Genomic DNA, 104,410 nt, shown 5'->3' on the forward strand with positions numbered 1-104,410 from the left:
TCTATTTATTGGCTCGAGTGATTAACCTACGCCCCCCACTGGATAAATAAAAAAAAGACGTATGCGGGTCATACGTCAATTCTTGTGTCTTTTACTAAGAAAGCACCCGAAAATGGAACCCTTCGGTCACTTCTCCGAAGGCTTTTCTACTTAGGTTTACAATTTCCCATAAAGGTCTTCTAATGGTTTCATAATTACTTTGTTTAGTTCTCCAATCACCATGCTCATCCGTTGTTCAGCTTGCATAAGCCGAGAAATTTTTTCATTTTGCTGAACGACTCCAACGGTGGACTGGGCTTGCTGAATCTCTTGTTCTGATATATCCTGCCCCATCATTTGCTTCTGCTGCAGGTCCATTTGGATTTGACGGAACTTATCAAACATTTGTTTTGCTGCAGGGTCTGCATTTACTTCTTGGTAAGCCTGCTGTAGTAGTCTATATTCGTCACTTTGACGAATCGCTGTTTCTAATGCATAGGCGGAATCATATAGATTAACGGGCATTGGTAACCACTCCTTTGAAATAATAAGCTTTTATAATCCGAATCAACTATAACAAACTATGCACCAAAATGCGAGAATGTTAATATCACAATCTAGATTGATTTTACATACATTACTATATCAACTAATGCCTATAGGCTCTGGGTAGAAATTGAGGAATGCTTATGTCTCTTCCATTAATCGCAATTACGATTAAGCCGAGGAAACCTATAAATAATAAAGACTGCCAAGTACAAATGTCAAACCAATTGTTTACCAATTTATTAAAGAATCATAACCTTGACTTATATATTAAATTAGGACACAAGATGATAAAGACAAAAGTTAAAACGGTAGAAATGGAACCAAATTTGATGTTTATCCCCGAAAATATCCTAAAGGATTTTTGTCTCCCCGTCCAAAGCTATAAATTTCAGGCTTTCTTTCAGCCTGATCTATCTACTCTTAAGCTTGGACCTGTGATTGGACTATTGACTGATTTTCCTGCAAATCAGGAAGAGGAACCCCATTTTCGCTCTATTCACGCTTTTTGCGAGGAGCTTCATCATGGAATTTCCGAGGCTGGCGGGTTTTTTTATGTTTTTTCATTTAATGATTTTTTAAATCGCGGCTATTACCTTATAAATGGGAAATGGAGTCCCTTAGAACATCCTTTACCAGATGTGATATACAACCGAATCCATTCCCGCAAGCTAGAACACTCGAAGTCATTCCTGCATTTTCGTCAAAGACTTGAAACCTTGCAAATTCCACTTTTTAATGAGGGATTTCTTTCAAAATGGGAAGTTTATAATCAAATATTTCTAGAGAAACATCTCTATCCGTTTTTACCAAAAACAAAAATTTACACGAAGGAACACTTATATGAACTTGCACAAGAATTTGGAACAGTGTTTATTAAGCCGGTTCATGGCAGTCAAGGAAGAAATATTATTAAATTAAAAAAGGGAGAAGATAGCCGCTACTCGTTACAAGCCTCTCGCGCAGCACTTGACGGCAACTCTAAAGATCAATACGAATTAGATGAAATTCACCAACATATTCAGCCATTTGTAGATAATCGATTTTATATAATTCAGCAGGGTATAGAATTAGTTACTTTTGAATTCTGTGCTATGGACTTTAGAGTCTTATGTCACAAAAATCTAAACAACTATTGGCAAGTTACATCAATTGTGGCCAGGGTCGCAGCAGAAGACGAGTTCGTTTCCAACATCGCAAGAGGCGGGAGAATTCTCAAACCCCTCAGCGTTCTAGGCACCTGTTTAGGACCTAAAAAATCGATAGAAGTACTCGCACTTATGAAGGAATTGGCGATCAAAACGGCTGAGACTATTAGTTGTTCTTCACCTGGGATTACTGGAGAATTAGGGATTGACATTGGGGTCGACCCAAATGGGGAATTGTGGATCATTGAAGTAAACTCGAAACCTTCGAAAAACTTTGAGGACGGGATAGGAAAAATTAGGCCCTCTGCTAAGGCGCTAATCCAATTTTGTACATCACTTGCATTTGAATCGACCATGATAAAGGAGGACCAATAAATTGATTGCATTTGGAATAATGACAGTAAGTATGGAAAGTGAACAGCCCTATATAAACGAAATCGCAAAGCTTGCAGAATCCTGTGGAATGGAATGCTTTCGCTTCCTTCCTTCAAAAATAGACCCGCTGACATTACAGGTAAAAGGGGAAAAATTTAATTCAATTTCTAAATCTTGGGTCAAAAGTGAATTTCCCATTCCTACGATTATTTATGATCGGTGCTTTTACGGTGATGATGAGCATTCCAAACAATGCATTCCGATCGTATCTTGGCTAAAAACAAGAACCGATACCACCTTTTTAGGATATGGACTGCCCAATAAACTTGAACTCTATGAAGTATTAAGAAAAACAGTACTATCCCCCTACTTACCTGTGACTCTATGTGTTTCCGATACAAACATCGTATTAAATGAATTAACAAAAATGAAACGGATTATTTTAAAACCGATTAACGGTTCGCAAGGACATGGCATTTATTATCTGAAAAAAAATGAAAAATCCTTTCATGTTAAAACTGAAAAACAAAAGAATATTATCTCTAGGATTTTCCCAAATGAAACAAAGCTAATCCAGTGGTTACAATCCCTGATTGGTAATCGTCAATACCTGATGCAACCGTATCTAGAGTTATCTAATACCCAACTTCAGCCATTCGATATTCGTATCCTCCTCCAAAAAAATATGGACGGAAAATGGAACGAATTGGGGAGAGGGGTTCGAAGGGGAAATACTGGCGGTATTTTATCAAATTTAAGTGCAGGCGGGTTCGCCCTCCCCTTTGCGGATTGGTCTAAATCTCTCCCTTCTGCCACCAAGGAATATATGAATCAGGAATTAGAATACATTCTCACCAATCTTCCTCCGCTCCTAGAAAGTGCATTTTTACCATTATTTGAGCTTGGTGTAGATATCGGCATAGCAAAAAATGGTTCAATTTGGATCCTGGATGTAAATTCAAAGCCAGGGAGAAAGGTGCTTTTGCAAACCCAGCCAGACTTAGAAGATGCTCTGAATCTAGCCCCACTTCTTTATGGGAAACATCTTACCCTAATAGATTCAAAAGAAAGGAAGAGCTATTATGAGAAAACATTATCTCATTGAAGTTGCTCAAAATGATCAATTGGTTGTTTTCTGCCCTCCAACATTTCTTAAGGATAAAGAGTTAACACGGATTGCTTTTGGGTCAAGATCAATAGAAGTTGATTTTATCGCTCATCCAGATCAAAATGATCGAATTTCGATTAGTAGAGAAATTCAAAAAGCACTCCATTTCCCTAATTTCAACACTGCACTGCATGTTTTTTTCGATAACCATAGTCTTATAATTGGTCCACTTGTAGGTATTTTCACAGCAGGATTTACTACTTTACCAACGGAACCAATTGGTGAAAGAACATTGTTTTTTTCAAAACTGCTTTCCGTCAATAAAATCGTTGGGGCCTTCCCTTTTATATTTGGTGAACAGCATATTGATTGGGACCAAGGTATCATAGAAGGGCACATTTTTCATAATGGTGCCTGGGAGACGGTTGAGGTTCCTTTTCCTAATGTTATTTATGATCGGCTCCCCAATCGGAAAAGTGAAAGTAACCCAATATTAATTAAGGTAAGAGATCGCTTGCAAAAGGAATACCATATTCCTTGGTATAATCCCGGATTTTTTAATAAACTTGATATTCATGAACGGCTTATTCAAGATGAAACAGTTGCCAAATTCCTGCCAGAAACGCTGCCATTTACATCCTTCTCCTCCATCGAGACGATGCTTTCCACCCATGGCCATGTTTTTATTAAACCAAAAAATGGCAGTCTTGGATTAGGTGTTCACCAATTAATATATGACAAGTACAGTGATGATTATTTTTGCCGCTACCAAGATGAAAACGGTGTAAATCGTTTGCGGAAATTTTCAAGTTTAGAACGATTGATGAGTAACGTTTTCTCTAATCAATCACTTGAAAAAATGGTGGTACAACAGGGAATTAATTTACTAAGAAGCGAATCTAGAACGATTGATTTTCGTGTTCACACGAATAAAGATGATCTGGGAAATTGGCATGTATCCGCGATTGCAGCAAAAATTGCAGGTCCCGGCAGCGTGACCACTCATACCAGAAGCGGTGGTGAAATTAAAACAATCGAAGAAATTTTCCCCCTTGAAGAAAGTACTTTGCATAAAGAAAGACTTTCAGATGCCGCACTACTTTTAAGCAACTCTTTGGATAGGCACGTAGAAGGCATTATCGGAGAGATTGGTTTTGATTTAGGGATCGACCGAAATGGAGATGTTTGGCTTTTTGAAGCAAATTCTAAACCTGGAAGAACGATCTTTTCTCATCCCGGATTAAAAGATTTTGATTTGCTCACCCGCAAATTATCCATAGCTTTTGCTGTTTTTCTTACCGAGCAATCCTTATTACATCCTGAGGAGATATTCACATGAAAACCAATCAAGCAGGTCCATTGATTGGGATTATGTCAGCAAGAACTTCAAACGGTTCCATCGGAGGGAATGGCCCGCTTTTTATAGAATTACAAAAGAAGCTTATTTCACTTGATGGAATAAGCTTTGTCTTTACTCCAGAAGATGCAGATACAGATTTTATTACAGGCTATACTTTTTTACCTGATAAAAATTACTGGATTAAGGAAAGCTTTCGTTATCCAGACCTCGTCTATAATCGGGTTCCTTTCCGAAACTCAGAACAAAACGATCAATACCAAACATTTTTTTCGATTTTGAAGGAGAAAAACATCCCCTTTTTTAACCCATGTTTTATCGATAAATTTGAGTTATTCGAATTACTTAAAACCCATCCATTTTTGCAAACTTTTTTACCGAAAACCATTCTCATCCAGAAAAAAGTGGATTTGTTAACTTTTCTAAAGAGGCAAAGAAGTATTTACTTAAAACCTGCTCAATCTTCAAAAGGGAAAGGCATTTTCCGGTTAAAATTTATTGGTTCTTCAAAAGTTCAATTGGAAGGAATCCAGCATCATGCAAATTATCAATCCTTTAATCATTTTTGGGAGAAATGGGGCGAGCAACTACTTGAGCAAACCTATATCGCACAAGAGGAAATATTATCTGCTAAGTATGAGGGTAATCGTTTCGATTTTCGAATTCTGGCACATGCAGAAGATGGTGAATATATGATAACAGGGGTTGGGATTAGACAATCACAACAACAAAATCTTACAACCCATATTCCATCCGGAGGCAGGCTCCTGCCCTATGAACTGTTGAAAACAGCAGAGCATGATTATTTTATTCAAGCGATTGTCCCGTCTATTGGAAAGGCATTATCTGATCGATTTGGCTATTTCGGTGAATTTTCTATTGATGCTGGAGTAAGTAAAACGGGGCAGTACTATATCTACGAGGTAAATTCTAAACCAATGAGCTTTGATGAACTAGAAATTGAAGAAAAGAAGATTGAGCAGCTTTGCCGCTTATTCCTCCAACTCTCAAATTTTCAGAACTAACAAAATATTAGCAGAAAATTCTATTTAAAAAATCTCCCAAACAAGTTAAGCTAGAAGTAAGTAAAATAAAAGGGGGATTTCACGATGTTAATGCACTTTCAATTCAAGCCGCTATTTGAAAATAAAAATATTCCGGGCTGGAATTTTTCCTTTTACCATAAAAAGCAAAGAGTCACAGGAGTTTATCATCAAACCGGGAAAATAGAGTGGACAACGAATGTACCGGAACGAGAGGAAATTGAGGCATTATCAAGCCAAATCCATGAGCTAATGCTTTTCCATGTTTATGAGTGAGTAAGGTGTCCTGTCAGGATCTTAACTGTGCATGAAAATTTACCTTTTCCACAAACTAAAGATAGTTAATGGAAAGGGATGATCGTTATGGACAATGGAAAAGGAAAAGACAAAGTAGCTGATTTAGGTTCAGCTTATGAAGGCAGAGATAAGTTGTTCATGGATGTTGATCGAATGATTAACGAAGGTATGTCAGGTGGTTCTGTCCATTACCGACAGGATACAACTAATATCGAAGAAGCCCATGAGTTCCACGAAGAACAACCACCCTATGAATGCGATTAATCTATATTACTTTCTATATGCAGGCTAGCCTCAAAACATAAGGCTAGCCTTTTTCATTTTCCTGCCTACCTCAACTATTGGTATAATAAGTTAAGAAAAAAATTTAGAATAAACGGGGAAATTAACCATGCTAAAAAAATTGTTGTCCATTTACGAAAATTCCATTTTATTTCCCGCTAAGCCGGTGAATCCCTCTGATCAGTTTTATTTTTTCTTCAATGAGATGGAAAACGAATGGATTGGCATTCCGAAAGGAGAGCTAACTGAAAAGGAATTAACCCTCCTTAAAACGATTTATCAATTATTTGAATTTCATATTCCCACCAGCAATTCGACTGCAAAGGGATGGGATCTGTATCTATTTTCGGAGGGTCCTCTCCCTAATTATAAACCTGATACCAGCCTTCGGTTTATTCAGTTTCAACTGAATAGCACTGATACGGTTCAAACCGAGATTGAGTTCGCCTTACAAGGATTTTTTAGTGAAGAAGTCATTATCATTTGGGAAAACAGCAGCCAAGGGATTGTCATTGAAGAGGGTAACTCGATTACTCTAACAGATGAAGAGTTGATTTCAATGACTGAAACACTTGAAAGTGACTTTTATGTAAAAATTTCCTTCTTCATTGGAAAGTTCCATCCTATTTCCGATCAACTTCGCTCAAAATTTATTGTGGAAAAAGAATACTTTTCTTTTGGAATGGCGAATTTTATCACCAACCTGAACATCTTAACATTCGAGCGCATCTTCCCAGCATATTTAGCTTATCACTTACCACCTGAAATCAAACAAAGGGTTATTCAGGTAATATTTAGAGTTTTTAAAGAGGATCATGAATTGTATTCAACAATCAAAGTTTTTCTTGAAAATAATTTAAATGCCAGTTTGACAGCTAAAAAACTATATATCCATCGAAATACACTTCAATATCGAATTGATAAATTCATCGATAAATCCGGTATTCAATTAAAGGACTTTTATGGTGCTTTCACAGTTTTTTTAGCTTGTCTCCTCTTTGAGCAAAGTTTAGCTAAATAACAACAATCTGCCTAAAAAAGCGTTTTCAATCTTTGTGCACTCTGTCCATATTGATTTTCTTCCTCTGAATGTAAACTGTTACTTAACAAGATAAAGGGAGGCATTACAAATGGCAGAGTTAAAATTAGACCACATTTATAAAATTTATGATAATAAAGTGACTGCTGTTCAGGACTTCAATTTACATATTGAAGATAAAGAGTTTATTGTGTTTGTTGGACCCTCAGGGTGCGGAAAATCTACGACGCTTCGGATGATTGCAGGGCTTGAAGATATTTCAAAAGGTGAATTCTATATTGATGGAAAAAGAGTCAATGATGTGGCCCCAAAAGATCGAGATATCGCAATGGTTTTCCAAAACTACGCGCTTTACCCACACATGACTGTATATGATAACATGGCATTCGGGTTAAAACTGCGCAAGTTTCCAAAAGATGAAATTGATCGACGAGTAAATGACGCGGCAAAAATTCTTGGTTTAGAAGCATACTTAACACGTAAACCTAAGGCATTATCAGGGGGACAGCGTCAGCGTGTAGCATTAGGTCGTGCGATAGTCCGTGATGCCAAAGTATTCTTAATGGATGAACCATTATCAAATCTAGACGCTAAGCTCCGTGTGCAAATGCGTGCTGAAATCGCTAAACTTCACCGTCGCTTAGATACCACTACTATCTATGTTACTCACGACCAAACAGAAGCTATGACAATGGCCACACGGCTTGTTGTTATGAAAGATGGTATCATTCAGCAAGTTGGTTCACCTAAAGAAGTATATGAAAAGCCTGAGAATGTCTTTGTTGGCGGCTTTATTGGCTCTCCAGCAATGAACTTCTTTAACGGAAAACTGGAAGATGGAAAATTTGTCATTGGAAAAATATCGATGGCTGTTCCTGAAGGAAAGATGAAATATCTTCGCGAGCAAGGATACGTTGGAAAATCAATCATTCTTGGAACTCGCCCGGAAGATATTCATGATGAGCCGGTTTTCATTGATGCATCTGCAGGCTCTAAGATTAATGCAAATGTGGATGTTGCCGAGTTAACTGGAGCGGAATTAATGATCTATTCAAGTATTGGTGACCAAGATTTCGTAGCCCGTGTAGATTCTCGAGGTGATATTCATCCGGGAGATACATTAGAACTAGCGTTTGATATGAACAAAGCACATTTCTTTGATGTAGAAACGGAATCACGTATTCGTCCATTATAAGAATATCGCAAGCGCCGTTTAGCGGCGTATGGTATAAGCCCCGTTTTCAAAGCGGGGCTTATTCTTTTATAAAAAAAATATCCTCATGATTACAAACTATGCAGCGATACACATGGGGGCACTTCTGACCCGAGTTCGTATCGGGATATCCATCTTCCATTTTCATTAAGTCTATTTCCATATATGGACTATAATCATCATAAAAATCCATAAGACGACCACTTTCCATCATAGGTTCACCGCAATTTGAACATAATAAATAGGCTTCTCGAAAACCATTACATACTGGGCATTCTGACATTCCATTCACCCTTTTAGTTTAGTTCTTAACCCTAGTTTGTGTTAACCTGCCACCTATATGTAATGGAATAAATTACTAATTAATTTTTTGAATATCTCCGTCTGTTTGAATCATAATAAATATTACAAAGCAAGCAACAACAGCTACTTACAACGATGGATGAAACCAACAAGGGTAATAGCCGGTGCAAGTCCGACTCATCCAACCAAAATAAGATAATGAATGAATCTCCAATTTGTAAAAAACTTATCAAAGGTAACATTGATAATTATGGGTTAGGCCAAGGCGGCAATGGTTTAATCTCCATTATGGTTCAATTCCATACTGACCCCAAACTTATTAAGAGGAGTGTTATTCAACTATGGCAAGTAACAACAACTCTAATCAACTACTAGTACCAGGCGTCGAGCAAGCTCTTAGTCAAATGAAGTATGAAATTGCTTCTGAATTTGGTGTAAATCTTGGTGCAGACACTACTTCACGTGCCAATGGTTCTGTTGGAGGAGAAATTACAAAACGTCTAGTAGCAATGGCTGAATCTCAACTTGGCGGATACCAACGCTAATTTTTAGAAAACCCAGTAAATACAAATAAATATTATGGCTAAGCCCCCTTCTCACGAAGGGGGCTTTCATCATTTCAAATCATATTTTCTGGCCGAACCCAGTTTGAAAACTGTTGTTCTGAAACATAGCCTATTTTTATAGCAGCCTCCTTTAATGAGCAATTATCCTTAAAAGCAAGTTTGGCAATTTCTGCAGCCTTTTCGTAGCCTATATGTGGATTTAACGCTGTAACCAGCATCAATGAGCGGTTTACATGTTCCTTAATAATTTCTTCATTGGCCTCGAGACCTAATGCACAATTTTTATTAAAAGATTTTATTCCATCAGCGAGAAGCCTGATTGATTGAATGAAATTATTAATAATCACTGGTTTAAACACATTTAACTCAAAGTTACCTTGACTTGCAGCAAAACCAATTGCTGCATCATTCCCAAAAACTTGGCAGGCAATCATCGTCAACGCTTCACTCTGAGTAGGATTTACCTTTCCAGGCATAATTGAACTACCTGGCTCATTGGCGGGAATACTAATTTCGCCAATCCCACTGCGTGGTCCACTAGCAAGCCAGCGGACATCATTAGCTATTTTCATTAAATCAGCGGCCAAGGCTTTAAGAGCACCGTGGACATGTACAATCTCATCATGACTTGTTAAGGCGTGAAATTTATTTTCTGAGGAGCGGAATGGATAACCTGTGAGAGTAGAAATCTGCTCAGCCACTTTGTCACCGAATTGAGATGGAGCATTGATTCCTGTACCAACAGCAGTCCCTCCTATCGCCAAATCAAGCAGAAACTTGCTTGCCCCTGTTATCATCCTTTCACACTTTTCAAGCATAACCCGCCATCCGCTGATCTCTTGTCCCAACGTCAATGGGGTTGCATCCTGCAAATGTGTTCTCCCTATTTTAATTATCTTTGAAAAATCCTTTTCTTTTTCAAGAAGCGTGCTTTTTAATTCTGATATAGCAGGGAGGAGCTCCTCAACGATTTTTGTATAGGCTGCAATATGCATAGCGGTTGGAAAGGTATCATTAGAGCTCTGCGACATATTGACATCATCATTCGGATGAATTTTTCCAAGGCTAGCATCCTGTTCCTTTAACCATTCATTTGCCAGATTGGCTATGACTTCATTGACGTTCATATTGGATTGTGTACCACTGCCGGTTTGCCAAACGACCAACGGAAAATGTTCGTTCAGATCACCGTTATGAATGGAATCACATACTTTTATAATTGCCTTCATTTTTTCTTCGCTGAGTTTTCCTAATTGAAAATTGACGATTGCTGCAGCCTTTTTAATAAAAACCAGACCATAAATTACTTCCAAAGGCATCCTTTCAGAACCAATTTTAAAATTCTCCTTGCTCCGTTGTGTTTGCGCTCCCCAATATTTATCCACTGGCACACGAACCTCACCAAGCGTATCTTTTTCGATCCGATAATTCTCCACGTCTCATCCACACCTCACAAATTCATATACTTCAATATATATACCCATTCCTATCCATTTTATTAATCAAATTACTATTATTAAGGCCATGATAGAGTATTTGTTAATTTTGGCACTCTGTTGATTGGAGCGGAAGGCGCGAGACTCCTGCGGGAGGACGGGACAGGGGAGACCCCGCAGGAGCTTTAGCGCCGAGGAGGCTCCCCGGACCGCCCGCGGAAAGCGAAGCGCCTGGAGCGGAAATCAACAGACAAATTATAAAGAGAAAAAAAACTGCAGACACTTGTCTGCAGTTAAGAATTTAATGTTTAATAATTGTATATCCGATATAATAAGAAAGAATTAAAAAACTACCGATCAATAATACAATTGAATAATCTGACATAAACATCCCACCCCATTATAATTAAATGCCTAAACATTTTTAAAATATCACATGCGGTGCGTATGGCAAGTGATGATTATTACACTTTATTGACTAAGAGGTGAACTTTTTGTGAACATTTGCCTTTTCGGTGCAACAGGCAGAGTAGGCTCAATTATTTTAGAAAATGCTTTATCCCAGGAACATAATGTCCGTGTACTAGTGAGGGATAGTAGAAAACTTAAACATAGTGCAGATGGTCTTCTTGTTAAGGAAGGAAATGTGCTAAATGAAAAGGATATTTCAAGTTGCATATCTGGCTCTGATGTAGTAATTAGTGCATTAAACACAGATGGCACGACCACTATGTCTGAATCCATGCCATTTATCATAGAGCATATGAAAGAGCATGGAATACAGCGAATAATTAGCATTGGAACAGCTGGTATTCTTCAAGCCCGGTCTGCACCCTATTTATATCGGTTTCAATCTTCTGAGTCGAAACGGAAAAGTACACGGGATGCAGAAGAACATTTGAAAGCCTATTTATTATTAATGGATTCTGGCCTAGATTGGACGGTCGTCTGTCCTACCTACTTGCCTATAGGCGAAAGAAAAGGGCATTATAGGTACGAAAAGGACTTTCTTCCTGATAATCCCTCCTCCATCTCAATTTACGATACAGCTGATTTCGCGTTTGGGCAGCTATTTACCAATGAATTTATTGGTTCCCGCGTTGGATTAACATATTAACAAGAGAAGCCCCTTAACAAGTTTCGTTTAGGGGCTTCTCTTGTTACCCGGCCAGGTCTGTGCTTCCCTGTTGGAGTTGATACATTTGATAATATTTACCTTTTTTCTCCATCAATTCCTCATGGGTTCCCTTTTCAACAATCATCCCTCGATCCAATACAATAATTTGATCTGCATTTCGAATCGTTGATAACCGGTGGGCAATGATAAAAGTTGTTCTCCCTTTTTTCAGAACTTCCATAGCCTCTTGGATCAAAGCTTCGGTTTCCGTGTCAATACTGGAGGTAGCTTCATCTAGAATTAGGATTGCGGGATCAAATGCTAGTGCTCGCGCAAACGAAATTAACTGTCGCTGCCCGCTCGAAAGGGTGCTTCCTTTCTCAAGAACAGGTTCATCATAACCATTTTCTAAATTCTTGAAAACCTTTTCCGCTCCAACATCGCTTAATGCTTTCTTGACCATTTCTATTGTAATCGAAGGATTATTAAGACTTACATTAGAAGAAATCGTCCCTGTAAATAGATATGGATCCTGCAAAACAATCCCCATATGATTCCGAATCGATTGACGAGGGATAGATTCGATATCGTTGCCATCGATCGTAATTTTCCCCTTTTGACAATCATAAAAGCGGAAAAGTAAATTCATAATCGAACTCTTCCCTGAACCAGTATGACCCACGAGGGCAACCGTTTCGCCCTGCTTCGCCTCAAAATCAATATTCTTTAGTACATATTCTCCTTCTTTATATCCAAACGACACATGATCAAAGATTACATTCCCGTTAAAACGCTTAATCCGCTCACTACTAACGTTTTCCCCTGGTTCATCCATCAGCTTGAATACACGTTCACCTGCTACAAGCGCCTGCTCTAAATTGGCCAGTTGATTGACAATCCCCTGAACAGGTTGGAAAAGCCTGTTGATATAATCCACAAAGGCATAAAGCATCCCTAGTGAGAGGATGGTAGTAGTATTGAGTGCCTGACCACCGAAATACCAAATAAATGCCACAAAAATGAGGTTTCTTAATACCCCAACTAGATTATGAGAGGTTAATGCATTTAAACTTAATAATTTATTTTGGTAGGTAAAATGTCCGTGGTTTAGTTTTTCAAAATCAGCTTTTGTTTCTTTTTCGCGGCCGAATGCCTGGATAATATTCATCCCTTGGATTGATTCATTAATCAATGCATTGATATCACTATTCCTGGACCGGATGACTCGGTTATATTTAGATGCATACTTACGGTAAATTAACATCCACACATATAAAATTGGCAATAATGATAAACAAATTGCGGCAAGCTTTACGTTCAAAATAAACAAGGCAACATATATACCAGTAATATATATGGCACTAGTAAAAAATGTTGCAAGAACGGTAACATATAACTCACGGATTGCTTCTGTATCATTCGTAATTCTAGCGACCACCTTACCTGCCGGCAAATTATCAAAATAATTAATCGGCAGCCGTTGTATCTGCCCATAGACATCTTCGCGCATTTTTTGAATAATGCGATTGGCTGATTTTTGTAACAAAAAGCGTTCCCCATATTGAAAAATTGCTGATATCACCAAGAGTCCAAAATAAATTGCCAATAGTTGAAAGATAGCTGGAATCTCAGGCTGGTAAAAGGCTAATATGTCAGACCCCTTAAGGGTTTTCGCCTGGTATTCTGCCTTTTTAGCACCTTTCTTAATCACTAATTCCCCATCTTTTAAGCTTCGCTTCCCATCAAATTTTAATTTCTGATCAATGAAAACAAACTTGGAACCGACCTGCAAAATTTGAATTTGTTTTCCCTTTTGTTCTGATCTAGATAAATACTTTTCTCTTGTGTATAATTTTCCTTCATAACTTACTGCTTGCTTGCCACTTGTTGTTTCATACCATATAGATTCAATACCTAAAATATGTTGATCAATAATGTTTTTCGCAATAAACGGTCCTGCAAGGTCGGTTCCGACAGAAATGGTCAGCATGAGCAATGCCGCTATGATTATCTTTTTATATGCAAATGAGTACTTAGTTAATCTCTTCCCTGTTGTCATGCTGACACCTCCTCCTCTGCCTTACCTGCAATCTGTTGGCGGATAAATTGTTGTTTATACCATCCACCTAGTGTGAAAAGTTGTTCATGTGTCCCTTCTTCAATAATTTTGCCTTCATCTAAGACAATTATATGGTCAGCATGCTGAACAGCAGACATTCGATGTGTGGTAATAATCGTTGTTTTCTCATTTCTTACCTTACGGATATTGTCGATGATTTGTTTCTCTGTTTTCGCATCAACAGCCGATAAGGAATCATCGAGAATAAGGATTTCTGGGTTTTTAATTAGTGCACGGGCAATCGAGATCCTTTGTTTTTGCCCGCCTGATAAAGCTACGCCCTTTTCACCTACAAGTGTTGCTAATCCTTCTGGAAGCATCTCAAGATCTTTACGCAAAGCGGCTAAATCTATAGCTGTTTCTAACTCTTTATCGCTTGCATCATGCCTGCCAAATAGAATATTATCTCTCACACTACGCGAAAACAGAACATGATCCTGTGGCACATAACCAATCCAGTTGCGCACCTGGTTCAAGGATTGCTCCTCTAATGAGACCCCTGAAATAGAGACTTCTCCTGTTCCTAGTGGATATTGCCTTAATAGCTGCTTAATGAAGGTGGTCTTTCCAGAGCCCGTTTTACCGACAATACCTAATGTTTGCCCCTGGAGTAGTTTCAACTCAATGTTTTTTAGATTGTCATTTTTAGAAGAGGGATAACGGAAGGTTACCTTTTGATAATCAATACGATCCGCAGCAGCGATTGTGATTGGTTTAGGCGGGTTACTGACTTCTTCCTGATAGCTTAGTGTCTCATTCACACGGTCTAGTGAGGCATTTCCTCTTTGCATCACATTGATTAACTCGCCAATCGCAAACATTGGCCATATCAGCATCCCTAAATAGACATTAAAGGAAACCAGATTGCCTAATGTAATCGTTTGATGAAAAACCAAATATGCACCATAGCCGAGGCCAATTAAATAGCTTATGCCTACAAGCACCTTTATCGTAGGGTCGAATAAAGCATCTATTTTTGCAACCTTAATATTCTTATGATAAACATCCTCCGTGAGTTGATGAAACCGATTACTATCGGCCTCTTCTTGAACATAAGCACGGATGACCCTAACGCCTGCAACAGATTCAAGCACCCTGTCATTCAGTTCACCGAACGCATCCTGTGCTTCCATAAAGCGAGAATGAATTCTTTTTCCATATATTTTCATTAAAATCGCCATAATCGGGAGCGGGATAATTGCCGCTAATGTTAACTCCCAGCTGATGAAAAGTCCCATTGTCAACAGCAAGGTTAACATCCAGACGCTAGAATCCACTAGGGTTAGGATCCCAAAACCTGCTGTAATAGAGATAGCTTTTAAATCATTAGTGGCCCGCGCCATTAAGTCCCCTGTTCGATTTTTTTCGTAAAATCCCGGGGTCATTTTTAATAAGTGTTTTACAAAGCGAGACCTGAGTTTTCTTTCAACAAGGAAGGCACCTCCAAATAAGCGAAACATCCAAACATATGTAATCGCGTAGGAAGACACCATGATTAATAACAGAATACCGAGGTAGCGGAGCATTTTCTCATTACTGATAATACCGACATGAATATCATCAATCGCCATTCCAATTAATTTCGGCGGTATCACATCTAATATTCCCACTAAAATTAATAGCGTTATTGCAATCACATATCGCTGCCAATTTTCTCTAAAGAACCAACTTAGTTTTTTTAAAACTGCAAACATAGCTGACTGCCCCCCTTATGATTTACTACCCGCCACCCGGCGTAACTGTTGTGTTTCCAATCCTAACTACTTCTGAATTCCCCATCAAATATTCCTCCCTAAAACATTTTGATCGATAAAAAAAGACATACCGCTGTAGTGCAGTATGCCCCTTGTAGATTATCACCAGTTTATTTAAAAGTCAATTCCCATTTTTCTGAATTGTCCCATCTTCTGCAAATTATGAAAGAAAGATTAGTGACCATTACCTGTCCCTTTTTTCTTCCACTTTTTATTCCACTTTTCTTTTTGTTTATTCCATTTTTCTTCCCATTTCTGAACCTCATTATTAAAGTTCTCTTGAAAATTAAACCGCTTCTTATTTTCTTCTTCCTGCCTTTTCTTTTCAATCAAGTCAGCGATATGCGGGACATTAAAGCTTTCGTTTGGTTCATTCTTTAATGCTTCCGTCATCACTTCACGAAAAACAACCGCTGAACCTTTATTGCTCATTGGCGTTAAATAATGCTCTGCATCTGTTTTATCATAGCCAACCCAAATGGCGCCAACCAGTTGTGGTGTATACCCTACAAACCATTGGTCCTTTACACCATTGATTCCTGTAATCGGTACCTGAGTGGACCCGGTTTTCCCTGCCGTTTCCCGCCTGGGTATTTGTGCAGCACTGCCTGTTCCTTGCTCAACAACACCAAGGAGCATAGTCGTCATATTGTCAGTAACTGCTTTTGTTGTAACTCGTTCCTTTTTGGGTTTCCAAAGGGCGATAACATTCCCTTTTGCATCAACAATTTTCCTAATTGCATGTGTCTTCATTCTTATACCGTTATTTGGAAAAACAGTAAAGGCCTCTGCCATGTTTAGGGGAGAGACGCCATTATGCAAACCTCCCAAGGCCAGAGATAAATTGCGATCTTTTTTGTCTAATGAGATTCCAAACCGTTTAACGGAATCTAATCCTTCTTCTATTCCTAATTCATTTAACAGCCAAACAGCGGAAACATTCTTTGATTCTTTCACAGCTTCATACATGGGTACTTCCCCAGCATATTGATAATCATAATTACTAGGTTGATAATCGCCAAAAGTCATCGGTTCATCTTTTAACATATCGGTAATTTTCCAGCCGTTTTCCAGAGCAGGTGTATAAACGGCTAATGGCTTAAAGGAGGAACCGGGCTGTGCTTCTAATTGTGAAGCACGATTATAGCCTCTAAAGGTGTGTTTTCCTCGGCCGCCAACAATGGCTCTGATTCCGCCTGTTTTTGGATCCACTAAAACACCGCCACTCTGAACAAGACGATCTTTTCCTTCTGGAAAAAAGGAATCATTTTGATATGCCTCTTCCATAGCAGTTTGCATCACTGGTTCCAGCTCTGTATAAATTTGATAGCCGCCTGTTAGTAAGTCATCCTGTGACAATCCATAATGGTTAATCGCTTCATCTAATACCTGATCAACATAGTATGGAAATTTGCCTCGGAACGGGTCGCCGCCCTTATCATCCAAAACCACTTTGTCGTGTCGTGCTTTTTCATATTGCTCCTCTGAGATATACCCTTGCTTTCGCATTTGGGTTAATACTAGGTTTCGCCTTTCAGTCGCCTTCTCCATATGTTCGTATGGGTTTAAGGCGGATGGAGCTTTAATTAACCCTGCGAGTAAGGCAGATTCACTAATGGACAGGTCTTTTACTTCTTTGGCAAAATATTTGCTGGCCGCAGTTTTAAGACCCCATGCACCATTTCCAAAATAGATTTGATTTAAATACATTTGGAGGATTTCGGGTTTCGAATACTCCCGTTCAATTTGCAGCGCTAAAAAAACTTCTTCCATTTTTCTATTTAAAGTCTTTTGTGATGTGAGTAATGTATTCTTGGTCAATTGCTGAGTGATAGTACTGCCGCCTTCTACCATTCCCCCGGCTTTTATATCACGGATAAGTGCCCTTGATGTTCCGATAAGGTCTACACCGCTATGTTGATAAAACCGATGATCTTCAATGGCAATGATGGCATTTTTCATGGAATCTGGAACTTGCTTGATTGAGACCCCTTCATTTTTATTAGCCGAAACTTTACTTGCTACGGCCTCGTTTACATCATAAAACACGGTTGCCTGGGGCAGTTCGTTTTTAAGTCCTGATATATCTGCATCTTTGGAAAAATAATAGAGAAGGCCGAAGAAACTTAATATGATAGTCAACACAGAGAGCACCAATATTTGAAGTAAATGCCACTTTCTCCAGTTCTTAAAAATGGACATTAGCTTATCTTTAGATCCCAAATGAAAAACATCCTTTATCTATAATCTCTAACAAGGGTTAGTATTCCATAAAAAAGAAAAAAGATGGGCGAATTCCCCATCTTTTCCATGTCTAATATTCATTTTTAGTCAACTCTTTAAAACGTTGTCTTGAAAGCTTCTCATCAATACTGCTAAAGATTCGGTAATTTCTCTCATCCAAGATTCGAAAATGCTTACTAAGAATATTTTGTTGAAGAATATATCCATTTTTCTTTGAAACTACTCTCCACCAAATCCTGCCGCCGAATGTTTTTGATTTACGAATATCTATTCCTTCGCGGGCAACCGTTTCTAACACTTCGAGTGGCTCATTTCCAAATAAAAATTGGACGGTTTCCGTTTCACGGAAAAGAGCACAAATAGAAACAGCCGTAGACCAGTTGGCCAGAACTCTACCTTTCTCAATTTGAACAAGTGTTTTCTTTGAGACTCCAATGATTTCTGCCATTTTATCCTGAGTATAGCCTGCTTCAGTCCGGATAAGACGAAGCTTTTCAGAAACCTGCATAATAATTTCATCCCTGGTCACGTTTAGCCCTTCCTTCAATGGAAACTAGTGTAATTTTACACTAGTTTCGCGAATCATTCAAATTTTATCATCAAAAAACTGCTACCTCTAAAGATAGCAGTTTTAATTAGTTATTGAATTTTGGGCGGGATCCCACAATTGCTGGAACATGAATTTTTCAAATCACATGCAGCGCATTTTCCCTTTTTAGATTTATTAATAAACCTGACTAAGGCCCATGTTGCGTATCCAAAAATAGCTGCCCCTATTACTATATTGGCAATCATTTCTTCACCTCATTTTTATATTACACAAGTCCAAACAATTTTCCACCTTGATAGATAATCAAAGATAAGACATAGGCAATCGCAAATGCATAAATCATTGAAAAAGCGGTCCACTTCTTTGAATTCGTTTCTTTATAGATTGTTGCTACCGTCGCCAAACATGGAATATATAACAAAATAAAAACCATAAAACTATAGGCAGCCAGCGGAGTATAATAATCTGCCATTAGCCCTTGCAGACTTGCATCGTTCGGAACAAAATAGATGATGTTCATCGTTGAAATAATAGCTTCCTTTGCCAAGAACCCAGTAATTAACGAGGCGGATGCCTGCCATGTTCCAAATCCAATTGGATCAAAAATGGGTGCAATCGCATTCCCAATTGCCGCTAAATAACTATGATCCATATCAACCTTTAAACCACTTGGACCCGCATAAGATAATAACCAGATAAAAACAGAACCAGCAAAAATAAATGTCCCGGCTTTTCTTACAAACCCTTTCCCTTTATCCCATGTACTTCTCCAAAGTGATTGAAATTGGGGCAGTCGGTAAGGTGGTAGTTCAATTACAAATAATGAAGTTTCCGATTTAAGGATTGTAGTAGAAAAGATCTTTGCTAAGGTTAATGCAACAATAATGCCTAGGACATACAGGCTCAAGACCACCAATGCCTTATTTCCTGCAAAAAAGGCACCAACGAATAATGCATACACCGGTAAGCGTGCTGAGCAAGACATTAATGGGGTGAGTAAAATGGTTAACAGCCTCTCCCGCGGTGTTTCAATTGTTCTTGCTGCCATTATTCCTGGTACATTACAGCCAAAACCAATCATCATTGGGATAAATGCCTTTCCATTTAGGCCAACTGATTCCATAATCCGGTCCATAACTAATGCGACACGAGCCATATACCCTGAATCTTCTAATAAAGAAATAAAAAAGAAGAGGATGAAAATTTGCGGTACAAAGACGAGAACCCCGCCTACTCCAGCAACTAAACCTTCAATAATTAACGCATGGATAAAATCGGAGGCATGAATAGCAGTTAATACCTTCTCAAAGCCTACCGTAATCGGTCCCGTTAAAAATCCATCCAAGAGATCAGATAATGGCGTTCCGAGCCAATCAAAGGTCAGCATAAACATAAAATACATTAGCAGCAAGAAAATTGGCATTCCTAGAAACCGATTCGTAACGATACTATCAATTTTTTCAGAAAGAGGAATAACCGAATTACTTTTCCTTGCAACTTCAGCAACAATCCCCTCGATTACTTCTTTTCTTTTTTGATATATATAGTTTGCTAAGGATTTTACCTCATACTGTTTTTGTAGTTTTGATTCTAGCTTTGCCTTTACAGGATTCAGCTTTTGTTGATCGTCAATGCTATGAAGATAGTCTCTAACGTATTCATTTCCTTCAAAATATTGTATCGCCAAAAAGCGCACAGAAAGGTCAGTTTTTCCATGTAACATACCAGTCAATGTCACAATCGCTTCTTCAACCTCTTTACCGTAGTAAACGAGGTTCTTTTTAACAGGCTGGGTTGATTTTGTTGAGATGGCATCTACTAGCTTGTCACAGCCCTTACCGCTTCTTGCTACGACAGGTACTACGGGAACCCCGAGAACCTCCGAAAGCTTTCCGGCATCTATTTGAATCCCGCGCTTATTCGCTACGTCAATCATATTAAGTCCAATCAGTGCAGGCTTTTCAAACTCTAGCAATTGTAAGGTCAAATGTAAATTACGTTCTAATTGAGAAGCATCTAATATATTAAGGAGCCGGTCAACGGATTCATTTAAAAAGAAGGAAGTAACAACTCCTTCATCCTTTGACAGTGGATTAAGCGTATATACACCTGGTAAATCAATTAATTGGCCAATATTATTTTTAAAAATACCAACTTTCTTTTCTACGGTTACACCGCTCCAGTTTCCAACATATTCATAGGATCCTGTTAAGTTATTAAACAATGAAGTTTTCCCAGTATTGGGATTTCCAATTAAAGCGATTTCCATTATAATTTCACCACTTCAATCTGAACTGCTTCCCTGCGACGGATACCAACACACTGTCCGCATGATTCAATCATTACTGGCCCGCCAAATGGCATCACACACTTAACACATATCTCTGAGCCTTCTGTAATCCCTAAGTCAAGTAAACGTCTTTGTACCAGGTGACCAACTTGAGAAAGATTAATAATCTTCCCTTTCCCACCTGCTTTTAACAATCCGAACATTTATATCACCCTATCTATGTTAATTGAGAATGATTATCTTTCTATATCGTCATTTTAACACTTTTTTTCGGTAATAAGCATAATAAATTTGTCAAAAGTTCGAAAAATATTAATAAAAAAAGAAAAGAGCGCGTGGACTCTTTTCTTTTTTACTATTTTTATTAATTTTTTTGTGTAAATAACCGCTTTGGAACCGCACTAATTACAATGATTATGATGATTGCACTAATAATGAAGCTTGGCAGCATGTACGTTCCATTATAAAGAAGCGAGTAAATAGCTACCGGTTGTCCCTTTGGCGCATATTCGCCGAAGAACACAATTCCTGATAGGACATGACAAAGGTATCTTAAAGCACTTCCCAAGAATGCTCCCATAACCACATAGGACATCCACTTACCTTTTTCGTGTTTAATTAATGAATTTTTCACAGGGCTGGCAAAGATACCTGCTAACCCTACGACTGAAAAAGCTACAAAATAATCGATAAATCCTTGAATCAATGTATAGATTTGTGAGTATCCAAGGATAAATTGCAATAGCCCGAGTAAAAATCCGGTTAACATACCACCCTTTATTCCCCAACGATAAGCGATTAAGAAAATAGGAACCATAGCAATTGAAATGGATCCTCCCTGTGGCCATATTCTTAATGATAATATTCCGGCAACAAAATCCAATAAATAAGCCAGGGCTGCAAAAACTGCCACTTCAGCGATAAATAATGTATTACTTCTTTCTTTGTTCAACTCAATTTCCCCCTTTTATTTTGAACAAAATAAAAAAAGCAATGCACGACGATATGGATTGTCTGCATTGCTTTAATATCCGGCAAACCACATCCCTACGCTAGTGTTAACTAACAGGTTCATAGGGTCAGAACTCAAAACGCTCACTCTCAGCCACATAAAATGTAGCTCCCCCTGTGGATGTATTCAATTGTTTCCATAAAAAATATACTATTCTTTTATTGCTTTTTCAAGGAAAATAGAAAATAAAGAAGGAATTCTATTATAATCATCGAATTAACACTTAAAGGAGTTCTGTCAATAGCATAGGGGGAAAAACAGAATGTTCACGGAAAGCCAAACGGATTTAATTGATTTTTTCAATCAAAATAAACAGAAACTGTTACAAGAATGGGAAAATGCCATTGTTATTACTAAAGCAGACCCATTTAAATTGAAGATTCAGGAAAACGGAGCGGCCTTACTCGATGTCTTGCTTCATATGCATAAAATGACGAAACAAGAGCTTTTAGACATAATTGAAAAGCTTGCTATAGAAGTTTCACAAGAAAGAGTATTGGCTGATATAAACCTTGGAGATTTTGTATATAATGTAAATCTTGGTAGAACCGTTTTGTACAGTTATCTAAGTAATGTTGGGCTTCCATGGTCTGATATGCAAGAAGCGGTAAACAAAATTAACTTTTGCTTCGATAAATTTTTATACTATGCTGTTTCACATTACTCTGAAGCAAAAAACAAAATAATTGAGGAAAAAACGATGCACATCGATTCTACCCATCAGGATCGATTGACGCTACTTGGCCAGATGACATCAAGTTTTATCCATGAGTTTAGAAATCCACTAACATCTGTTCAGGGATTTATCCAATTGCTTAAAGCCGATTATCCGAATATGAAATATTTAGATATCATTTCTAGTGAGTTGGATCAACTAAATTTCCGTATTTCGCAATTTTTACTTTTATCAAAAAAAGAGTTAATTGGGAAGGAAAAGGATTACTTCAATTTAAATACGTTAATTGATGAAGTTTTAAATTTTCTCTACCCAAGCATCCTCGATGGAAAAGTAAAAATAAAAAAGGAATTGAGTGAAGAAATTACTTTAAATGGGTATGCAGATGAAATCCGGCAAGTATTTATTAATATTATTTTTAATGCAATTGATGTCCTAAATCATGCTGAGAATCCAAATCCAACAGTCGAAATCTTTAGTTGTCTTGATAATCAGTCGATCAAAATCAATATTTCTAATAACGGCCCCGTCATTCCAACGGAATTAAGAAAAACCATTTTCGAACCATTCTTCACAACCAAAAAACTGGGGACAGGTCTTGGCTTGTTTGTATGTAAAGAGATTATTGAAAAACATAAGGGGGTTTTAGAGTGTGAATCATCCCCGGATAAAACAACATTTTCCATTCTATTACCTGTTGCCCCAGTAATTCCGAAGAATCATGAACAAGAAATTTTATAGTTCTTTTGACCAATCCCACTTGAATCAAGCTGGGATTTTTTTATTTCTCATCGATAAACCTTCCACAAGGGTCCTATCCTGCATATGATGAACTAAAATTTTTTATCAGGAGATTAGACCAATGTTTACATTGAAGGTAGATAATCAAATTGAACTCCAGTTATTTCAGCAACATCACGCCTTGAAGTTATATCAACTGGTTGAGGAGAATCGTGAACATTTACGCGAATGGATGCCCTGGGTGGATAGTATGAATTCCCCCTATCAGTTTGAATCGATTATTCCGATTTGGCTCTCCCAATTCGCGGAGAATAACGGATTAAACGTGGGGATTCTCTATAACGGAGAACTGGTTGGATCGGTCGGAATACATCAAATTGATTGGCATAACCGAATGGCAAATATCGGCTATTATCTATCCAAAAACGCAGAAGGTCATGGGATCATGACTCGTACCGTCCAATCTTTGCTAAACTATACCTTTTTCACCTTAGGATTAAACCGTGTAGAAATTCGTTGTGGTGTAAAAAACAAAAAAAGCCGTGCGATTCCTGAAAGACTCGGATTTGTTAAGGAAGGAATCATTCGTGACGGAGAACAATTATATGGAAAATTTCATGATCTCTTTGTTTATGGAATGCTTGCCAGTGAGTGGAAAAAAAGAGTTCCTTATTAGAATATTTTTTTACCATGTTCAATTGATGCTGCCTAATAGGCAGTCTTTTTTATGTGGTGATTTGCTAATAGAATTTTTTTTTGAAATAATGGGTTCAGTACAACGTAAGTGAGGTGGCATACCTTACCTCAAGTAAGGTGATAGATGATTTGGATGAATGTAATAATAATTGTTATCTTGATAGCCTTTACCGCACTTTTTGTCGCTTCTGAATTTGCGATGGTAAAGGTTCGAACAACGAGAATTGATCAATTACTATCAGAAGGAAATCCAAAAGCAGAAGCAGCTAAGAAAGTCATTTCGAATTTGGATGGATATTTATCAGCTACACAGGTTGGAATAACAATTATCTCCTTGATTTTAGGATGGCTGGGTGAGCCCACGATTCGAGAGCTGCTAAATCCCATTTTTCAATGGATTCAATTACCTTTATCTTTAAAGCATATTATCTCGTTTATAATTGCTTTTATTGTCATAACTTATTTCCATGTAGTCATTGGAGAACTATCCCCAAAAACGATTGCGATTCAAAAAGCAGAAGAAATCCTTTTGTTTTTTGCTCGACCGTTAATCCTATTTCATAAGTTGATGTATCCTTTTATTTGGATTCTTAATCATTCGGCCCGTTTTGTAACTGGACTTTTCGGAATCCAACCAGCATCTGGGCAGGATATGGTCCTCTCGGAAGAAGAACTGCGGTTAATTCTCTCGCAAAGCTATGAAAGTGGGGAAATAAATCAATCTGAATACCGTTATATGAACCGAATTTTTGAATTTGATAACCGGATTGCGAAAGAAATAATGGTTCCGAGAACTGAGCTTATTACTCTTTCTAGGGATGCCTCAATGGAAGAAATTATTGAAATCGTCAAGGAAGAAAAATACACTAGATATCCCCTAATTGACGGTGACAAAGATAATATTTTGGGGGTAGTTAATATTAAAGAGGTCTTAACCGATTGTATCCAGCAAAAATGTACTGGCGAACGACCGCTTATCCCCTATCTAAAGCCAGTCATCCATGTCATTGAAACCATACCGATTCAGGAACTTCTTGTTAAACTGCAAAAAAACCGTTCACACATGGCTGTTTTATCTGATGAATATGGAGGGACAGCAGGTATTGTCACCGTCGAAGATATTCTTGAAGAAATTGTTGGTGAAATACGAGATGAATTTGATTTAGATGAACTTCCGCTTGTTCAGAAGGAAGCAGATGGACATTTTATCTTGGATGGAAAAGTACTGATTAGCGAAGTAAATGACCTCCTCGGGACCACACTTGATGAAGAGGATGTTGATACGATCGGAGGCTGGTTTTTAACGCAAAAGTTTGATGTACATAAAGGAGATTTCATTGAAAACGACGGATTTGTATTTAAGATTAATGAGATAGAAGGTCACCATATTCTGTATATTGAAGTACACAAACTAGAAAACGACCAAGAAAAGACGGAGCCGGCTCCTGAATAGGAGCTGGCATTTATTTTACATAATTTTTTGTAATATTTCGCCATTAATGTTCATATTCACTTTGCTTTCCCATAAAATATAGTTATCAACCAATATACTAACCAGAACGTTTGACTGTACAGTTCAAATTCTTTATAATTATTGTTAATTTACAAAATTGTCGAGGTGGTATAATGACCATTAGACGAGATTAGAAGAAAGCTAGATATGAGTTGATTGTATTACGAGTTTATTTTTTTATCAAACTGGGAGGTGACTCCTTACCTGTCTAAAAACGGGATAAGGGAACTTATTTGGACATATTTAACTTGGTTATTATAGCCATTTTAATTGCATTAACTGCTTTTTTTGTAGCTTCAGAATTTGCTATTATCAGAGTAAGAGGTTCAAGAATTGATCAGTTAATTGAAGAAGGAAATTCGAGTGCTGTGACTGCTAAAAGAGTAATTTCAAACTTAGATGAATATCTTTCTGCCTGTCAGTTAGGAATTACCATTACTGCCCTTGGATTAGGTTGGCTTGGTGAATCGACATTTGAAAAGATACTCCACCCTATTTTTAAAAGCCTGCATATTCCTGAAAGTTTTAACCAAATATTGTCTGTGGGGTTAGCTTTTGCCGCGATTACATTTTTACATGTAGTTATAGGTGAACTTGCACCTAAAACCTTGGCAATCCAGAAAGCAGAATGGATTACCCTGACAATGTCACGTCCGCTCATCCTTTTTTATAAGGTTATGTTTCCTGTAATTTGGCTGCTTAATGGGTCTGCACGAATTACCACAAGATTTTTTGGGCTTAAGCCTGTTTCAGAAAACGAAATTGCCCATACAGAGGAAGAGCTCCGAATTATCCTTTCTGAAAGCTATAAAAGTGGTGAAATTAACCAATCAGAGTTTAAGTATGTAAATAAAATTTTTGAATTTGATAACCGTATTGCCAAAGAAGTAATGGTCCCAAGAACGGAAATCGTTTCATTGTCTAAGGATGATACATTAGAGACTTTTCTTCAGGTGTTACGCGAAGAAAAATTCACACGATATCCGATTATTGATGGTGATAAGGACCATATCATTGGGCTTATTAATATAAAAGAAGTGATGACCGATTTAATTGGTAATGAGAAACTCGCCGAACGGACCTTAGAAAACTATACTCGACCAATTATTAGAGTAATTGAAACGATTCCTATCCATGACTTATTAGTGAAAATGCAAAAAGACCGTGTCCATATGGCGATATTAATGGATGAATATGGCGGTACTTCAGGGCTTGTTACTGTAGAAGATATCTTGGAAGAGATTGTTGGGGAAATTCGGGACGAATTCGATATGGATGAAATTCCGGAGATACGTAAAATGAAGGAAAACCACTATATTATCGACTCTAAAGTATTAGTTAGTGAGATCAATGATTTATTGGGAGTAGAGATTGACGACGAAGATGTGGATACGATTGGCGGTTGGATATTGACCGAAAATTACGAAGCAAAAGAAGGAGACATCCTGCTTCATGACACCTATTCCTTTAAAATCCTCGACATGGAAGAGCACCATATTAAATATATTGAGGTCATGAAAAATGCCAATAATGGTGAGGCAACTAACCAACAAGTTTCAATCCCCAATTCCGAAGTGCTATCTTAAAAAAGTTCTAAAAACAGATCGATTTTCGGTCTGTTTTTTTTGTAGAGAAAAATAAATAGGTAAAAAAGACCAGATTATCTTTATCTGATCTTTTTTACCTATTTCGAGGAATTAATCTTTTGTTTTAATAATTATTATTTCCTCTTCAACTTTTGCGATTTTAACTAAATGCGAATCAAGACGTCGGTTCATATGCTGTATTTCACCTTTGTGAGAATCCTCAATCCGTTGAAGTGAATCTTTAATATCGGAAAGGTCGATTTGGTTTACTTCTACACGGTGTTCAATGCTATCCATTTTTTCCAGCCTGGATAATCTTTTTTCAATATTATCTAACGTTTCATTAAATGTCTGAATTAAACTTTTAATATCATTGTCATATTCTGTTAACTTATCGAACTCCTTCACCATTTGAAAAACCCCCTTTTTGCTTGCTTTTATCTTAACATTATTTTCACTATATATATGTTACAATATCAGCAACATCTGATCCGATCGGAAAGAATCACTAACTTTTCCAAACTCTTAATACATATCCTCCACATCCACACTGATCAATGAATTTAATCTTAACCTTTTCAGGATACAGTTCCTCAATTAACGGCTGAAGATAGTCAACAGGATTTCCAAACGTTTCAGCTGTTACCCGATTTACAAAACACCCCTTTTTCGTTTCTTCCACCGCCAGTAGTGCATCTTTAATAATCAGGTCAATATTTAGTTCGTATTCATCATGCTCTAAATCCTTCGTCCAATCTTTATCCATATAATCCTCCATAATAGAAATATTTATTATTTATATTTATTAAAACCGTTTTTGAAAAATATGCAGTGATTCAATGCATAAAAGTGAACGTTTTAAGGAAAAAATTTGAACATTTTATAAAATTATAATATTTGATGACAGCCCGTGAATAATGTCACATGCAAAACTTCTTAAAAGTTATACTCTTCCAATATAGAGAAATGGTAAATAGGAATTATCTAGCTGTAATCTTAACACCCGTTTCTTACTTATGAATCATTACCTAAAAGGAAAAGGTTGGTGCATTTAGATGTTCATTTCAATCGACGAAAGAGCTGCCTCATGGTTCACAAGAGAATTCGAATTTAATAAGCCTTTTAGTATTCGGATGTTTCCTCAATATGCGGGTTTTGGAAATAAGCACAAAGGATATAGTCTTGCCCTTTCAGCTGAAAAACCTGCCAATGTTGGTTATACAAATGTTGTAAATGGAATTACCTTCTTTGTCGAAGTTAATGATGTTTGGTTTTTCGAAGATACAGAAACTTACTTAACGATCGATAATGACTCAGAAGAACTATTGGTCCAATATAATGAACTTGCAAGTGCTGCCGTATCTTAAAATCAATCTAACTAAATTAAAGTATAAAAAAACAAGCCAACAATATATATTTGGCTTGTTTTTTAAGTTTCATTAGTTTACTTGCTTACCAAGGCTTGGCGCTAGTAATTTTTCACTTTCAAATACTTTCCCAAGTTTTTCTTCAGCTTGTGTTAAGCTAGCTGATGCTGCATCAAGGTTAGGAACATCTTTTTTCAATTCATCAGCTTTGATTTGGTAAGAAATTGCATAATCCTTAATAGCTGACTCGAGGTCTGCTTTTTTATCCTTTAAGGCCGCAGGCACTTGATAATTATTTAATTCCGCAGCAACAGCTGCTGCTGATTCACTCGCTTTAGCGCGATCTTTAGCAGTTGGCAATTCCTCAGGCTTTGCATCTTCCTTTGTAGCCTTTGCTACATAAGCATTTAAATCTGTATCTTTAGCATTAATTTTATCTCCAAGATCCATATAAAATTTAACTAATTCCTTTTTTATATCCACTTTCGGTGCTGCTTCTTCCTTATTTTCCTTTTTATCTGTTTTTGTTTCATTATTACTGGAACATGCAGTTAGACCAATTGCCAAAGCTAGTGAAAATAATAACACAAAAAACTTTTTCATTTTTTAATCCCCCTAATGTCTATTCAATTAACCTTGTATATTTTACAACAAAAATTTAGGCGAGAAAAGTATAAAAGTTTTATAAAGTATTTTTAACATTTCCCATTAAAAAACTTACATATCTTTCCAATACTGCTAAGATAATTATTCAGAAAATTAGGAATAAATTGTGAACTGTATTACAATATTGAAAGTTTTTGTTATAATAAACATGACATATTTCCTATGCTTAAGGTCGTGATTTCTCTCTTTTCCTAAAATAAAAGAAAGGGGTTGGACATCATCGAACACTCAAGACCGCAAGTAGTTTGGTTTAATTTAACATTTGACTTATCGATAATCCTAACAAGTACAATTGTCGCAATCATTGTCTTCCTCATAGCCTTCTTAACTACCAGAAATCCCAGCGCAAACACACCAAAAAAATGGCAAAATTTTATGGAATGGATTATGGAGTTTGTAAAAAATATTATGAACGATTCCTTGATTGTTTCAGGCAATCTCTTCATCCTGTCAACCGGTGTAACATTATTAATGTATTTATTTATTTCCAACCTTTTAGGCATCCCCTTTTCAATTGAAACAGCTGAACTCCATCCGGTTTCTTGGTGGCGATCTCCCACAGCTGATGCACATGTTACCTTGACCCTTGCCATTATGATTATTGTTTATACACATTTCATTGATATCCGATTACACGGTTTCAAACACTTTTTCCTGAGTTTTTTCAAACCCTTTAAATTCTTATTTCCTATTAACGCTGTCGAACAACTTGCCACAACGTTAACTTTGGGACTACGCCTATTCGGAAATATCTATGCTGGTGAAGTATTACTGGCTCTCTTAGCTAGTTCTGTCTCCCAAGGATTTGTCGTCGCAGCCCTTGCAACTGTTCCAATGTTGCTTTGGCAGGCATTCTGCATTTTTATAGGTGCCATCCAAGCTTATATCTTCGTTACACTAACAATGGTTTATATTGCTCACAGGTTAACATAATAGTTTTGAAGGAGTTGAGTTGTTTTGGGTGATCTTACTTTATTCGGTCTGCCAATTTCATTAGGGACGATGATTTACCAAGCAAGTATTTTTACTGTTTTAGTATTAATTTTAAAAAAGCTTGTGTTTAAAAAACTAGTAAATATTTTAGATACACGAAAACAACACATCGAAAATCAGTTACAATTAACAGAAAAGTATAAACTTGATGCAGCCCGGAACCTTGACAAAAGTGAGGACACCCTTAAGCAAGCAAGACATGATGCTAGAGAAATATTAAAACATAGTGAAAACGAAGCAACATTAATAATTAATGATGCTAGAGAAAAGGCCAAACAAATATTAAAAGACGCAAATGAAGAAGCATATCATAGACGTAAACGGTTCATTGCAAAGGCAGATCAAATTAAGGGGGTCTAAAACCATGAAACATAAGTTTACAATATCCTTGAACAAAGTAACTGAGAACTTAGAATTAGGATTTGAAGAAAAATGGATTTATGTTCATTATAAAAAAGGAGCAATTGAAAAAACTGCTTGCCTATTAAAAAATGATAACAAATCAGAGGAAGAGTATCTTGATGCCTTTTTTGAAGATAATCAGGTGTCCGAAGAAATGAAAAAGGAGGTTAAGAATTTTTTAAAAAGTGGAATAGGTCACAAAGATGAACATTGGAATGAATTCACCAATTTTCTTATTAAGGCGCTCTCATTAAATATGGTCTTCGGAATTACAATCGCACTATGTGTTTTTGGTGGTTACAGGCTGGGTGCATTATTAGATAATCGCTATGGTATTTATCCTACTTTTACATTAATAGGAATATTTTTTGGAATCGGCATTGGTGCAATAACTGTTTATTCAATGGTTCAAAAGTACTTTAAAACATCTATTCAAAAAGGAAAAGGTGTTAAAAAATCTTTAAATAGAGAACAGGAGAATGACAAGAGTTACCCTATTATTGATGTTACGATTGATGAAGTTCGTAAGGCGATTAGAGCCTTTTCCGATAATTTACCAAAAGGTGTTTATCGGACGATTCTTGTTCAAGATGATAATTGTATTGACTTTAATCAACTTGTTCCACATCTTGGTGGGATTCCATCCAAAAAGTTCTATATGTCTAAAGAAACGTACGATTTATTTGAGGAAAATGAAAAACAAATACCCTTAGAAATGGATATCGTTCAGAAAGCTGTTGATTTGTTTGTAAAAGAGCATAATGAATTTCCTATGTTAAAATTCGACCCAATTCACAAGGTGAATTATTTTCAGTTAATGCAAGAGCAATATCTTAAAAAAGAACCTAAAATACAATTCTATATTACCGACCTTGATGGATTGATTACACATATAAAACCTCGGAAGAAAAAAATGGGAAACACCTCTCAAAGCTGAGAGGTGTTTTAACATATTAAATTCTATTTCCCTAAATGAAATGGGACTGTGGTTACCGCAATATCCTTATGGCGTAAGAACCAAACCCGTAGCATTAATGCGCTATGGTTATGTAATAGATGATGCCACCATTTAATCGGGATGAATTGGGGTATTAATATATGAATCAATTTTTCTTCATGACTTTCCTCAACAACTTTTATTAATCTGGATAAAGGTTCAAGGAGGGACCGGTATTTGCTTTTAAGGCAAATCAGCCTACATGGACTCCCCCATTCCATCCACCTGTGCTCCATTGTTTTTATCGCCTCATCGTCGAATCCTACATAGACTGCAATGACATCTGAATTTAGACTTTTTGCAAATGACAAGGTATTGTTTACTACTTTGTGTACTCCTGATATAAGAACAATCGATAATACATTTTTTGCTATTGGAATGGTTCCCGGATTAAGCTTTAGCTCATATGCTATTTCCTCATAATGTCGGTGAATTGCTAATGAAAAGAAAATAAAAACTGGTAATACCATTAACACAATCCAAGCTCCCCCCATAAACTTCGTCACCGCAAAAATTATCGCAACCGCAGTGGTAATGACTGCACCAACTATGTTTACAGAGAGCTTCAAATGCCAGTGATTCCCCTTTACCTTCAGCCATCTTCTTATCAAACCAAATTGTGCGATGGTAAACGATAGAAATACTCCAATTGCATATAATGGTATGAGAGCATTTGTATGGGCATTGAAAATAATAATCAGTAAACAAGCAAATGAGGCTAAAACAATTATTCCATTTGAGTACCCTAGACGATCCCCTCTATTTAATAAGCCCCTAGGTAAAAATCCGTCAGCCGCCACAATTGCCGCAAGCTGTGAAAATCCTGTGAAAGTGGAGTTCGCAGCAAGAATTAACACAATAAATGTAAACCAAATGATTATCTGATAAATGATTCCATCCCCAAAATAAGTACTTGTTAATTGTGATAACATCGTATTATGAGGATTCACGGAGATTCCATTAATAAATATATGGACGGAAAACCCAAGTAAGGTGATTGCAGTAATGACACCCAGAGCTATGTAGGATTTTATCGCATTCTTTTTCTGAGGTTCACGAAAAACAGGGACAGCATTAGAAATAGTCTCAATACCTGTTAGGGCAGAACATGCTGAGCTGAATGCCTTGAGGGTTAATAGAATCGATAAATCCTGCGGAAACGTGCCAATCACTGGTGTTGAACCTTTAATAAATCCATATTTAAATTCATCAATAAAACCTGCCATGATAACTACTATCATACAAATCATAAAACCGATTGTTGGCCAAGCTAATACTCTTGCAGATTCAGCTACTCCACGTAAATTGATGATAACTAGAAGTGTTACACAAAGAATTGCTAGTACCGTTTCATATGGAGCCAAAATATGATAGGCCGAAACTAATGCTTCCATTGCAGCAGAAATAGAAACCGCAACAGTCAAAATATAATCTATTAATAATGAACTCGAGGCAACTAATGAGATCCAAATCGGTTTGAAATTATCCTTAGCAATCGCATAGGCCCCTCCGCCATTAGGATAGGCCAAGATTCCCATAATATATGATAAAATTAATATTCCTAATAAAAAAATAGTAGCCAATGTAATGGGGATAATAAGCCATTTCGCTTCTTGTCCAAGCGAGGCCAGTTCAGTTAATCCTGATTCCGGACCGTAAGAAACAGACGAATACAAATCCGCAGATAAAATTGGCAATGCAATAAACCACAATAACTTTGTATGTTTGCTTTGTAATTCAGCTGTTCGCATCGGACGGCCAATTAAGATTTTTTTTGCGCTCTTTAGGTCGTGGATTGCATACCAAATGAACATTATTGCCGCAACACCTAAAACCCATTCGAGTACTTTCACCCAATGGACCATAAAAAGGACTCCTTTCTATTCCTCCCCTATAATTGAAAACTATTTATTTAGAATATTATCTAATAAAATCAACCCAATTCCACTGTAACTTTGTGAAACTTTTATGTTATTTTTTTCCTTTTTGACTAAGTATTCAGCAAAAAATCCATTATTAAGTATTTTTTTTTGCTTTTTTTTCAACAAAATTGAGATAATAGCAATAGACAATAATATTCTCTAAAGACGAGGGGTTCATGATGTTAAATCGTAAAAATAAAACACAGCATTTAGCGACTATTTTTCTTGCTGTGATGGGAATCGGCTTTCTAGCCACTATTCCGATACAGGATACTTTCTGGGGGAGGGTCCTGCTTGGAGGATTTGAAGCTGGGCTTGTAGGAGGACTGGCTGATTGGTTTGCGGTAACAGCTCTATTTCGTCACCCACTAGGTATTCCTATCCCACATACTGCTCTGCTGCCAAAAAATCGAAGCAGAATCATTGCCGGAATAATCTCGATGTTAGAAAATGATTGGCTCACAAAAGAAAGTATTCATAAAAAAATTAACAACATTAAATTTACTGAAAAACTATTTGAGATAATCTATAAAGAATTACCTTCATCAGCCGTAGAAAAGAATTTCATCATGATTTCTAAACACTTAATCACGATTTTTGATTTAAAAAGATTCGCTCCATTATTAGAAGAAGAACTAAAATCTAGAATAGATGCTCTAGATAGTAAGAATTATCTCCCTATGCTGATGGCTCAGGTTGCCATTAGAAAATATGATGAAAAAGCTCTTGATTACATACTTAAAGAAATTGATGACTGGGCAAGTAAAGAGAGCACAAAGTATAAGTTAGGCGGATTAGCTGTCGATGCAGTGGAAAATATCAAAGCGGATGGGTTTATGCAATTTGCTTTAAAATCATTTAGCAACCTCGTAAATGAAGAAAAATTGGGTAATATTATCCAAAGCTTAATTTTAAAAGGTGTAGATAGCTATCGAGACCCCTTGAACCAGAATAGGCAAGGCTTATTGACTCATATCCAAAATAAGCTTCAATCGATTAAAAGTGATGAAAAGATTCATGAAGAAATAAATAATTTAAAATCTCAGCTAGTCGAAAAATGGGAACTGCAAGAGCAAATTTCCGAATTATTAGGCCAGATTCAGCAAAAAGCTTTTGACTTTGTTGAAAAACCCTCCTTTTATGAAGATTATCTCCTTCCTTTAATTAAAAAGGGCTTAGAAGGAATCGAGTCAAATCCGGAGAAAGTGATTCTTATAGAAACTTGGATTAAGGATCATATCTTTAGTTTTATTGATAAAAATCATTCGAAAATAGGATTGCTTGTAAAAGAAAATTTAGAAAAACTAGATGATAAAACACTTATCGAAATGGTTGAAACAAACGTTGGAAAAGACCTGCAATGGATTCGTGTCAATGGGGCTGTGTGTGGTTTTTTAATCGGGATTGTATTAGTTGGTATTAAAGCCTTTTTTTAGATCTTACTGAAAAAGCTACCCTTAGAGGGTAGCTTTTTTGAATATGAATTTCTAACTTGTCCTCTTGAACCCAAAGTTATTTTTCAGAGTCTTCCTGCATAATTAGTACTGTAGTCATAATTTTTAAAGTAAAAAGGGAGGCTGGAAAATGGGAATAAGGTTGATTAAAATTTCTGTTGTGTATTTTGTTATTGGGGTTTGCATGGGTATGTATATGTCAATGACGCATAGTTTCGACTTCACTCCTGTACATGCCCATATTAATTTATTAGGTTGGCTTACTTTGGCTGTTGCTGGTCTCATTTATGTTGCTTTTCCAAACGCAGCAGAAACAACACTCGCTAAGGTTCACTTCTGGATTCATAATATTTCTCTACCCATTATGATGATAGGACTCGCATTTTATGTTTCCGGGACGGAAAGTGCAGAGCCCGCGATAGCTACTGGCGGTACATTATTGGTCTTAGGTATCATTGTCTATGCAATTAATATCCTAAAAAATGTTAAGAGTTAAATTGCACTTTTAGTCTTTTCATATATTCATCAAAACTTGTCCAAACAAAAGACGCCAGTGGCGTCTTTTTATTTCTACCGATATATTTCTAAGAATTTCTTTCTTAGTTTGGCTTTTTCTTCATCAGTTTTCCTGTAATCGAAATTATAAATAGCCCCTTCCCAATCTCCATACATTGGGTTTGGAAATAGAATAAACTTTTTACCGAATTCCTCCTGATACTTGTCCACTGCTTGATTTCTTCCCGAGACCGATAAGCCCTCAAACCCCCTAAAATCTCCAAGATTATCTCCAAAAAACAGAAGGATATCATGTGTTCTTGCTACTTGCTCGCGGCGCTCTTCTTTCCCTTTTTCACCAGGCTGCAGTAATAATACGTGAGCTGCATCTGCTTGTGGTGCACTCACTTTCTGCAGATTTCTTATTGTTATGTCTTTTTGTGATTCATAACGATTAGAAATATAATAAATTGCCACCCCCAATGAATTTGCGTAATGTAAAAATTCAATTGCCCCGGGAAGTGGCTTTGCTTCAGCTCTATTGAACCATTCATCCCATTTAAAAGGAAGCCTTTTCCCTGCAACCACATACCAAGCTTGATGTGGGCTATTATTTAAAATCGTCTCATCGATATCGAGGACAATTGCCGGCTTTAAGCTTTCCTTTCCCCTTTCTTTACTCAAAATTTGGTCTAATCTCATTTTACCAATATTATAGCCTTGATAATATAACCCCTTTGCTTCCCCGGCGCTTTGAAACCAAAGGACAGACATCGTATTCTGCTCAGACAAGTTAGCTGTTGTTTCTGCCTTTGGGTGAACATTCTGAAAGGATATTGTAAAAAAAATAAGCATGATCAGGACAGTAATTCTCCTCGCGAACAAAACACATACCCCCTTAAATTAATAAACTTAGTATGTGAAATTAGTAAAGATCTCAAACCATCTTTTGGTTATGTTTCTTTTTACTTTACTTCTTTTCGTTGATTCGATATATTTTACTTATCATCCGATAAGTAAAATAATAGAAAGGATTTTATTCAATGGTAAAAGCAGATAAGCAAATAGAAGCTGCGAGTTACAAAGAAACATACCAAACAATTATTAATACGGCTCAGCGTTTGTTCATGGAGTTAGGATATCGGGCAGTATCTACCAGACAAATTGCACAATTTTGCGGTGTTACACAGCCTGCTATTTATCATTATTTTAAAAACAAACAAACTCTTTATGTAGCTGTTATTCAGCAAACTCTCCATCATACTGAATCAGACCTAAAAGCAATCTTAGGCAAATTTCCCACCTTTCAAGAAAGGCTAACTCAAATCGCAATCTATATGATGATTCATTTTGAAATGGATCTGGAACAAATGTTTCATGATATATCACATGAATTAGGCCCTGATAACCAACAACTCATTCATCAAAGGTGGATTGAAAGTTTTTTTATGCCGATTGTAACTATGATTAATGATGGAATCTTAAATGAAGAAATTAAAAATCTAGAATCGCTTAATACAAACTCTACCGAGCTAGCTTATTTAATTTTAAATGTAATTAAAGCAAATCTACAAACTGAGATTACCGAAGCATTAACCCAAGAAGAACGGAAGATAATAGCTGAGAAAAAAGCCAAATTAATGGTTGCAATTTTTATTAATGGAATAAGAGGATAATCTTTTTTTGTCCACGACTTATCAATTGATAAGTAAATAAGATTGGAGTTGAACAACATGAAGAATAAATGGTTAAAAATATATGGCAACACTGTAAGCGGAAAGAAAGGCAGATGGGTTGTTATTTTTACATGGTTATTATTTGCTGCCGTTTTAAATATGACCCTACCACAAGCAAATACCCAAAAGAATGAGATGGCCGCTAATTTAGAATCAACTTCTCCATCACAGCAAGCAAAAAAAGTAGCAGACATGGAATTCCCGGCAACTTCTGGCATTCCTGCCTTGTTAACCTGGTATAAATCAACTGGATTGACAAATGAAGACCTTTCACTCATTCAAAAATATTCAATGGAATTAGATAAAAATCCCGTAAGCTCCCAGGATTCCGTCGTGCCATTTTATCAATTCCCGCTTCCCGTTCTTAAGCAACAACTTTCACAGGATGGCACTACGTTAATTTTACCTGTTACTTTTAAAAAGGGTACAGACAAGGAGATTGTCGCAGACGGATTATCAGCATTTAAAGAAAAAGCCGAGTCCATTTTCCCACAAAATCCAAATAAAGCAAAAATTGCTGATAAGGATAAATTATTATTAAGAATCACTGGACCAGCCGGTATATCAACAGATGCAACTGCCTTATTTAGTCAAGGGGACCTTTCCTTATTGTTTGGCACGGTAGCAATCGTTCTTATCCTATTATTATTAATATATCGCTCTCCTATTTTAGCTTTGATCCCATTGTTAGGCGTAGGAATTGCCTACGGTGTTATTAATCCAATCCTTGGGGGAATCGCAAAGGCTGGCTGGATTGAGTTTGACTCACAGGCCCTTTCGATTATGACTGTACTTCTCTTCGGAGCGGGAACGGATTATTGCTTATTCCTAATCTCTCAGTTTAGAAATCATTTATTGGAAGAGAAAGATAAGTTAATTGCCATGAAGCTTTCTCTCAAAGGCGCATCAGGTGCGATTGCGATGAGTGGTCTAACTGTCGTATTTTCGTTATTAATGCTATTACTATCCAAATACGGTGCGATTCACCGCTTTGCCATTCCATTTAGTCTTTCTATTCTCATTATGATGTTGGCAAGTCTAACACTAATTCCCGCACTTCTAAGTATTATTGGGAGAGCCTCCTTTTATCCGTTTCTGCCACGGACACGGGAAATGCAGGAGGAACGGGCCCAAAAGAAAGGGAAAACCTTACTTCCTCCAAAAAATAAACAGGGGATTGGTTTTCGGCTAGGAAACCTTATTGTTAAAAAACCAATCCATCTGATGGTATTCACGTTATTATTTTTAGGTATTTTTGCCTTTTTCTCAGCCAAAATCGTCTATACCTATGATACTTTGTCTGCTTTTCCAAAAGATATGCCATCTAGAGAGGGCTTCAATATCATTTCAGAACACTTTAATCCTGGCGAACTTGCACCTGTGCAAGTCATCGTTCAAACCGATGGGAAAACAAACACGGTAAAGAATGATTTAGGCAAACTTACTTATGTAGATCTTGTTTCAGAGGGAAAACAAGGTGCCAAAAATATAAATATTATTAGCTATAATGTTGAGATGAATATTAACCCTTATTCCAATAAAGCAATGGCTCATATACCGGAACTTCGCAAAACAGTGAAAAACAGCTTAAAAAGTGCCGGCATTACTAATGCTTCTCAAAAGGTTTGGATTGGGGGCCTAACGGCTGAACAATACGATACTGAGCAAACAACCAATCAGGATAGCAAAATCATCATCCCGATTGTCCTTAGTATCATTGCAGTTTTATTGCTTGTATATCTTCGTTCAATTACAGCAACTGCCTATTTAATTGGAACAGTTTTATTATCATACTTTAGTGCACTTGGACTTGGCTGGGTTCTCCTTCATTATATTTTCGGGGTTGAGGCAATCCAAGGATTTATTCCGCTTTATGCCTTTGTATTTATTGTTGCATTAGGTGAAGACTATAATATCTTTATGATTTCAAGCATTTGGAAAAAAAGCAAGCGGCTGCCACTATTTCAAGCAATTAAAGAAGGAGTAGCTGAATCTGGGTCGGTTATTACTTCAGCTGGACTGATTCTTGCCGGAACCTTTGCCATATTAACCACCTTGCCAATTCAAGTACTTGTTCATTTTGGAACGATTACTGCTATCGGTGTGTTATTAGATACCTTCATCGTCCGCCCATTACTTGTACCATCGATTACAGTCTTACTCGGGAAATGGGCCTTCTGGCCTTCCAAAAAGCATTTTGCGGATGGAGAACGTACTACAGCAAATGAATAATACCAACGAAAAAGCAGTGGGCCCCCCCACTGCTTTTTCTTCTAGATATTTATTTAACTAACACGTTCTTCCGCGTTATTTTGGACTGTACCTCGTTTATGGAATCCTTTTGCATAATAAACTGTAACCAAGAAAACCAGGAATAAAGGTCCAATGACTAACGCAATCCTTGTATCTGGATTATAAGCCATTAGTCCAATGACAAAAGCTAAGAAGGCTAATGAAATATAAGAAGTTAAAGGAAAAAGCGGCATCTTATATTTCAGCACTTTTACCTCGGTCGGTTTTAAGGATTTACGATAGCTAATTTGCGATAAGAGAATGATTCCCCACGTCCAGATTGCTCCAAAGGTTGCAATGCTCGTGACCCATGTAAAAACTTTTGCAGGAACAATATAATTTAAGACAACACCGATCAATAACGCACCAGCAGAAGCTACAACTGCTCCCCCTGGAACACCGCTTTTTGTTACTTTTGCAAAATTCTGTGGTGCCTCACCGTGTTGTGCAAGGTTAAATAACATCCGTGCCGTACTAAAAATACCACTGTTACAGGATGAAAGTGCTGCTGTTAGCACGACGAAGTTAATAATACCTGCTGCTCCCGGTATTCCAATTTGTTCAAAAGTAAGTACAAATGGGCTTCCTTTTGTACCAATTTCCTGCCATGGATAGATGGACATAATAACGAATAAAGCCCCCACGTAAAAAATAAGAATACGCCAGAAAACAGAATCTATTGCTCTTGCAAGTGATTTTTCAGGATTTTTAACCTCTCCTGCTGTAACCCCAATCATTTCAATTCCCAGGTATGCAAACATGACCATTTGTAAAGATAATAAAACGCCTTTCATTCCATTAGGGAATAGCCCGCCATGTTCCCATAAATTCTTAATTCCTGTAGCGATACCACCGTTCCCAAAGCCAAAGAAAATCATGCCAATACCGATAGCAATCATCGCAACAATTGTTACAATTTTAATTAGCGCAAACCAAAACTCTAATTCACCATATGCTTTTACAGCAAGGAAATTGACTGTTGCCATAATCACAAGTGCTGATAGTGCCCAGATCCAACGGGGAACATCGGGATACCAATACTCCATGTAAATTCCTACAGCTGTAATCTCAGCCATACAGGTTACAACCCATAAAAACCAATAATTCCAGCCTGTTATGTACCCAGCAAGTGGTCCTAAATAATCACGTGCGTATTTACTAAAAGAACCTGATACTGGTTTTTGAATCGCCATTTCTCCGAGCGCTCGCATAATAAAAAACATAATTAGTCCGGCAATTGCATATCCAATCAAAATACCTGGTCCTGCCATTTTAATGGCTGTTGCAGAACCAAGAAATAGTCCCACCCCGATGGCTGCCCCTAAAGACATCAAGGTGATATGCCTTTCTTCTAAACCTCGATGCAACTCTTTCCCATGAGTGTTTTTACTCATATAAATCCCCCTTTATGAATAAACTTCAACATCTCTCATCCCAATGAAATAATTTCGTCACTCTATTAATATAGCAATGTTAGTCTTCACTTTTAAGCTTTTTAATACTAATTCCTCCTTTTTACCCAATGATAACGCTTTCAAATGGGGAGTTATTAAAATATTTACCCTTTTAGGACTAATCGAAATCATTTTAACATTATTATATATGAATTATTTTGTTAAAATACATGAAATTATTTTATATTTTTTGTAAAATTAAACAAAGACAATTTTTACCTTAATAACAATATCAACGAGCTTTATATATTAACCTGGGGGTAATCATTTTGAATACTAGACTACATGATCCATTTAAGACAGCCTTTGATAGCTTAGATGAATTTGCCGACCTTATTAGTCAGGTACTAATGTGCCCAATTACCATTGAGGATGCCAACCACCGTCTGCTTGCCTATAGTACACATGATGAACGTACCGATCCTGCACGAATTTCTACCATCATTGGCCGCCGGGTACCGGAAAAAGTCATTAATCAGTTATGGAAAGAAGGAACGATTCCTGCTTTACTTAAGACCCAAGACCCAATACGTGTTAAAAACATGAATGATATCGGACTTAATCATAGAGTTGCTATCTCAATTTGGAAACAAGATGAAGTGATTGGATTTATTTGGGCTATCGAAATTGATAAATTATTAACTGAAGAAGATTTCATCCTGTTAAAGAAAGCAGCCGATGCGGCTAAAAATAAACTATTGCAGCTGCAGACGCGGAAAAATAAAAAAGAAGAACGTTCACAAGAATTTTTTTGGAAACTATTAACGGGCCATTTAAAAACAACAGAAGAGATTGTTGACCACTTCCATTCTTTGCAGATAACACCGCCAGCTTCATTTGCGGTTCTTGTTTTTCAGTTTCAGGAAAACATTTCGAATAAAGTAGAGCAATCCATCTCTTATCTTTTAAAAACAAATCAAAGGATAAAAATTACTCTCTACACAATTGACTGTAATCAGTTAATTCTATTAGTATCAGCAACAAATCTTGAGAGCCCTTTCAATGATCTTGATCAGTTTGCAAAATACTTTGTCTTACAAATGAGGGAAAGGTATGGAATTAAGGGAATTAAACCTGGTTATAGCAGTATTTTTGAGGACCATCAAAAAACCAACAAAGCCTATAAGGAATCACTTTCGGTTTTATCAATTAAAGAAAAATTCCCTTTGGACACAAACGATATTTTTAATTATCAAAAACTTGGAATCTATCAAATTTTAGATATGATTTTAGAAAAAAGACAAACCGATGCCTATGAAAATTATTCCTTGAAACGACTGCATGAATATGACGAAAAACACAACAGCAATTTAATTGAAACATTGGAGGTTTTTTTAAATAAAGATAACAACATTAATGACGCCGCTAAAGAATTAAATGTTCATGCGAACACATTAAATTATCGTCTTAAACGAATCACCGAAATTGGTGAGGTGAATTTCAAGGATCCCAATCAAAAAATGGTTCTCTACCTAGATTTAAAGCTCGAAAAATATCAGCGGATCTGAACGTTTTGTGAAAATCTCCAAAAAGAATGAAAATCTTTCTCTTTTCTAAACAAAGAAATTCTCTGGCAAACATTCTATACTTTAGCCATAGCAAAACACTTTAATGTAACTAGGGGAGGAAATAAGATTATGTTTATAGGTGTACCTAAAGAAATTAAGAATAATGAAAACCGTGTAGCACTAACTCCGGCAGGTGTTGTTTCATTTCTAACGGCTGGTCACTCTGTGTTAGTGGAAAAGGACGCTGGAATTGGAAGCGGTTTCACTAATGAAGATTATGCTAAAGCTGGTGCTGAGATTGTAGATAGCGCTGAACAGGTATGGACACGAGCAGATATGATTATGAAGGTGAAAGAGCCTCTTTCAAGTGAATATAAATACTTCCGCCAAGGGTTAATTTTATTTACTTACTTACACTTAGCTGCAGAGCCGGAGTTAGCAGAAGCTCTTAAAGATAAAGGTGTTATCGCAGTTGCTTATGAAACAGTTGCTGTAAACAGAACTCTTCCATTGCTTACTCCAATGAGTGAAGTTGCCGGTCGTATGGCTGCCCAAATTGGAGCGCAGTTCTTACAAAAAAATAATGGTGGTCTTGGAATTCTCCTTGCCGGTGTTCCAGGAGTTAACCGCGGAAAAGTTACCATTGTCGGTGGTGGAATTGTTGGTACCAATGCAGCTAAAATGGCGATTGGTTTAGGTGCAGACGTGACAATTATTGACCTAAGCGCAGACCGTCTCCGTCAGTTAGACGATATTTTTGGAAACCAAATTAAAACATTAATGTCCAATCCTTTCAATATTGCTGAAGCAGTGGCAGAAGCCGATCTTCTCATTGGTGCCGTTCTAATCCCAGGTGCAAAGGCTCCGAAGCTAATTTCAGAAGAAATGGTGAAATCAATGAAACCTGGTTCAGTGATCGTCGATGTTGCGATTGACCAAGGTGGAATTGTGGAAACAATCGACCATGTAACCACACATGACAATCCAACATTTATTAAACATGGTGTTGTACACTATTCTGTTGCAAATATGCCTGGGGCTGTTCCAAGAACTTCAACTATGGCACTAACGAATGTTACCGTTCCATATGCATTGCAAATTGCAAATAAAGGGGTTTACAAAGCCATTTCTGAAAATGCTGCATTATATCTTGGCGTTAACGTGGCCAACGGAGAAATCACTTATGAAGCAGTAGCAAAAGATCTTGGATATAACTATGTAACAGTAGAAAAGGCATTAGAAAAAGAACTTGCAACTTTATAGTTGCTCTCTTCCCCTCAAGAAAGCTTGAGGGGATTTTTGATTATGGGGGATGGTAAACATTGAATCAATTAGGTTACCGCGATACATGGGCAGAAATTTCACTAGATCATATTAAAAATAATTATCTTCAGTTTAGGCAGTTTGTTCAGCCTCAAGCAAAAATCATGGCAGTGGTTAAAGCGGATGGATACGGGCACGGGGCATTTGAAATTGCCAAAACAGTGTTGGAGGCTGGGGCAAATTACTTAGCGGTGGCCCTTTTAGATGAGGCAATTGAACTTAGATTGTCAGGGATAACCCACCCTATACTTGTACTCGGGTATACTCCGACACGCTCGGTTAGGGCCGCAATTATAGAGAATATTTCATTAACCGTCTTTGATCATGAAGTATTAGATGAAATCATTTTTCAATCGGAGCGTTTACGCAAAAAGGCTATTATTCATTTAAAAATTGATACTGGTATGTCCAGGATAGGTGTTTCTACCCCTAATGATGCATTGATTCTTGCGAAAAAGGCTTCTAACGCAGCACATGTATATCTTGAGGGGATTTTTACGCATTTTGCCAATGCTGATGATAAAAATAGTGCACCCACTTATTCACAGTTTAAAAAATTCCAAGCAATTGCGGAGTATTTGGAGGATCATTGCGTTTATATTCCAATCAAGCATTGCTGCAACAGTGCCGCAACAATGAAATTTCCAGATATGCATCTTGACATGGTTCGCATTGGAGTTGCCTTGTATGGTTTATATCCGGATGCTTTGTTAAAAAACCACTCCATTAAGCTTCAGCAGGCGATGAACTTCAAAACGAAAATTGCAGCGATAAAAAAAGTGGCAGCTTCGCAGGCAATCAGCTACGGGTGGACTTGGAAGCCGGAAAGAGAAAGTCTGATCGCCACCCTTCCGCTTGGGTATGCTGACGGCCTTTCCCGCCTCCTATCAAACCGCGGGAAGGTATTAATCCATGGGCACAAATCGGCTATTGCCGGAAGGGTGTGCATGGATCAAACAATGATTGATATTACGGATATACAGAATTGTTCTGTTGGTGATGTAGTTACCATATTTGGAGAAAGCCGCTCTTCATTTCAGTCCGTGGACCAAATTGCCCATTTAATGGGCACCATCAATTATGAGGTTGTTTGTTTAATTGGGAAAAGAGTTCCCCGAGTGTATGAAAACTACAGTGAAAGTATCAAACTTCCTGGAAAATTGCAAAGTAACTTGTTTACATAAAAACAAAGGCAGCTATCTAGGTAGCTGCCTTCCTATCGTCGCACCGAAATTATTTCTCCAATCACATTAGGTCTGCCCATTGAATAGTATTCAACTGGAAATTTTTTAATAGCTTCTAATTGAAAGCAATTTCTCCCGTCAAAGATAACGGGTTCTTTCATTATCTCATGGAAGAGATTTAACGGAACATTTTTAATTTCTTCCCACTCAGTTACAATAAACGTAAGGTCAGCATTCATTAGAGCTTGTTCAACCGTTTCTGCATATGAAATTAGCTCTCCTAATACCTTTTTTGCATTTGGAATTGATACAGGGTCATAGGCAATTACTGTCGCCCCTTCATGAACTAGATGCCTTGCTAGCTTAATCGAAACGGCTTCCCTGATATCGTCTGTATTAGGTTTAAATGAAAGGCCCAGTAATGCAACTTTTTTTCCATGTAAACTTTGAAATCGGTTTAGGGCCTTTTCCACTAGTTTAAGTTCCTGTCTTTTATTAACTTCAATAACCTCCTCAATGAGGTTAAAGGCTTCTCCTGCATCATTCCCCATTTGAACGAGTGCGTGGGTATCTTTCGGCAGGCATGAGCCGCCAAATCCTAATCCAGCCCTAAGAAATGCTGAACCGATCCTAGAATCCATCCCCATTCCAAATGATACGTCTTCAATATTTGCGCCCATCTGTTCACAAATACTTGCAAGTGCATTCACGTAACTAATTTTTAAAGCTAAGAATGAATTTGATGCTACCTTTATTAACTCAGCACTATTCATATCCGTTTTAAAAATGGGAATACCAAACGGCTGATATAATTCTTCCAACAAATTTAGAGCTTCCTTACTATCAGATCCAATAATTATCCGATCCCCGTGAAAAGTATCATAAATCGCCGACCCCTGGCTAATAAATTCAGGATTAGCAACGACTTGAAATTTAAGACTTGTTTGTATTTCCGATTGAATCCAATTCTTAACTTTTGCATTTGTTCCCACTGGTACTGTACTTTTCGTAACGATAATAACGTTATTCCGCTTTAATGACCTGCCGATTTCTTTTGAAATCTGTTCAATATACTGTAAATCAAGAGTGCCGTTTTCATTTTGGGGCGTTCCTACTGTAATCATGATAACTTCAGCATCTTCAAAACCGACAGAGGGGCTAGTTGTAAACCGTAACCGCCCCTCCTCCATATTTTTCAACATTAGTTCGTTTAATCCCGGCTCATAAATTGGCGGATACCCATTGTTTAAAGTACTTACTTTATGTTGGTCCCGGTCTACGCAAATCACATCATGGCCGATGTCTGCTAAACAAACCCCTGTAACTAGTCCAACGTATCCTGTTCCAGCAATGGCTATTTTTTTCAATGAAAATTTTCCTTTCCATATTGAGTATTTCCTATTTATTACTACTCAGTTTATTTTACCGTCCATTTATATAAAATTATTTCATGATAAACCGGGTCAAAAAGCTCGTTGGAATGAAAAGTTGCTATCTTTTTGATTTTCCCATCTATTGAAATACCTTGTGACCTAAATCCTTGAATTACTTTATCAGTAAGTAGTACTGTCCTGCCTTGGAAATATTTCGCATCATACCGGAAATATTGATAGGTTTCTATCCTTTTGTGTGTGTATGGAACATCTAAATACTGAAGCACCCTCGTTTCTTCCCATGTGTAGAGTATAACAGGCACATTCATTTTTTGAATATATGCATTCATTTGATAAACAGCTGGAGGTTCTTTAGCTTCCGCCTTTAATAGGGTTACATTTTGATTTAGCTGATGGCCTAGGAGGAAAATACTGAGTCCCATTACTAAAAAAGGAATTCTTCCTGAAAAAAGATGTATACACAGGAAAAATATCAACAAGGCCGCTAGCGGGAGCGCATGCCTAGCTTTTTCTACATTTTGCGCCAATAGTGCCCAACCAAAATAACTGCTAAACAATAGATAGAAAAGGCTCATAAATGGCCATCTTTTTTTTGTTTTTTTGAACGCTCTGAAAAATATATAAATGAGAAAGGAAATATAAATGACAGCACTAAGCACAGATTCCGTTGCACTCCCCGTCCATAGGATATTCTTTGAGGAAAAAGTTATAAGTCTATCAACAAAACCAATATCAGCTGCATCTACCGTTCCTCCCCAATCACTGAAGTGACCACTGGTAAACGCCAAAGAAAGCTTAATAAAACCGATGATACTCCCCTCAGAAATGACAAGACCCATTACCCATATAGCTTGAAAGATGATCCCGGAGATTAAGTAAAATATTATCTCTTTGATTTTTAATCCATCTCTTTTTACTTTCCAATAAAACAGAACGATTATCCCGATAGCAAAGGGCATGTAGGAAAGGCGAATTCCTAGCATAAGACTCAAAAAACCTAATGGTAATAAGATTGCTCTTGAATTCTTTCTGTTTAAAGCAAAAAAAAGGCTCCATAAATACCACCAAAAAGCTGCTAGAGCTGCTCCTTCTGACATCGGCTGATTAACCATAATAACACTGTAGGTTGCTGAATAAATAAGTGCTGTAGATAAACTAGCAAATGATCTCTGTACGAATCTTCCGGACAACTTATATATGGGAAACACAGAACTAGCATAACAAAAGATATTAAAAATCGTTAATGACTTTGATGGGTCCATCACAAACATATGAATGAATTTTCCTCCTAAAATAAAAAACGGATATCCGGGGAAGTGCGGCTGCATAGCCATTAAATCATAGCGCTTAACGGCAAGTGCAAAATCCACCTGATCCCAAGAGGAGGTATATGGATTAATAAAATACAGTTGAGATATAAAAACAATAATTATAGCTGCAGCACTTATCACTATTAAAAAGGTATTTTTCAAATCTCTTTTGAACAATAACTATCCACCACCTGGTCTAGAGAAAAAGTACAAGGCCGCGGCCTTGTACTTTAAATGTTGAAAAATTTATTTCATTTGTGTCTTAAGAATTTTACTTGTCTCTGAATTCGTTTTATTAGTTACCTTTCTTCCTGCAGGTTTGGAAGAGGTTAACAATAATATTGCGACAAAGTATCCGATATAAGCCAGTACTTCTTCAATAGAGGGCATGGATGAATAGCCGAACAATGCTTTTAGAAATACTCCAATATCCCCAGATAATAGCGGAGCCGAACCAGTATCACGAAGATAATGTGTGTAATCAATCGGATGCTCCGGCAGGAACCATGTAAGATCATAAACATGTGGAAGAACACTGCCAATGATATTAAGGTCCTGCATCATTGAAATCGCTTGTACTAGTAGTCCTGCAGATATAAGAATAATAAATGCACCGGTCAACTTGAAGAAAGTGCTCAAAGGAATCCGCATCGTTCCTTTAAAGAACAAATATGAGACAATAATTGCTATGGCTACACCAGTAAGCGCGCCCCATCCCTGCATGGCTGCGCCGATGTTTCCACCGGTGATTGCGGCAAAAAAGAATACGGTTTCTACTCCTTCACGAAGGACGACTAAAAAAGAATGGATTACCATTCCCACTACATTCCCAGTGGATATAAACTTATTCATCTTCCCTTCCATGTTTCCTTTTAAATCACGGCTGTGACTAGCCATCCAGAAGACCATTTGGGTTAATAATACGGTCGAAACGAGCATAATGCCTATTTTCAAGTACATTTCGCTTCCCATTGCCGCAAATCCTGTAAAAACAATTTGAAAAAGGAGGGCTACCCCGACACTTGCCAAAACTGCCAAGCCCGCTCCTAACCAAACATATTTATTGTACTGCTTATGGTCCACTCTTTTTAGATAGGTAGTTATTATCCCAACAATCAATAATGCCTCTAACACTTCACGGAATGTGATTAATAGAGCCTGGATTTCCATAGCCGAGTCCCCTCCCCAATGGTGTTGTTACCTAATTTCTATTCCTTCTTCTGCGGATAACAATGATAATTACCGCTATTATTATCCCTGCAATTAATACAAGCGGTACCCAGTTTCGGATATTCGAAATATCCGTCCAGTCTTTTTTTTCAGTCCCGGATTCTATAGCACTCTCAGAAAAATGCCCAACTTCCAGGCTTTTTATGTTGAATTCAGTTTTTAATGAGTTTAGAATCTCGTCTTTATTTTTCTTAAATTCATCTAAATTCGCTTCTTTTTTCCCGACACCAAACAATCCCGGATTCCCTAATGCTTCAAGTGCCTGATCAAAATCCGCTCTGATTTTCTTATCATTCTCAGGTTTTTCAGCTTCCACTTTAGGTGACAACGCATCGTATGTAGCAAAGGCTTTAGCTAGGAGCCTTTTCGTTGTGTCATATTCAGCAAAGCCCTTTTCAATACTCTCTAGACGCCTGGCGATATTTAAAACCAGTAGTTTTTGCATATTGTTAATAGTAGCTTCCTTGTCCTTATCTTTTAGGTTGCTCAGAATTAGCTTAGCAGGCTCTAGGCCCATATGCATATCAATCTCTTCTTTAACAGTTTCAAAGTTTTTTTGGGCAGAATTGTAATTGGGAGGATTCTCATCAAGCTTCACTACCATTTCTTTGTAGACCTCAGCTACCTTCTCCTCATTCGGGTCACCATAGGAGTAGGCAAAAGCACTACTTAGAGGAGTGCTGTAAAAAATTAATGCAAAAGTAAAAAATAATCCAAAAAATCTTTTCATTAAGAATTTCCCTCCTACATGGATAATGATAATGATTATCATCCTCGCTGTCAATGCAAGGATTTAGAATTTCACTTATTTATCATATTTATCTTACTTATTAATCTCCCTTGCTTTCAAGAGGTGTAATTCCCTGTCTCTTTCACCAGTTATTTCCCTATTATCGATCACCCTTTTCACTGGCCTTCTCATTTCTTTTAAAATGGCAGGTAAGACCGATGTCATATAACTACGAAACTTGATAAATGATTCACCAGCTTTACGGACCTGATATCGAATTGGGATTTCTTTCATCCGAAAGCCTTTTCTGATGAGATTTAGTGTGACAACTTGTGCATAATTGTAATCATGGACAATTTCAGCTTCTTCCATCGCTTGTCTAGAAAAAGCTCTCATCCCAGACTGTCCGTCATAAATCCATTTTCTTAGCAAAAGAGCTTGAAGAAATGTAAAACAATAATTGCCGATTCTCCTGTTCCATTGCATTCCATCAATAGTTCCAAGGAAACGGGAACCCATTACATAATCAGCTGTTCCCATTAAGATGGGTGAGACAATATCAGGAATCTGCTCAGCAGGGTATTCATTATCGGCATCAATCATGACTCCAATATCAGCTCCATTTAGAACACAAAGCTCCAGCCCTTTGCGAACAGCCGCACCTAATCCCTGATTTTCAGCAAAGGTATGGACATAGTCTGCTCCAGCTTTCCAAGATTGCTCTACCGTTCGATCATTTGATCCATCATTTATGACCAGAACCTCTACCTTCACCTTTGGGTTGAAATCTCGCGGTATTTTTTGAATAACTTGGGCAATCGACTCTTCTTCATTAAAAGCTGGAAGAAAAACAATTACTTTTTGCTGCTCCATTGATTAAACATCCTTCCTTACTGCGTCTATTAATACTGGTCCACGGCTGTGACTAGGATATGGTGCCCCTAACAAATAGGAAATCGTTGAAGCGAGGGAAACTAAACTATGCTTTTCCTCCACACTTTTTCCTTGTTCAATGGCCGAACCATACATAAAAAACGGTACGAATCTTTCACCTTCATCGAGGTGGCCATGTCCGCCAATCCCATCTGCTTGACCATGGTCAGCACAAACAATAAACGTATAATTTTCAAGCTTACCTCTCGCTTTTAACCACTCGAAATATTCTTTAACTAAAGCGTCAGCCTCTTCAATTTTTTGGATATATTCGTCATATAATACTCCACGGCTATGTCCGGTTTGATCTGTGCTTATTAATTGCACAATTTGCAAATCGGGATCTTGTTCTTCCATGATATTTTTCGCACGATCAATAATTTTACGATCGACTACATTATTGTGCATTACCGCTGTAAATGTCTCTACGTCCTTTCCAAAGGAATCAACGAGATGGGCGACGGCTAATAATGAACCCTTTTTCCCTACTTTTCTTAAAGTGTCGAATACACTCTCAACTTTAATACCCTGCTTCCAAACCATATTCGACTTGATTCCATGTTCAAATGGGTAAGTCCCTGAAAACATTGATGAAAAACAAACAACGGTTCTTGCCGGATACACGGTTTCCATTCGAGTATAGTCTGTTCCATTTTTTCTCAAATAATCGAGAAATGGAGTGTTCGCTTCTTCAAAACGCTCTTTCCTCATTCCGTCAATGACCATAACAATAACTTTCTTATTTATTGCATCTGTCCGCTCTTCAACATTAGAAGTAAAGGAAGGGATAATCTTCGGCTTCCAATCGAACAGATTTTTATGGAGAATCCAAGCAAATAATAGGATCGCTAAATAAAAGAAAACGATGACTCCTATTTCACTGCCCGACCAGGTTTGCTTCTCAATTGTCAAATTCCAAAGTGATAATAACAAAAGAAACTTAGGCAGTTGTTCTTGGGCATTCCCACTTGTGGAATCACTATTTTTTAAAACGAGCTTCCAGAACCGGGTAAAATTCAGCCATGAGGTACCAATTCGCAAATGATAATAAAATGTACCCCAAAAAAAGACTGTAAAAAAGAAATATAAACCGATGCCGGTAAAAAGCAAACTAAGATTCACATGATCCCAAATGATAAGATAGGCTGTAAATGGGATCCATAAATAATTCCTAAGAAATAACGGAAAATCGTAGAGATAGTAAATAATTAATAGAGGTAAGATGGCTAATAACCCTAAGAGTAGACCTAAACTAGAAGAAGGGGACCCCAACTTAGATAGGGAATAAATCAGCATGGTACCAATTGTAAATATTGGAGTAAACGGCTTCCCTTCATTTAGAAGGTTCCAACACCTCGCCGCCACTTTTTCAAAAGAAGATGCTTTTTTCATTTTTGTCTTCCTCTCATTCTTAGAAACACATTTATTTGTTTAAAATTTAATGCAGGTGAAAGAATCAATAGCAGAAAACCAACGAAATAGGAAAAAATAAACTTATAGCTATGGCTAATAAGAGCAACCATATATCCATCCTTTGTTGGAAAACCAAAGCTTGTTAAAGCCGCGGTCATGACTGATTCGTATGTAGATATTCCCCCGGGTGTTATTTGAAATACTTGCCCGCCGACAGTAATAGAATTGACCCAAATGGCTTTATAAATAGAAAGACCATCGCCTAACGAAGCTGTTACTCCCCACAATACAGCGCCTTCCAAAGCCCAGCTTAATCCAATTAATAAAAAAATATAAACAAAATTCCAGCCTTTAAAGTTTGTTCTTAATAATAAGATATGCTTTTCCACAAAGAGTGGACAATATTTAAAAACTATAAATCCCCCTATTAGACTGCTTAAACCTAAAAAAAGTAAAACTCCTAAAGACAAGTGGAAGATGAACATTTTGGAAAAGGCAACCAGTCCGATAATGGAAAATAATATCAGGAACAACATATCAAGTAATCTGAGCACAACTACAGAATGGGCAGAAATATCAGGCGTTATGTTTTTTTCCTTCCACGACAACACCCCGACCCTAACCGCATCCCCAACCTTGATAGGAGTAATATGATTTACGAAAAGACTTAAGAGAATGCCTTGTAAACAGCTAATAAACTTGGCTTTCTTTCCTAGATATAATCTCCACGCCTCAGCTCTTAGCATAAATGAGGATAGATAGCTCACTGTAACAACGATGATAATTAACGGATGACTCAAGAAAAATTTTTTGAAACCATTTAAGAAGTTTTCAGCATGAAAATATCGCCAGGACAACAGGATAAAAATTCCTGCCAGGATGAATCCCATCGTTTTCACCAAACGTTTAACTGATTTCTGAAACATGCTTTTTGGCCCATTCTATCGTTTTAGCAAGTCCCTCTGAAAAAGATATGGATGGGGCGAATCCAAGCTGTTCATGTGCCTTCGTAATATCCGCCCATGTAGAATTAACATCCCCTTGGCGAAAGTCTCCTTGTTTTACCGTCACATCAGGAAAATGCTGCTTTAAATAGTCAACTAATTCTTCAATAAAAATCGGTTTACCAGACCCTATATTATAGGTTCCGACCCTTTCAGTTTGGTTAAAAGCACTTATGATCCCAGTTATACAATCATCAATATATGTATAGTCTCTAGCCGTTCTATTCCCAAACAAAGTAATTTCTTGGTTATTCAGCAAATTTTTAATAAACCCTGTAATAGCCATATCCGGTCTCCCCCACGGTCCATAAACCGTAAAAAAGCGCAGGATGGAAATTTTATAGTCAAATAATGAAGAGTAGGCATGGCAAAAGGATTCAGCCCCAAATTTAGCTGCTGCATAAGGAGATACCACATTTCCGGTTGCCATCTCTTCTTGAAGTGGAACGTTCTTTTGTTCTCCGTAAACCGATGAGGAAGAAGCAAAAATAAAATGTTTTACATTTGATTGACCCGCATATCGCAGTGCATTAATGGTGGCTTTAATATCGTAGTCAACATACTCATTCGGCGCAGCTATTGAATGTGATACACCGGGAATTGCCGCTAGGTGGATGACCATTTCCGGCTTGTAGGCAAGAAAGATTTCCTTTACTTCCGCTTCATCATTTAGAAGACTTTTTTGAAAGAAAGCGAACTCTCCTGCTTCACGTGCAAATTCCAGCTGTCGTTTTTTCCTAGCAACAGAATAGTAAGGATGCAGTTCATCGATGATTAAAACCTCATGGCCTTCCGTTAACAATTTCCTTGTAAGATGGGAGCCAATAAAACCTGCTCCTCCAGTAACAATTACTTTCAATTTATAACACCTCTAAACCTAGTTGGTCATGTACATTATTCTCTCATATCAGAGAAAAAAGGAAAAACCTTGCGTATGTTAACAAGGCTTTTCCTCTGCATTATTTCGCTTTTTCTACGATTGTATTCAGAGTGGAAATTAACTCGTTCACTTGTGCTTCACCGGCAGCTTTATCTTTAGCTTTTGCTGTTTCAACGTATTTCTGTGCCTTTTCAGTTAATGCCTTATAAGCATCTTCACCAAGAAGGGTTTTGATATCTTCACCGATGATATCGATGAATAATGCACCCTCTAAACCAGTGATAACAGCTTTATCTTCACCCAATAATTCTTTACTCTCGCCATACTCATCAATAGCAATTTTCGCAAAACCACGGACGAACGCTTTGTTAACAACAGCAGGATCTAATGCCTTTACATCAGATTCAAGATTGAATTGCTTTTCAATCAATGTAGTTTCATCAGCTGCATGTTTGCCCAAGTAACTGCTTAGAGATTGGTAAAATGCCCAGCCTTCTGCTTGCTCTACCTTAGCAAGTGCAGCGTCTTTCCCCGCTTCAGCTGAAGCCTTTGTTGCATATCCATTTGGAAGTGCACCGGTTGCTAGATAGAAGGTTTTCATTAACGTTTTGTCAACGACTTGCTTACCTAAGTTAAAGCTTAGTTGATCGTCGTTTTTAATTGCTGTTTCTATTTCGCTAAAGCCGCCAGCAATGACACTGACAAGATTTGTTCCATATGCAGCATCACGCTTTTCTACAGTTGATTTTAGAATCGCATAATATCCTTTTGCTTCTTCTAATTCAGCATTTACTTCCTCAGTTTTGCCCCATTTTTCAGTTACTTCTGTAAAATCGTGTTTAATAGATGTATAAAATACCTTTTGCATTAATTTATCAAAGAGTTGTTTGACGATTACTTTATCCATTGAACCATCTTTACCAGCTGCTAGCGCTGCAGTGATTTTTTCATCAATTGTATCTTCAAATTCTGCGTCACGTTGTTTAACTAGCTCTTTAAAATTCTTATTATATAAATCTGTTACTTTATCAAAATCAACTTCTTTTCCTTCTTTTGCCTTTTCAAGTTCTGTAGTAGCTTCAGTAAATACATCAGCATACGCTACCTTTTCTTTTTCTTCTACTTCTGCTTCTTTCTTCTCTGCTGATTTTGCTTTGCTTTCTACCTTTGGTTTACTAGGTGTTTCTTCTGCTTTTCCACAAGCTCCAAGAACTAATGAAAGGGCTGCCATTGCTGCTAGAAGTTTAAACTTGATTGACATTGTGATTTTCCCCCAGTATGTATAATTATATATTTGATAATGATTATCATTCACAATTCTGATTATAACGAGAATGATTATCAGTGTCAACTGTATTTTTATATGTAATAATATAATTACTTTTTCAACTTATACATATAAAAAAGCCATCTTGTACTACAAGATAGCTTTAACACACAATAAAAATAGACTCTTATTTCACTTTCTCATTAATGATTGCCTCAAGGTCACTCCAATTTACTATTCTCGGTAAATTTAAATGTCGATTATAGGATTGATCCCTGAGAAAAATCTTAATTGATTCGTTTAATAATGTATTTAATACCTCTGGTTTATCATCAAAGTAATAATCAAGATTTAACTTCTTAATGATTTCTACCTTTTCATGATCCTGCATTCCATAAAAGAATCGCTCATCGTGAACAGGAAAACCATTTTCTTTTAACCATTTCTTCGTTCGTTCCCCATGCTCTTTTGGTCTTGCAGTTATATAATAGATTTCATGTCCTTTCTTCTCCAGTCCTTGTAAAGTTTCAACAGCATCGGGAAAAGGCGGACAAGATGTATAATAAATTTCTTCTAAAGAACTGCGCCACATTTCATTCCCTTGTTCATCATCTAATCCAAAGGGTTCATGTATCTCAACCCGTTTTAAGTTATGAAAAACTTCGACTGGAACTTTCTGATTCAACCTTCGATTATAAATATTAAAGGCATGTTCGCGTAGATTTATTAAGGTATCATCAATATCAAAACCAAATCTCATCACAAAATTCCCTCTTTTGAATAACTCGGATATCCAATAAATTTAAAGTCTTTTCCAATTTTAATTATCGATGTATCGATTAAGTCCACTGCATCAGCCATTTTCTCCATTCCTGTCCCTTCCAAGAAAGTAGGTGCGTCCTTTCCGCCAATTAGTTTTGGTGCAAAATAGAGGATGACTTTATCAATACATTTCTTTTCAAGGAACGATGCATTTATACTTCCTCCGCCTTCAATTAACACTGAGGAGACCAGGTTCTCTCCTAATATTTGAACAACTTCTTCTGGATCAACTTTTTCCAATCCATTCGTAGCAAAAACTTTTATTCCTAAAGACTTTAATGTTTTTTCCTTTTCCTGATCATAATTCTTACTAGTAAATATCCAAGTTTCTGCAAGATTATCTGTAATTACTCTTGATTCTAAAGGAATCTTTAAAGTAGAATCCAGAATCACTCGAATTGGATTTCTCCCATTTGGAATTCTCGCCGTTAATTCAGGGTTATCTTTTATTACCGTATTGACGCCTACGAGTATCGCCATATTTTCATTTCTTAGATGATGGACATCGTTCCTGGATTCTTCCGAAGTAATCCATTTACTGTTTGATGCGTAAGTGGCTATTTTTCCATCTAAAGTAATTCCTGATTTTAAAGTCACAAATGGTTTTTTTTCGACGATGAATTTATTAAATACTTCATTCATCCGTTGGGATTCCTCTTGATGGACCCCGATTGTCACTTCGATTCCTGCATCTTTTAGTATGTTGACTCCATTCCCGGAAACAACAGGGTTCGGATCTAGTGTCGCAATAACCACTCTTTCAATACCAGCTTCTACGATTGCGACCGCACATGGGCCTGTCCTGCCATAATGGGAACATGGTTCTAACGTAACATAGATGGTCCCGCCCTTTGCTGCTTCGCCAGCCATACGAATGGCGTGAATCTCAGCATGCGGCTCTCCGGCCTTTAAATGGGCTCCTATTCCCACAACTCGGTTATCATTCACAATTACAGCCCCAACTAATGGATTGGGGTCTGTTTGGCCTTTCATTGCTTTTGCATTTTTTAGTGCTAATTCCATATAGAATTCATGATTAGTCATTTGGACCTTTCCCCTTCTCTCTTATATGTCCAGATTTATTTACTTTAGTCTGCAGATATTTTTCGTTATACTCTGATACATCTCCCCATAAAGGCTTTCTGCTTGTTACCTCTAAACCGGCATTTTTTAAAGCCTCTAACTTTTTAGGATTGTTCGTCATAAGTGTGACAGGCTTAGATCGTAAGGCTTTAAGGACCTGGATCGCATCTCCATAGTTTCTGGAATCATCTACAAAACCAAGGCCTTCATTTGCTTCAACCGTGTCATACCCGTTTTCTTGAAGAACATAGGCCATTGCCTTGCTAAATAACCCAATCCCTCTTCCTTCATGGTTTGCCAGATAAAATAGGGCTCCATTGCCATGTTCTGAGATCATTTTCATCGACTGTTTTAATTGGAAACCACAATCACAACGCTTGCTCCCAAAAATATCGCCCGTATGACAAATCGAATGAAATCTTATGATTGCATCGTCTGCATATTCAAAGTCCCCGTATACTAAAACGCTGGATTGTTGATATTCCGCTAAATTTGCTGACGATAATTTATCAATTATTCGTTCAAAATCCTCTGTAACTTCATCACAGTTTAGCCAGCAATACCATTTAAAAACTACGGTTTCTCCGTATAAATTAACTGGAAGTTTTATCGGACCTACTAAATATATCGCCCCTTTTTGTGTTTTAATTAATTGAATTTTATCTTCTAAAACAGAAAGAACATTAGGGCTGAGCGTTTGTTTCATCGGATTTATCCCCTTTTTAGCATAGTGTTTACTACATTAAACGATACATTCATGAAATAATTTCCTCACTCAATTGCGAAGAAATTAAAATAGGCTATCTTGATATTACAAGATAGCCTAAAGAAATTACAAATATTTGCGATGGACTCCTTTCCCATCATACGAAAATAACATTTTTCTGTCTTCAATCATGGATTCGATATGAACAGGTCTGCCCCAAAGCTGCTGGATATAAGGGAGAACTTTTTCCAGGTATTTAACATCTAGTTCCACTCCTTCGTACCAGTGTTTTAAGTATAGTTCGCCATTTTTTAAATAATCACCATCATTAACAGTGATGTAAGGGAAGCCTCCATTTACGCGCATATTTACTAGTTGATCACGAACTTGTTCCCATTGCTTATCAACAATTTTATAATCCCTACCTTGTTTTTGAAAAAGATACATGTCCTCGCGCATGACAAGGTCCTTATTTAGGTAATTTCGAAGGAAGGAAATATCTGATTCCACTTCTCGGACCTCAAATATCTTTTCACGCCCGGAGCCTGGTACTACTCCACGCAGTTTCATATCATCTGTTGGGTTATTATAGCGTTCTTCAATATCCTCAAAAATCTTTATTCCTAAGTAATATGGGTTGATACCTGTTTTCGATGGCTGCACAACTCCTGCATTTAATTTTGCAAACTCGATTGCTTCACCACTTGTTAAATCCATTTCTCTAAGAATTCGTTGATGCCAATAGGAGGCCCAGCCCTCGTTCATAATTTTCGTTTCAAGCTGCGGCCAGAAGTAAAGCATTTCTTCACGCATCATCGTCAAGATATCTCGTTGCCAATCGGTTAACTCTCTACTGTATGTTTCGATAAATAGTAATAAATCCTTCTCCGGCCTTGGGGGAAATCTCTTTTTCCGAGGTTGATTCGTCTCCTTTTTATCTTTTTCATCCAATTTCCATAGATCATCGTATGGGGTTGCTGCTAGTGGTTCATGATCTTCATCTTCCTCGTGATCTCCAATTGACCATGATAGCTTAGGTCTCATAAGTGATGGGTCAATATGTTCGTCAATGGCCAGAACTGCGTCTAGAAAGGTTTCTACCTCTTTTTTTCCGTATTGAATTTCATATTGGTGAATCCTTTCAGCGGTGGCTGACATACTTTCGACCATGTCGCGCTTTGTATTTTGAAATCGAACATTGTTTTTAAAGAAATCACAATGTGCTAACACATGGGCAACAATTAGTTTATTTTGAATGAGTGTATTGGAATCAAGTAAAAATGCATAGCAAGGATTTGAATTGATTACTAATTCATAAATTTTACTAAGCCCTAAATCATAATGAAGTTTCATTTTATGAAACTGTTTACCGAAACTCCAATGTGAAAATCGGGTCGGCATACCGTATGCACCGAATGTATAAATAATTTCTGCAGGACAAATTTCATAACGCATTGGATAAAAATCCAAACCAAAACCTGTTGCTATTTCAGTGATTTCACTAATCGCATATTCGAGTGAATTACGACCTTCCACATCCATTTTCCATTCCCCCTTTACCTCTTACCACAATGTATGAAGTAAAAAGAGGAATGATGAAACAAGATAGAAAAAACAATAGGCAAGTATGTATTTAATCAGGGACTTTTTTGGCCTCGGCAGCAAGCTTAAGTCCTACATACCGATTTCGTTTCCACTCTTTGGTAAAAATAGATAAAGGCGGATTTGTTTCACCAACGAGGTAACTAATTTCAATAGTTAGTGCAGGTCTATGGTATGTAGTGATAAACCAATCTGTGAATCCGCCGCCCACTGCGTCTTTTTCTGGTTCCGCTAATTTATAACCCGTTAATTTTGATATCTTTTTTGCAATACGTTTGTCGCGCTTCAGGTAATTGCCATTTTTGTAATTCCAAAAAATCTCTCTGCCGGCGGTATGATACGCGACGGCAATGGACGGGTTTATCTCTTTTATAAACCTCGTGAGCGAACGTACCTCTTTAGCCTCTAATGGTTTTTCTCCTTTATAAAATTTATTGCTAGGAGCAGCGGGGTTTCCGTTAAGACTTTCCCAGCCGGCAGGGTATTGTCTGTTTAGGTCTACTCCCAAGCCGTTGGACTTCCAACCTTCAAAGTTAGTTGAGCCACCATTCATTTTTACCAAAAGTTCTTGATGTTTAGGCGAAAATCTTTGTAGTTCATGCTGTTGGACAGCTACACCATCTGGATTTAACATCGGTACAAACCATAGGGATACATCATTAAGAATATGATGGGACTTGAATCCGAAAAGGCCCTTCTCATTATAAGAGGCAGCATAAGACTCGAGCATTTTCATTAACATGAGGCTTGTCAGCCACTCTCGCCCATGATGGGAACCAATCAAAACCACATTTTTCTTCCCTTTTCCAAGCTTTATTGCCCAAATATCCCGATCAAAGTGTGTGGTTCCGATGGATTTAATTTTTACTTTCCCGGGATATTTTTTTTGAATTTTTGCAAGATCGTCTTCTAACATTTCATACGTATATGGTTTATTTGCTTTGACAATTTTAGCGCTTACGACATTACTCTGTTGAAAGGTTAAAAAGAGGATGACACAAGTAAAAATTTTAATCATATGACCTCCACTTTGTTCATAGTAACAACAATATATACAGGTAAATGTTGAAAACAGCGTAATCATTGGGTGTCCAACATTTTCTGTGAAAGTTATCGTTAAAATATCATACAATAATCTCAACTCCTAATAAGGAGGAGAGATAAACAAATGAATAAAATGGATTATGATCGAGCGTTATATTATACACATCGATCCGAGTGGGATAATTTGCTGATATTAATGGTACGAACAAAAGACCAATTTTTATCAAAAAGAATTGAACAATTCCTGCATGCCTATAATTTCGAACGTGATTACAGTGTGATTGAAACCAAATTATATAATCTTTTGCGCTACATCGACCATGCGAATGAAACCGTAGAGCTTGACCCTAATGAGATACCGATGTATAGTCTTTCCTAAATGTATGGTGAATACTTCAGCCAGAGAAACTTTTATAACAGGACCAATGAATTCCACCAAAAAACACGGCTTCCAGATCGGAGGCCGTGTTTTTAAAATTTTGGGATTATTAAGCAATCGGATATTGTTGAGCGAATGGATGGATCACAATTTCATCGATGATCATATGTTTAGGGGCAGAAGCCATGTATACCACAGCATTCGCTATGTCCCCCACCTTTAGCCAGTCTTCCTTTTCAGGTAAGCCTTGAGTAGACTCTGCAAAATACGTATCGACCATGCCCGGATTGATGGTCCCTACACGAATTCCGTATTCCCTGACTTCTTGGGCAACTGAGCCGGAAAAGCCTTGAACTGCATATTTAGTTGCCGTATAGGCTGCACCATTAGGAATGGTATAACGGGCAACGTCAGATGAAATATTAATAATTGTTCCTGATTTCTGATCTTTCATATGCGGGAGTACAGCCTTTGTCGCAAGGAATACACCTTGAACATTTACTTCAAACACCTTTTTCCACTCTTCCAAGGAGACTTCCTCCGTTAATTTAAAGAAGCCTAACCCGGCGTTATTTACGAGAAGATCGATTGAACCATATGCTTCGAGTGTCTTTTTCACAACTGCCTGCATATCCTCTTCCTTGGAAACATCCGCTTGTACGGGCAGTACATTGGGGTAACCCATTTTCTTAATTTCTTCGGCTGTTTCAGATACTTGAGTAGAACTTCCGACAATTGTAAGCTTCATTCCACTTTCAGCTAATTTTACAGCAATTTCCTTCCCAATTCCTCGAGACCCGCCTGTAACAATCGCAATTTGATCTTTAAGCATAATTTTCTCTTCCCTTCATGTTAAGTTCTTGTTGTTTTTATTTGATTAAATTTCTTGAACCAATTTCATTTTACTATCCACTAACGCCATAAAATCATTCTCAATCGTTTTCAATTTTGCTTTGCTTTCTTCAAGACTTAAACTATTAACCCCAAAATAGAACTTCACTTTTGGCTCCGTTCCAGATGGTCTTAAACAAACCCATGAACCATCTGCGAAAGTATATTTTAAAACATTCGATTTTGGTAAATCCATTTTTTCTTCTCCGCTATTCGTTACACGAATGCTTGTTAAGTAATCCTCTGTTGTCGAAGTAGTCAAGTCGCCAAGACTTGTAATGGGCTCATCACGGAACGATGCTAATAATTGTTGAATAGTCTCAGCCCCTTCTTTTCCTTTTAAGGTTAAGGAACGAAGGCCTTCTTGATAATACCCGTACTTTTCAAATACCTGCATCAGTCCATCATAAAGGGACATGTCTTGTTTCTTATAAAAAGCACACACTTCTGTCGCTAAGAGAGCTGCTTGAACCGCATCCTTATCACGAGCAAAATCACCAATCAAATATCCATAGGATTCTTCATACCCAAATAAGAACTTCCGATCACCTGTTGCCTCATATTCATTGATTTTTTCAGCAATAAATTTAAATCCTGTTAAGACATCAACGGTTTCTAATCCATAAGCAGAAGCAATTTTCCTGCCAATTTCTGATGTTACAATTGTTTTTAAAACCACACCATTTTCCGGCAGATTTCCTTTTTCCTTTTTCTGAGTAAGGATATAATCAAGAAGTAATGCACCTGTTTGGTTTCCCGTGAGTACAACGTATTCTCCTTCAGGATTAAGAACAGCAATTCCTAACCGATCCGCATCAGGATCAGTCGCAATGAGCAGATCCGCCCCTACTTTTTTTCCATCGCGAATGGCTAATTCAAAGGCTGCATGCTCTTCAGGATTAGGACTTTTTACAGTTGAGAATTCCGGATCCGGAAGTTCTTGCTCTTTTACTACCGTTACATTTTTATAACCCAAGGCAGCAAGCGCAGCACGGACAGGCTTATTAGCGGTACCATGTAAAGGGGTAAAGACGATGTTAAGCTCCGTTTCTTCCGCAAGGTTTGGATTCTCTGAAATAGTTCTTAATTTTTCAATATAGGCATCATCAATTTCAGCACCGATTGTTTTAATTAATCCGGCTGCTCGTAAGTTTTCTTCACTGTCAACTTCTATTAGTAATTCATTCTCGATCTCATTTACCTTAGCAATAACTTTATCAGCACCTTCTGGCGGAAGTTGACCACCGTCTGAGCCATAAACCTTATAGCCATTATATTCAGGCGGATTATGGCTAGCGGTAATGACAATACCTGAGAAGGCATTTAAGTATCGAAGCGCAAATGATAATTCAGGGGTCGGTCTTAATTCTTCAAAGACATATGTTTGGATTCCTTTTGAAGCTAATGTTTTAGCTGCCTCCATTGCAAATTCCGGTGATTTATGACGTGAGTCAAATGCAATCACAACACCGCGTTGTTTGGCTTCAATTCCTTGGTTTTCTATGTATGAAGCTAGACCAGCTGAGGCTTTGCGCACAGTATAAAGGTTCATTCGGTTGGTTCCAACCCCGATTTCACCTCGCATACCACCCGTTCCAAATTCTAAATTTTTATAAAAAGCCTCTTCTAATTGTCTTTCATCCTTGAAAATTTCAGTTAATTGATTTTTTAATTCAGTATCTAATCCTTCAAAATCTATCCAACCTTTGGCTGTTTGTTTCCAATCCATAGAATTCCCTCCAATTTCTGTCTACTTATATTGTTTCTAATTTCATGTTTGTTACTCCTCTTAAAATCTCCTGAAATTAGCCGACAATTTTCGCAGTATTAACGAAATAGTATTTTTTCTTCCATTAACTATATTACCTTAAAATTAGTCAGTATTAGTAGAAAAAAATAAAAGGCCTGCAATTTGCAGACCGGAACTTTTTCTTCTTTATATGAGCAACTCATTATCAGCATTTGAATAAATACTTAGCATATGATTTTTAATACATCTTTCTTCTTGAAAATGTTCATATTTAAATGGAAACAATAATCCAAATTCCTGCAACGTCTCAACATTTTTATCAAATAATAAAGAGTATTGATCATCGAGTTGGGTGGCCTCGAGAATAGAGATTAGGGTTTGAATACTTGTCATTACCTGAAAGGCATCTTTTAATGTATTAAAATCTTCAGATGTATGCAAAACTTTTAACTGTTTAAATTGAAAAATCTCCTCATCGGTAAAGTAGAGAGGAAAAATATTCGAATAGATGTACCTCACCAGCCCATTTATTTCTTTTTCTTGACTTGGTGTCGAGGCAAAAACAATTTTCACTAATATAACCCACCTTTGCCATCGCTTATTTCTGTCTAATTGTATATCATTAGAATAACATAACTTAGTCGGCAGTTACGGTGGTAATTATAACCTGAAGGAGAATTAAATGCTTAAAACAACGCGAATGGGAGATTGGTTTCAATTAACAATCCCTTTTGAATGGAATGGAAAAACTGTTGCTGATATTTTTCGGAATGTTTGGGAGGCCCCCAAAAAAGTGACTCATTCTTTTAGAATGGATAATAAGGTATTAGTAAATGGTGAACCAGCTAACTGGAATACCCCACTCAGCCAGGGTTCCAAGCTACAACTTAACCTTTTTGGGGAAGAAGAATTACAAATCACACCAAACTACCTAAATGTTGATATCCTTTATGAAGACGACCATGTAATCGTTCTTAACAAACCCCCTTATATGAATACGCATCCAAATGATCCAAAAGTAGATATAAATACTCTTGTTAATGCGGTTCAATATTACATGCAAGCAAATGGGGAAATAAGAAATATACGCCAGGTTCATCGATTAGACCGCGATACCTCAGGGGCTATTCTTTTTGCTAAACATGCTTTGGCAGGCGCTATTTTAGATAATATGCTTGAAAAACGGGAGATAAAAAGAACCTACGTTGCTTTGGTTCATGGGGTGGTGAAGCAAAGCAACGGAACTATTAAAGCTGCAATTGGCCGGGACCGCCATCATGCCACAAAAAGAAGAGTTTCTCCAACAGGCCAGGACGCACTTACCCATTACATGGTATTAAAGGTAGACAAAGCCAAACAAATGTCCTATGTAAAATGTTGGCTGGATACTGGAAGAACACATCAAATCAGGGTCCATTTAAGTTATCTGGGCCATCCCCTCGTGGGAGATATTTTGTATGGCGGTAGCCCAGTGGTTAAAAGACAAGCACTCCACGCTGCCAAGCTTGAATTTATTCATCCATTTACTCAGGAAAGAATTATTTGTCATGCTCCATTTTTAGATCAACCTATTATTTTTAAAGATATCGATATTTATTCACTTTAAGTAACATCGAAAAAGCCTCCTGATTTCGGAGGCTTTTTCGATGTTTATTTATCTGTCTGTTCTTCTAAAGGATCGCATTATGAAGCTTAGCAGCAGGGCTAAAACTGCAGCCCCAATGATTGCTGGAATTATCGCAAAATCAGCAACCCTTGGCCCCCAATCACCTAGAACCGCTGTCCCAAGCCATGCCCCAACAAAACCTGCAATGACGTTACCAATGATTCCACCCGGTATATCTCTTCCAACGATAAGACCTGCTAACCATCCAATAATCCCACCAATAATTAATGCCCAAATGAAACTCATTCAGAACACTCCTTTTCAGTATTCAATTATTTTGTCTCAGGCAGTATTGGAAAAGTAACTCATTTTTCATGCTACCTGTATCATTAAAATACCCAATTTTCAATTTTATACTCAAAAAGATAAAAATCCTCTAACGTAAGCTTTATACATAAATCAATGAATTTAGGTAAAATTAAAAAAGTCTATAACATAAAAATAAACTATTCAAAACATTCTAATGTTAAGTTTTTGTAAATTTTTTATGAAGTTATTTCTTTTTTCGACATTTTTCAATAGAATTACTAGGTTGGTGTACAACACTTGTTTATATGAAAATGGGGGTAATTACATGGCAATCAAAAGAGCTGATAAATTTATGGTTTTACTTAGTCATATTTCCGCTAACCTTAAAGAAAGTGCAAATTTCTTCACAGAATACAAATTAAAAAATGTGAGTGATTTGAAAATTTTCTCAGAGAAAATGAAGGAACTTGAAACAAAAGGTGATACTTTCGTTCATGAAGTAATCAAAGAATTGAATGATGCATTTATCACTCCGATTGAACGTGAAGACATATTGAGTCTTGCCATGAGCATGGATGATGTACTCGATGGACTTGAAGGATGTGCAGCATTATTTGAAATGTACTCAATTACAAATGCTGATGACTATATGAAGAAATTTGTGGATGCCATTCAAGCCAGTGTCCATGAAATTGACAAAGCAGTTGATTTACTCTCTAATAAAAAATTACAACAAATTAGAGAACATGCGATTAAAATAAAAGATTATGAATCCAACTGTGATAATATCTTACGCCAGTCGATTAAAAATTTATTTACGGTCGAAAAGGATCCCATTCGTATTATTCAATACAAGGAAATATACGAAAATCTTGAAGATATTGCAGACTATTGCCAAACGGTTGCTAATACACTCGAAACCATTATTATGAAAAATGCTTAAGGAGCAAAAATATGAGCGTTGTATTAATTCTAACAATATTAATTGTAATTAGTGCCCTTGCATTTGACTTTATTAATGGATTCCATGATACCGCAAATGCAATTGCTACCTCTGTCTCGACAAAAGCCCTAAAACCACGCCAAGCAATCTTGTTAGCTGCGGTAATGAATTTTGTTGGGGCATTGACATTTACTGGAGTAGCAAAAACTATTTCTAAAGACATCGTAGATCCCTTCTCGCTTACCGGTGGTCATACGGGATCGATTGTTATTTTTGCGGCTTTATTATCAGCTATTATTTGGAACTTACTCACATGGTATTATGGTATTCCCAGCAGCTCTTCCCATGCAATTATCGGTTCTATTGCAGGTGCTGCCATTGCTGCCAAAGGCTTTGAAGTGATAAAATATGAAGGTTTTATAAAGATTCTTGAAGCCTTAGTTCTCTCTCCGATTTTGGCATTTACCGTTGGTTATATTGTTTACAGTATTTTTAAAATAGTTTTCAAGGACTTTAATTTAACCAAGACAAATCGAAATTTTCGTTTTATCCAAATTGCTACAGCGGCTTTACAATCCTATTCACATGGTACAAACGATGCGCAAAAATCAATGGGGATTATCACCATGGCTTTGCTAGCAAATGGTTATCTTCATCATGATGAGGTTCCTTTCTGGGTACAGCTTTCCTGTGCGATTGCAATGGGACTTGGTACATCAATTGGCGGATGGAAGATCATTAAAACAGTGGGCGGGAAAATTATGAAGATTCGCCCGATAAATGGGGTTGCAGCGGATTTAACGGGTGCAGCCATCATTTTCGGGGCCACTTACATTCACTTACCTGTTAGTACTACTCACGTTATTTCTTCAGGGATACTTGGTGTAGGTGCTTCGCATCGTCTTAAAGGAGTAAAATGGGGTACTGCTCAGCGGATGTTAATTACGTGGGTCATCACATTACCAATTACTTCCGTTTTAGCAGGTATCATTTACTTCATAATGAATATCTTCTTTTAAAAAAACAACCAGAGAGATTCTGGTTATTTTTTTTGACCCTTTTTACTGAATCTTTTTTAAGAACATCACTTCTAAATGAATGAAACCTTCATACTTTATGTAGGAGGACATGTTTTGGGGTGAGATTGTGAAGGAAAAAATTGCTGCAATGCTGCTAGGAAGTTTGCTTTTGAGCCTTGGGGTTAATGGATTCTTAGTACCCTACCACCTGCTGGATGGCGGGGTAATTGGATTAGGATTAATCATTCATTATTTTTACGGGTGGCCGACTGGTCTGAGTATTATTCTGTTAAGTCTTCCATTATATGTTCTAGCATGGATCTTTGAAAGACGTTATTTCTACTACAGTCTTCACGGACTTATCATTTCTTCTTTTTGTATTGATTTTCTTTCATTCATGAACGGAAAAATCCATATGGGTATATTACCAAGTACGATAATTGGTGGATTACTTGTCGGTATTGGCATAGGTCTTATGCTGCGTTATGAAACAAGTACGGGTGGGACAGATTTACTTGCCCAGATTTTAACTAAATTTACTTCCGTAAATGTCGGCATTATCATATTCATTATTGATGGGTTAGTGATAACGAGTGGGATTCAGGTGGTGGGATTAGAAAAGTTCTTCTATTCCCTGCTTACGATTATTTGTGTTGGATTAATGACAGCCTTAACTGTTAGTGGTGGTAATAAAAACGGAAATTTTCCCTATTATTAAATTAAAATGCTTATCACGGAATCATCAATTCTTTATTAAGGGCCTGATTAAAAATCATTCAGAAATATGAACAGACTTTCTCTATATTTGACAAAAAAAGGATCCATAGAAATGGACCCCAAGCTTATTATTATATTAAGTTTTTAACCTTATTCGTACAGCTCTCCATTGCAGCTGTAATGGCACCCCGAAATTGTTTTTCCTCAAGGGTAATAACGGCTTCAATCGTTGCACCCCCGGGAGTACACACATTATCCTTTAATTCGCCAGGATGTTTCCCAGTCTCAAGGACCATTTTTGCAGCCCCTAGTACAGCTTGAGCAGCAAGTCGATATGCCTGATCCCTAGGAATCCCCTGCCTAACCCCTCCATCTGCCATTGCTTCAATGAGCATATAAACATACGCCGGGGAAGAGCCACTGATTGCAGGTACAGCATCCATTAGTTTTTCATCTAGCCGCTCGGTCTTACTAAAGGTATGGAACAAGCGCTCCACCTCACAAATTTCAGATTCCTCGAGATAAATATTAGCACAAATTGCACTCATTCCCTCACCTACTAGTGAAGGAGTATTAGGCATGGTTCGAACGGCCTTTACTTGGAATCCAAATAATTGTTCGATATCCATTAATGAAATCCCGGCTGCAATGGTTATAATAATTGATGCTGGTTTCATATCATTTTTTATTTCTTTTATTACATTAGCATAGAGTTCAGGGTTCACTGCAAGGACGAGTATGTCTGCATATCTGGCAAGATCCCGATTATTCAATGTCGTGACAATACCGAATGTTTTCTCGATGTGCTCAATCGTTTTTTCAGTATTAGCACTAGCCATAATATTTTCTTTGGGAATCAGATGTGACTTTAAAATCCCCTCAATCATGGCTTGAGCCATTTTTCCGGCTCCAATAAAACCTATTTTCTTATTCATATTTTCTCCCCGCCTACTTATACATTTTATTCTCAAGAACAATTATATTTTCTCCGTACGTCGTTCTCCCTATTTCTTTTGTATTCTCAACCAACCTATATATATTATCACAACATTGTTTAGCACCTGTCACTAATAATGGCACCCCAATGAAGTCGATTTTTAAACCTCTTGAGAAAAATCCACCCATTGACATGGAAAAAGGTACCGTTGGTGAAGTATTAGAGAAAACAATTTTTTCATCAAATTTAAATTTTTCTTGCAGCAATAAAATCATTTCTTTTAATGCCGGAACCACATATTTGTTCCTTTTCCGTCCTATCGTGTATACAGAATGTCCCTCTTCATCAATTCCGTGCAGAATAAGTTTTCCAAAGTCTTCCTTTGTTAATTTGTTGAAATAATTGACATTTAATATTTCTTCTTTCGTAAGTTTCCGTTCAGATTGTGGTAATTGTTTTAAATGATAGGCAGCTGCTAAGGAAGTTGTATGCGTCCCACCATAATCATTATAGATATAAATCATATGTATCATCCTTTTTTTTTTACTATGAATAATATGCGCAATAAAGCAACTGCCAATTCTATTTATAGACCAATGCAAAAAAAGAAGTTTATCACAAAAGTGATAAACTCCTCTTATTTATTTATTTAAATCTTTAGGTGAAAAAGCTCCCGGTAGTAAGTCCTTCACTTTGAGTTTTAAAATATCACCCTTTAAATTTGTCAGCACAACTTCCATTTCTGCATCACAAAGCTCTGAAATCACCTGACGGCAAGCTCCACATGGAGAAACTGGTCCTTCAGTATCCGCCACTACAACGAGTGAATCAAATTGTGTAACACCCTCTGAGTACGCCTTAAACAAAGCGGTTCGCTCCGCACAGTTAGTAACGCTGTATGCCGCATTTTCGATGTTACAGCCATGAAATATCTGACCATCTTTTGATATTAGCGCAGCACCCACTTTAAAATTCGAATAAGGTACGTAGGCAAACTCTCTCGCTTTATTTGCTTCAACGATTAAACTGTTTTTTTCCATCATATTCACTCTCCACCAAGGAAATTTAATGCTGGACTAATTTTGTAATCCATTCAAATAGGATTCCGCCAAAATACACCCCGAAAATACCCATTACTCCTGATAAGACTGGGGGAGCAGGTATTGGAAGCTTTAAAAATTTAAACAACAAACCAACAATTAATCCGGCGACTAATGCCAATATTACGTCTCTCATCTAATTAACCTCACAATAGTTTTTAGTAATTGCTTAAAGATAGCTCACCTTTACTGATTGAAACACCAGAACTTGCACCAATGCGAGTTGCTCCAGCTTCTACCATAGCAAGTGCATCTTCACGACTGCGAACGCCGCCTGAAGCCTTTACACCAATTTCTGGCCCGACTGTTTGACGCATTAAGCGTATATCTTCAACTGTGGCACCGCCTGTAGAAAAACCAGTAGAAGTTTTTACATAGTCTGCCCCAGCTTTCACAGAAATTTCACAGGCTCTTATTTTTTCTTCATTTGTTAAAAGGCAAGTTTCAATAATTACCTTTACCAATGCTTTTCCTTTTGCTGCTTCAACAACGGCTGCAATATCTTTTTCAACCAATTCATCCTGATTATCCTTAAGCGCAGCAACATTAATTACCATATCTATCTCATTAGCACCATTCTCAATCGCATTCTTTGTTTCAAATGCTTTGGTTTCTGATGTAGTTGCCCCCAGTGGAAAACCAATTACGGTACATACTTTCACTTCTGGAGTAGCTGCAAGCATTTTAGCTGCTGTATTTACCCAAGTAGGATTAACACAAACAGATGCAAATAAATACTCTTTCGCTTCTTCCACTAATTTTACAATTTCTTCTTTTGTTGCATCTGCCTTTAATAATGTATGATCAATCATACTGACAATATTTTTAGACATAACGTTCGTCCTCCCTGTTCCCTATTTATTTATATAAAGATTTAATGTTATTTATCACAAGGTAACTATACCAAACCGAATGAACATTTGTAAATACATTTATGAACAAATGTAAAATTTTTATTTTACTTAATGCTTATCAAGCAAGAATTGCGCCGTATACTGATCGGTCACTAGCACATTTGCGTACCCACCTTTTAATGCACCGTAAATTCCCTCAATTTTATTTGGTCCACCTGCAACAAGAATCGAATGGTCCTTTTTCTTTAAATCATTTAGATTAACTCCCAGCGTCCTTTCATTTAAGCTCTCGTTGCATACTTCTCCTGATTCATTGAAAAAACGCGAACAAATATCACCGACCGCCTTTCCAGAAAGGGACTCTATATCACTGTCTGTAAAATAGCCGAGCTGAAATAATAACGAGTCGGTTTTTATTGGACCAATCGTAAAGAGAGCAATATTAGACTGACTGCCTAGCTCAAGGATCTTGCGAATATGGCGATCTGCCTCCATCGCCTGTTTTACAACCACGTGATCAACAATTGCCGGGAGGGGAAGATTGTGAGGCGTTGTATGAAAAGCTTTTCCAAAAAGATATAAGATTTCCGATGCATAAGTATTTGTTTCCGAATGGCTAACGCCGCCCTTTAATTGAACAACCTTCACGCCTTTTACTAACTTCTGCTTGAGTTCAACTGCAACATGGTATAAAGTAGTTCCCCATGTCACCCCAATTATGTCATCATCCTTAACTATTTCATCAAGATAAAGGGCTGCTTTTTCACCAAGATAATTCTTAATGAAGTGATCTTCATATTGGGGAATTGAAGCGACAATTACCTTTTTAAGGTTAAACTTTTGTTCAAGTTCCGTCGCCAGATTATCAACATCTTCTGTCGGATCCAAGATACTGATTTGGACAATCCCATCACTTTTCGCCTGCTGTAATAAACGGGACACAGTGGGACGGGAAACACCAAGTTCCTTGGCTATTTCATTTTGATTATAATCCAACAGATAATATAGCTTAGCTGCTTCAATGACTTTCGTTAGTTTTTCACGATCCACTGCTATCACCTTATCTTTTAATATTTTCTTAATTGTACCAAAGAAAGTTATTAATTTCATTTTATTTTACATTTGTAAAATTTATCTTGAATTTTATTTCATGCTTTAAGAAGCTTCATACGGTGAATTTTCATCCTCTAAAATGGGGAACATTTATTAAGATATATAAACTAATTAGTGATTAAAGAAAAAGACACCAATAAGTCATCCGCTGTTTATCAGTTCTTCTGTATACTGAAATAAGGATGAAGATTCCTTTTTGAGGAGGCGGTACCTTGCAGAAATTAGGCGGATATATCTATAAAAAACGAAAATGGATCCTGGCATTTTGGATTATCCTTATTTTGCTATTAGGATTCTTTGCTCTAAAATTACCTGCTGTTCTAAGCGGAAATGGTTTTGAGTATAAAGGAGAATACAATCAAACACGAAATATCCTTGAACAAGAATTCGGGCATCCGAAGTCCTCGATCATCCTTGTGTTCGAAAAAAATAAAACTGTCAGTGATGATAACTTTAAAAAGTTCATTTTAGACATATTTGATAAAATTACCACAAATCATGTTGGAAAACAGGTTATTTCCCCTTTTGAACGGGAAGGGATGATAGCTGATAATTATGCCTATGGGCTTATTACTTTTAACAAGAATGCGGAAAGCCTTGGAAAAGAAATTAATCAATTAAAAGCGCTGCTTGAAAATAAAAAAGGCTTAAAGGTCACTATGACAGGTGAACCAATTATTGTTCAAGACCTAAATACTGCAAGTCAGGAAGATTTAGCAAAAGCCGAAATGATCGGTCTTCCAATCGCCTTAATCGTTCTTATCCTTGCGTTCGGAGGTCTCGTTTCAGCTTCCCTTCCAATTGTGATTGGGGTTGTTTCTATATTATGTACAATGGGAACCGTTTACTTTTTTAGTTATGGTGCGGATTTAACCATTTTTATATTAAATATAGTCCCGATGATAGGTTTGGCCCTTAGTATTGACTTTGCCTTGTTGTTTATCAATCGATACAAAGAAGAGCTAAAAACAAAATCCATACAATCTGCTATTGAAATATCCGTTTCAACGGCGGGACGATCAATCATCTTTTCAGGTCTTTGTGTTTTTATTGGCTTATCGGCGCTTTGGTTTATTAAAATCGATATCTTTCAAAATGTAGCACTAGGCGGGATGACCGTAGTGTTACTCTCTGCTTTTTGTGCATTAACCTTTCTCCCTGCACTTCTAGGGGTATTGGGAACCAAAATCAACAAATTAAGTTTACTGCCCGTCAGAGACGAACAAACAAGTATCTGGCACCGATTTGCAAAATTTGTGATGAGACGGCCTATTCTCATGACAATTACAGCCCTTGTGATTCTTTTGTCAGGATTGGTGCCCCTGAAAGAAATGATTTTAGCCATTCCTGGAACTGAATCTCTGCCGCCAAATTACCCTTCACGAGATGCCTTAGAAACATTTAAAGATCATTTCGTAGCAAAAGAAAAACGTGATGAGAAAAAAGTGACGATGGTTCTTGAAACGAAAGGCAGCATTCTTGAAATAAACAATCTTGAAAAAGTAAAAAAAGTAATAAACGCTCTTGATAAAGATGTGCTTGTAAATTCCGTAGACTCACCATTTTCAGCAACTGGAATAAAAGATGTGAAACAGCTTAAGCAATTTCTCACCTATGGAAAAAATGCCAATAGTGCCCCAATTTCTAACTACTACATTAGAGGTAATAAAATGCTTATAGAGGTGTATTTAAATACTGGTGAACATTCTTCAAAGGCACGACAGTGGGTAAGCGATTGGTCCAATAAAGATTTAGGCCTTAAAGCTTCATTTGGCGGACCGATTAAATTTGAGCAAGAAATCTTTTCAGAAATATTTCAAAAAGCTCCCTATGGTTTATTATTAATTGTTATTTCTACGTTCGTGATATTAATGGGAGCTTTCCGCTCCATTCTTATTCCATTGAAAGCAATCTTAATGAATATGTTAAGTCTTGGCTGTACCTTTGGAATTGTGGTTTGGATATTCCAGAAAGGGCATTTAGGAGTAGCACAAGTTGATATTGCTCTCATTTTACCTGTGTTTGTCTTTACCCTTGTTTTTGGCCTATCAATGGATTACGAAGTGTTTCTCATATCGAGAATTCAGGAATTCTATTTAAAAACAGGTGATAATAGTGAGGCGACCATTTCTGGTTTGACCTACACTAGTAAAATTATTACTTCAGCCGCTGCCATTATGATTGTCGTTACTGGGGCATTTGCATTTACTGGGGTTATGCCTGTCAAGCAACTGGGGGTAGGGATTGCGATCGCCATCTTTATTGATGCCACCGTTGTCAGGATGGTCTTGGTTCCAGCTCTGATGAAATTACTCGGGGATTGGAACTGGTGGTTTTTTGGCAAAGAGAGTAGAAAACAACCTCGTTCAAAAAAAAAGCCAGCCTGATATCAGGCTGAAGGACATTTCTTCTTCTTTTCAACCAAGTTTTGTCCTTCATCAGCTCGATGAAGGACATTTCTTCTTCATTTCAACTGAGTTTTGTCCTTCATCGGCTCGATGAAGGACATTTCTTCTACGTTCCAACCAAGTTTTGTCCTTCATCGACTCCAAGTTGCCTTGGTTATATATTTTTTGCATAAAGTTCGCTTGGAATTTTGCTTAACACGACATACAAACTTACAGGTTCTTTACCGCTATTATTAAATGACATTTCTTCCTCGCTGCCCACGTGAATCAAATCTGCCTCTGATACTTCTGATTCCTTTCCATCTATTATAATTGTGCCGTTTCCTGTAACGACATAAAGATAAACCTCTGTACCCGGATGCTTATGTTTTGGCAGTTGCTGCCCTGGTAGAAAGTTCAAAACAAAAGCGGTCGTTTCTCCTTTTTTGTAAATAATTCTCTTTGTGAATTTATCTTCACTATATTCCATATATTCTTTAACAGAGTTCTTTTCCATTTACTATTCCTCCTTGGAAATGATTATATATTCATCTTAATTGAAAATGGTTTTCAGTTAAGTGAACCTTATCACTTTACGTATTATGTCACAAACTTATTTTTTTTTATCATAAAAGGCCAGCTGCGATACAGCTGACTTTCCTCTTAGGATATAGCCACTTTGACAAGTGATGCTCCCTTTTTTAAGGCTTGTTTATTTATATCTAGTAAATGATGCTTATCTTCAGAAAGGACCTTTTTTAATGACTCTATTACCGAATCCTCTGTAACAATCTTCGTTTGTTCCAAAAACGCCCCTAATAAAATCATATTGGCCACACGCGCGTTTCCAAGGTCGTTTGCCACATCTGTTGCCGTTAATTCAATTATCTTTAGATCTTTTCGGTCTGAATTTCTAACAACTAACGATGAATTAATAATTAAAAGTCCACCGGGGCGAACCTTAGGTTCAAACTTATCAAATGAAGGATTATTTAAAACGATGGCAGTCGATGGCATCGTAACAAGAGGAGAACCGACTGGTTCATCACTTATAACAACCGCACAATTGGCTGTCCCTCCCCTTTGCTCCGGTCCATAAGAAGGAAGCCACGAAACTCCTTTTCCTTCTAGCATCCCGGCGTAAGCAAGAAGTTGTCCCATCGACATAACACCTTGTCCGCCAAAGCCGGCAATGATAATTTCCTCGAGCATCAGTTTTCCCCTCCTTCTTTATTTTTGTATACACCCAGAGGATAAACTGGAACCATACTATCCTTCACCCATTCAAGTGATTCCGCCGGGTCTAGTCCCCAATTGGTTGGACATGTCGATAATACCTCTACCATTGAAAAACCTAATCCTTTTTTCTGTGTTTTAAACGCTTTTCGGATCGCCTTTTTTGCCTTTTGGATATGAGGAACATCATGTGACGAAACCCGCTCGATATAGGCGGCACCATCAAGTGTGGCAATCATTTCACACACCTTAATTGGCGAACCTTGGAGGCTGGCATCACGGCCGAACGGTGTAGTGGCTGTTTTTTGACCAATCAGCGTTGTCGGAGCCATTTGTCCGCCTGTCATGCCATAAATAGCATTATTTACGAAGATAACTGTTATATTTTCCCCTCGGGCTGCGGCATGGATCACTTCACTTATCCCAATCGAAGCAAGATCTCCATCACCTTGGTAAGTAAACACAAACCGATTAGGCAAAACCCGTTTTACTCCAGTCGCTACGGCAGGGGCCCTGCCGTGTGCTGCTTGTGTCATATCACAATTAAAATACTCATACGATAACACGGAACATCCGACGGATGCTACTCCTATTGTATCTTCTAAAATATCCATTTCCTCTAAAACCTCAGCCACCATACGGTGAATGATACCATGAGTACAGCCGGGACAATAATGTGTAGGTTTATCAGTCAAACCGCTTGTTTTTTTAAACACAGTCTTCATTGTCATACTGATACCCCTCCTGCAATGGTGATAATCTTTTCATATATTTCTTCTTGTGTTGGTACTACTCCGCCAGTCCTGCCGTAGAAGTCCACCGGGGCGTGACCATTTACCGCAAGCCTGACATCCTCAATCATTTGCCCTGCGCTCATTTCAACGGAAATATATGCTTTAACCTGGTCCCTTGTTTCAATAAATGGCTTCTCCGGAAACGGCCAAAGTGAAATAGGCCGAATTAACCCAACCTTTATACCATTTTTTCTGGCTTTATTTATGGCATTCATCGTGATTCTAGCAACCGTTCCGAATGCTACCATAATATAATCTGCATCCTCAGTTTGATAGGACTCATATCGAACTTCATTTTCCTTTATTAAGGCAAATTTTTGCTGTAGACTCCAGTTCCGCTTTTCTAATCCCTCTGCATCTAGTTCCAGTGAGGTAATAATCCTCGGACCGCCATCTCCGCGTGTCCCAGTTGTTGCCCATGCCTTTTCAGTCTTTTCTTGTTCGCTGCGTTCCTTGAATTCAACTGGTTCCATCATTTGACCCAGCATACCATCACCCATTAAAATAACCGGTGTCCGGTAGCGGTCTGCGATATCAAAGGCAGCCTCTGTTAATTCAACTATTTCCTGTAAACTCGCCGGTGCAAGGACTGGAATATTGTAATCTCCATGTCCCCCGCCTTTTGTTACTTGGAAATAATCGGATTGTGCAGGCTGAATATTCCCTAATCCCGGACCTCCACGAACGATATTACAAATAACAGCAGGAAGCTCAGCACCCACTAAATAAGAAATCCCCTCCTGCTTTAAACTAAAGCCTGGACTTGAAGAGGAAGTCATTACTCTCACACCTGTACTTGCTGCACCGTACACCATATTTATTGCAGCAATTTCACTTTCTGCTTGAAGGAATATCCCTCCAACCTCAGGAAGTCTTCTTGCCATATAGGCGACAAGTTCACTTTGCGGGGTGATTGGATAGCCAAAGAAATACTTACATCCCACATGAACCGCTGCCTCAGCAATTACTTCATTTCCTTTCATTAACACTTTCCCCATCGATAACGCCCCCTCCTAAAATCACACAGTTTGCAATATCTTTACTGGCCTATATACAGCAATAACAGTATCCGGACATATTTGGGCACATTTCGCACAACTGATACAATGCTCTTGATCAACAACTGCAGCCGGGCGATAGCCTTTTCCATTTAAATAATCTGCCAGAAAAATAACGTTTGTTGGACAGACCTGAACACAGAGACCGCAAGACTTGCAAATGTCTTCGTTAAAAACGACCTTTTTTTCCAAAGCAATTCCCTCCTTTACCCTTCCCAAGGTAATTTCATAAATCGTTCGATAAAGATTACTTCATGATTATTAGCAAATTCCTCTGCTTCTTTTTTCAAATGGTTTGAAATAGTTGTATATAAAATTGGGATTTCAAGTTTTTCTGCCACTCGGCAGCATAACTCAAAGCCTGTTTGAACATCTTGCATGGTTGTTTCCCTGCCAAGATTTGAATTATTTATTATTCCTGTAATCTTTAATCGGGAGGCTTTTTCAATCTGTTCAATCGTATACAATGCCCCCTCTAAGGTACTAACATAAGGGCGATTCTTATTAAGGACAAAAAGGAGCTCAGGGCTAAATTCCTTCCATTCATGATAATATTGCCCTAAAGCTGTAGCACCATCTTTATCCCCCCCGGCATCTACTATTAACTTATACCTATTGTCATGTAAAACTCGATAAATCTCACCAGACACAATTGGAAGGTCAGATGTTGCGAGATGACTTTTTGGGGCAATTAATTCAATATCTCGCTGCTGAAAAATATTAGCTACATCCCGCGTTCGATAATAAGGGTTAATAATATCTAAATCATTAATCGCTACTTTTTCATGTTTTTGTCTTTCAGATAAAGCTAAATTAATAGCAATCTCTGTTTTCCCGCTTCCAAAATGACCCGATAAAATAGTTATCTTTCTTATTAGATTCACCTAGAGTGTCACTCCCCTATAACCTGTAAGCGTTTCCAATTAAACACTTTAGGAAAAACTTCAAAAATAATTCTCCTTCCATTATATGATAAATATCCCACTATCCGCTTTGACCAAAGTCACATGTCACTTGATTGTCAAAAAGAATCATAATTCCAATAGGAAAACGAATACTAAAGATACCTTTAAAGCACGATTATGAAGGAGGCATTCTATTTTGTATAAAAAGACTTTGTTTATCTTTTTGATCCTATCTCTTTTGAGTTTATCTCAAACTCCCTTTTCATCTAAAGCCGAGAACACGCCTAAACAACCAGGTGTGGTTGATTTACGTATCTTAGAAACAACCGACTTGCATGCATCCTTAGTGAATTACGATTATTATCAAACAAAGCCTGACAACCGAATTGGTCTTGTTAAAACAGCAACACTTATCAGGGCTGCAAGACATGAAGCTCAAAATTCTTTATTGTTTGATGATGGTGACCACCTAAAAGGAAATCCTCTTGGAGAGTATTTGGCAAGAATTCGGGGTATTAATAAGGGGAAAATCCATCCGGTTTATCGCGCCTTTAATTTTTTGAACTATGACGCTATTGCCATAGGCAATCACGAATTTAATTATGGACTTGATTTCCTCAATGCAGTCATTAAGGGTGCAAAGATGCCTGTCATCAATGCCAATGTTTACTCTGTAAAAAAAAATAAACACTACTTCACCCCGTACGTTATTTTAAAAAGAAATGTGGTCGACCAAACTGGTGAAAAATTTGAATTAAATGTAGGGGTCATAGCTTTTATGCCTACCCAAATTATGAAATGGGATAAGGCTAATCTTGAAGGTAAGGTCATTGCTAAACCGATAGTTGATACAGCGAAAGAAATGATCCCGATTATGAAATCTAAAGGAGCAGATATCATTATCGCTCTAGCTCATACAGGGATCAGCTTCGAGCCATATAGCTCTGAATCAGAAAATGCAGTTTATTATTTAACAAACATCCCTGGAATTGATGTCGTACTTGCAGGGCATTCCCATAATGTCTTCCCGGGACCTGTTTATAAAAATTCACCTAAAACAAATATCAAAACGGGACATATAAATGGAAAACCTGTTGTTATGGCCGGAGCTTTCGGAAGTCGTCTAGGAATTATTGATCTCACAATCCAAAAAAGCAGTAACAGGTGGAAAATAATAAAAGGAATCTCATTTACAAGACCAATTGCTGACGAGTCAGGGAAATCCCTTGTAAGGAAGGATAAAGGCCTATATAAGTTAGTTAAACCCGAGCATCAGGAAACCGTTGACTTTATAAAAAAATTGGGGCTCTAATAGTTAAAGATGTTCTTTACATCCGAAGCATAGTCTAATAAAATAATGTATAATATGTATAGGGTGTTTTACTAGGGGGAGTCTGTCAAACAGGCTCCTTTTTGTCATTTTTTCATATGCGCACTATATAAATAATCCAAGGGAGAAGAGGTCGATATATGTCAACGCAAGCACTAATCGCCATTGGTGTATTTTTAATTACATATGCCTTTATCGTCACGGAAAAAATCCATCGCACAATCATCGCCATGACTGGCGGAATCATGATGGTATTATTAGGAATTATCGATCAGGAAAAGGCGCTTCACCATATTGACTTTAATACACTCGGATTGCTGACCGGTATGATGATTATCGTAGCTATAACATCCGAGACTGGCTTGTTTAAATACATTGCAATTTGGGCAGCTAAAAAAGTTAAAGGAGATCCTCTAAAAATTTTGCTTGCGCTCGGTACGATTACTGCATTGGGTTCAGCATTTTTAGATAATGTAACAACGGTACTCTTGATGGTTCCGGTAACATTCAGTATCACAAGGCAACTTCGAGTCAATCCAATTCCTTTTTTAATTACTGAAATTATCGCATCAAATGTTGGAGGAACCTCCACATTGATTGGGGATCCTCCTAATATCATGCTTGGCAGCGCTGTTAAGGAACTTACCTTTATGGCATTTATTGATAATCTTACTGCTATATCATTCTTTATTTTGTTTGTGAATATTGGAATATTAGCATTGATTTATCGAAAACAGCTTCGAACATCAGAAGAACTGAAGGCAAATCTAATGGACCTAGATGAAAAGGAAGAAATAACGGATAAAAGGTTATTAATCAAGTCATTAGCTGCCCTGCTGTTAACTATTTTGGGATTCTTCCTGCATCAGTTACTGCACATAGAATCCGCAACTGTTGCATTAGCGGGTGCCTTTTTGCTTCTTCTATTGACAGGAGAAAAATATTTAGACAAAGCATTTTCAAAGATAGAATGGACAACCATTTTCTTCTTTATCGGACTGTTTGTATTGGTATCAGGTCTGATTGAAACTGGAGTGATTTCGTTATTAGCAGATTACTCTGTTCACCTTACAGGTGGTGATGTGACTTCGACATCAATATTAATTCTCTGGGTAAGTGCTATCGCATCTGCTTTTATTGATAATATCCCGTTTGTCGCAACAATGATTCCGATGATTAAAGATATGGGAGAACTAGGAATAAATAATTTGGAGCCACTTTGGTGGAGCCTTTCACTCGGGGCATGTCTTGGTGGAAACGGTACATTAATTGGGGCAAGTGCCAATGTGATTGTTGCTGGGCTTGCAGCGAAAGAAGGGCATCCGATTACTTTTGGAAAATTCTTATTGATTTCCTTCCCATTAATGATTTTATCAATCATAATCTGTACAGTTTACATTTATTTGAGATATTTAATATAGGAGGAGTATGATGAAACTAGAATATCGATATGACGAGCAGCTTCTTGATTTAAAAGAAACAGCTAACGGCGATGATTTTGAATTTACCCTTACTTTTGTTAATAGCAATTGGAAGGAAAAAATCGCTAGGATCCGCACCTATTTTGATGAAAATAATATCCTGACAGATACCCATTTCTATATTCACCCAAACAATAAGATTCAAATAATCGTAAGAAAAGATTTTTATCATGAATTTTTAATCCAGTTGTTTAGACAGCAAATAGTTGAAGAGATTAAATGGGTTTAAGAAATGGCTGCCATTATTCTATATGGCAGCCATTTTCTATGCTAGAACGCAATCATTTTCAGCAGGATGCTTTTTCATTATTAAATCCATTCGAACTTTGGCACGTTCCTTCATTTCAGGTATATATAAAGAATAACAGTTTCTTCCCTTTTCCTTCGACTGGTACATAGCAAGGTCAGCGTTTTTAATTAACGTATTAATATCTGTCCCATGATGGGGGTATAAACTTATTCCTATACTTGGTGAAATGTTAAATTCTTGCCCGTAAACAATAAATGGCTCTACCATTACCTGCAATATTTGCCTGCACATTTCACTAGCCTCTACATCACTGGTTAAATTAGGAACTAAGATGATAAATTCATCCCCGCCAAATCTTGCAAGGACAGTATCTTTGCCAAGTGCCTCTTTTAATCTTTTGGCAACCGATTGCAATAATACATCTCCTGCTTGATGTCCTAAACTATCATTGATTACTTTAAAATGATCTAAATCAAGCAGAAACAGCCCTACACCTGAGTTTTCCATTTCATGTTTTACTTCGTAGTTTTCTAGAAAGGATTTGATAAACCAGCGATTTGGAAGACCAGTTAAAGCATCATGATAGGCCATATGCGCAATCCTTTTTTCTGCCTTTTTTAATTCACTAATATCCATACCAAACCCCAGTAAAAATTCTTCATTTGATTCCGGTACTTGAATAATCGTTTTACCGGAAAACATATAATATTCCTTCCCTTGAAAACCTGCGATTGCTTCAGACGTAATAAGACTTCGTTTCCGCCATACCTCGAGGTCCATTTTTCGGTTTACTTTAGCAATAGCTTCTGGGAAAAAGTCAAAAACAGTCTTACCCAATAACTCATCTAAATTCATACCATTTAACTCACATGCCTTTTTATTCGCAAACATCGTCCGACCTTCAGAGTCTTCTAAAAAAACATTAATCGGCAATGCATCGAGAACCATCGAATGTAAGGAAGAATTAAGTCGGAGTTCTTTTAATAGCTCCTGTTCTCTATTTTCAAGTTCTTCTATCCTTAATTGTAATCTTTCTATTTCTTCATATAATTGGGAAATGTTTTTCACTAAGTATCCCGCCTTTGATAAACAATCTACACAAATACAAAATCTTAATTATATTTTATATCTATTTTTGCAGCTATTATTGTTTATTTCTAACAATTTAATGAAATTAGTAAGACTAGGCTATGGATAATAAAAAAATTGCTGCCAGAATTACCTGGCAGCAATTTTTTTTATTAATAAGTTAGTTCTTTAAAACGTTTCACAACATTCTCAACAGAGAAGCCATATTTTTCAAGTAATATGCTTTCAGGTGCAGATGCACCAAATTGATTGATGGCGATGACACTGCCATGGTCCCCAACATATTCTCTCCAACCAATCGATGAACCCATTTCAATCGCAAGCCGTGCTTTCATATGTTTCGGCAGAATCGATTCCTTATATTCAAGTGTCTGCTTCTCAAATCGGTCCCAGCTAGGCATACTTACAACAGATACAAAGATTCCTTCATTTTCAAGCACTTGTTGAGCAGCCATCGCCAGTGAAACTTCCGAGCCAGTTGCAAGCAATAAACCGCTAGCATTGCCTTTCGCTTCTGAAACAACATATGCACCTTTTTTCACACCTTCATAAACCGTTTGTTGCGGAAGTGCTAAGGTTGGAAGGTCCTGACGTGTTAAGACAAGAGCAGTTGGTGTATCTGTACTATCGATGGCCAATCTCCAAGCAGCAACTGTCTCTTTCGCTTCTGCAGGACGGAGAATTGAAAGTCCGGGCATAGCACGTAATGCTGCTAGCTGTTCGACTGGTTCATGAGTAGGTCCGTCTTCACCTACAGCGATGCTATCATGTGTAAATACGTAAGTAACTGGAAGTTTCATTAAGGCTGCTAATCGAATTGCAGGGCGTAAATAGTCCGAGAATACAAAGAAAGTAGAACCAAATACTTTAACTCCACCATGAAGTGCCATCCCATTTAGTGCGGCACCCATCGCGAATTCACGAACTCCAAACCAAATATTGCGGCCTGCATAGCTATCAATATAGTAATTTTTTTCAGATGTAATCAGTGTTTTGTTCGAACCTGCTAAATCCGCAGACCCCCCGATAAATTGTGGGATAACATTGGCTACGGCATTTAGTGCTTTCCCTGATGATGCACGAGTTGCTATCTTTTCACCTTCAGTAAAAGTAGGCAATGCCTCTTCCCAATCTTTTGGAAGTTCACCAATAATAGCTGATTCAAATTGCTTTGCGAGCTTAGGATAATCCTTCTTATAGCTTTCAAATAATTCATTCCAAGCATTTTCTTTCAGTTGTCCATCTTGTGTAAATTGATTAAAGTGATCTTTAACTTCTTCTGGAACGAAAAATGGCTCTTCATTATCCCAATTATAGACAGCTTTTGTTAACCTAATTTCTTCTTTTCCAAGTGGAGATCCATGAGAAGCGGATTTACCAGCTTTATTTGGAGAACCAAAGCCAATCACTGTTTTAACCTCAATTAATGTTGGGCGATTCAATTCTGCTTTTGCTTCTTGCAATGCCTTTTGAATTGCATCTGTATCATTTCCATCTTCAACACGAATCACTTGCCATCCATAGGCATTAAATCGGTCCTCAACACTTTCAGAGAAGGATAAATGTAAATCCCCGTCCAATGAAATATCATTTGAATCATACATGACAATGAGTCTTCCAAGTTTAAGATGACCTGCAAGAGATGCTGCTTCAGCAGATACTCCTTCCATTAAGTCGCCGTCTCCACAAATACTATAGGTATAATGGTTAACGATTGGATATCCCTCTTGATTATATGTTGCAGCTAGATGTCTTTCCGCCATTGCCATCCCCACTGCCATAGCAACACCTTGTCCAAGTGGCCCTGTGGTTGCTTCAACGCCAGGGGTATGACCAAATTCAGGGTGCCCAGGAGTTCTGCTGCCCCATTGACGGAAGTTTTTCAAATCATCAATGGTTACGTCGTAACCGAATAAATGTAATAGACTATATAAAAGCATGGAGCCATGACCTGCTGATAAAACAAAACGATCTCTGTTAAACCAGTTAGGATTCACTGGGTTATGATTCATTTCTTTTGCCCAAAGCGTGTAAGCCATTGGTGCTGACCCCATAGGCATACCAGGATGACCTGAGTTTGCCTTTTCGATGCCATCAATCGATAATGTCCGGATTGTATTAATTGCTACTTGATCAAGTTTTGTTTCATTTACTAATGTTTTCATATGCTATGACACTCCCAATCTATTAATTTAATATGCAAATCTTATTATCATATGGTTTGAAAGGCTTAGTTTTCACTGCCCAAAGCCTTCCAAACCATTTCGTAAACTTTTTTCAAGGGAATGTTATGTATTTGTGCAATGCTTTTGCATTCCTCAAACTCTGGGGCCCTTTGCACGACGTCTCCATTATACATTCCTTCTTTAACTGTCACAGGACCACACTCGGTTGTAACCATCCTAAACTTTCTTTCTAACCGGTGTACTGTTAAAGGATAATAACGTACCCCTAGTGTAGTGGTTTCTTTAAAAAGGATTTCCTTTATATTAGCTACATGCTTCTGGGCGCAAAGTAATTGAAGTAATACACCTGGTCTATTTTTTTTCATATAGATTGGTGTATAGAAAACATCATTTGCCCCAGCCTCAAAAAGGAGATCCATTACATAGCCAAGCCATTCTCCGGGAATATCATCAAGGTTAACTTCCATTTTGACCATTTGATCATCGATATGTTCATGATTGGCAGGATGTGATACCAAGAGACAATCTCCTTTCATTTAGCATTTTTACGTATGGGGTAGATCTTTATCAGACTGTAACAAACAAAAACCTTAATCACCGATAATGACACGGAGTACATTCGGATGATTTTTAAATGTTTTTGTTCCCGCACCGTAGCCAATTGAATTGATTTTCATTGAAGGAATCGAACAAAACTCCTCTGCAAGGACAGAAACTATCGCTGCGCCTGTTGGCGTAGTTAGCTCAAATTTAATATCTGACTGATCAATTGGCACCCCTTTTAAAATTTCTAATGTTGCAGGTGCCGGGACAGGATAAACTCCATGGTCAATGTGGATACGACCTGTTCCCACCGGAATGGGCGATGATTTGATTATGTCGATTTCTAATTGATGTATTAAGATAGCTGCCCCAATAATATCAATAATCGAATCGACTGCCCCTACTTCATGAAAATGGACCTTCTCTAATGGAATTCCATGGATATGTCCTTCTGCTTCACCAATTCTTTTAAAGATTTTTAGAGCAGTTATTTTCACAGGATCATCAAAACCAGCATTTTCAATTAAACCAACAATATCTTTATATGCCCGGTGATCATGATGGTGGTGGTGCTCATGGTGATGGTCATGATGGTGCTCATGCTCGTGGTCGTGAGCACCATCATGGTCGTGATGGTGCGACTGAACATTGTTCATCAACACCACATCAAATTTTGTACTAGTAATCCCATTTTTCACTAGCTTTTTCCATGTTAACTTATACTCATCCTCTATATGAAGCTTTTTTAATTCCTCTACTAAACGGTTGGGATCTGCTCCGGCATCAATTAGGGCACCAATCACCATATCCCCACTGATACCTGAAAAACAATCAAAATAAAGTGTTCTCAATTCTTCCTAGCCCCTTTTTGTGCGAGTTGATCAATTAATACTGCGTTATATCCTCCGCCAAACCCATTATCAATATTCACGACACTAATCCCGGATGCACATGAATTTAACATCGTTAACAAAGCAGATAATCCATTAAAATTGGCCCCATACCCAACACTTGTCGGAACAGCAATTACAGGATGTGATACAAGCCCGCCTACTACGCTTGGAAGAGCTCCTTCCATACCTGCTACAACAACGGAGACCGTGGCATTTTGAATTTCTTCAGCGTGGCTTAACAGGCGATGAATACCGGCAACACCTACATCATAGAAACGATGTACCTTACTGCCTAATACTTCAGCAGTAACTGCTGCTTCCTCCGCAACCCGTAAATCCGAGGTTCCTGCACAAATCACGGCAATATATCCTTGAGGAGCCGCTTCTTCCGTATTTTCGTCTTTCCAAAACAGAATTTGTGCTTCTTCTTTGTAGATAAACTCAGGGCACGAACGTTGAACTATTTCTGCCTTTTCTTTGGAAATTCGAGTAACGAGTACTTGATTGTTTCGAGCTCTTAACACTTGGATAATTGAAATAATTTGTTCATTCGTCTTCCCTTCACCGTACACGACCTCGGGGAATCCTTGCCGTTTTTTACGATGATGATCAATTTTTGCAAAACCTAAATTCTCAAATGTTGCTAATTTCTCCTTGGCTTCTTCGACACTTAGGGTACCTCTTTGAACCTGCTCTAAAATTTCTTCAAGCATTCGTTCTCCCCCTCAATATACACTTCAAAAATTTTTGGACATTACACTTGCCAACTTTTCATAGTTATCATAGATCATTCTATATTTTTCACTATTTTCTTTAATTGGAACGATGGCTTCACCCATAGGAATATTCTCTTTAATATCTTCAAAAGATTTTACCTTTCCTGTAGCAACTAGTGCTGTCCAAGCTGCTCCCCAGGCTGCACTGTGGTAGCTCTCTGGAACATAAATTTCCGCTTCGAATACATCTGCCATCATTTGCAGCCATAATCGAGATCTCGATAAACCACCGTTAACATAAATCTTTTGATGCTTCCCTGCTAACCGCTCTAATGCCTTGCCAATTTGAAAGAGGTTAAAAGTAATCCCTTCTAGAACCGCTCGTATAAAATGTTCTCTTTTATGTGTAATAGATAATCCATAAAAGTTTCCTTTTGCCCGTTGATTCCAGATTGGTGCTCTTTCGCCATTAATATAAGGTAGAAAAAGGATTCCGTCTGAACCAAGTGAAACCTTTTCAGCATCTGCAAGGAATTCAGTGAAGCTTCTTTGGTCATTTAACAGGTCCTTTACCCATTGTAAGGCAATCCCGCCATTATTCGTTGGACCGCCTATGATAGAAGAATCTTCAGTAAAGGAATAACAAAAGGTTTCTTGATTATCACTTATCTTAACGCCTGAAGTTATTTGCCTGATGGCCCCGCTAGTTCCTACGGAAACCGCCACTTCACCAGGGAGAATCGCTCCAATTCCCAAGTTAGCCAACTGACCATCAGCAGCACCGATGACAAAAGGAAGTTCAGAGTCTATGCCCATTTCTTCCGCAATTTGAGGACTAATTCCCGTTAGTACCTCTGTCGGCGGGACAATTCTTGAAAGCTGTGCCTCATGAATACCCGTAAGCGTTAATAACTTTTGATTCCAGGTATGTGTGGATGGGTTAAATAACCCTGTCGCAGATGCCATCGAATAATCAATTACCCGCTGATTAAACCAGCATTGGAGTAAATACTCCTTAATCGACATAAAGTACTTAGCTTGAAGGTAGGGTTCATAGTCTGTTTCTTTCATCCATAACAACTTAACGAATGGTGTCATTGGGTGAACCGGTGTTCCTGTTTCTGAATAAACCTCGTTACCCATTGTTTCTATCACTGATTCTGATTGTGGATAACTTCTTCCATCAGCCCAAATTAAAGCTGGAGAAATGGGAGAACCAGTCTCATCTACACAAATAAGTGAATGCATGGCAGCAGAAAATCCAATTGAAATCAGATCATTTTTCTCAATACCTGCTTTTTGAATCGCCTCTTTTATAGCTTGGACAGCGGATTGTTCAATCTCAATGGGATCTTGTTCCACCCAGCCTTGCTGTGGGTAATTAAACGTGTTCATTCTCTCTGCTTCTGCTATTAATTTCCCGTGTAAGTCAAATACGCATGCTTTAACACTTGTTGTTCCAATATCTAGTCCAATTACAACTTCTCTTGACATGCTTCCTCTTCCTTTTCACATAGCATTAAGTAACATTATCATTTTTCGCCATTTTATTATCGTTATAATAAAAGGCTTTGGATCATTCCAAAGCCTTTTTTCAAAGCACTTTCCTAAACCAAATTGACGAAGCAGAAGCTACTAAGATAACACCTTGTTCATACTTCCACTTTGATATCCAATTAAATCTAACGTGATATATTTGTAACCAAAGCCTTGAAGTGCTTTCACGATTGAGTCATGATTATCAAGAATCTCCTTCATATCCTTAGGTTCTACTTCGATTCTTGCAATATCCTGATGTGTTCGTACCCGAACCTGATGGATATCAAATGTTTTTAAAAAAGCCTCTGCTTTTTCAACCTTAGTCAGCTTTTCTTTTGTAATATATTCACCGTACGCAATTCTTGAAGACAGACAAGCTAACGATGGTTTATCCCATGTTGGCAAATTAAATTCACGGGAGAGTTCTCTGATTTCTTGTTTAAACAGATTTGCTTCTAGGAGTGGGCCGCGTATCCCCTTTTCCTTAGCGGCTTGCATTCCTGGTCGAAATTCATTCATATCATCGGCAATGACTCCATAAACCACATTTTGAAAACCCTTTTCTTCCATGACAGGAATTAGATGATCAAACAAACTGCTTTTACAGAAATAGCACCGATTTTTATTGTTTTCCGCGTACCCCGGAATTGCGAGTTCAGATGTTTCAATTACTTGGTGCCTGACACCAATTTGATTTGCCAGTACTTTTGCCTCTTCAAGCTCACTAGAAGGGTAGCTTTCAGAGTCTGCTGTAACAGCGAGAACATGGTCCGCACCTAATGCATCCACAGCCGCCTTTAGTAGAAATGTACTGTCCACTCCTCCTGAAAACGCTACAACCACGGATTCCATTTCTCGGAGAATAGACGTTAAACTTTTGTATTTCTCTGTTAGCATGGCCCTTTTCTCCTCCCATCCCTTATCTAATTTAAAGTCAGCCACTGTTAATTTATTTATTAGGCTGTAGATTTATGTTCACCTTGGATTATATTGTCATGCTGCCAAAGCCGCCGTCCACTCGAATAAGCGTACCTGTTACAAAACTTGACGCTTTATCAGAGGCAAGCCAAACCGTTGCACCTTGCAATTCTTCCGCTTCCCCAAAGCGATTCATTGGAGTATGTCTCATAATTGATTCAATGCGTTCTTTGTCTAAAATTTTCCGATTTTGTTCTGCAGGGAAAAATCCCGGAATAATAGCATTGACCCGAATACCATTCGGAGCAAATTCACGTGCTAAAAATTGTGTAACACTATTAATACCTGCTTTTGATACGGAATACGTAAACACTCTTGATAGTGGTGTTGTTGAAGATACAGATGAGATATTAATAATGCTTCCTTTTCTATCCTGCTCAATCATTTTCTTCGCAAAAATCTGGCAGGTTAACACAATTCCTTTTAAATTTATATCCATAATTTTGTCCCATTCGTCCATACCGAGTTCAAAAAATGGTGTGGCACTATTTGTACCTGGAGCATTTAAAAGAATATCCCAGCCGCCGGACCATTGTTCGATTTCATTCGCAACGTTAATTATAGAATCTTTTGAACTAACATCAGCAGAAAAAGCCTTTGCGTCTCCACCATTTTCTTTAATTTCCTTGACAACTTCCTCTGCTTTTTCAAGATTACGTCCTACAATCGCGACTTTTGCACCATGTTCTGCCAAGCCTTTTGCCATCGCTGATCCTAAAACACCATTTCCACCAACTGCTACCGCAACTTTTCCAGTTAAATCAAATATTTTTGACATCATTTATCTCTCCCTTGGTTTATTAAAATAAATCTCCATTTTCATTGAAAGTAATTTCATAAAGATCTGAACTTAGCTCCATATTCGGATGCTGCTTTACATATTCTAGTAAAGGCTCAGACACTTCAATTTCACTTAGCACTAATGTATTTTTAATGCGGACTAATTTGACGTTTCTAAAATCCAAAATATTACAAGTTTTAATCGCAGCTTGAATTGCTTGCTTATCGTTTGGCAATGTTGTAGCTATTTTTGTAGGAGCAACAACGGTTGAGGTTAAACCATTTGCATAAGTTCCCTCTTTATCCATCTTGTCTACTAACCGTTGTGTTGTAAAATCAGCCGTCCCAACACCATTGGCATTTCCCTCGGATTGATGAGTTACATCGAGTACCACCATTTTATTTACGTCAGGTCCACCTGAAGCATAGGGGGTTGGATAACGTCCCGTAATATTTGGATCCATGCCATCCCCACTAATATTTTTACCGATTTCATCGATGACAAGGACATCTAATTGATCAAAGAAAAGCTTTGGTAATAACTCTTTTGCTTGCTTTTGAAGTTCATGTTCTTTATTAATAATCTCTTCTGGAGTTAGAACATCAATAATTGCTACTTTATCAAATGCATTTTCAACCGTTGCCACTCCGAAAAGTATCGGTGTCTTTTCCATGATGATTTTCGCCATCGCCGGGACATTTTCTGCCATATATTTAAAGCCCATTTGATGACAAGCTTCTGCCCCTTTTTGCTTCCCTAATCCAATGCTAATCATCTTCATAATTCCACTTTCAACAGGTCCACGAAAGGCTGTATGTGGTTTTACTCGGTTAATAATAACAATTCCGTCGGCTTCTGAAGCAAATTTATCCACATATACAGGTAACCCATTCGGAAGCTCACTAATTTTCACTACCTCCATTGAAGAGCGAATCTCACACCCAACGCTATCCTCGGTCACCCCTAGATGGGATAAAACTTCGCGTTGACCCTCTGCTGTCGCACCTCCGTGGCTGCCCATACTTGGGACAATAAAAGGTTTTGCACCTAAGTCTTTTAGAAACTTTACCGTTACTGCAGTAATTTCAACGAGGCGATCGAGCCCTCGGCTTCCTACCGCTAAGGCGATTTCCATCCCAGGCTGAATTTTATTCTCAATATGTACTTGCTGTAATTGTTCAAAAAGCGCAGAGCCAAGATCATCAATCTTTTTGTTATCAAAGTTAACTTTGACTTTGGCCATTTTAGGAACTGGAATATCTTTTAATAATTCCTGAAGGATACCCATGTTTACTTCACTCCTTTATTTACTATTAAGTTTCCTCATTCGTTACTTTTCCATGTATTTATTAGGATTATTAATATATCTTCTGTAATCCCTTTCAAAAGAAGTTAAAAAAAGGTAATGATATTTTTTCTTTAATTTGTTTACCAAACAAACTAATTACCTGTATAATATCATTAGGACTAAATTACGTCAATATTTATAGCTTATTTCCTTTTAAAAAATAGCAAGGAGGTTCTTTATGCTCACAGGAGATGCAGCATTTATCAAAAAAATAAACAGATCTTTGATCTTAAGTAAAATTGTTGAGCATAAATTGATATCTAGAGCAGAGCTTGCCAAGCTTACAGGATTAAATAAAGCAACCATCTCTGTACAGGTATCAGATTTATTGGACAAAGAACTAATTTATGAAACACAGCAGGAACACAAAAGTGTAGGAAGAAGGCCCATCATGCTCTCCGTTAATCGAGAAGCAGGGTTTGCCCTGGGAATTGATCTAGATAAAAGTTCAATTACTTTTACCATTTCGGATTTAATTGGTACTTCCATTCAAACTGATATAATAGAACTCAATGTCTCAGATTATGATTTCATTCTTAAGATATTAATCGATCAGATCAATAATTATAAATCCAAATTCAATCATACTCGTTACGGTCTTGTTGGAATTGCCATTGGAATACATGGAATTGTCAATAAAGATGAAATAATTGATTTTGTCCCTCAACACGGCTGGCAAAACAAAACCTTAAAAGAGGACCTAGAAAAGGCAATCGGAATTAATGTTTACATCGAAAATAATGCTAACCTTTGCTCCATTGCAGAAAAAGTCTACAAGCACCACCAATGCAACAACCTATTATCCGTCAGCCTGTATTCTGGAATTGGTCTTGGTTTCATTATTAATGATACATTATTCAAAGGATTTCACGGTTATGCGGGCGAGATAGGGCATATGATTGTCGTCCCAAATGGACTCCCCTGCCGTTGCGGAAATTTGGGCTGTTGGGAACAATACGCTTCCGAATTAAGTTTTATTACCCATTTAGCTAAGGATCAAAAGAACCTAGCTTTTAACTATATTGATTTCCAAAATCGGTTGCTTGAGCATGACCCTGCTTTCCAAAAAGAGATTGATCGATTTATCATGTTTATTTCAATTGGTTTAAATAATTTGATTAACCTTTATAATCCTGAAATATTAGTGGTCAATAGTGAAATCCTCCGTTTATATCCTAATGCAGCTGAAGAACTTAAAGCCCATCTCACTTCCTCCATTAGCCATTATTCGGAATTGGTGATCTCACAATTTGGGAAAAGGGCGTGTATCATGGGAGCCTGCGCACTGGCAATTCAAAACTTCTTAGGAGTTTCAGAGCTTTGTTTAACTTTGACTGAGGAAAGCTTTCTCGATAAATAGAATAAGCAAAAAGGAACATAAGCCTTCACTTCCGAGGGCTTTTTCTTTTTCCTATGGAAATTTACGAAAAGACGAGAAAAACGATGTAATTATAAGAAAAAGAGTGATGGTAACATTTTCATACCAAATGTTCCCGTTTTCATGACGTTTGTTTCCGTTTTCAGTGAGATTGTTTAAAACTTGGTAATGAATGATAATAAGAGTATCAAATTAATAGGAGGAATTGTAATGAAGAAGTTAATTAATTTAGTAATTAAACAAATTGAAAAAAATGGTGAATACATTCCATTTCATCTATCCGAACCAGTCAGAACCAATTCACACAAATAAAATGTGAATTGGTTTTTTTTGTTTAAAATAAAAAAAAGTGCCTGACACTCTATTAGTGCCTGACACCCATTTTACTTAAAACCAATCGCTATAGCCTAATTTTCTTAGGTGGTTTGCTGATATTTCTAAACAATCTAATGGATCACGACCATAGGTATCATCTTGTTCTACCAAGAAATATTGTACTCCGCTCTCCAAACCTGCTTCGATAATTGCTTTGACATCAAGGTTGCCTTCCCCAAGCTCGGCGAATTCAATCGTGCTTGTAAAGATATGCATGAATTTAGCCATGTCTTTAAAGTCTACTTCACTTAAATCCATCTGTCCGATTCGGTAATCCTTTAGGTGCAATAAAGAAATACGTCCAGAGTATTCTTTAACGAACTCGACTGGATTTACGCCTGCTCTTTGAATCCAGTGAACATCTAACTCAAAGCCAAGTTTTGTTGTGTTATTTTTAATGATATCCAATAAATATTCACCATCATATTTTTGGAACTCGAGGTGATGTGTATGATAATACAATTCAATTCCATGTTCCGCTAATCTATGTGCCATTTTTTCTGCCTTATCTATAAATTCCATGATTTTATCTTTATGACCCATACAGGTTAACGGCAGCATTCCGATTCGTAAAAAATTACAATCTAGGGTCTTACAATCGTTAACAATTTTATCGAAATCGTTGGTTAATGTTTCTCCTGGCATACCAGGCATCATTGGCTCAACCGCTGCAGATAGCGCTGCAATTTTGATATCAAAATCTTCACTTGCTCTTTTTAATTCAGCAACATTTTCAGCGGTCATTGGAATTTGGGATACCTCTACAGCATGATATCCAAGCTCCTGAACTTTTCTCATTGTTTCATAGGCACCTAGTTCTTCTACTTTGCCTTTTAACATCATCATTTGAACGCCAATTTTACCTTTTTTCATGGTTACCCCTCCATTTTTATCGTTTGTTTTGTCTCTGAAGACAGAAGAACAGCATCGATCATTTGCATGGAAACGAGTGCATCCTTTGCATGAACATAATCATGGCTGTCTTGCAAAATACAGTTATAGAATTGATTGATCGTTTTCACATGACTTGCACCATAATAGAATTTTGAGCCAGGCAGCTTAGCGTCCTCTACCAATTCTTCCTTTTTACCCTCTAGTGTCACTCTTGTAAGAATGCTATCCTTGATGTTAAATTTTCCTTTTTCTAAGACTGCCTCTAGCTCAACACTTGCATTTTCTGCATTGGCATTCGTGGCAAAGAATAACCCCTTGGCACCATTTTTAAACTGAATATGAGCCGATGCTGTATCTTCGACTTCTATTCCGTAGTCCAATAGTTGGTCAATGGTTCCTCTGATTGCTTCCATTTCACCACCGAGCAGCTGCAGTAAATCTAAGGTATGAAGAGCTTGGTTAATCATTACGCCGCCGCCGGCATACTCCATTTGACCACGCCAGGGCTTAACATCATAATAAGCCTTTGGTCTAAACCAAGGTACCAAGCCCTTGACACCGGTGACTTTTCCGTATTCGCCGCTCTTAACCATCTCTTGAAGCATTTCAAATGTTTCATTATACCGGTTTTGTAAACACACACCGATTTTAACATCATTGTGTACTTCCTCAAGTTTGACAAGCGCCTGTCCCTCTTCCGTGTTCAAGCCAAGCGGCTTTTCTTGAAATACATGTACTCCCTTTTCAACACAAGCTTTTGTTACAGGGTAGTGTAAGTAGTGAGGCAGACAATTATGGACACAATCCAGCATTTCTTTTTCTAGCATCTCATGATAATCCGTATAAAAGTTTACCCCTGGTACGGTATCTTTTAATGATTCATTATTATCACAAACTGCCACCAATTCCGCATTTGGGTTAGCTTGTATAGCTGGAATATGAATTTTAGAAATATCTCCAAGTCCAATTACTGCTACTTTTAGCATCAGCCTATCCCCTTTTTTGAAACGAACTCAAAGCTATAATAGCGATGAGTTAGTTTTCATGTGTTTAATTACTTTCTAACCGGATATTTACCTTCTTCAGTAATTCGTTTATTTAATTCTTCTAGGAATAAATCTTCATCAAATGGTACTTCGATTTCCTTGCCTAACCAGCTTGACAGGTGCATTGCATTTGCAAGTCTAACACCATTAATACCGTCGCTGCCTGGTGCTAATAATGGTGTACCTTCTACGATTGCTGAAGCAAAGTCTTCTAATACAGCAATGTGTTGTTCGCCCCAAACATTGCCAAAATCAAGTACTTCTTCAGTGAAAATATCACCTGCACCGCCGCCCATAAACAGCTTCATTACATCTGACATATCCATTGAAGCGCTCATTTCACTTTCAGCTTGTTTCAGGCGTTTGATAGTTACTTTTTTACTATCGTCTACCACGATTTTTCCTTTATCACCTAAGATTTCTAAACGGTCTGTCCCCATTACATCGTGCGTACGAGTTACGAATACACCGGTAGCACCATTTCCATAATCAAATACTGCAGTCACATCGTCTTCAACCACAATATCTCTTTGATAGCCATAGTTTAATTTTGCATAAACCTTTTTCGGCATGCCGCACATCCATTGAAGCAAGTCAATTTGGTGTGGCGCTTGGTTTACAAGGACACCGCCGCCTTCTCCACCCCAAGTTGCTCTCCATTCACTTTGATTGTAATACCCTTGAGGTCTCCACCAGGTAGTAATAATCCAGTTGGTATTGCGGATGCTGCCAATCTCACCCTTATCAATAAGTTCTTTTACTTTTTTATAAAGTGGATTTGTACGCTGGTTAAAGAAGATTGCAAACTTAAGTTCAGGCTTTGTTGCTGCAAAGTCGTTTAACTCTTTAACTTGTTTTGTATAAACACCAGCTGGTTTTTCCACTAATGCATGAATGTCTCTTTTTAGTGCTTCGATTCCCATTTCAGCATGGAGATAATGCGGTACAGTTGTAACAACTGCATCAACATCACCACTTTCAAGCATATCGATATAATTATCGTAGAATGGAATACCAGGATACTTCTCTTCTGCTACTTGTTTTTTAGCAGGATCATTATCACAAATCGCACCAATCACCATGTTTTTAACTTTTCCTTCAGTAATGAAGTTAGCGTACATACCGCCTTCAGCACCTAATCCAATAATCCCTAATCTTACATTAGCCATAATTAAATTTCCTCGCTTTCAATTTTTTTAAGAATTTCCAATAATGCTTCATATTGAAGCTTGTAACCGCCGGCACCATCCAGCCCTTTGTTGTCCTTAATAATCTCGGTTGCATCCTCAAGCTCTAAATCCTTTAGAGAATCAAAAAGAACGAGATGTGGCTCAAGCGTTAAGAAGCCTTTATAGCCGCCCTCAATAAACTGAGTTAAGATTTGCGGTATTTTACCTTCTCCAGTTCCACAAACAACATTTTGACTATCCGATGTTACAGCATCCTTTATGTGTATATAAACAATCTCATCCTTTAAGAGATCGTAACACTCCTCTGTGTCTTCGCCGCACTGAACAAAATTAGCAAAGTCAAAAATTCCTTTAAAGTATGGAGAACCTACTTCTGTTAAAATTTCATGACAGCGTCTTGCGATATCACCAAAGATATCCTTTTCATTTTCATGCAGTAAAATAATATTGTATTTTTCCGCAATTGCTGCAAATTCCTTTAGTTTACTAACAACTTGACTACGATATTGATCTGCATCCTCCCCCTTAGGAATATAGAAGCTGAAGATTCGCATATATTTACAATCGAGCAAGTTGCTAATTTGGCAAAGCTTGTCCAACATTAGCTTTTGCTTAGCAAAGCCTTCTTCATCATTGATGAATACTTTACCAATAGGTGAGCCGATAGAAGAAACACCAATTCCAGCTTTTTGAAGCCTAGGCTGGACGTTTTCTTTGATTTCATCAACGGTAAAATCACCTATATTTTTCCCATCAATGCCTCGTAACGAAATATATTTCATACCTAGATTTGAGACAACCTCAAGTTGGGTATTAAAATCAGATGAAATTTCATCTGAAAATCCTGAAATCAATAAATTTTGATTCATTTATGCTTTACCTCCTTATTAACAGGAATGTTGCGGCTGAGTTTTGTTTTACGATATTGCGAAGGAGTAATGCCAACCTTCTCTTTGAAAAAGCGGCTGAAATGGGCAACACTCTCAAAGCCTGATGATTGAGATACCTCTGTAAGGGATTGGTTTGGTTCCATTTCCAACAAATATTTCACTTGATTAAGTCTGCAAGCCATGACGTATTCCATTACCGTAAAGCCAGTGACTTCTTTAAATACATGCGAAGCATAATACTTACTCAGATTTAATTCTGAAGCTATTTTATCTAAACTAACTTTTCCTTTAAAATGATCATTTATCCAAGACGCGATTTCCTCGGCATGAAGTTCCTTTTCTGACTTTTTACTGATGATTTGAGACAATTGCTTTTGACTCATCTTATAAATCCCTAATAATAATTGAACTAATTCAAGTTTCACTTCAGCTTCTAAAAATTCATTTTTCTTACCTGTTTGCTGTGCTTCTTCAACAATATGTTCTAATGAAGCAGCGATTTCCTTAATCCGTCCATCCACAAATTGCCCATTTTCATCGTAACCAGTGCGAAGCAGGCAATTGTTCAGCTTTTTAAACGGATCTAACAAATTTGGTATTCCAAGAGCGTTTAATAACTCTTGCAGCCATGTAGGTGAAAAGTGAATCATACTTCTTGTATAAGGACTGCTTGTTCCTGGATTTGGTTTATGCAATGTCATGCCATCCAATAGGATAATATCACCTGGCTGAAGTTCATAAATCCGATTATTAATTAAATACTTACAATCGCCAGAATGAAAAAAATAAATTTCGTACTCCTGGTGAGAGTGAAATTCAGAGATATATTTTTCCATTCCTTTTACTCTGTAGAAAGCGTTTATCCACTCATCCATTATTTTTGATTTATAAGGAAAGTTGATCGGCTTATCCATGGCTCACACCCTTAAAAGTAACCGCTGTCAATTTAGTTTGTTAACTAAACATACTTATATTTTATTACACTTAGACACAAAAATCATTCTCTTATCCTGCTGTAAAATACTTTTTATTTGACTGAAATTGCTTTTTAATAATAAAATTACAGACAATTTTTATAAAAAATAGAGACAAAACTAGCTTTAAATGGCTAGTTTTTGTCTCTATTAGTAATGTTCTAATTCAATTCGATTATTTCATCCAGTTGGTATGGAAAACTCCTTCTTTATCAACACGTTGATAAGTGTGAGCACCAAAGTAGTCACGTTGAGCTTGTAACAAATTGGCTGGGAGTGTTTCAGTACGGTAGCTGTCATAATAGGCAATCGCACTAGCGAATGATGGTACAGGAATACCACGTTCAATTGCTACAGCAAGAACTTGACGTAATGGCTGCTGATAGTTCTCAACGATATCTTTAAAGTAAGGATCTAACAATAAGTTTCTTAATTCTGGATCGCGATCATACGCATCCTTAATTTTTTGTAAGAATTGTGCACGAATAATACAGCCGCCGCGGAAAATCATTGCGATATCTCCGTAACGAAGATTCCAATCATATTCTTCTGATGCAGCACGCATTTGTGCAAAACCTTGTGCATAAGAAACAATTTTACTCATATATAATGCTTTACGAACTGCTTCGATTAATTCTTCTTTATTGCCTTCAAAGCCCTTAACTTCCGGTCCATTAAGAACCTGACTTGCCTTAACACGCTCATCCTTCATTGCTGAAATAAAGCGGGCAAATACAGATTCAGTGATAATTGGAAGTGGAACACCTAAGTCTAAAGCATTTTGGCTTGTCCATTTACCAGTACCCTTTTGACCAGCCGTATCAAGGATTAAGTCAACCATTGGTTTACCAGTTTCTTCATCCACTTTTGTAAAGATATCAGCCGTAATTTCAATCAGATAGCTGTCTAATTCACCTTTATTCCATTCAGCAAAGACCTCATGAAGCTCTTTTGCATCCAAACCAAGGACATTTTTCAAAATAAAATAAGCTTCACAGATTAACTGCATATCTCCATATTCAATTCCATTATGAACCATTTTCACATAGTGACCGGCACCATTGGGACCAATATAGGTACAGCAAGGATCGCCCTCTACTTTTGCAGAAATGGCTTCTAAGATTGGTTTAACAAGGTTATACGCTTCTTCTTTACCGCCTGGCATGATAGAAGGACCTTTTAATGCGCCTTCCTCTCCACCTGAAACGCCAGTTCCGATGAAATGGAATCCTGCAGTCTCTAGCTCCTTATTACGTCTGATTGTATCTTGGAAGAATGTATTCCCACCATCAATTAGGATATCGCCTTCTTCAAGAAATGGCTTCAAGGAGTCAATTGTAGCATCTGTTGCAGTACCAGCTTTAACCATTAATAAAATTTTACGAGGCTTTTCTAAAGAATTAACGAATTCTTCAACAGTACGTGCACCTACAAAGTTTTTTCCTTCTGCTTCATTCTTTAAGAATTCTTCTGTTTTTTCATAAGAACGATTAAAAACAGCGACTGAATAACCGCGGCTTTCAATATTTAAGGCAAGATTTTTCCCCATTACTGCTAGACCAACTACACCAATTTGTTGTTTTGCCATTCTAAATACCTCAACTTTCTTTATGTATTATTAATTACCATCATTAACATAACATCCATAATAACGATTAAAAGTGAGAACATCAAGCAATTCAGTTACTCTTTATCCTTATCAAGGATTGAACCAAGTAAGTAAGGAGGGGAACCTAATAGAACCCCTGCCTATTGTTATTTCTGTATTAACGCTTTAAAAAGTATTCTTCGGCATTATCATAGCAAATATTCCGTACCATTTGCTCCATGTGATTCATATCATTTGGCGCTAACCCATTTTCAACCCATTCGCCAAGGAGATTACACAGAATACGGCGGAAATAATCATGACGTGCATAAGATAAGAAACTGCGAGAGTCTGTCAGCATCCCGATAAAGTGACTAAGTAATCCGACATTGGCAAAATCCTTCATCTGTCTCTCCATACCATCGATATGGTCTAAAAACCACCAGCCAGAGCCTAATTGAACTTTTCCCGGTATCCCTTCTTCATAGAAGTTCCCCATCATACCTGCCAGCATTACATTGTCTTTTTGGTTTAAGTTAAACAATACTGTCCTCGGCAATGCATTTTCTTGATCTAAGGAATCTAAGAAACGAGATAATCCTTCTGCCATATTAGTTTCTCCAACTGAATCAAATCCTACGTCATTTCCAAGAAGCTCTTTCATTCTTGAATTATTGTTTCTCATCGCTCCCATATGAAGCTGCATAACCCATTGTTTCTCCGCATACATCTTTCCAAGCTCTTTTAATAAGTAGTAACGGTATGAAACCAATTCATTAGTTGTAAGCTCTAAGCCGCTTAGTCTTTTATTGAAAATTTCTTCAATCTCCTGTTTTGTAGATTCCACGTATTCCATGCTCTGAATGTCATGGTCCGATGCGCGGCCTCCGTTTTCATGGAAGTAGGCAACTCGTTGTTTTAATGCAGCCAGTAATGCATCAAATGAATCCACGTTGACACCTGAAACTTGTGATAATTTTTCAATCCAGCTAGCGAAGGTTGGACGTTCAATAAACATTGCACCATCAGGACGGAAGGTTGGAGCAATGATTGTTTTAAAGGTGTCATCATTTTTCAGTAATTGATGGTATTCTAGTGTGGAAATTGGATCATCTGTGGTTCCGATAAACTTCACATTTGATCTCTCAATTAAACCTCTTGCAGTGAATTCAGGCGTTTGTAATTTTTGATTACATTCTTCCCAAATTTCACGAGCCGTATCTGGGCTTAATACTTTATCAATCCCAAAGTACATTTTTAATTCTAAGTGTGTCCAGTGGTATACTGGGTTTCCAATTAAATACGGAATCGTCTCTGCCCATGCGGCAAATTTTTCCCAATCACCTGCATCTCCGGTAATGTATTGCTCTCCAATACCATGCATGCGCATTGTCCGCCATTTATAATGGTCCCCGCCAAGCCAAATTTGAGTAATATTTTCATAAGACTTGTTTTCCCAAACTTCCTTCGGGTCTAAATGACAATGAAAGTCAAAAATTGGTGAAGAAACTGCTGCATTTTCATAAAGCTTAATGGCCGTTTCTGTATTTAACAAAAAGTGTTGATCCATAAATTTTTTCAACGAATACCTCTCCTTTAGATAAAAATTTATCGGTTAATTTACTAGCTCTGTAACCCCTTACAGAAATAAAAAAGTAGGTATAATATTTAGACTCTCTTTAATTTGTTTATTAAACAAATTAATTACACTAATAATTTATCACGATTAATTTGTTTAGTCAATTAACTATTTAGTAAATATAAGAATAATAACGACCATTTAATGAAAGAACTGATATAATAGTAATATACACAAGTATAGTCCGAAATGGAGGATATGAATATAAATGGTTACCGGTGATGCGGCATATATAAAGAAAATTAATCGCTCGTTAATTATTAGAGAAATTATTAAAGAAGGAATGATTTCAAGAGCGGATCTTTCCAAAAGCACAAACTTGACGAGAGCAACTATCTCTGCACAAGTTGCTGATTTGTTAGCAGAGGGGCTAATTATAGAGACTCATCTCGAACATCTCACAGTGGGCAGGAAACCAATTATGCTCTCTTTAAACGGACAAGCTGGCTATGCACTTGGTATTGATCTGGATTATGGTCAAATATCATTTACATTAACAGATCTTCTTGGCAGTCCTGTTACATCCAATATTATTAGAATTAGTACGGTGGAATATACAGAAATTTGTCATCTTTTAGTTGAACAAATTAAAAAGTACAAAACTGAATTCAATGACAGTCGTTACGGCATAGTTGGAGTTGTAATCGCCATCCATGGTTTGGTTGGAAAAGATGAAATCATTCACTATGTTCCACGGTTTAACTGGCATGGGATCAATTTAATAAGTGATTTAGAAAGAGAAATCGATTTGCCGATTCATCTTGAGAATAATGCAAATCTAAGCTCTTTTGCAGAGCGTGTTTATATACACCATGAAACAGACAATCTGCTATGTACTACCCTCTATTCGGGTATCGGTCTTGGCATGATGATGAACGATGATTTTTTCCGGGGCAATGAAGGCTATGCCGGCGAAATTGGTCATATGATTGTTGTCCCCGGAGGTAAACCATGTAATTGTGGAAATAAGGGATGCTGGGAAAAATATGCTTCGGAAACAGTCATATTTGAATATCTGTCTGAAAAAAGACAAATCGAGAACCTTACCTACGAACACATTCAAACTTGGCTTGATGAAGGCGACGAGGAAGTACATGAAATGATGGAACAGTTCATCTTCTATCTATCGATTGGATTGAATAATATGATAAATATGTATAATCCTGATGTGCTCGTACTTGATAGTGAATTGTTGCGAATCTATCCGGACTCTTTAAATAAAATAACCAAGAATCTAAATTCTTCAATCAGTCATTATCGTGAATTAATGATCTCTACTATCGGAAATAAATCTTGTGTCCTTGGAGCATGTGCACTTGCTATCAAACAATTTCTGGATGTCCCGATGTTAAATTTACCCTATGATATAAAAACCAATCAAATTGGAAGCGCACTCATTTATTGATAATCACACCTTATAGAACAAAAACCCCTTTTAGCTTTTGCTAAAAGGGGTTTTTTCGATGGTATTAGGCACTTTTTAAACTATCATTAACCTTTTGTTTATCTTTAAGCTCATCGACAATCTTTTTATAAAGATCCTCAGTTAAATTATACAGAACAATTAAGATAATCGCTGCGATTAAGTTTAGTCCGGCTGGAATCAGGAACATTAATCCTTTTATACCAAGGAGTGTGCCGGCTGTTTGCTCTGCATTGGGAACATAACCAATTAATCCAAGGGCAACGCCAGGAATAAAACCGGCTAACGCCTGTGCTAGTTTCCGGAAGAAACTGTAACTTGAATAGACAATCCCCTCTGTCCGTTGTCCTGTTTTCCATTCGTGATAATCAACTGCATCCGCAACCATTACCCATGGTAAACCTAGTGCAAAGCTAAGACCTAGGCTTCCAATTGTAAGTAATATTATGAAAGTCGGTACGTTAGCTGGTAGAACAAAGTTGGCAACATCTGCGGCAATTCCAATGAAAAGACCGATAATAAATGTTTTCTTTTTTCCAAGTCTTTTAACAAGTGCTGGAATAAAAAATGAACCAATGACAGCGATTCCAATACTAGTAAACGACAGCAAAGACATAAGACCCGGATTACCTAAATTATATTGTAAGTAATATAACTGAACAGCTGTCCGTAGGTTACTCCCCGCAACCATAAACAAACAAACGAAACAGAGAGCAATTAGCGGTCTATTACTTAGCAATAGTTTGAAGAGTTTGGACATTGGAACCTTTTCTTCTTCTTTTTTAGGCAACCTAATAACATTTTCATTTGTATTACGATAGCAAATATAGTGGAATATTATCCCAATTAACGCCATCGAACCGATGCCCACAGTATATCCTGATTTTTGATCTGGAAAATATAAAACAATGGGGATCACAACCATCCCGGAAATAAGCATTGCAAATTGACTGCCAATAGCTCTAAAGGATCCAAGAGATGCTCGGTCCACAGAATCTTGGGTCATTGAAGCAGCCAGTGATCCATAAGGAATGTTAACAATCGAATACGACAATCCAAAGGCCATATAGGTTATAAAAGCAAAAGCAATTTTTCCTGTATCTGAAAAGTCAGGTGCCATGAAAGAAATGACTGTCATAATGGCAAGAGGAATCGATCCAAATAAAATGAACGGCCGGAACTTACCTCGTTTCCCTACCTTCCGTTTATCTATAAAAGCACCTACTGAGGAATCTGCAAATGCATCAAAAATCTTCGAAATCAAAAATACAAGTCCGCCCCAATAAGCCGAAATTCCTAAAATATCTGTATAGAACTTAAGCAAATAAATTTGCCCCATATCAAACATAAATCCGTTACCCACATCACCTAGACCGTAGGAGACTTTTTCTTTTAAGGTTAATTTTTTTTGGGCACTATTCTCCATCATGACTCCTTCTTCCTGTTAAATTAAATCAAACTGTAACCCTTTACAAAACGAGATAAAAAATAAAGGTTTTAAATATTTTTGAGGCTAATAAGTTTATTTAATTTGTTTATTAAACTAACAAATTGTCTGCATTGATAGAATACCACCGTCGACAAATTTCGTCAATAATAATTTGTAAGCGGTTATCATCCATTTCAACCCATTTATAAACCTTTAACAGCAAAAATCAATAATGGAGTTCATAACATAAG

General features: G+C 37.4%; 97 protein-coding genes, 1 pseudogene and 1 riboswitch. Of the genes and pseudogenes, 36 read left to right on the top strand and 62 right to left on the bottom strand.

What is annotated here, in order from left to right; genetic code table 11:
- Positions 1-156: 156 nt before the first annotated feature.
- Positions 157-504: a YlbF/YmcA family competence regulator gene (locus BDR01S_RS11665; protein ID WP_066251914.1), complete on the bottom strand. Its 348-nt coding sequence runs from the start codon at positions 502-504 to the stop codon at positions 157-159.
- Between the two features lie 164 nt (positions 505-668).
- Between BDR01S_RS11665 and BDR01S_RS11670 the strand changes: the two genes are divergently transcribed.
- From BDR01S_RS11670 to BDR01S_RS11715, 9 genes are all read left to right on the top strand, one after another.
- Positions 669-2,048 (top strand): YheC/YheD family endospore coat-associated protein, encoded by a 1,380-nt coding sequence (locus BDR01S_RS11670; protein ID WP_066251912.1) that lies wholly within the window; start codon positions 669-671, stop codon positions 2,046-2,048.
- A gap of 1 nt (position 2,049) precedes the next feature.
- Complete coding sequence (locus tag BDR01S_RS11675; protein ID WP_066251909.1) at positions 2,050-3,153, top strand: YheC/YheD family endospore coat-associated protein; 1,104 nt, start codon at positions 2,050-2,052, stop codon at positions 3,151-3,153.
- Positions 3,131-4,495: a YheC/YheD family endospore coat-associated protein gene (locus BDR01S_RS11680; RefSeq protein WP_066251906.1), complete on the top strand. Its 1,365-nt coding sequence runs from the start codon at positions 3,131-3,133 to the stop codon at positions 4,493-4,495. The genes BDR01S_RS11675 and BDR01S_RS11680 overlap by 23 nt, the downstream gene beginning before the upstream one ends.
- On the top strand, positions 4,492-5,538 hold the full coding sequence (locus BDR01S_RS11685) for a YheC/YheD family endospore coat-associated protein (RefSeq protein ID WP_066251904.1): 1,047 nt from the start codon (positions 4,492-4,494) through the stop codon (positions 5,536-5,538). The genes BDR01S_RS11680 and BDR01S_RS11685 overlap by 4 nt, the downstream gene beginning before the upstream one ends.
- 84 nt (positions 5,539-5,622) lie before the next feature.
- Entirely contained in the window at positions 5,623-5,832 is a 210-nt protein-coding gene (locus tag BDR01S_RS11690) for a YheE family protein (protein ID WP_066251902.1), read from the top strand.
- 87 nt (positions 5,833-5,919) lie between these two features.
- Positions 5,920-6,117, top strand: a complete 198-nt coding sequence (locus tag BDR01S_RS11695) for a hypothetical protein (RefSeq protein WP_066251900.1) — start codon at positions 5,920-5,922, stop codon at positions 6,115-6,117.
- 127 nt (positions 6,118-6,244) lie between these two features.
- Complete coding sequence (locus BDR01S_RS11700; RefSeq protein WP_066251897.1) at positions 6,245-7,156, top strand: PucR family transcriptional regulator; 912 nt, start codon at positions 6,245-6,247, stop codon at positions 7,154-7,156.
- Positions 7,157-7,265: 109 nt separating this feature from the next.
- Positions 7,266-8,369 (top strand): ABC transporter ATP-binding protein, encoded by a 1,104-nt coding sequence (locus BDR01S_RS11705; protein ID WP_066251891.1) that lies wholly within the window; start codon positions 7,266-7,268, stop codon positions 8,367-8,369.
- Positions 8,370-9,031: 662 nt separating this feature from the next.
- Positions 9,032-9,235 (top strand): alpha/beta-type small acid-soluble spore protein, encoded by a 204-nt coding sequence (locus BDR01S_RS11715; RefSeq protein ID WP_066251885.1) that lies wholly within the window; start codon positions 9,032-9,034, stop codon positions 9,233-9,235.
- A 74-nt stretch (positions 9,236-9,309) separates the two neighbouring features.
- Here the strand turns inward: BDR01S_RS11715 and fumC are convergent, their stop codons facing one another.
- Positions 9,310-10,692, bottom strand: a complete 1,383-nt coding sequence (fumC, locus tag BDR01S_RS11720) for a class II fumarate hydratase (RefSeq protein WP_066251881.1) — start codon at positions 10,690-10,692, stop codon at positions 9,310-9,312.
- 496 nt (positions 10,693-11,188) lie between these two features.
- Here fumC and BDR01S_RS11725 point away from each other — a divergent pair, with 496 nt between their 5' ends.
- Positions 11,189-11,809 carry an NAD(P)-dependent oxidoreductase gene (locus tag BDR01S_RS11725; RefSeq protein ID WP_066251878.1) on the top strand — a complete coding sequence of 207 codons (621 nt, stop codon included), beginning with the start codon at positions 11,189-11,191 and terminating at the stop codon, positions 11,807-11,809.
- A gap of 43 nt (positions 11,810-11,852) precedes the next feature.
- On the opposite strand, the gene BDR01S_RS11730 is transcribed toward BDR01S_RS11725, so the two are convergent.
- The 8 genes from BDR01S_RS11730 to thiT all read right to left on the bottom strand — a co-directional run bounded on the left by BDR01S_RS11730 (position 11,853) and on the right by thiT (position 21,718).
- Complete coding sequence (locus BDR01S_RS11730) at positions 11,853-13,868, bottom strand: ABC transporter ATP-binding protein (protein WP_066251876.1); 2,016 nt, start codon at positions 13,866-13,868, stop codon at positions 11,853-11,855.
- Positions 13,865-15,622, bottom strand: a complete 1,758-nt coding sequence (locus tag BDR01S_RS11735) for an ABC transporter ATP-binding protein (protein ID WP_066251874.1) — start codon at positions 15,620-15,622, stop codon at positions 13,865-13,867. Before BDR01S_RS11735 ends, BDR01S_RS11730 begins: the two co-directional genes overlap by 4 nt.
- A gap of 234 nt (positions 15,623-15,856) precedes the next feature.
- The gene (locus BDR01S_RS11740; RefSeq protein ID WP_235846551.1) at positions 15,857-17,905 is read right to left on the bottom strand and encodes a transglycosylase domain-containing protein; all 2,049 of its coding nucleotides are present in this window, start codon (positions 17,903-17,905) and stop codon (positions 15,857-15,859) included.
- Positions 17,906-17,996: 91 nt separating this feature from the next.
- Entirely contained in the window at positions 17,997-18,455 is a 459-nt protein-coding gene (locus tag BDR01S_RS11745; RefSeq protein WP_066251872.1) for a helix-turn-helix transcriptional regulator, read from the bottom strand.
- 110 nt (positions 18,456-18,565) lie between these two features.
- Positions 18,566-18,721 (bottom strand): FeoB-associated Cys-rich membrane protein, encoded by a 156-nt coding sequence (locus tag BDR01S_RS11750; RefSeq protein WP_066251870.1) that lies wholly within the window; start codon positions 18,719-18,721, stop codon positions 18,566-18,568.
- Between the two features lie 20 nt (positions 18,722-18,741).
- Positions 18,742-20,745, bottom strand: a complete 2,004-nt coding sequence (gene feoB / locus BDR01S_RS11755; RefSeq protein WP_066251866.1) for a ferrous iron transport protein B — start codon at positions 20,743-20,745, stop codon at positions 18,742-18,744.
- A complete protein-coding gene (locus tag BDR01S_RS11760) occupies positions 20,745-20,969 on the bottom strand; it encodes a FeoA family protein (RefSeq protein ID WP_066251864.1) in 225 nt (74 codons plus the stop codon). The genes feoB and BDR01S_RS11760 overlap by 1 nt, the downstream gene beginning before the upstream one ends.
- 161 nt (positions 20,970-21,130) lie before the next feature.
- Entirely contained in the window at positions 21,131-21,718 is a 588-nt protein-coding gene (gene thiT, locus BDR01S_RS11765; RefSeq protein ID WP_066251862.1) for an energy-coupled thiamine transporter ThiT, read from the bottom strand.
- A gap of 75 nt (positions 21,719-21,793) precedes the next feature.
- Positions 21,794-21,903: riboswitch (TPP riboswitch) on the bottom strand.
- A 137-nt stretch (positions 21,904-22,040) separates the two neighbouring features.
- On the opposite strand from thiT, the gene BDR01S_RS11770 reads away from it, so the two are divergent.
- The 4 genes from BDR01S_RS11770 to BDR01S_RS11785 all read left to right on the top strand — a co-directional run bounded on the left by BDR01S_RS11770 (position 22,041) and on the right by BDR01S_RS11785 (position 26,990).
- Positions 22,041-23,195 carry a histidine kinase N-terminal domain-containing protein gene (locus tag BDR01S_RS11770; RefSeq protein WP_066251859.1) on the top strand — a complete coding sequence of 385 codons (1,155 nt, stop codon included), beginning with the start codon at positions 22,041-22,043 and terminating at the stop codon, positions 23,193-23,195.
- A gap of 121 nt (positions 23,196-23,316) precedes the next feature.
- Complete coding sequence (locus BDR01S_RS11775) at positions 23,317-23,871, top strand: GNAT family N-acetyltransferase (RefSeq protein WP_066251857.1); 555 nt, start codon at positions 23,317-23,319, stop codon at positions 23,869-23,871.
- A 144-nt stretch (positions 23,872-24,015) separates the two neighbouring features.
- On the top strand, positions 24,016-25,344 hold the full coding sequence (locus BDR01S_RS11780) for a hemolysin family protein (protein WP_066251854.1): 1,329 nt from the start codon (positions 24,016-24,018) through the stop codon (positions 25,342-25,344).
- Between the two features lie 293 nt (positions 25,345-25,637).
- Entirely contained in the window at positions 25,638-26,990 is a 1,353-nt protein-coding gene (locus BDR01S_RS11785; RefSeq protein WP_066251851.1) for a hemolysin family protein, read from the top strand.
- A 111-nt stretch (positions 26,991-27,101) separates the two neighbouring features.
- On the opposite strand, the gene BDR01S_RS11790 is transcribed toward BDR01S_RS11785, so the two are convergent.
- Together BDR01S_RS11790 and BDR01S_RS11795 are read right to left on the bottom strand one after the other, a co-directional pair.
- Entirely contained in the window at positions 27,102-27,401 is a 300-nt protein-coding gene (locus BDR01S_RS11790) for a hypothetical protein (RefSeq protein ID WP_066251849.1), read from the bottom strand.
- Positions 27,402-27,498: 97 nt separating this feature from the next.
- Positions 27,499-27,768 (bottom strand): CGCGG family putative rSAM-modified RiPP protein, encoded by a 270-nt coding sequence (locus tag BDR01S_RS11795; RefSeq protein WP_472459903.1) that lies wholly within the window; start codon positions 27,766-27,768, stop codon positions 27,499-27,501.
- Positions 27,769-28,045: 277 nt separating this feature from the next.
- Between BDR01S_RS11795 and BDR01S_RS11800 the strand changes: the two genes are divergently transcribed.
- A complete protein-coding gene (locus tag BDR01S_RS11800; RefSeq protein WP_066251843.1) occupies positions 28,046-28,357 on the top strand; it encodes a HesB/YadR/YfhF family protein in 312 nt (103 codons plus the stop codon).
- A gap of 72 nt (positions 28,358-28,429) precedes the next feature.
- Here the strand turns inward: BDR01S_RS11800 and BDR01S_RS11805 are convergent, their stop codons facing one another.
- A complete protein-coding gene (locus BDR01S_RS11805; protein WP_066251840.1) occupies positions 28,430-28,960 on the bottom strand; it encodes a hypothetical protein in 531 nt (176 codons plus the stop codon).
- Between the two features lie 282 nt (positions 28,961-29,242).
- Between BDR01S_RS11805 and atpB the strand changes: the two genes are divergently transcribed.
- From atpB to BDR01S_RS11820, 3 genes are read left to right on the top strand one after another with little or no spacing between them, the layout of a single operon-like run.
- Positions 29,243-29,956 (top strand): F0F1 ATP synthase subunit A, encoded by a 714-nt coding sequence (atpB, locus tag BDR01S_RS11810; RefSeq protein ID WP_066259777.1) that lies wholly within the window; start codon positions 29,243-29,245, stop codon positions 29,954-29,956.
- 24 nt (positions 29,957-29,980) lie between these two features.
- Positions 29,981-30,376 (top strand): F0F1 ATP synthase subunit B, encoded by a 396-nt coding sequence (locus tag BDR01S_RS11815; RefSeq protein WP_066251838.1) that lies wholly within the window; start codon positions 29,981-29,983, stop codon positions 30,374-30,376.
- 4 nt (positions 30,377-30,380) lie between these two features.
- Positions 30,381-31,355: an AtpZ/AtpI family protein gene (locus BDR01S_RS11820; protein ID WP_066251836.1), complete on the top strand. Its 975-nt coding sequence runs from the start codon at positions 30,381-30,383 to the stop codon at positions 31,353-31,355.
- A 23-nt stretch (positions 31,356-31,378) separates the two neighbouring features.
- Here the strand turns inward: BDR01S_RS11820 and BDR01S_RS11825 are convergent, their stop codons facing one another.
- The gene (locus BDR01S_RS11825; RefSeq protein ID WP_066363174.1) at positions 31,379-33,280 is read right to left on the bottom strand and encodes an APC family permease; all 1,902 of its coding nucleotides are present in this window, start codon (positions 33,278-33,280) and stop codon (positions 31,379-31,381) included.
- Positions 33,281-33,516: 236 nt separating this feature from the next.
- On the opposite strand from BDR01S_RS11825, the gene BDR01S_RS11830 reads away from it, so the two are divergent.
- Together BDR01S_RS11830 and BDR01S_RS11835 are read left to right on the top strand one after the other, a co-directional pair.
- On the top strand, positions 33,517-34,773 hold the full coding sequence (locus BDR01S_RS11830) for a DUF445 domain-containing protein (RefSeq protein WP_066251833.1): 1,257 nt from the start codon (positions 33,517-33,519) through the stop codon (positions 34,771-34,773).
- Between the two features lie 148 nt (positions 34,774-34,921).
- Complete coding sequence (locus tag BDR01S_RS11835; protein WP_066251830.1) at positions 34,922-35,287, top strand: cytochrome-c oxidase; 366 nt, start codon at positions 34,922-34,924, stop codon at positions 35,285-35,287.
- 74 nt (positions 35,288-35,361) lie between these two features.
- Here the strand turns inward: BDR01S_RS11835 and BDR01S_RS11840 are convergent, their stop codons facing one another.
- Positions 35,362-36,141: a 5'-nucleotidase, lipoprotein e(P4) family gene (locus tag BDR01S_RS11840; protein ID WP_066259774.1), complete on the bottom strand. Its 780-nt coding sequence runs from the start codon at positions 36,139-36,141 to the stop codon at positions 35,362-35,364.
- Positions 36,142-36,329: 188 nt separating this feature from the next.
- Here BDR01S_RS11840 and BDR01S_RS11845 point away from each other — a divergent pair, with 188 nt between their 5' ends.
- Positions 36,330-36,962, top strand: a complete 633-nt coding sequence (locus BDR01S_RS11845) for a TetR/AcrR family transcriptional regulator (protein ID WP_066251826.1) — start codon at positions 36,330-36,332, stop codon at positions 36,960-36,962.
- Between the two features lie 57 nt (positions 36,963-37,019).
- Positions 37,020-39,254 carry an MMPL family transporter gene (locus BDR01S_RS11850; protein WP_066251823.1) on the top strand — a complete coding sequence of 745 codons (2,235 nt, stop codon included), beginning with the start codon at positions 37,020-37,022 and terminating at the stop codon, positions 39,252-39,254.
- A 53-nt stretch (positions 39,255-39,307) separates the two neighbouring features.
- Here the strand turns inward: BDR01S_RS11850 and alaP are convergent, their stop codons facing one another.
- Positions 39,308-40,708, bottom strand: coding sequence for an alanine permease AlaP (gene alaP, locus BDR01S_RS11855; RefSeq protein WP_066251820.1), 1,401 nt, complete (start codon positions 40,706-40,708; stop codon positions 39,308-39,310).
- A 329-nt stretch (positions 40,709-41,037) separates the two neighbouring features.
- Between alaP and BDR01S_RS11860 the strand changes: the two genes are divergently transcribed.
- From BDR01S_RS11860 to alr, 3 genes are all read left to right on the top strand, one after another.
- Complete coding sequence (locus BDR01S_RS11860) at positions 41,038-42,276, top strand: PucR family transcriptional regulator (protein WP_066251817.1); 1,239 nt, start codon at positions 41,038-41,040, stop codon at positions 42,274-42,276.
- A gap of 129 nt (positions 42,277-42,405) precedes the next feature.
- A complete protein-coding gene (gene ald / locus BDR01S_RS11865) occupies positions 42,406-43,539 on the top strand; it encodes an alanine dehydrogenase (protein ID WP_066251814.1) in 1,134 nt (377 codons plus the stop codon).
- 59 nt (positions 43,540-43,598) lie between these two features.
- Positions 43,599-44,783, top strand: a complete 1,185-nt coding sequence (alr, locus tag BDR01S_RS11870; protein WP_066251811.1) for an alanine racemase — start codon at positions 43,599-43,601, stop codon at positions 44,781-44,783.
- A 32-nt stretch (positions 44,784-44,815) separates the two neighbouring features.
- Here alr and BDR01S_RS11875 read toward each other — a convergent pair whose 3' ends face one another.
- From BDR01S_RS11875 to BDR01S_RS11940, 14 genes are all read right to left on the bottom strand, one after another.
- A complete protein-coding gene (locus BDR01S_RS11875; protein ID WP_066251808.1) occupies positions 44,816-46,150 on the bottom strand; it encodes a UDP-glucose dehydrogenase family protein in 1,335 nt (444 codons plus the stop codon).
- 50 nt (positions 46,151-46,200) lie between these two features.
- On the bottom strand, positions 46,201-47,664 hold the full coding sequence (locus BDR01S_RS11880; RefSeq protein ID WP_066251806.1) for a glycosyltransferase family protein: 1,464 nt from the start codon (positions 47,662-47,664) through the stop codon (positions 46,201-46,203).
- 69 nt (positions 47,665-47,733) lie between these two features.
- On the bottom strand, positions 47,734-48,657 hold the full coding sequence (locus tag BDR01S_RS11885) for an FTR1 family iron permease (protein WP_066251803.1): 924 nt from the start codon (positions 48,655-48,657) through the stop codon (positions 47,734-47,736).
- A 31-nt stretch (positions 48,658-48,688) separates the two neighbouring features.
- Positions 48,689-49,447 (bottom strand): hypothetical protein, encoded by a 759-nt coding sequence (locus BDR01S_RS11890; protein ID WP_066251802.1) that lies wholly within the window; start codon positions 49,445-49,447, stop codon positions 48,689-48,691.
- Between the two features lie 93 nt (positions 49,448-49,540).
- Entirely contained in the window at positions 49,541-50,320 is a 780-nt protein-coding gene (locus tag BDR01S_RS11895; protein ID WP_066251799.1) for a glycosyltransferase family 2 protein, read from the bottom strand.
- 3 nt (positions 50,321-50,323) lie between these two features.
- Positions 50,324-51,772, bottom strand: a complete 1,449-nt coding sequence (locus BDR01S_RS11900; RefSeq protein WP_066251796.1) for an alkaline phosphatase family protein — start codon at positions 51,770-51,772, stop codon at positions 50,324-50,326.
- Entirely contained in the window at positions 51,769-52,719 is a 951-nt protein-coding gene (locus tag BDR01S_RS11905; RefSeq protein WP_066251794.1) for a lysylphosphatidylglycerol synthase transmembrane domain-containing protein, read from the bottom strand. The genes BDR01S_RS11900 and BDR01S_RS11905 overlap by 4 nt, the downstream gene beginning before the upstream one ends.
- A complete protein-coding gene (locus BDR01S_RS11910) occupies positions 52,700-53,656 on the bottom strand; it encodes an NAD-dependent epimerase/dehydratase family protein (RefSeq protein ID WP_066251790.1) in 957 nt (318 codons plus the stop codon). Before BDR01S_RS11910 ends, BDR01S_RS11905 begins: the two co-directional genes overlap by 20 nt.
- A gap of 100 nt (positions 53,657-53,756) precedes the next feature.
- Entirely contained in the window at positions 53,757-54,938 is a 1,182-nt protein-coding gene (locus tag BDR01S_RS11915) for a hypothetical protein (protein WP_066251787.1), read from the bottom strand.
- 193 nt (positions 54,939-55,131) lie between these two features.
- Positions 55,132-55,704 (bottom strand): 5' nucleotidase, NT5C type, encoded by a 573-nt coding sequence (locus BDR01S_RS11920; protein WP_066251785.1) that lies wholly within the window; start codon positions 55,702-55,704, stop codon positions 55,132-55,134.
- Entirely contained in the window at positions 55,704-56,810 is a 1,107-nt protein-coding gene (gene ribD, locus BDR01S_RS11925; RefSeq protein ID WP_066251782.1) for a bifunctional diaminohydroxyphosphoribosylaminopyrimidine deaminase/5-amino-6-(5-phosphoribosylamino)uracil reductase RibD, read from the bottom strand. The genes BDR01S_RS11920 and ribD overlap by 1 nt, the downstream gene beginning before the upstream one ends.
- On the bottom strand, positions 56,803-57,555 hold the full coding sequence (locus tag BDR01S_RS11930) for a GTP cyclohydrolase II (protein WP_066251780.1): 753 nt from the start codon (positions 57,553-57,555) through the stop codon (positions 56,803-56,805). Before BDR01S_RS11930 ends, ribD begins: the two co-directional genes overlap by 8 nt.
- 126 nt (positions 57,556-57,681) lie before the next feature.
- Positions 57,682-59,097: a SpoVR family protein gene (locus BDR01S_RS11935; RefSeq protein WP_066251777.1), complete on the bottom strand. Its 1,416-nt coding sequence runs from the start codon at positions 59,095-59,097 to the stop codon at positions 57,682-57,684.
- A 91-nt stretch (positions 59,098-59,188) separates the two neighbouring features.
- Positions 59,189-60,175: a M14 family zinc carboxypeptidase gene (locus tag BDR01S_RS11940; RefSeq protein WP_066259772.1), complete on the bottom strand. Its 987-nt coding sequence runs from the start codon at positions 60,173-60,175 to the stop codon at positions 59,189-59,191.
- Between the two features lie 150 nt (positions 60,176-60,325).
- Between BDR01S_RS11940 and BDR01S_RS11945 the strand changes: the two genes are divergently transcribed.
- Positions 60,326-60,580, top strand: a complete 255-nt coding sequence (locus BDR01S_RS11945; protein ID WP_066251774.1) for a YhdB family protein — start codon at positions 60,326-60,328, stop codon at positions 60,578-60,580.
- 109 nt (positions 60,581-60,689) lie between these two features.
- Here the strand turns inward: BDR01S_RS11945 and BDR01S_RS11950 are convergent, their stop codons facing one another.
- The 3 genes from BDR01S_RS11950 to BDR01S_RS11960 all read right to left on the bottom strand — a co-directional run bounded on the left by BDR01S_RS11950 (position 60,690) and on the right by BDR01S_RS11960 (position 63,794).
- On the bottom strand, positions 60,690-61,412 hold the full coding sequence (locus BDR01S_RS11950; protein ID WP_066251771.1) for an SDR family oxidoreductase: 723 nt from the start codon (positions 61,410-61,412) through the stop codon (positions 60,690-60,692).
- A 45-nt stretch (positions 61,413-61,457) separates the two neighbouring features.
- On the bottom strand, positions 61,458-63,200 hold the full coding sequence (locus BDR01S_RS11955) for a phospho-sugar mutase (protein ID WP_066251768.1): 1,743 nt from the start codon (positions 63,198-63,200) through the stop codon (positions 61,458-61,460).
- 207 nt (positions 63,201-63,407) lie between these two features.
- Positions 63,408-63,794: a YhcU family protein gene (locus BDR01S_RS11960; RefSeq protein ID WP_066251766.1), complete on the bottom strand. Its 387-nt coding sequence runs from the start codon at positions 63,792-63,794 to the stop codon at positions 63,408-63,410.
- A gap of 109 nt (positions 63,795-63,903) precedes the next feature.
- Here BDR01S_RS11960 and BDR01S_RS11965 point away from each other — a divergent pair, with 109 nt between their 5' ends.
- On the top strand, positions 63,904-64,827 hold the full coding sequence (locus BDR01S_RS11965) for an RluA family pseudouridine synthase (RefSeq protein ID WP_066251761.1): 924 nt from the start codon (positions 63,904-63,906) through the stop codon (positions 64,825-64,827).
- 48 nt (positions 64,828-64,875) lie between these two features.
- Here the strand turns inward: BDR01S_RS11965 and BDR01S_RS11970 are convergent, their stop codons facing one another.
- Complete coding sequence (locus tag BDR01S_RS11970; RefSeq protein WP_066251758.1) at positions 64,876-65,133, bottom strand: GlsB/YeaQ/YmgE family stress response membrane protein; 258 nt, start codon at positions 65,131-65,133, stop codon at positions 64,876-64,878.
- 328 nt (positions 65,134-65,461) lie between these two features.
- Between BDR01S_RS11970 and BDR01S_RS11975 the strand changes: the two genes are divergently transcribed.
- From BDR01S_RS11975 to BDR01S_RS11985, 3 genes are all read left to right on the top strand, one after another.
- Positions 65,462-66,079 (top strand): DUF47 domain-containing protein, encoded by a 618-nt coding sequence (locus BDR01S_RS11975; RefSeq protein ID WP_066251754.1) that lies wholly within the window; start codon positions 65,462-65,464, stop codon positions 66,077-66,079.
- A gap of 11 nt (positions 66,080-66,090) precedes the next feature.
- Positions 66,091-67,098 (top strand): inorganic phosphate transporter, encoded by a 1,008-nt coding sequence (locus tag BDR01S_RS11980; RefSeq protein WP_066251752.1) that lies wholly within the window; start codon positions 66,091-66,093, stop codon positions 67,096-67,098.
- Positions 67,099-67,225: 127 nt separating this feature from the next.
- Positions 67,226-67,816, top strand: a complete 591-nt coding sequence (locus BDR01S_RS11985) for a YitT family protein (RefSeq protein WP_066259770.1) — start codon at positions 67,226-67,228, stop codon at positions 67,814-67,816.
- Positions 67,817-67,946: 130 nt separating this feature from the next.
- Here the strand turns inward: BDR01S_RS11985 and proC are convergent, their stop codons facing one another.
- The 6 genes from proC to deoR all read right to left on the bottom strand — a co-directional run bounded on the left by proC (position 67,947) and on the right by deoR (position 71,816).
- Positions 67,947-68,750 (bottom strand): pyrroline-5-carboxylate reductase, encoded by an 804-nt coding sequence (gene proC / locus BDR01S_RS11990; protein WP_066251749.1) that lies wholly within the window; start codon positions 68,748-68,750, stop codon positions 67,947-67,949.
- A gap of 13 nt (positions 68,751-68,763) precedes the next feature.
- Complete coding sequence (locus BDR01S_RS11995) at positions 68,764-69,276, bottom strand: DUF3189 family protein (RefSeq protein WP_066251745.1); 513 nt, start codon at positions 69,274-69,276, stop codon at positions 68,764-68,766.
- A 117-nt stretch (positions 69,277-69,393) separates the two neighbouring features.
- Positions 69,394-69,792, bottom strand: coding sequence for a cytidine deaminase (locus BDR01S_RS12000; protein WP_066259768.1), 399 nt, complete (start codon positions 69,790-69,792; stop codon positions 69,394-69,396).
- Positions 69,793-69,817: 25 nt separating this feature from the next.
- Positions 69,818-69,988 carry a XapX domain-containing protein gene (locus BDR01S_RS12005; protein WP_066251742.1) on the bottom strand — a complete coding sequence of 57 codons (171 nt, stop codon included), beginning with the start codon at positions 69,986-69,988 and terminating at the stop codon, positions 69,818-69,820.
- A 22-nt stretch (positions 69,989-70,010) separates the two neighbouring features.
- Positions 70,011-70,685, bottom strand: a complete 675-nt coding sequence (gene deoC, locus BDR01S_RS12010) for a deoxyribose-phosphate aldolase (protein ID WP_066251740.1) — start codon at positions 70,683-70,685, stop codon at positions 70,011-70,013.
- Between the two features lie 129 nt (positions 70,686-70,814).
- Positions 70,815-71,816 (bottom strand): DNA-binding transcriptional repressor DeoR, encoded by a 1,002-nt coding sequence (gene deoR, locus BDR01S_RS12015; protein ID WP_418303024.1) that lies wholly within the window; start codon positions 71,814-71,816, stop codon positions 70,815-70,817.
- Between the two features lie 215 nt (positions 71,817-72,031).
- On the opposite strand from deoR, the gene BDR01S_RS12020 reads away from it, so the two are divergent.
- Positions 72,032-74,206 carry an MMPL family transporter gene (locus BDR01S_RS12020; protein WP_066251737.1) on the top strand — a complete coding sequence of 725 codons (2,175 nt, stop codon included), beginning with the start codon at positions 72,032-72,034 and terminating at the stop codon, positions 74,204-74,206.
- A gap of 175 nt (positions 74,207-74,381) precedes the next feature.
- Here BDR01S_RS12020 and BDR01S_RS12025 read toward each other — a convergent pair whose 3' ends face one another.
- The 6 genes from BDR01S_RS12025 to BDR01S_RS12050 all read right to left on the bottom strand — a co-directional run bounded on the left by BDR01S_RS12025 (position 74,382) and on the right by BDR01S_RS12050 (position 78,178).
- Positions 74,382-74,723, bottom strand: coding sequence for a cupin domain-containing protein (locus tag BDR01S_RS12025; protein ID WP_066251735.1), 342 nt, complete (start codon positions 74,721-74,723; stop codon positions 74,382-74,384).
- 146 nt (positions 74,724-74,869) lie between these two features.
- A complete protein-coding gene (locus BDR01S_RS12030) occupies positions 74,870-75,418 on the bottom strand; it encodes a 2-oxoacid:ferredoxin oxidoreductase subunit gamma family protein (RefSeq protein ID WP_066251731.1) in 549 nt (182 codons plus the stop codon).
- On the bottom strand, positions 75,418-76,173 hold the full coding sequence (locus BDR01S_RS12035) for a thiamine pyrophosphate-dependent enzyme (protein WP_066251728.1): 756 nt from the start codon (positions 76,171-76,173) through the stop codon (positions 75,418-75,420). Before BDR01S_RS12035 ends, BDR01S_RS12030 begins: the two co-directional genes overlap by 1 nt.
- A complete protein-coding gene (locus BDR01S_RS12040) occupies positions 76,170-77,234 on the bottom strand; it encodes a 3-methyl-2-oxobutanoate dehydrogenase subunit VorB (RefSeq protein ID WP_066251726.1) in 1,065 nt (354 codons plus the stop codon). The genes BDR01S_RS12035 and BDR01S_RS12040 overlap by 4 nt, the downstream gene beginning before the upstream one ends.
- A 21-nt stretch (positions 77,235-77,255) precedes the next feature.
- Positions 77,256-77,486: a 4Fe-4S dicluster domain-containing protein gene (locus tag BDR01S_RS12045; protein ID WP_066251724.1), complete on the bottom strand. Its 231-nt coding sequence runs from the start codon at positions 77,484-77,486 to the stop codon at positions 77,256-77,258.
- Between the two features lie 14 nt (positions 77,487-77,500).
- Positions 77,501-78,178 (bottom strand): hypothetical protein, encoded by a 678-nt coding sequence (locus BDR01S_RS12050; RefSeq protein WP_082797402.1) that lies wholly within the window; start codon positions 78,176-78,178, stop codon positions 77,501-77,503.
- Between the two features lie 217 nt (positions 78,179-78,395).
- On the opposite strand from BDR01S_RS12050, the gene BDR01S_RS12055 reads away from it, so the two are divergent.
- The 3 genes from BDR01S_RS12055 (at position 78,396) to BDR01S_RS12065 (ending at position 81,239) form a co-directional block, all read left to right on the top strand.
- Complete coding sequence (locus BDR01S_RS12055; protein WP_066251720.1) at positions 78,396-79,511, top strand: metallophosphoesterase; 1,116 nt, start codon at positions 78,396-78,398, stop codon at positions 79,509-79,511.
- 158 nt (positions 79,512-79,669) lie between these two features.
- Entirely contained in the window at positions 79,670-80,950 is a 1,281-nt protein-coding gene (locus BDR01S_RS12060) for an ArsB/NhaD family transporter (RefSeq protein ID WP_066251717.1), read from the top strand.
- Between the two features lie 10 nt (positions 80,951-80,960).
- Complete coding sequence (locus tag BDR01S_RS12065; protein ID WP_066251715.1) at positions 80,961-81,239, top strand: hypothetical protein; 279 nt, start codon at positions 80,961-80,963, stop codon at positions 81,237-81,239.
- A 36-nt stretch (positions 81,240-81,275) separates the two neighbouring features.
- Here the strand turns inward: BDR01S_RS12065 and BDR01S_RS12070 are convergent, their stop codons facing one another.
- The 8 genes and pseudogenes from BDR01S_RS12070 to BDR01S_RS12110 all read right to left on the bottom strand — a co-directional run bounded on the left by BDR01S_RS12070 (position 81,276) and on the right by BDR01S_RS12110 (position 91,273).
- Complete coding sequence (locus BDR01S_RS12070; protein WP_066251712.1) at positions 81,276-82,328, bottom strand: GGDEF domain-containing protein; 1,053 nt, start codon at positions 82,326-82,328, stop codon at positions 81,276-81,278.
- A 173-nt stretch (positions 82,329-82,501) separates the two neighbouring features.
- A complete protein-coding gene (gene tkt / locus BDR01S_RS12075) occupies positions 82,502-84,514 on the bottom strand; it encodes a transketolase (RefSeq protein ID WP_066251711.1) in 2,013 nt (670 codons plus the stop codon).
- Between the two features lie 65 nt (positions 84,515-84,579).
- Positions 84,580-85,884, bottom strand: a pseudogene (gene larC / locus BDR01S_RS26260) (nickel pincer cofactor biosynthesis protein LarC).
- Positions 85,885-85,925: 41 nt separating this feature from the next.
- On the bottom strand, positions 85,926-86,684 hold the full coding sequence (larB, locus tag BDR01S_RS12090; RefSeq protein WP_066251707.1) for a nickel pincer cofactor biosynthesis protein LarB: 759 nt from the start codon (positions 86,682-86,684) through the stop codon (positions 85,926-85,928).
- Positions 86,685-86,708: 24 nt separating this feature from the next.
- The gene (locus BDR01S_RS12095) at positions 86,709-88,181 is read right to left on the bottom strand and encodes a gluconokinase (RefSeq protein ID WP_066251704.1); all 1,473 of its coding nucleotides are present in this window, start codon (positions 88,179-88,181) and stop codon (positions 86,709-86,711) included.
- A gap of 141 nt (positions 88,182-88,322) precedes the next feature.
- The gene (gene larE, locus BDR01S_RS12100) at positions 88,323-89,123 is read right to left on the bottom strand and encodes an ATP-dependent sacrificial sulfur transferase LarE (protein ID WP_066251701.1); all 801 of its coding nucleotides are present in this window, start codon (positions 89,121-89,123) and stop codon (positions 88,323-88,325) included.
- Positions 89,124-89,211: 88 nt separating this feature from the next.
- A complete protein-coding gene (locus BDR01S_RS12105) occupies positions 89,212-89,982 on the bottom strand; it encodes an SDR family oxidoreductase (RefSeq protein ID WP_082797405.1) in 771 nt (256 codons plus the stop codon).
- A 22-nt stretch (positions 89,983-90,004) separates the two neighbouring features.
- Positions 90,005-91,273, bottom strand: coding sequence for a nickel pincer cofactor-dependent isomerase, group 22 (locus tag BDR01S_RS12110; RefSeq protein ID WP_066251698.1), 1,269 nt, complete (start codon positions 91,271-91,273; stop codon positions 90,005-90,007).
- Positions 91,274-91,511: 238 nt separating this feature from the next.
- On the opposite strand from BDR01S_RS12110, the gene BDR01S_RS12115 reads away from it, so the two are divergent.
- Positions 91,512-92,693, top strand: coding sequence for an ROK family transcriptional regulator (locus BDR01S_RS12115; RefSeq protein WP_066251697.1), 1,182 nt, complete (start codon positions 91,512-91,514; stop codon positions 92,691-92,693).
- 405 nt (positions 92,694-93,098) lie between these two features.
- On the opposite strand, the gene BDR01S_RS12120 is transcribed toward BDR01S_RS12115, so the two are convergent.
- The 7 genes from BDR01S_RS12120 to uxaC all read right to left on the bottom strand — a co-directional run bounded on the left by BDR01S_RS12120 (position 93,099) and on the right by uxaC (position 101,250).
- The gene (locus BDR01S_RS12120; RefSeq protein ID WP_066251694.1) at positions 93,099-93,959 is read right to left on the bottom strand and encodes a sugar phosphate isomerase/epimerase family protein; all 861 of its coding nucleotides are present in this window, start codon (positions 93,957-93,959) and stop codon (positions 93,099-93,101) included.
- 2 nt (positions 93,960-93,961) lie between these two features.
- Positions 93,962-94,966, bottom strand: coding sequence for a Gfo/Idh/MocA family protein (locus tag BDR01S_RS12125; protein WP_066251692.1), 1,005 nt, complete (start codon positions 94,964-94,966; stop codon positions 93,962-93,964).
- Between the two features lie 68 nt (positions 94,967-95,034).
- The gene (locus tag BDR01S_RS12130; RefSeq protein ID WP_066251690.1) at positions 95,035-96,195 is read right to left on the bottom strand and encodes a Gfo/Idh/MocA family protein; all 1,161 of its coding nucleotides are present in this window, start codon (positions 96,193-96,195) and stop codon (positions 95,035-95,037) included.
- A 2-nt stretch (positions 96,196-96,197) separates the two neighbouring features.
- A complete protein-coding gene (locus BDR01S_RS12135) occupies positions 96,198-97,085 on the bottom strand; it encodes a sugar phosphate isomerase/epimerase family protein (RefSeq protein WP_066251685.1) in 888 nt (295 codons plus the stop codon).
- Entirely contained in the window at positions 97,082-98,020 is a 939-nt protein-coding gene (locus tag BDR01S_RS12140; protein ID WP_066363176.1) for an AraC family transcriptional regulator, read from the bottom strand. Before BDR01S_RS12140 ends, BDR01S_RS12135 begins: the two co-directional genes overlap by 4 nt.
- 235 nt (positions 98,021-98,255) lie before the next feature.
- Positions 98,256-99,668: an NADP-dependent phosphogluconate dehydrogenase gene (gene gnd, locus BDR01S_RS12145; protein WP_066251680.1), complete on the bottom strand. Its 1,413-nt coding sequence runs from the start codon at positions 99,666-99,668 to the stop codon at positions 98,256-98,258.
- Positions 99,669-99,846: 178 nt separating this feature from the next.
- On the bottom strand, positions 99,847-101,250 hold the full coding sequence (gene uxaC / locus BDR01S_RS12150) for a glucuronate isomerase (protein ID WP_066251678.1): 1,404 nt from the start codon (positions 101,248-101,250) through the stop codon (positions 99,847-99,849).
- Between the two features lie 265 nt (positions 101,251-101,515).
- On the opposite strand from uxaC, the gene BDR01S_RS12155 reads away from it, so the two are divergent.
- Positions 101,516-102,712 (top strand): ROK family transcriptional regulator, encoded by a 1,197-nt coding sequence (locus tag BDR01S_RS12155; protein WP_066251675.1) that lies wholly within the window; start codon positions 101,516-101,518, stop codon positions 102,710-102,712.
- 64 nt (positions 102,713-102,776) lie between these two features.
- Here BDR01S_RS12155 and BDR01S_RS12160 read toward each other — a convergent pair whose 3' ends face one another.
- On the bottom strand, positions 102,777-104,156 hold the full coding sequence (locus tag BDR01S_RS12160; protein ID WP_235846552.1) for a glycoside-pentoside-hexuronide (GPH):cation symporter: 1,380 nt from the start codon (positions 104,154-104,156) through the stop codon (positions 102,777-102,779).
- Between the last annotated feature and the right edge of the window lie 254 nt (positions 104,157-104,410).

The sequence above is a fragment of the Neobacillus drentensis NBRC 102427 genome, assembly GCF_001591445.1.
Taxonomy (GTDB): Bacteria; Bacillota; Bacilli; order Bacillales; family Cytobacillaceae; genus Neobacillus; species Neobacillus drentensis.

Bases quoted from the DNA above. Each gene is read 5' to 3' on its own strand.
- BDR01S_RS11665 (WP_066251914.1), bottom strand. From the start codon at position 504: ATGCCCGTTAATCTATATGATTCCGCCTATGCATTAGAAACAGCGATT.
- BDR01S_RS11670 (WP_066251912.1), top strand. From the start codon at position 669: ATGTCTCTTCCATTAATCGCAATTACGATTAAGCCGAGGAAACCTATA.
- BDR01S_RS11680 (WP_066251906.1), top strand. From the start codon at position 3,131: ATGAGAAAACATTATCTCATTGAAGTTGCTCAAAATGATCAATTGGTT.
- BDR01S_RS11685 (WP_066251904.1), top strand. From the start codon at position 4,492: ATGAAAACCAATCAAGCAGGTCCATTGATTGGGATTATGTCAGCAAGA.
- BDR01S_RS11690 (WP_066251902.1), top strand. From the start codon at position 5,623: ATGTTAATGCACTTTCAATTCAAGCCGCTATTTGAAAATAAAAATATT.
- BDR01S_RS11695 (WP_066251900.1), top strand. From the start codon at position 5,920: ATGGACAATGGAAAAGGAAAAGACAAAGTAGCTGATTTAGGTTCAGCT.
- BDR01S_RS11700 (WP_066251897.1), top strand. From the start codon at position 6,245: ATGCTAAAAAAATTGTTGTCCATTTACGAAAATTCCATTTTATTTCCC.
- BDR01S_RS11705 (WP_066251891.1), top strand. From the start codon at position 7,266: ATGGCAGAGTTAAAATTAGACCACATTTATAAAATTTATGATAATAAA.
- BDR01S_RS11715 (WP_066251885.1), top strand. From the start codon at position 9,032: ATGGCAAGTAACAACAACTCTAATCAACTACTAGTACCAGGCGTCGAG.
- BDR01S_RS11730 (WP_066251876.1), bottom strand. From the start codon at position 13,868: ATGACAACAGGGAAGAGATTAACTAAGTACTCATTTGCATATAAAAAG.
- BDR01S_RS11735 (WP_066251874.1), bottom strand. From the start codon at position 15,622: ATGTTTGCAGTTTTAAAAAAACTAAGTTGGTTCTTTAGAGAAAATTGG.
- BDR01S_RS11750 (WP_066251870.1), bottom strand. From the start codon at position 18,721: ATGATTGCCAATATAGTAATAGGGGCAGCTATTTTTGGATACGCAACA.
- feoB (WP_066251866.1), bottom strand. From the start codon at position 20,745: ATGGAAATCGCTTTAATTGGAAATCCCAATACTGGGAAAACTTCATTG.
- BDR01S_RS11760 (WP_066251864.1), bottom strand. From the start codon at position 20,969: ATGTTCGGATTGTTAAAAGCAGGTGGGAAAGGGAAGATTATTAATCTT.
- BDR01S_RS11770 (WP_066251859.1), top strand. From the start codon at position 22,041: ATGTTCACGGAAAGCCAAACGGATTTAATTGATTTTTTCAATCAAAAT.
- BDR01S_RS11775 (WP_066251857.1), top strand. From the start codon at position 23,317: ATGTTTACATTGAAGGTAGATAATCAAATTGAACTCCAGTTATTTCAG.
- BDR01S_RS11780 (WP_066251854.1), top strand. From the start codon at position 24,016: ATGATTTGGATGAATGTAATAATAATTGTTATCTTGATAGCCTTTACC.
- BDR01S_RS11790 (WP_066251849.1), bottom strand. From the start codon at position 27,401: ATGGTGAAGGAGTTCGATAAGTTAACAGAATATGACAATGATATTAAA.
- BDR01S_RS11795 (WP_472459903.1), bottom strand. From the start codon at position 27,768: ATGGAGGATTATATGGATAAAGATTGGACGAAGGATTTAGAGCATGAT.
- BDR01S_RS11800 (WP_066251843.1), top strand. From the start codon at position 28,046: ATGTTCATTTCAATCGACGAAAGAGCTGCCTCATGGTTCACAAGAGAA.
- BDR01S_RS11805 (WP_066251840.1), bottom strand. From the start codon at position 28,960: ATGAAAAAGTTTTTTGTGTTATTATTTTCACTAGCTTTGGCAATTGGT.
- BDR01S_RS11820 (WP_066251836.1), top strand. From the start codon at position 30,381: ATGAAACATAAGTTTACAATATCCTTGAACAAAGTAACTGAGAACTTA.
- BDR01S_RS11825 (WP_066363174.1), bottom strand. From the start codon at position 33,280: ATGGTCCATTGGGTGAAAGTACTCGAATGGGTTTTAGGTGTTGCGGCA.
- BDR01S_RS11830 (WP_066251833.1), top strand. From the start codon at position 33,517: ATGTTAAATCGTAAAAATAAAACACAGCATTTAGCGACTATTTTTCTT.
- BDR01S_RS11835 (WP_066251830.1), top strand. From the start codon at position 34,922: ATGGGAATAAGGTTGATTAAAATTTCTGTTGTGTATTTTGTTATTGGG.
- BDR01S_RS11840 (WP_066259774.1), bottom strand. From the start codon at position 36,141: ATGCTTATTTTTTTTACAATATCCTTTCAGAATGTTCACCCAAAGGCA.
- BDR01S_RS11845 (WP_066251826.1), top strand. From the start codon at position 36,330: ATGGTAAAAGCAGATAAGCAAATAGAAGCTGCGAGTTACAAAGAAACA.
- BDR01S_RS11850 (WP_066251823.1), top strand. From the start codon at position 37,020: ATGAAGAATAAATGGTTAAAAATATATGGCAACACTGTAAGCGGAAAG.
- alaP (WP_066251820.1), bottom strand. From the start codon at position 40,708: ATGAGTAAAAACACTCATGGGAAAGAGTTGCATCGAGGTTTAGAAGAA.
- ald (WP_066251814.1), top strand. From the start codon at position 42,406: ATGTTTATAGGTGTACCTAAAGAAATTAAGAATAATGAAAACCGTGTA.
- BDR01S_RS11885 (WP_066251803.1), bottom strand. From the start codon at position 48,657: ATGGAAATCCAGGCTCTATTAATCACATTCCGTGAAGTGTTAGAGGCA.
- BDR01S_RS11890 (WP_066251802.1), bottom strand. From the start codon at position 49,447: ATGAAAAGATTTTTTGGATTATTTTTTACTTTTGCATTAATTTTTTAC.
- BDR01S_RS11895 (WP_066251799.1), bottom strand. From the start codon at position 50,320: ATGGAGCAGCAAAAAGTAATTGTTTTTCTTCCAGCTTTTAATGAAGAA.
- BDR01S_RS11900 (WP_066251796.1), bottom strand. From the start codon at position 51,772: ATGAAAAAAGCATCTTCTTTTGAAAAAGTGGCGGCGAGGTGTTGGAAC.
- BDR01S_RS11905 (WP_066251794.1), bottom strand. From the start codon at position 52,719: ATGTTTCAGAAATCAGTTAAACGTTTGGTGAAAACGATGGGATTCATC.
- BDR01S_RS11915 (WP_066251787.1), bottom strand. From the start codon at position 54,938: ATGTCAATCAAGTTTAAACTTCTAGCAGCAATGGCAGCCCTTTCATTA.
- BDR01S_RS11920 (WP_066251785.1), bottom strand. From the start codon at position 55,704: ATGAGATTTGGTTTTGATATTGATGATACCTTAATAAATCTACGCGAA.
- ribD (WP_066251782.1), bottom strand. From the start codon at position 56,810: ATGACTAATCATGAATTCTATATGGAATTAGCACTAAAAAATGCAAAA.
- BDR01S_RS11930 (WP_066251780.1), bottom strand. From the start codon at position 57,555: ATGAAACAAACGCTCAGCCCTAATGTTCTTTCTGTTTTAGAAGATAAA.
- BDR01S_RS11935 (WP_066251777.1), bottom strand. From the start codon at position 59,097: ATGGATGTGGAAGGTCGTAATTCACTCGAATATGCGATTAGTGAAATC.
- BDR01S_RS11940 (WP_066259772.1), bottom strand. From the start codon at position 60,175: ATGATTAAAATTTTTACTTGTGTCATCCTCTTTTTAACCTTTCAACAG.
- BDR01S_RS11945 (WP_066251774.1), top strand. From the start codon at position 60,326: ATGAATAAAATGGATTATGATCGAGCGTTATATTATACACATCGATCC.
- BDR01S_RS11950 (WP_066251771.1), bottom strand. From the start codon at position 61,412: ATGCTTAAAGATCAAATTGCGATTGTTACAGGCGGGTCTCGAGGAATT.
- BDR01S_RS11955 (WP_066251768.1), bottom strand. From the start codon at position 63,200: ATGGATTGGAAACAAACAGCCAAAGGTTGGATAGATTTTGAAGGATTA.
- BDR01S_RS11965 (WP_066251761.1), top strand. From the start codon at position 63,904: ATGCTTAAAACAACGCGAATGGGAGATTGGTTTCAATTAACAATCCCT.
- BDR01S_RS11970 (WP_066251758.1), bottom strand. From the start codon at position 65,133: ATGAGTTTCATTTGGGCATTAATTATTGGTGGGATTATTGGATGGTTA.
- BDR01S_RS11975 (WP_066251754.1), top strand. From the start codon at position 65,462: ATGGCAATCAAAAGAGCTGATAAATTTATGGTTTTACTTAGTCATATT.
- BDR01S_RS11980 (WP_066251752.1), top strand. From the start codon at position 66,091: ATGAGCGTTGTATTAATTCTAACAATATTAATTGTAATTAGTGCCCTT.
- proC (WP_066251749.1), bottom strand. From the start codon at position 68,750: ATGAATAAGAAAATAGGTTTTATTGGAGCCGGAAAAATGGCTCAAGCC.
- BDR01S_RS11995 (WP_066251745.1), bottom strand. From the start codon at position 69,276: ATGATTTATATCTATAATGATTATGGTGGGACGCATACAACTTCCTTA.
- BDR01S_RS12000 (WP_066259768.1), bottom strand. From the start codon at position 69,792: ATGGAAAAAAACAGTTTAATCGTTGAAGCAAATAAAGCGAGAGAGTTT.
- BDR01S_RS12005 (WP_066251742.1), bottom strand. From the start codon at position 69,988: ATGAGAGACGTAATATTGGCATTAGTCGCCGGATTAATTGTTGGTTTG.
- deoC (WP_066251740.1), bottom strand. From the start codon at position 70,685: ATGTCTAAAAATATTGTCAGTATGATTGATCATACATTATTAAAGGCA.
- deoR (WP_418303024.1), bottom strand. From the start codon at position 71,816: ATGAAATTAATAACTTTCTTTGGTACAATTAAGAAAATATTAAAAGAT.
- BDR01S_RS12025 (WP_066251735.1), bottom strand. From the start codon at position 74,723: ATGGAAAAGAACTCTGTTAAAGAATATATGGAATATAGTGAAGATAAA.
- BDR01S_RS12030 (WP_066251731.1), bottom strand. From the start codon at position 75,418: ATGCTCGAGGAAATTATCATTGCCGGCTTTGGCGGACAAGGTGTTATG.
- BDR01S_RS12035 (WP_066251728.1), bottom strand. From the start codon at position 76,173: ATGACAATGAAGACTGTGTTTAAAAAAACAAGCGGTTTGACTGATAAA.
- BDR01S_RS12040 (WP_066251726.1), bottom strand. From the start codon at position 77,234: ATGGGGAAAGTGTTAATGAAAGGAAATGAAGTAATTGCTGAGGCAGCG.
- BDR01S_RS12060 (WP_066251717.1), top strand. From the start codon at position 79,670: ATGTCAACGCAAGCACTAATCGCCATTGGTGTATTTTTAATTACATAT.
- BDR01S_RS12065 (WP_066251715.1), top strand. From the start codon at position 80,961: ATGAAACTAGAATATCGATATGACGAGCAGCTTCTTGATTTAAAAGAA.
- tkt (WP_066251711.1), bottom strand. From the start codon at position 84,514: ATGAAAACATTAGTAAATGAAACAAAACTTGATCAAGTAGCAATTAAT.
- larB (WP_066251707.1), bottom strand. From the start codon at position 86,684: ATGCTTGAAGAAATTTTAGAGCAGGTTCAAAGAGGTACCCTAAGTGTC.
- BDR01S_RS12095 (WP_066251704.1), bottom strand. From the start codon at position 88,181: ATGTCAAGAGAAGTTGTAATTGGACTAGATATTGGAACAACAAGTGTT.
- larE (WP_066251701.1), bottom strand. From the start codon at position 89,123: ATGCTAACAGAGAAATACAAAAGTTTAACGTCTATTCTCCGAGAAATG.
- BDR01S_RS12105 (WP_082797405.1), bottom strand. From the start codon at position 89,982: ATGTCAAAAATATTTGATTTAACTGGAAAAGTTGCGGTAGCAGTTGGT.
- BDR01S_RS12110 (WP_066251698.1), bottom strand. From the start codon at position 91,273: ATGGGTATCCTTCAGGAATTATTAAAAGATATTCCAGTTCCTAAAATG.
- BDR01S_RS12115 (WP_066251697.1), top strand. From the start codon at position 91,512: ATGCTCACAGGAGATGCAGCATTTATCAAAAAAATAAACAGATCTTTG.
- BDR01S_RS12120 (WP_066251694.1), bottom strand. From the start codon at position 93,959: ATGAAAAAAGGTAAAATTGGCGTTCAAATGATGATGTTAAAAGGCAAA.
- BDR01S_RS12125 (WP_066251692.1), bottom strand. From the start codon at position 94,966: ATGCTAAAAGTAGCAGTAATTGGACTTGGAGATATTTCTAAAATTCAT.
- BDR01S_RS12130 (WP_066251690.1), bottom strand. From the start codon at position 96,195: ATGGCTAATGTAAGATTAGGGATTATTGGATTAGGTGCTGAAGGCGGT.
- BDR01S_RS12135 (WP_066251685.1), bottom strand. From the start codon at position 97,085: ATGAATCAAAATTTATTGATTTCAGGATTTTCAGATGAAATTTCATCT.
- BDR01S_RS12140 (WP_066363176.1), bottom strand. From the start codon at position 98,020: ATGGATAAGCCGATCAACTTTCCTTATAAATCAAAAATAATGGATGAG.
- gnd (WP_066251680.1), bottom strand. From the start codon at position 99,668: ATGGCAAAACAACAAATTGGTGTAGTTGGTCTAGCAGTAATGGGGAAA.
- BDR01S_RS12155 (WP_066251675.1), top strand. From the start codon at position 101,516: ATGGTTACCGGTGATGCGGCATATATAAAGAAAATTAATCGCTCGTTA.
- BDR01S_RS12160 (WP_235846552.1), bottom strand. From the start codon at position 104,156: ATGGAGAATAGTGCCCAAAAAAAATTAACCTTAAAAGAAAAAGTCTCC.